This is a genomic window from Luteimonas kalidii, assembly GCF_029887935.1.
Classification (GTDB): Bacteria; Pseudomonadota; Gammaproteobacteria; order Xanthomonadales; family Xanthomonadaceae; genus Luteimonas; species Luteimonas kalidii.
On sequence record NZ_JARXRO010000013.1, the window covers coordinates 1 to 114,301 of the forward strand.

The 114,301-nt window shown below is 71.8% G+C and carries 94 protein-coding genes, 1 tRNA gene and 5 pseudogenes (1 of these 100 cut by a window edge); 57 read left to right on the forward strand and 43 right to left on the reverse strand.

From position 1 onward, the window contains the following. Positions 1–223: 223 nt before the first annotated feature. The 4 genes and pseudogenes from QFW81_RS04980 (at position 224) to QFW81_RS04995 (ending at position 2,602) form a co-directional block, all read left to right on the forward strand. Positions 224–1,336 (forward strand): annotated as a pseudogene (locus QFW81_RS04980) (IS3 family transposase). A gap of 17 nt (positions 1,337–1,353) precedes the next feature. Continuing rightward, positions 1,354–1,542 carry an integrase core domain-containing protein gene (locus tag QFW81_RS04985; protein ID WP_280577496.1) on the forward strand — a complete coding sequence of 63 codons (189 nt, stop codon included), beginning with the start codon at positions 1,354–1,356 and terminating at the stop codon, positions 1,540–1,542. Positions 1,543–1,658: 116 nt separating this feature from the next. Then, positions 1,659–2,111, forward strand: a complete 453-nt coding sequence (locus QFW81_RS04990; protein ID WP_280577497.1) for a nuclear transport factor 2 family protein — start codon at positions 1,659–1,661, stop codon at positions 2,109–2,111. Between the two features lie 224 nt (positions 2,112–2,335). Further along, complete coding sequence (locus QFW81_RS04995) at positions 2,336–2,602, forward strand: SHOCT domain-containing protein (protein ID WP_280577498.1); 267 nt, start codon at positions 2,336–2,338, stop codon at positions 2,600–2,602. Positions 2,603–2,837: 235 nt separating this feature from the next. Here QFW81_RS04995 and QFW81_RS05000 read toward each other — a convergent pair whose 3' ends face one another. Further along, positions 2,838–3,965, reverse strand: a complete 1,128-nt coding sequence (locus QFW81_RS05000) for an alpha/beta fold hydrolase (protein ID WP_280577499.1) — start codon at positions 3,963–3,965, stop codon at positions 2,838–2,840. Positions 3,966–4,099: 134 nt separating this feature from the next. Here QFW81_RS05000 and QFW81_RS05005 point away from each other — a divergent pair, with 134 nt between their 5' ends. Further along, positions 4,100–5,434 (forward strand): DNA recombination protein RmuC, encoded by a 1,335-nt coding sequence (locus tag QFW81_RS05005; RefSeq protein ID WP_280577500.1) that lies wholly within the window; start codon positions 4,100–4,102, stop codon positions 5,432–5,434. 34 nt (positions 5,435–5,468) lie between these two features. Here QFW81_RS05005 and QFW81_RS05010 read toward each other — a convergent pair whose 3' ends face one another. From QFW81_RS05010 to QFW81_RS05040, 7 genes are all read right to left on the reverse strand, one after another. Continuing rightward, positions 5,469–6,557, reverse strand: a complete 1,089-nt coding sequence (locus QFW81_RS05010; RefSeq protein ID WP_280577502.1) for an MlaA family lipoprotein — start codon at positions 6,555–6,557, stop codon at positions 5,469–5,471. Between the two features lie 32 nt (positions 6,558–6,589). After that, positions 6,590–6,859 carry an STAS domain-containing protein gene (locus tag QFW81_RS05015; RefSeq protein WP_280577505.1) on the reverse strand — a complete coding sequence of 90 codons (270 nt, stop codon included), beginning with the start codon at positions 6,857–6,859 and terminating at the stop codon, positions 6,590–6,592. 17 nt (positions 6,860–6,876) lie between these two features. Next, the gene (locus QFW81_RS05020) at positions 6,877–7,548 is read right to left on the reverse strand and encodes an MlaC/ttg2D family ABC transporter substrate-binding protein (protein ID WP_280577506.1); all 672 of its coding nucleotides are present in this window, start codon (positions 7,546–7,548) and stop codon (positions 6,877–6,879) included. After that, positions 7,545–8,126, reverse strand: a complete 582-nt coding sequence (gene mlaD, locus QFW81_RS05025; protein ID WP_280577509.1) for an outer membrane lipid asymmetry maintenance protein MlaD — start codon at positions 8,124–8,126, stop codon at positions 7,545–7,547. The genes QFW81_RS05020 and mlaD overlap by 4 nt, the downstream gene beginning before the upstream one ends. A 267-nt stretch (positions 8,127–8,393) precedes the next feature. Next, positions 8,394–9,143 (reverse strand): MlaE family lipid ABC transporter permease subunit, encoded by a 750-nt coding sequence (locus QFW81_RS05030; RefSeq protein ID WP_280577511.1) that lies wholly within the window; start codon positions 9,141–9,143, stop codon positions 8,394–8,396. Next, entirely contained in the window at positions 9,143–9,940 is a 798-nt protein-coding gene (locus QFW81_RS05035) for an ABC transporter ATP-binding protein (protein WP_280577512.1), read from the reverse strand. Before QFW81_RS05035 ends, QFW81_RS05030 begins: the two co-directional genes overlap by 1 nt. 257 nt (positions 9,941–10,197) lie before the next feature. Next, positions 10,198–11,442 (reverse strand): citrate/2-methylcitrate synthase, encoded by a 1,245-nt coding sequence (locus tag QFW81_RS05040; protein WP_280577515.1) that lies wholly within the window; start codon positions 11,440–11,442, stop codon positions 10,198–10,200. A gap of 98 nt (positions 11,443–11,540) precedes the next feature. On the opposite strand from QFW81_RS05040, the gene prpB reads away from it, so the two are divergent. The 6 genes from prpB (at position 11,541) to prpF (ending at position 19,169) form a co-directional block, all read left to right on the forward strand. Continuing rightward, positions 11,541–12,431: a methylisocitrate lyase gene (gene prpB / locus QFW81_RS05045; protein ID WP_280577517.1), complete on the forward strand. Its 891-nt coding sequence runs from the start codon at positions 11,541–11,543 to the stop codon at positions 12,429–12,431. 195 nt (positions 12,432–12,626) lie between these two features. Continuing rightward, positions 12,627–13,784 (forward strand): bifunctional 2-methylcitrate synthase/citrate synthase, encoded by a 1,158-nt coding sequence (prpC, locus tag QFW81_RS05050; RefSeq protein ID WP_280577518.1) that lies wholly within the window; start codon positions 12,627–12,629, stop codon positions 13,782–13,784. A gap of 147 nt (positions 13,785–13,931) precedes the next feature. Beyond that, on the forward strand, positions 13,932–16,547 hold the full coding sequence (gene acnD, locus QFW81_RS05055; protein ID WP_280577519.1) for a Fe/S-dependent 2-methylisocitrate dehydratase AcnD: 2,616 nt from the start codon (positions 13,932–13,934) through the stop codon (positions 16,545–16,547). A 367-nt stretch (positions 16,548–16,914) separates the two neighbouring features. Next, positions 16,915–17,394, forward strand: a complete 480-nt coding sequence (locus QFW81_RS05060) for an SRPBCC family protein (protein WP_280577520.1) — start codon at positions 16,915–16,917, stop codon at positions 17,392–17,394. Positions 17,395–17,454: 60 nt separating this feature from the next. After that, the gene (locus tag QFW81_RS05065) at positions 17,455–17,982 is read left to right on the forward strand and encodes a hypothetical protein (protein ID WP_280577521.1); all 528 of its coding nucleotides are present in this window, start codon (positions 17,455–17,457) and stop codon (positions 17,980–17,982) included. Beyond that, on the forward strand, positions 17,979–19,169 hold the full coding sequence (prpF, locus tag QFW81_RS05070) for a 2-methylaconitate cis-trans isomerase PrpF (protein ID WP_280577522.1): 1,191 nt from the start codon (positions 17,979–17,981) through the stop codon (positions 19,167–19,169). The genes QFW81_RS05065 and prpF overlap by 4 nt, the downstream gene beginning before the upstream one ends. Before the next feature lie 387 nt (positions 19,170–19,556). Here prpF and QFW81_RS05075 read toward each other — a convergent pair whose 3' ends face one another. Then, positions 19,557–21,275, reverse strand: a complete 1,719-nt coding sequence (locus tag QFW81_RS05075) for a M20/M25/M40 family metallo-hydrolase (RefSeq protein ID WP_280577523.1) — start codon at positions 21,273–21,275, stop codon at positions 19,557–19,559. 277 nt (positions 21,276–21,552) lie between these two features. Between QFW81_RS05075 and QFW81_RS05080 the strand changes: the two genes are divergently transcribed. After that, positions 21,553–22,263: a phasin family protein gene (locus QFW81_RS05080; protein ID WP_280577524.1), complete on the forward strand. Its 711-nt coding sequence runs from the start codon at positions 21,553–21,555 to the stop codon at positions 22,261–22,263. Between the two features lie 301 nt (positions 22,264–22,564). Here QFW81_RS05080 and QFW81_RS05085 read toward each other — a convergent pair whose 3' ends face one another. The 5 genes from QFW81_RS05085 to QFW81_RS05105 all read right to left on the reverse strand — a co-directional run bounded on the left by QFW81_RS05085 (position 22,565) and on the right by QFW81_RS05105 (position 28,553). Next, positions 22,565–23,467 (reverse strand): SDR family oxidoreductase, encoded by a 903-nt coding sequence (locus tag QFW81_RS05085; protein WP_280577525.1) that lies wholly within the window; start codon positions 23,465–23,467, stop codon positions 22,565–22,567. Positions 23,468–23,688: 221 nt separating this feature from the next. Beyond that, positions 23,689–24,798, reverse strand: coding sequence for a serine hydrolase domain-containing protein (locus QFW81_RS05090; protein WP_425603980.1), 1,110 nt, complete (start codon positions 24,796–24,798; stop codon positions 23,689–23,691). A gap of 41 nt (positions 24,799–24,839) precedes the next feature. Further along, entirely contained in the window at positions 24,840–26,003 is a 1,164-nt protein-coding gene (locus QFW81_RS05095; protein WP_280577527.1) for a glycoside hydrolase family 18 protein, read from the reverse strand. 711 nt (positions 26,004–26,714) lie between these two features. Next, entirely contained in the window at positions 26,715–27,506 is a 792-nt protein-coding gene (locus QFW81_RS05100; RefSeq protein WP_280577528.1) for a rhomboid family intramembrane serine protease, read from the reverse strand. A gap of 87 nt (positions 27,507–27,593) precedes the next feature. Next, positions 27,594–28,553 (reverse strand): TerC family protein, encoded by a 960-nt coding sequence (locus QFW81_RS05105; RefSeq protein WP_280577529.1) that lies wholly within the window; start codon positions 28,551–28,553, stop codon positions 27,594–27,596. Positions 28,554–28,801: 248 nt separating this feature from the next. Here QFW81_RS05105 and QFW81_RS05110 point away from each other — a divergent pair, with 248 nt between their 5' ends. From QFW81_RS05110 to QFW81_RS05125, 4 genes are all read left to right on the forward strand, one after another. Then, positions 28,802–29,971 carry a class I SAM-dependent rRNA methyltransferase gene (locus QFW81_RS05110; RefSeq protein ID WP_280577530.1) on the forward strand — a complete coding sequence of 390 codons (1,170 nt, stop codon included), beginning with the start codon at positions 28,802–28,804 and terminating at the stop codon, positions 29,969–29,971. A gap of 32 nt (positions 29,972–30,003) precedes the next feature. Beyond that, entirely contained in the window at positions 30,004–32,103 is a 2,100-nt protein-coding gene (locus QFW81_RS05115) for an NHL repeat-containing protein (RefSeq protein WP_425603982.1), read from the forward strand. A gap of 329 nt (positions 32,104–32,432) precedes the next feature. Beyond that, positions 32,433–33,215, forward strand: coding sequence for a hypothetical protein (locus QFW81_RS05120; protein WP_280577532.1), 783 nt, complete (start codon positions 32,433–32,435; stop codon positions 33,213–33,215). 326 nt (positions 33,216–33,541) lie between these two features. Next, on the forward strand, positions 33,542–34,726 hold the full coding sequence (locus QFW81_RS05125; protein ID WP_280577534.1) for a DUF5694 domain-containing protein: 1,185 nt from the start codon (positions 33,542–33,544) through the stop codon (positions 34,724–34,726). Between the two features lie 326 nt (positions 34,727–35,052). Here the strand turns inward: QFW81_RS05125 and putP are convergent, their stop codons facing one another. The 5 genes from putP to QFW81_RS05150 all read right to left on the reverse strand — a co-directional run bounded on the left by putP (position 35,053) and on the right by QFW81_RS05150 (position 40,698). Beyond that, positions 35,053–36,540 carry a sodium/proline symporter PutP gene (putP, locus tag QFW81_RS05130; protein ID WP_280577535.1) on the reverse strand — a complete coding sequence of 496 codons (1,488 nt, stop codon included), beginning with the start codon at positions 36,538–36,540 and terminating at the stop codon, positions 35,053–35,055. A gap of 122 nt (positions 36,541–36,662) precedes the next feature. Continuing rightward, positions 36,663–37,082, reverse strand: a complete 420-nt coding sequence (locus QFW81_RS05135) for a DUF1801 domain-containing protein (protein ID WP_280577536.1) — start codon at positions 37,080–37,082, stop codon at positions 36,663–36,665. A gap of 67 nt (positions 37,083–37,149) precedes the next feature. After that, positions 37,150–37,539 (reverse strand): YciI family protein, encoded by a 390-nt coding sequence (locus QFW81_RS05140; protein ID WP_280577537.1) that lies wholly within the window; start codon positions 37,537–37,539, stop codon positions 37,150–37,152. A gap of 309 nt (positions 37,540–37,848) precedes the next feature. Beyond that, on the reverse strand, positions 37,849–39,375 hold the full coding sequence (locus QFW81_RS05145) for a UdgX family uracil-DNA binding protein (RefSeq protein ID WP_280577625.1): 1,527 nt from the start codon (positions 39,373–39,375) through the stop codon (positions 37,849–37,851). A gap of 39 nt (positions 39,376–39,414) precedes the next feature. Next, a complete protein-coding gene (locus tag QFW81_RS05150) occupies positions 39,415–40,698 on the reverse strand; it encodes a putative DNA modification/repair radical SAM protein (protein ID WP_280577538.1) in 1,284 nt (427 codons plus the stop codon). A 211-nt stretch (positions 40,699–40,909) separates the two neighbouring features. Between QFW81_RS05150 and QFW81_RS05155 the strand changes: the two genes are divergently transcribed. The 6 genes and pseudogenes from QFW81_RS05155 (at position 40,910) to QFW81_RS05180 (ending at position 49,058) form a co-directional block, all read left to right on the forward strand. Next, a complete protein-coding gene (locus QFW81_RS05155; protein WP_280577539.1) occupies positions 40,910–41,908 on the forward strand; it encodes a ligase-associated DNA damage response exonuclease in 999 nt (332 codons plus the stop codon). A 7-nt stretch (positions 41,909–41,915) separates the two neighbouring features. Beyond that, complete coding sequence (locus tag QFW81_RS05160) at positions 41,916–43,709, forward strand: cisplatin damage response ATP-dependent DNA ligase (RefSeq protein ID WP_280577540.1); 1,794 nt, start codon at positions 41,916–41,918, stop codon at positions 43,707–43,709. Positions 43,710–43,753: 44 nt separating this feature from the next. Then, positions 43,754–46,453, forward strand: a pseudogene (locus QFW81_RS05165) (ligase-associated DNA damage response DEXH box helicase); the annotation flags it as partial. 292 nt (positions 46,454–46,745) lie between these two features. Beyond that, positions 46,746–47,384 (forward strand): ligase-associated DNA damage response endonuclease PdeM, encoded by a 639-nt coding sequence (gene pdeM / locus QFW81_RS05170; protein WP_280577542.1) that lies wholly within the window; start codon positions 46,746–46,748, stop codon positions 47,382–47,384. A 548-nt stretch (positions 47,385–47,932) separates the two neighbouring features. Further along, positions 47,933–48,460: an outer membrane beta-barrel protein gene (locus QFW81_RS05175; protein ID WP_280577544.1), complete on the forward strand. Its 528-nt coding sequence runs from the start codon at positions 47,933–47,935 to the stop codon at positions 48,458–48,460. Between the two features lie 226 nt (positions 48,461–48,686). Beyond that, positions 48,687–49,058 (forward strand): DUF4345 domain-containing protein, encoded by a 372-nt coding sequence (locus QFW81_RS05180; protein WP_280577545.1) that lies wholly within the window; start codon positions 48,687–48,689, stop codon positions 49,056–49,058. A 19-nt stretch (positions 49,059–49,077) separates the two neighbouring features. Here the strand turns inward: QFW81_RS05180 and QFW81_RS05185 are convergent, their stop codons facing one another. Both QFW81_RS05185 and QFW81_RS05190 read right to left on the reverse strand, forming a co-directional pair. Continuing rightward, positions 49,078–49,317 (reverse strand): hypothetical protein, encoded by a 240-nt coding sequence (locus QFW81_RS05185; RefSeq protein ID WP_280577546.1) that lies wholly within the window; start codon positions 49,315–49,317, stop codon positions 49,078–49,080. A gap of 59 nt (positions 49,318–49,376) precedes the next feature. Next, positions 49,377–49,453, reverse strand: a tRNA-Arg gene (locus tag QFW81_RS05190). Between the two features lie 228 nt (positions 49,454–49,681). Between QFW81_RS05190 and ubiA the strand changes: the two genes are divergently transcribed. Then, entirely contained in the window at positions 49,682–50,584 is a 903-nt protein-coding gene (gene ubiA / locus QFW81_RS05195) for a 4-hydroxybenzoate octaprenyltransferase (RefSeq protein WP_280577548.1), read from the forward strand. Positions 50,585–51,152: 568 nt separating this feature from the next. On the opposite strand, the gene QFW81_RS05200 is transcribed toward ubiA, so the two are convergent. Then, the gene (locus QFW81_RS05200; RefSeq protein WP_280577550.1) at positions 51,153–51,890 is read right to left on the reverse strand and encodes a double zinc ribbon domain-containing protein; all 738 of its coding nucleotides are present in this window, start codon (positions 51,888–51,890) and stop codon (positions 51,153–51,155) included. A gap of 49 nt (positions 51,891–51,939) precedes the next feature. Between QFW81_RS05200 and bioB the strand changes: the two genes are divergently transcribed. The 6 genes from bioB (at position 51,940) to QFW81_RS05230 (ending at position 58,125) form a co-directional block, all read left to right on the forward strand. Beyond that, complete coding sequence (gene bioB / locus QFW81_RS05205) at positions 51,940–53,049, forward strand: biotin synthase BioB (RefSeq protein WP_280577551.1); 1,110 nt, start codon at positions 51,940–51,942, stop codon at positions 53,047–53,049. A 12-nt stretch (positions 53,050–53,061) separates the two neighbouring features. Then, positions 53,062–54,285, forward strand: a complete 1,224-nt coding sequence (bioF, locus tag QFW81_RS05210) for an 8-amino-7-oxononanoate synthase (protein ID WP_280577552.1) — start codon at positions 53,062–53,064, stop codon at positions 54,283–54,285. After that, on the forward strand, positions 54,282–55,283 hold the full coding sequence (locus QFW81_RS05215) for a multidrug resistance efflux transporter family protein (protein WP_280577554.1): 1,002 nt from the start codon (positions 54,282–54,284) through the stop codon (positions 55,281–55,283). Before bioF ends, QFW81_RS05215 begins: the two co-directional genes overlap by 4 nt. A gap of 8 nt (positions 55,284–55,291) precedes the next feature. After that, positions 55,292–56,074, forward strand: coding sequence for a pimeloyl-ACP methyl ester esterase BioH (gene bioH / locus QFW81_RS05220; protein WP_280577627.1), 783 nt, complete (start codon positions 55,292–55,294; stop codon positions 56,072–56,074). Next, complete coding sequence (gene bioC, locus QFW81_RS05225) at positions 56,071–57,024, forward strand: malonyl-ACP O-methyltransferase BioC (RefSeq protein ID WP_280577555.1); 954 nt, start codon at positions 56,071–56,073, stop codon at positions 57,022–57,024. The genes bioH and bioC overlap by 4 nt, the downstream gene beginning before the upstream one ends. Positions 57,025–57,528: 504 nt before the next feature. Then, positions 57,529–58,125 carry a hypothetical protein gene (locus QFW81_RS05230; protein WP_280577556.1) on the forward strand — a complete coding sequence of 199 codons (597 nt, stop codon included), beginning with the start codon at positions 57,529–57,531 and terminating at the stop codon, positions 58,123–58,125. A gap of 87 nt (positions 58,126–58,212) precedes the next feature. On the opposite strand, the gene QFW81_RS05235 is transcribed toward QFW81_RS05230, so the two are convergent. The 4 genes from QFW81_RS05235 to QFW81_RS05250 form a co-directional block, all read right to left on the reverse strand. Next, positions 58,213–59,382, reverse strand: coding sequence for a glycoside hydrolase family 16 protein (locus tag QFW81_RS05235; protein ID WP_280577557.1), 1,170 nt, complete (start codon positions 59,380–59,382; stop codon positions 58,213–58,215). Positions 59,383–59,412: 30 nt separating this feature from the next. Further along, entirely contained in the window at positions 59,413–59,838 is a 426-nt protein-coding gene (locus tag QFW81_RS05240; RefSeq protein WP_280577558.1) for a ketosteroid isomerase-related protein, read from the reverse strand. Between the two features lie 156 nt (positions 59,839–59,994). Continuing rightward, positions 59,995–60,606, reverse strand: coding sequence for a YdcF family protein (locus QFW81_RS05245; RefSeq protein WP_280577559.1), 612 nt, complete (start codon positions 60,604–60,606; stop codon positions 59,995–59,997). After that, complete coding sequence (locus QFW81_RS05250) at positions 60,603–61,568, reverse strand: pyridoxal-phosphate dependent enzyme (RefSeq protein ID WP_280577561.1); 966 nt, start codon at positions 61,566–61,568, stop codon at positions 60,603–60,605. Before QFW81_RS05250 ends, QFW81_RS05245 begins: the two co-directional genes overlap by 4 nt. A 123-nt stretch (positions 61,569–61,691) precedes the next feature. On the opposite strand from QFW81_RS05250, the gene QFW81_RS05255 reads away from it, so the two are divergent. Together QFW81_RS05255 and mnmG are read left to right on the forward strand one after the other, a co-directional pair. Next, positions 61,692–62,378, forward strand: a complete 687-nt coding sequence (locus QFW81_RS05255) for a hypothetical protein (protein ID WP_280577563.1) — start codon at positions 61,692–61,694, stop codon at positions 62,376–62,378. Between the two features lie 477 nt (positions 62,379–62,855). Further along, a complete protein-coding gene (mnmG, locus tag QFW81_RS05260; protein ID WP_280577564.1) occupies positions 62,856–64,766 on the forward strand; it encodes a tRNA uridine-5-carboxymethylaminomethyl(34) synthesis enzyme MnmG in 1,911 nt (636 codons plus the stop codon). A gap of 130 nt (positions 64,767–64,896) precedes the next feature. Here the strand turns inward: mnmG and QFW81_RS05265 are convergent, their stop codons facing one another. Beyond that, positions 64,897–65,106 (reverse strand): oxidoreductase-like domain-containing protein, encoded by a 210-nt coding sequence (locus QFW81_RS05265; protein WP_425603981.1) that lies wholly within the window; start codon positions 65,104–65,106, stop codon positions 64,897–64,899. A gap of 123 nt (positions 65,107–65,229) precedes the next feature. Between QFW81_RS05265 and QFW81_RS05270 the strand changes: the two genes are divergently transcribed. Further along, positions 65,230–68,211 carry a diguanylate cyclase gene (locus QFW81_RS05270; RefSeq protein ID WP_280577565.1) on the forward strand — a complete coding sequence of 994 codons (2,982 nt, stop codon included), beginning with the start codon at positions 65,230–65,232 and terminating at the stop codon, positions 68,209–68,211. Positions 68,212–68,415: 204 nt separating this feature from the next. Here QFW81_RS05270 and QFW81_RS05275 read toward each other — a convergent pair whose 3' ends face one another. Together QFW81_RS05275 and QFW81_RS05280 are read right to left on the reverse strand one after the other, a co-directional pair. After that, the gene (locus QFW81_RS05275) at positions 68,416–70,788 is read right to left on the reverse strand and encodes a Tex family protein (RefSeq protein ID WP_280577566.1); all 2,373 of its coding nucleotides are present in this window, start codon (positions 70,786–70,788) and stop codon (positions 68,416–68,418) included. Between the two features lie 235 nt (positions 70,789–71,023). Further along, positions 71,024–71,401, reverse strand: a complete 378-nt coding sequence (locus QFW81_RS05280; protein ID WP_280577567.1) for a putative signal transducing protein — start codon at positions 71,399–71,401, stop codon at positions 71,024–71,026. Positions 71,402–71,565: 164 nt separating this feature from the next. Here QFW81_RS05280 and QFW81_RS05285 point away from each other — a divergent pair, with 164 nt between their 5' ends. Together QFW81_RS05285 and QFW81_RS05290 are read left to right on the forward strand one after the other, a co-directional pair. Then, positions 71,566–72,912: a sialidase family protein gene (locus tag QFW81_RS05285; protein WP_280577568.1), complete on the forward strand. Its 1,347-nt coding sequence runs from the start codon at positions 71,566–71,568 to the stop codon at positions 72,910–72,912. Positions 72,913–73,123: 211 nt separating this feature from the next. Then, positions 73,124–73,837 carry a pseudouridine synthase gene (locus tag QFW81_RS05290; protein ID WP_280577570.1) on the forward strand — a complete coding sequence of 238 codons (714 nt, stop codon included), beginning with the start codon at positions 73,124–73,126 and terminating at the stop codon, positions 73,835–73,837. On the opposite strand, the gene QFW81_RS17660 is transcribed toward QFW81_RS05290, so the two are convergent. Further along, the gene (locus tag QFW81_RS17660; RefSeq protein ID WP_331488035.1) at positions 73,823–74,413 is read right to left on the reverse strand and encodes a DUF2059 domain-containing protein; all 591 of its coding nucleotides are present in this window, start codon (positions 74,411–74,413) and stop codon (positions 73,823–73,825) included. The two genes, QFW81_RS05290 and QFW81_RS17660, sit on opposite strands and share 15 nt — an antisense overlap. On the opposite strand from QFW81_RS17660, the gene arfB reads away from it, so the two are divergent. Together arfB and QFW81_RS05305 are read left to right on the forward strand one after the other, a co-directional pair. Next, the gene (arfB, locus tag QFW81_RS05300; RefSeq protein WP_280577571.1) at positions 74,406–74,810 is read left to right on the forward strand and encodes an alternative ribosome rescue aminoacyl-tRNA hydrolase ArfB; all 405 of its coding nucleotides are present in this window, start codon (positions 74,406–74,408) and stop codon (positions 74,808–74,810) included. The genes QFW81_RS17660 and arfB overlap by 8 nt on opposite strands. Before the next feature lie 32 nt (positions 74,811–74,842). Then, positions 74,843–75,445: a lysophospholipid acyltransferase family protein gene (locus QFW81_RS05305; RefSeq protein WP_280577572.1), complete on the forward strand. Its 603-nt coding sequence runs from the start codon at positions 74,843–74,845 to the stop codon at positions 75,443–75,445. Between the two features lie 55 nt (positions 75,446–75,500). Here the strand turns inward: QFW81_RS05305 and QFW81_RS05310 are convergent. The 3 genes and pseudogenes from QFW81_RS05310 to QFW81_RS05320 all read right to left on the reverse strand — a co-directional run bounded on the left by QFW81_RS05310 (position 75,501) and on the right by QFW81_RS05320 (position 80,283). Beyond that, positions 75,501–78,592, reverse strand: a pseudogene (locus tag QFW81_RS05310) (TonB-dependent receptor domain-containing protein). Between the two features lie 43 nt (positions 78,593–78,635). Further along, complete coding sequence (locus tag QFW81_RS05315) at positions 78,636–79,682, reverse strand: FecR family protein (protein WP_280577573.1); 1,047 nt, start codon at positions 79,680–79,682, stop codon at positions 78,636–78,638. A 4-nt stretch (positions 79,683–79,686) separates the two neighbouring features. Further along, complete coding sequence (locus QFW81_RS05320) at positions 79,687–80,283, reverse strand: RNA polymerase sigma factor (protein ID WP_280577575.1); 597 nt, start codon at positions 80,281–80,283, stop codon at positions 79,687–79,689. 343 nt (positions 80,284–80,626) lie between these two features. On the opposite strand from QFW81_RS05320, the pseudogene QFW81_RS05325 reads away from it, so the two are divergent. From QFW81_RS05325 to QFW81_RS05340, 4 genes and pseudogenes are all read left to right on the forward strand, one after another. Next, positions 80,627–80,887: pseudogene (locus QFW81_RS05325) on the forward strand (Type 1 glutamine amidotransferase-like domain-containing protein); the annotation flags it as partial. A gap of 438 nt (positions 80,888–81,325) precedes the next feature. Further along, positions 81,326–82,327, forward strand: a complete 1,002-nt coding sequence (locus QFW81_RS05330; RefSeq protein ID WP_280577631.1) for an isoaspartyl peptidase/L-asparaginase family protein — start codon at positions 81,326–81,328, stop codon at positions 82,325–82,327. Between the two features lie 226 nt (positions 82,328–82,553). Further along, positions 82,554–83,195, forward strand: coding sequence for a hypothetical protein (locus tag QFW81_RS05335; RefSeq protein ID WP_280577576.1), 642 nt, complete (start codon positions 82,554–82,556; stop codon positions 83,193–83,195). 51 nt (positions 83,196–83,246) lie between these two features. Then, positions 83,247–84,593 (forward strand): DUF2235 domain-containing protein, encoded by a 1,347-nt coding sequence (locus QFW81_RS05340; protein WP_280577577.1) that lies wholly within the window; start codon positions 83,247–83,249, stop codon positions 84,591–84,593. A 104-nt stretch (positions 84,594–84,697) separates the two neighbouring features. Here QFW81_RS05340 and QFW81_RS05345 read toward each other — a convergent pair whose 3' ends face one another. Further along, complete coding sequence (locus QFW81_RS05345; protein ID WP_280577579.1) at positions 84,698–85,666, reverse strand: LysR family transcriptional regulator; 969 nt, start codon at positions 85,664–85,666, stop codon at positions 84,698–84,700. Positions 85,667–85,779: 113 nt separating this feature from the next. On the opposite strand from QFW81_RS05345, the gene aceB reads away from it, so the two are divergent. Next, entirely contained in the window at positions 85,780–87,438 is a 1,659-nt protein-coding gene (aceB, locus tag QFW81_RS05350; RefSeq protein WP_280577580.1) for a malate synthase A, read from the forward strand. Positions 87,439–87,502: 64 nt separating this feature from the next. Continuing rightward, positions 87,503–88,846, forward strand: a complete 1,344-nt coding sequence (gene aceA, locus QFW81_RS05355; RefSeq protein ID WP_280577581.1) for an isocitrate lyase — start codon at positions 87,503–87,505, stop codon at positions 88,844–88,846. Positions 88,847–89,185: 339 nt separating this feature from the next. Here the strand turns inward: aceA and QFW81_RS05360 are convergent, their stop codons facing one another. Then, a complete protein-coding gene (locus tag QFW81_RS05360; RefSeq protein ID WP_280577584.1) occupies positions 89,186–89,920 on the reverse strand; it encodes an ankyrin repeat domain-containing protein in 735 nt (244 codons plus the stop codon). Positions 89,921–89,974: 54 nt separating this feature from the next. After that, a complete protein-coding gene (locus QFW81_RS05365) occupies positions 89,975–91,555 on the reverse strand; it encodes a Tle-like phospholipase domain-containing protein (RefSeq protein ID WP_280577586.1) in 1,581 nt (526 codons plus the stop codon). Between the two features lie 259 nt (positions 91,556–91,814). Here QFW81_RS05365 and QFW81_RS05370 point away from each other — a divergent pair, with 259 nt between their 5' ends. Together QFW81_RS05370 and ggt are read left to right on the forward strand one after the other, a co-directional pair. Then, positions 91,815–92,465 carry a tetratricopeptide repeat protein gene (locus QFW81_RS05370; protein ID WP_280577587.1) on the forward strand — a complete coding sequence of 217 codons (651 nt, stop codon included), beginning with the start codon at positions 91,815–91,817 and terminating at the stop codon, positions 92,463–92,465. Positions 92,466–92,626: 161 nt separating this feature from the next. Further along, positions 92,627–94,324: a gamma-glutamyltransferase gene (gene ggt / locus QFW81_RS05375; protein WP_425603983.1), complete on the forward strand. Its 1,698-nt coding sequence runs from the start codon at positions 92,627–92,629 to the stop codon at positions 94,322–94,324. 18 nt (positions 94,325–94,342) lie between these two features. Here ggt and QFW81_RS05380 read toward each other — a convergent pair whose 3' ends face one another. Further along, positions 94,343–95,830, reverse strand: coding sequence for an AAA family ATPase (locus QFW81_RS05380; RefSeq protein ID WP_280577589.1), 1,488 nt, complete (start codon positions 95,828–95,830; stop codon positions 94,343–94,345). A gap of 61 nt (positions 95,831–95,891) precedes the next feature. Beyond that, positions 95,892–97,103, reverse strand: coding sequence for an acyltransferase family protein (locus tag QFW81_RS05385; protein WP_280577590.1), 1,212 nt, complete (start codon positions 97,101–97,103; stop codon positions 95,892–95,894). 112 nt (positions 97,104–97,215) lie between these two features. On the opposite strand from QFW81_RS05385, the gene QFW81_RS05390 reads away from it, so the two are divergent. The 11 genes from QFW81_RS05390 to QFW81_RS05440 all read left to right on the forward strand — a co-directional run bounded on the left by QFW81_RS05390 (position 97,216) and on the right by QFW81_RS05440 (position 107,295). Continuing rightward, complete coding sequence (locus tag QFW81_RS05390) at positions 97,216–97,851, forward strand: nucleotide-binding protein (protein WP_280577591.1); 636 nt, start codon at positions 97,216–97,218, stop codon at positions 97,849–97,851. A 45-nt stretch (positions 97,852–97,896) separates the two neighbouring features. Further along, positions 97,897–98,373 (forward strand): SixA phosphatase family protein, encoded by a 477-nt coding sequence (locus QFW81_RS05395; protein ID WP_280577592.1) that lies wholly within the window; start codon positions 97,897–97,899, stop codon positions 98,371–98,373. After that, positions 98,364–98,957, forward strand: a complete 594-nt coding sequence (locus tag QFW81_RS05400) for a YceI family protein (RefSeq protein ID WP_280577593.1) — start codon at positions 98,364–98,366, stop codon at positions 98,955–98,957. Before QFW81_RS05395 ends, QFW81_RS05400 begins: the two co-directional genes overlap by 10 nt. Beyond that, positions 98,954–100,948, forward strand: coding sequence for a phospholipase D family protein (locus QFW81_RS05405; protein WP_280577594.1), 1,995 nt, complete (start codon positions 98,954–98,956; stop codon positions 100,946–100,948). Before QFW81_RS05400 ends, QFW81_RS05405 begins: the two co-directional genes overlap by 4 nt. Positions 100,949–101,279: 331 nt before the next feature. Then, on the forward strand, positions 101,280–101,462 hold the full coding sequence (locus tag QFW81_RS05410) for a hypothetical protein (RefSeq protein ID WP_280577595.1): 183 nt from the start codon (positions 101,280–101,282) through the stop codon (positions 101,460–101,462). A 130-nt stretch (positions 101,463–101,592) separates the two neighbouring features. Continuing rightward, positions 101,593–102,210 (forward strand): YkvA family protein, encoded by a 618-nt coding sequence (locus QFW81_RS05415; protein WP_280577596.1) that lies wholly within the window; start codon positions 101,593–101,595, stop codon positions 102,208–102,210. A gap of 11 nt (positions 102,211–102,221) precedes the next feature. Continuing rightward, entirely contained in the window at positions 102,222–102,647 is a 426-nt protein-coding gene (locus QFW81_RS05420) for a hotdog fold thioesterase (protein WP_280577597.1), read from the forward strand. A 110-nt stretch (positions 102,648–102,757) separates the two neighbouring features. After that, positions 102,758–103,513 carry a lysophospholipid acyltransferase family protein gene (locus QFW81_RS05425; protein WP_280577598.1) on the forward strand — a complete coding sequence of 252 codons (756 nt, stop codon included), beginning with the start codon at positions 102,758–102,760 and terminating at the stop codon, positions 103,511–103,513. After that, the gene (locus tag QFW81_RS05430) at positions 103,510–104,508 is read left to right on the forward strand and encodes a YheT family hydrolase (RefSeq protein WP_280577599.1); all 999 of its coding nucleotides are present in this window, start codon (positions 103,510–103,512) and stop codon (positions 104,506–104,508) included. Before QFW81_RS05425 ends, QFW81_RS05430 begins: the two co-directional genes overlap by 4 nt. 62 nt (positions 104,509–104,570) lie before the next feature. Beyond that, positions 104,571–106,658 (forward strand): tetratricopeptide repeat protein, encoded by a 2,088-nt coding sequence (locus tag QFW81_RS05435; protein ID WP_280577600.1) that lies wholly within the window; start codon positions 104,571–104,573, stop codon positions 106,656–106,658. A gap of 19 nt (positions 106,659–106,677) precedes the next feature. Further along, positions 106,678–107,295 carry a YbhB/YbcL family Raf kinase inhibitor-like protein gene (locus QFW81_RS05440; protein WP_280577601.1) on the forward strand — a complete coding sequence of 206 codons (618 nt, stop codon included), beginning with the start codon at positions 106,678–106,680 and terminating at the stop codon, positions 107,293–107,295. A gap of 279 nt (positions 107,296–107,574) precedes the next feature. Here the strand turns inward: QFW81_RS05440 and QFW81_RS05445 are convergent, their stop codons facing one another. Continuing rightward, positions 107,575–108,387 (reverse strand): DUF4377 domain-containing protein, encoded by an 813-nt coding sequence (locus QFW81_RS05445; RefSeq protein WP_280577602.1) that lies wholly within the window; start codon positions 108,385–108,387, stop codon positions 107,575–107,577. A gap of 179 nt (positions 108,388–108,566) precedes the next feature. Between QFW81_RS05445 and QFW81_RS05450 the strand changes: the two genes are divergently transcribed. Together QFW81_RS05450 and QFW81_RS05455 are read left to right on the forward strand one after the other, a co-directional pair. Next, entirely contained in the window at positions 108,567–108,965 is a 399-nt protein-coding gene (locus QFW81_RS05450) for a VOC family protein (RefSeq protein ID WP_280577603.1), read from the forward strand. Positions 108,966–109,238: 273 nt separating this feature from the next. After that, entirely contained in the window at positions 109,239–110,501 is a 1,263-nt protein-coding gene (locus QFW81_RS05455; protein ID WP_280577605.1) for an RNA polymerase sigma factor, read from the forward strand. 79 nt (positions 110,502–110,580) lie between these two features. On the opposite strand, the gene QFW81_RS05460 is transcribed toward QFW81_RS05455, so the two are convergent. The 4 genes and pseudogenes from QFW81_RS05460 to QFW81_RS05475 all read right to left on the reverse strand — a co-directional run. Further along, the gene (locus tag QFW81_RS05460; protein WP_280577606.1) at positions 110,581–110,970 is read right to left on the reverse strand and encodes a VOC family protein; all 390 of its coding nucleotides are present in this window, start codon (positions 110,968–110,970) and stop codon (positions 110,581–110,583) included. A gap of 179 nt (positions 110,971–111,149) precedes the next feature. Continuing rightward, positions 111,150–111,944 carry an undecaprenyl-diphosphate phosphatase gene (locus QFW81_RS05465; protein ID WP_280577607.1) on the reverse strand — a complete coding sequence of 265 codons (795 nt, stop codon included), beginning with the start codon at positions 111,942–111,944 and terminating at the stop codon, positions 111,150–111,152. Between the two features lie 67 nt (positions 111,945–112,011). Next, the gene (locus QFW81_RS05470) at positions 112,012–113,634 is read right to left on the reverse strand and encodes a flavin monoamine oxidase family protein (RefSeq protein ID WP_280577608.1); all 1,623 of its coding nucleotides are present in this window, start codon (positions 113,632–113,634) and stop codon (positions 112,012–112,014) included. A gap of 111 nt (positions 113,635–113,745) precedes the next feature. Next, positions 113,746–114,301 (reverse strand): annotated as a pseudogene (locus tag QFW81_RS05475) (putative Ig domain-containing protein); its annotated part runs 5,420 nt beyond the window's last position; the annotation flags it as partial.

Here is a 114,301-nt window from a genome sequence, read left to right on the forward strand (position 1 = left end):
CGTACAGTTCCGGCAACGGGGCCCGGCAGTTCCGTAGCCAGCGCCCTAACTATTCGTTCAAGCCGATGCCACTTCGTGGCACGGCTTAACTCAAGTGTTAGACGCTCATCGTATGGCTCAGAAGTTCAAGCCCGGTGACATCTTTGGGATCCCACCGACGTCCCCCCGGTTTTGAGTAGCGCGGCGATTTGGAGTCCAATCCCCCAGAGCAAGGAGATTGGACGTGAAGAAGCGCTTTTCCGAGGAACAGATCATCGGCTTCCTGCGTGAGGCCGAGGCGGGGCTGCCGGTCAAGGAGCTGTGCCGCAAGCACGGCTTCAGCGAGGCCTCCTACTACCTGTGGCGAAGCAAGTTCGGCGGCATGAGCGTGCCCGACGCCAAGCGCCTGAAGGAGCTCGAGACCGAGAACACCCGGCTGAAGAAGCTGCTGGCCGAGCAGGTGCTCGAGAACGAGGTGATCAAGGACGTCCTGCGAAAAAAGTGGTGAGCGCACCGGCCCGTCGGGAGCAGGTGCGCTACATGGTGAGCAAGGGCTTGAGCGAGCGCCGGGCGCTGGCGGTGGTGCGGATGAGCGCCAGCGCGCTGCGTTATGCACCGCGTCCGGACAGGAAGGTGGAGGTCCGAGCGAGCATCCTGGCCCTGGCGCAGCGGCACAAGCGCTACGGCGTCGGGATGATCCACCTCAAGCTTCGCCAGGAGGGACATCTCGTGAACTACAAGCGTGTCGAGCGGCTGTATCGGCAAGGGCGGCTGCAGGTGCGCCGTCGCAAGCGCAAGAAGGTGCCGGTGGGCGAGCGGCAACCGTTGCTGCGGCCGACGCGGGCCAATGAGGTCTGGTCCATGGACTGCGTGTTCGACCGGACGGCCGACGGCCGGGTGATCAAGTGCCTGGTGATCGTGGACGATGCACGAACCGGTGGCGATCGAGGTCGAGCGGGCGATCTGTGGAAACGGCGTCAGCCGTGTACTGGATCGGCTTGCGCTCAGCCGGGGTCTTCCGAAGGTGATCCGGACCGATAACGGCACGGAATTCTGCGGCAAGGCGATGGTCGCCTGGGCCCATGAGCGCGGGATCCAGCTTCGCTTGATCGAGCCGGGCAAGCCGAACCAGAACGCTTATGTCGAATCGTTCAATGGCCGGCTACGCGACGAATGCCTCAACGAGCACCTGTTCACCAGCCTGCTCCACGCACGCACGGTGATCGAGACCTGGCGCCGCGAGTACTGCGAAGAACGACCCAAGAAAGCACTTGGTGGCCTGACGCCAGCCGCCTATGCCAAGCAGCTAGCTGAATCCGCTACAGTGAACCCGGACTCCAGATCAGACCGCTACTGAATGCGGGGGGACGTCGGATGAACGACAACGCGCACATGGAGTCATGGAACAAGACGATGAAGTCGGACATGTACCACCGCGGCAAGCTCGACAGTGACCGGTCGCTGCGGAAGGCCGTCACCGATTACGTCCACTTCTACAACCACCAGCGGCTGCACTCGGCGCTGGGGTATCGCTCACCGATCGAGTTCGAACAGTGCCACTGAAGAGCGGGTGTCCACTTTTTCGTAGGAACTGCCACCCGCATCGCGGCGCGGGTCAGTTCAGGCGCTATGCCGCTGTGGGCGCATTATAGGTCCCGTGCCAACTCAGGAGACTGCTCTTGCGCACCTTCGCAACGTTCCTCACGCTATCTCTCCTTGTGCCAAGCCTCGCTATCGCAGATGATCCAGGGACTGGTGAGACGGTAGAAGGAACAGTCAGACGGCTCGACCTCGCCGAAGCGAAAGCAGTGCTTCTTGCGGACTTCGACACCGTGGATAAGCTTTGGGCGCAGGACATGACCGTGAACAATCCCTTCGATCAGGTCGTCAGGTCCAGTGGTGGCGGGGTAAGGACGGGCGCAGTCACCTACTCGTCCTTCGTGCGCAATATCGAGTCGATCCAGGTTCACGGTGACACTGCGATTGCCATGGGCAACGAGGTAGTCATGCCAAGCGGGAAGTCCGTTGGTGCAGGCACGACGATTCGCCGGCGCTATACGAACATCTGGATGAAGCGCGATGGCCAATGGCTTCTGACTGCACGCCATGCGAACGTCATCTGCCCGAACTGATCAACAGCGCAACGAGGCGTGAGCAGCGGGCACGACAATCATTGAAGCCCGGACCTGGGGCGACCTGGAATGGTGTAAGGTTTCCTTCCGACATCCCGATCCGGCCCAAACTGGTTGGGCTAGCGAGAGCTTCCGGTATTCATTGCGGATCGTGAGCCCCTGGTTCGAGACACGAGCCGTGCGAGGCTTCGCGTCGGCCGATCAGTCCACCACAAGGAGGTTTCATGGGCAGCTTCAGCATCTGGCACTGGACGATCCTTCTGTTGCTTGTCACGGTTCCGGCCTTGCTCATCGGTGGGCTCGTATGGCTCATCGTGCGTGTGTCGCGCCGTAGGCGCGGCACGCCGTCGCAGCTCCCATCGACCGCGACGGGGACAGCATCCGAACGAACGGATGACCGCCTGAACCGGCTCCATGCACTGTTCGAGCAAGGGCAGATCACGCGCGAAGAGTACGAACGTCAGCGTGCCTCCATCATTTCGAGCGTCTAGGTCCGCAGTCGATCCGGCGGTTGCAGCGATGCGACTGCGTGTCTTCAACCTTGAAATCGTCCAGGACCGAGGGCGATGCATGCGCGTGCGACGAGGAAGCCCTGCTGTCGCCTGAGGACGCGCTGTCCGCCGAACCTGGATGTGTGGTCGAAGGCCTGATCCGACGCTGCGGCTGCGGCCACCGTGAGGCGTATGCCGCCCGGTGCCGCTCCGGGGGATGGTGTGCGGATGGGCCTCACTCCCGCACCAGCGGCCGCACCACCTCGAGCATCGTCACCAGCATCTTCCCCGGCTCCTCCCACGGCACCATGTGCGCGGAGCGCTCGAACCAGACGCCGCGCTTGTAGGGCGCGTCGACGCGCTGCAGCCAGTCGGCGGTGGGCTGCGAGGGGGTGGTGTAGTCGTGGCGGCCCATCAGCATCACCACCGGGATGGGGAAGCGGCGCACATCGCTGAAGTCGACCTTCACGTATTCGTCCAGCAGGCGCCCGAGGGTGAACAGGCTGCCGGCGTTGATCGCGGCGCGGTCCTCATCGTCGTAGTCGGGCGACAGCCGCGCGGCACCGTAGTACCAGGGGTTGGTCTCGTCGCGGAACGCGGCCATGCCGCCGTAGTGCTGCGGCCACTTGCGCGCGGCGACGATGCGTTCGCGGGTGAGCGGCGCGTCGCCCGGGTAGGGCAGCAGCGCTTCCATCTCGCGGAGTGCCTGGGCATCCCCGCGGCGCTTCGCCTCGGCGAGCCCGAACGCGAGGCTGATGCGCTCGTTCTCGCGCACGTCGATCACCTGGCCGATGCCCACGTAGACGCGGAACAGGTCCGGTCGCGCAAGCGCTGCGTGCATCGCGGGAATCGTGCCCCAGCTGTGCGCCATCAGCACCAGTTTTTCCTGGCCGAGCCTGGCGCGCAGGTGTTCGGCGATGGCGACCAGGTCGTCGACGTAGGTCTGGATGCGCAGGCTGTCGGCGAGTGCGTCGGAATGATCCTCGCGATAAGTCTTTCCCGCGCCGCGCTGGTCGTAGTGGACCATCGTGAAGTATTCCTCCAGCGGACGCTGCCATTGCCACAGGCTGGGCATGGACGGGCTGGCGGGCCCGCCGTGCACGAACAGCACGACCGGATTGGCGCGATCCTGGCCGCGGATGCTGATCCAGTGGTCGACGCCGCGGATCGGCGTGCGGTAGGTCTCCTGCACGCCCGCGGGGCTGGGGATGCGCAGCAGGTCGGCCATCACGGCGCGGGCGCGGACGGCATCGTCGTCCGGCCCTGCCGCGCCGAGCGCCGGTGCCGCCAGTGCGCAGCCCAGCGTGCATGCCAACAGGCAGACGGCAAGGACGAAGCGGATCTGCAGCTTTTGCGGGTTCACGTGTGTGGCGTTCCGGTGTGTGTTCCCATGCAGGGATACGGCCAGCGGGCGGTCGGTTGCAAGGGGCGCCGGCAGCCGGTGTCGCGCCGCCCCCCGGCTCGGGGTTTGAGACGGCCCGCCGCTACACTGGCCGCATGGATCCCGACACCCTGCAATGGCTGCTCCTGGGGCTGGCACTGGCGAATGTCGCACTGCTGGCGATGCTGGTGCTGCGCCGCCCGGACACACGCCTGGAGCGCGCACTGCGCGACGAACACCGCGAAGGCCGGCTCGAACTGCGCCAGCAACTCGACAGCCTGTCGGCTGCGCAGGACCATCGCATCGATGCGTTCGGCCGCCGGCTCGACGACCTGGCCACGCGCACCGACCAGCGCCTGGACGTGCTGCGCGAGGCGCTGGGCGAGGATGCGCGCAAGGCACGCACGGAGACGGCCGAACTGCACCAGCGCCTGGACGCCGTGCTCGCCCAGCGCCTGGGCGAACTGACCCAGCGCAACGAACAGCGCATCGGCGAGATGCGCACCACGCTCGAACAGCAGCTGCAGCGGCTGCAGGCCGATAACGCGGCGAAGCTCGAGCAGATGCGGGCCACGGTGGACGAAAAGCTGCAGTCGACCCTCGAGACGCGGCTGGGGCAATCGTTCCGGCTGGTGTCGGAACGGCTGGAGCAGGTGCAGCGCGGGCTTGGCGAGATGCAGCAGCTCGCCGCCGGGGTGGGCGATCTCAAGCGCGTGCTGACCAACGTGAAGACCCGCGGCATCTTCGGCGAAGTGCAGCTGGGGGCGCTGCTGGAGCAGGTGCTGACGCTGGAGCAGTACGCCATCAACGTCGCCACCGTGCCCGGCAGCAGCGAGCGCGTCGAGTTCGCGGTGCGCCTGCCCGGCAGCGGCGATGCGTCGATCCTGCTGCCGATCGACGCGAAGTTCCCGCGCGAGGACTACGAGCGGCTGCTCGATGCGCAGGACCGCGCCGACGTCGATGCGGTGAACGCCGCGGCCGTCGGACTGGAGCGCCAGGTCAAGCTGGAAGCGCGCAGGATCCGCGACAAGTACCTCGCCCCGCCGCATACCACCGATTTCGCGCTGCTGTTCCTGCCCACCGAGGGGCTGTACGCGGAAGTGCTGCGGCGCCCGGGCCTGTTCGAGGGGCTGCAGCGCGAGTTCCGGGTCACGCTGGTCGGCCCGACCACGCTGCTGGCGCTGCTCAACAGCCTGCAGATGGGCTTCCGCACGCTGGCGATCGAGAAGCGCTCGAGCGAGGTGTGGCAGGTGCTGGGTACGGTCAAATCCGAGTTCGGCAAGTTCGCGACGGTGCTGGAGAAGGCCACTTCGCAGCTCGACACGGTGCAGAACAGCATCAAGCAGGCGGGCGTGCGCACGCGCGCGATCGAGCGTCAGCTCAAGGGCGTGGAATCGCTGCCGGGCAGCGAGGCGCCGGCGTTGCCGTCGGGCAACGGCGAAGAGGAGTGAGGGCGGCGCGTCCGGCGCCCAGCCGCAATGCCCGTCAGGGCGTCGGCGACAGCGGCACCATCGGCATCACGTCCACCGGCACCGTGGGATTGGCCTCGTCGTCGAGCAGGTACTCGGGCAACTCTTCCTCGTCCTGCTGGCGGCGATCGGCCTGGATCTGGTAGTTGCGGCGTTGCAGCCAGGCATCGCGCACCAGTGCGTACTCGTCGGACGCGCCTTCGCGCATCGCATCGATCGCGAACAGCTGGGTGCGCAGGTCCACCAGCTGCAGTCCCTGCAGGAAGAAGCGCGTACCGTCGTCCTCCACCTGGCGGATCGGCGACAGCGGGCCGTCGCCGACCAGGCCGAAGGTGTCGCGCAGCGTGCGCGGGCCGAACAGCGGCAGCTCGACGTAGCGCGAATTGGTCCAGCCCCAGACGCCTAGGGTCTGCCCGAAATCCTCGCTGCGGTTGGGGATGTTCGCGGCCGACGCCGGGTCGAACAGCCCACCGACGCCGAGCGTGGCGTTGAGCAGGAACCGGCCCAGCGACTGGCCGGCCTGCTTCGGCCGGCCCTGCAGCAGCGCGTTGAGCGCGCTCACCGGCTGGCCGAGGTTGTTGAAGAAGTTGCCCACGCCCAGCCGCACCGGACGCGGCACCACCTTGACGTAGGCGCGCGCCAGCGGCACGGCGACGGTGCGGTCCACGGCGTTGTTGAAGCGGTGGACCTTGCGGTTCCAGTTCTCCCACGGATCGTACGCGGCGGGCAACTGGGCCGGGGCGGGCAGGGTGGGATCGGCGACCGGATCGTAGGGACCGGTGCCGTAGATCGCGGCGTAATCGAGTTCGGCCTGGGTCGGCGCGGCGCCGGGGGCCGGTGACTCGGGGGCTTGCGGTTGCGCCGATGCGTCGGCCGTCGTGGCCGCGGCGTCTGCGGGTGCGCTCGCCGCTGGACCGGGTGCGACGTCGGGCGTCGCGGATTCGCCATCGGCAGCAGGATCGCCAGCGACGGTGGCGTCCGGCGCCGGCGCGATGGTCACGGGCGCCGGCGCGGCCTCGCGCACGCCGCCCCCGCCGGCGCAGGCGGCGAGCAACAGGGGCAGCAGCAACAGGACGATCGGGCGCAGGGGATTGGGCGGCGTCATCGTGGCGGTCCGTCGGACGTCGTGCGCAGGCGTCATGCCTGTGCGAAGGACAGGGCGGGGGAGAGGCGATAGGCGCGGCGCAGACCGTCGAGACCGGGTGGATCACCGGCCACGGAGACGCCGCCGTTACGTTGCGCGAGTTCGACCAGCAGCGCAAGGCCGGCGCTGTCCACCGACGACACCGCCACCAGATCGAAGCGTTGCGCGCCCGGCAATAGCCGCAGCGCTTCCGGCCACAGCGCGGCCACGGCCGCGCGTTCGAGCGCGCCCGCAAAGGCGAGCGCGTCGCCGGTGCGCGTCACCGTGGCCGGCGTCGGACTCACTCGGTACCCGCGTCCGCGGACAGCTGGCCGGCGCGCAGTTCCTTCGCCACCTGCGCGATCGACTTGCGCTGCAGCTCACTGTCGAACTGCTGGCGGAAGGTCTGCACGAACGACACGCCCTCGACCATCACGTCGAACACGCGCCAGCCGCTGCCGGCGCGGCGCATCAGGTAGTCGACCGGAATCGGTTCGCCGCCCTGGCGGGTCAGTTCGCTCGACACCTTCACTCCGAGCCCGCGCGGCAGCGCCGTCTCGGACTTGATCCGCACCTGCAGGCGGGTGTTGAAGTCGATCAGCGACGAGCCGTAGCGGCGCATCAGGTTCTCGGCGAGCGCATCGCCGAAGGCCTTCACGTCGGCGTCCGAGGCGCCGCGGCCATGGCGGCCGAGCACCTGGCGCGCGGCGTAGTCGCGGTCGAACATCGTGTCGAACTCGCCGCTGATGAAGCGCTGCAGCGCGGCGCGGTCGCGGGTGAACTCGGTGCGGCGCGATTCGAGCGTCTCCAGCACGCGGCGGGTGTTCTCCAGCACCAATTCGCTGGGCGAACCCTGCATGGCGGCGGGCGCCGGCGCGGCGGCGGGCTGGGCCTGCGCGAAGGCGAGCGCGGGCGCGCCGGCCGCCAGGGTGGCGGCGAGCGCGAGGACGAGGAACTTGCGGGGGTTGCTCATGGGGTCGTTCCTTGTTCGGGAGCGGGAATGGCGGGAGGCGCGGGTTCGCCCTGCGGGGCGGTCTCGCCGGAGTCGTCCGGCGTCTGCCCGCCGGGTGCGGTGGCGGCGGGCGCATCATCGCCGCCGCCGCTGAACATGTATTTGCCGACCATCTGCATCAGGTCGACCGCCGGCGTGGTGAACACGATCTCCTCGCCCGGCTTGAGCACTTCCATGTCGCCGCCCACCTGCAGGCCGACGTAGCTCTCGCCGAGCAGGCCGCCGGTGAGGATGCCGGCCGAGGTGTCGATCGGGATCTCGGCGAAGCGGCCGTCGATGGCCAGGGTGACGATGGAATCGAACTTCACCGGATCCAGGTCGATGCCGGACACGCGGCCGACGGTGACGCCGCCGATCTTGACCGGTGCGTTCGGGCGCAGCTGGCCGATCTGGGTGAAGCGCGCGGTCAGCGCGTAGCTGTCGCGGGCCATGCCGAAGCGGCCGTTGGTGGAGGCGATCGCCAGCACCAGCAGCGAGCCCAGCGCCAGCACGAGGAAGGCGCCGACGGCGAATTCGAGGCGGGGGCCACGGGTGCTCATGCGGAAAACTCCAGGCGGGCGCGAGGAACGGCCCTGAGGTGAGGGGGGCTGCGCCGGGCATCCCGATCGCGGTCGGCGAGGCCTGGCGGGTTCACGGGACCGGCGAATCCGGCGCTGGGTGCGGGATCGCGCCTGCCGACCGGACCGCACGCGCCGTCGGCGCGGCCATCGGAACCCGTACGACGCCGGCGCGCGTCGCGACGGTCGCGGGAGAATCGTGTGGGGGCGTGGGCGGGCATTATCCAGTCACTCGTCTGAAGGCCGGCATCACCGGAACAGGAACGCCGACAGCACGAAGTTGAACATCAGCACCAGCAGCGAGGCGTTCACCACCGCGCGCGTGGTCGCCACCGAGGTGCCCTCGATGGTCGGCTCGGCGTGGAAGCCCACGTACGAGGCCACCAGCGCGGCGGTGCCGCCGAACACCGCGGCCTTGACGAAGGCGGGCACGAAATCGCTGTGGAAATCGACCGCGTCCTTCATCGTCTGCCAGAACGTGCCGTTGTCGATGCCCAGCACCTGCACCGCCTGGAACCAGCTGGCGGCGATGGCGAAGCTGGCGAAGAAGCCGACCAGCAGCGGCACGGTGAGCACCGCTGCCCAGAAACGCGGCGCCACTGCCTTGGCCACCGGGTCGATCGCCATCAGCCCGAGCGCGGTGATCTGGTCGGTGGCGCGCATCAGGCCCAGCTCGGCGGCGATCGAGCTGCCGGCGCGGCCGACGAACAGCAGCGCGGTCAGCACCGGCGCCAGTTCCCGGTACAGGCCCAGGCCGATCAGCACGCTGACCTGGTTGCTTGCGCCGTAGGTCTCCAGCGCGCGGAAGCCCAGCAGGGTCAGCGACAGGCCGACGAAGGCGCCGCCGACCGCGATGATCGGCAGCGAGCGCGCGCCGACCTTGTAGATCTCGCGCACCAGCTCGGCGAGGAAGTCCGCCGTCGGCTTCGAGGCGCGCAGCACCGAAAGCGAGAACAGCCCGGCGCGGCCGACGGAGCGCAGGGCACTGGCCAGTCCCATCACGCGGCCTCCGTGCGTCGTGCGGTGTCGAAGGCGATCGGACCGTCCGGTTCGCCGCGCAGGAACTGGCGCACCAGCGGATCGTCGCTGGCCTCGAGTTCGGACGGGGAGCCGGCGAACACGATCCGTCCGTTGGCGATCACCACCGCGCGATCGGCGATCGGCAGGGTCTCGTGCACGTGGTGGGTGACGATGATGCTGGTCAGGCCGAGGCGGTCGTTGAGTTCGGAGATCAGGTTGGTGATCACGCCCGAGGCGATCGGGTCCAGGCCGGTCAGCGGTTCGTCGTAGAGCATCAGCGGCGGGTCCAGCGCGATCGCCCGGGCCAGCGCGACGCGCCGCGCCATGCCGCCCGACAATTCGCGCGGGTACAGCTCGCCCGCCGAGCGCAGGCCCACCGCATGCAGCTTCATCTCCACCAGGCGGTCGATCACCGCGCGCGGCAGCCGGGTGTGTGCGCGCAGCGGCAGGGCGATGTTCTCGGCGCTGGTCAGGTCGGTGAGCAGGCCGTTGCCCTGCAGCAGCACGCCGATCGACTTGCGCAGCTCGAGCAGGTCGCGGGTGCGCTGCGGGACGGCTTGGCCGAACACCTCGACCCGGCCGGCGGCCGGCACCAGTTCGCCGGTCAGCGCGGCCAGCAGGGTCGACTTGCCGCTGCCCGACGGGCCCAGCACGGCGGTCACACTGCCGCGCGGCACGGCCAGGTCGATGCCGTCCAGGATCGTCCGACCGCCGCGGTCCAGGCGGACCCCGGTCAGGCGCACGGCGGGGGCGTCGTTGTCGGCGGCGTCGGGCATGGGCGGGGGTGGGGAACTTGCAGCGACCGGCGGGGGCCGGCGAAGCGTCACAGGATCGCGAATGGCGGCTGAACCTCGCCGGAGTCACTGAACCGGAGGGTACAGGAAATCAAGGTCCGGCCATGTGCCATCGGTGGGGTCGGAAGAGCAGGGATCGGGTCGGCAACGTGCCTGCAGACTCCGGTCCCCGAAGCCCGGCAGACCACTCAACGTGGAAGGCCTTGAAAACGGGGGAAGGACAGCACCGGTACCTCGATTCATTGCGCTGCGGCCGCCTCCGGCATCACCCCGGTGTACTGGGCGCGGGGACGGATCAGGCGGTCCAGGTCCTGCTGTTCCTGGGCGTGGGCCAGCCAGCCGGCCAGGCGACCGGCGGCGAACATCGCCAGCGCCGGTGCCGCCGACAGGCCGTGCACGTAGCAGATCGCGGCGAGCATGCCATCGATGTTGGGCAGCCGGCCGCTGGTGTCCGCGGCGGCGGCCAGCACCGCCTCGAGCTGGCGCATGCGCGGCTCGCCGTCGCGCCGGTGGCGCAGCATCGACAGCACCTCGGCGCCACGCGGGTCGCCGTCCGGATACAGCACGTGGTGGAAGCCGGGCAGTTCGTCGCCACGGCGCCAGCGCTCGGCGATGAAGCCGGCAGGCGAGGCCGCAGCCGCCGCATCGGCGATCAGGGCATAGGCGCGCGCGGTGGCGCCGCCGTGGCGGGGGCCCGAGAGCGCGGCTAGCCCGGCGCAGACGGTGGCATGCAGGTGTGCGCCCGTGGACGCGACCACGCGCGCGGCGAAGGCGGATACGTTGAGCTCGTGGTCGGCGCACAACACCAGGGCCGCGCGCACCAGGTCCGCGAACGCGGCGTCGCCGGGGCGCCAGGCGTCGGCCAGCAGCCGGTGCACCGGGCGCGCGTCCGGGGTGCCGGCCACAAGCAAAGCGGCGTTCTGGCGCAGCAGGGTGGCAGCCACCCGGCGTCGGCTGGCGGCCGCGGTGCTGAGCGAATCGCGCTGGTCCAGCGCCAGCAGCGGGATCGCCGCCATCGCGCGCGCCAGTGGCGGCAGCGCGGCGTCGCCGGCGAGTGCGGCCACCGGCGCCGGCCAGCCATCGGCCGGCGGTGGATCGAACGGATCCTGCCCGCCGCAGTCCCACAGCAGCCGCGCCGCGTCCTCGAGCGTCGCCCCTTCGCGCACCATCGCCACCGCGGCGCGGCCGCGGTAATAGGGGCTGTCCGGCCGGATCAGCGAGATCGCGGTTTCCATCACCGGCAGGCCGCGGTCCAGGCTCTGCGCGGCCCCGCGGGCGGCGCCGCGGCCGGCTTTCTTGCGCTGGGCCAGGCGCTCGACGTCGCGGCGCAGGTACACCCGGCTGCGGTGGTCGGGGCCCGGCCGGGACTCGACCAGGCCGCGGCTGACATAGGCGTACAGGGTGGCCGGGCTGATCCCGAGCAGGGCGCACACCTCGCGGGCGGGCATCAGATCGTCGGCGGCGGCAGGTCGTGTCGGGTTCACGGCGACAGCTTGATTCTTGCGATCAAGATTGATCAACCTCGAGAAGGGTGCCACATTGCCGGCGTCCCGCACATCCCCATCGCTGTCCCAGGCCCGCCATGTCTTCGACCTCCGTTTCCCCCGGCACGCGGTTCCGCGCCGCGCTCGCCGCCGAATCGCCGTTGCAGGTGATCGGCGCGATCAACGCCAACCACGCCCTGCTCGCGCAGCGCGCCGGCTTCCGCGCGCTGTACCTGTCGGGCGGCGGCGTCGCGGCCGGCTCGCTGGGCCTGCCCGACCTGGGCATCAACACCCTCGAGGACGTGCTGGTCGACACCCGCCGCATCACCGACGTGTGCGAGCTGCCGCTGCTGGTCGACATCGACACCGGCTTCGGCCCCAGCGCGTTCAACATCGCGCGCACGGTGAAGTCGCTGATCAAGGCCGGCGCCGCCGCCTGCCACATCGAGGACCAGGTCGGCGCCAAGCGCTGCGGTCACCGCCCCGGCAAGGAAATCGTCGCGCAGGACGAGATGGTCGACCGGGTCCGGGCCGCCGTGGACGCCAGGACCGATCCCGGGTTCTTCCTGATCGCGCGCACCGACGCCATCGCCGTGGACGGCGTGGACGCGGCGATCGAACGCGCCGTCGCCTGCGTGGAGGCCGGCGCCGACGGCATCTTCGCCGAGGCCGCCTACGACCTGGAGACCTACCGGCGCTTCGTCGACGCGGTGAAGGTGCCGGTGCTGGCCAACATCACCGAGTTCGGCAGGACCCCGCTGTTCTCGCGCGACGAGCTGGCCTCGGCCGGCGTGGCGATCCAGCTGTTCCCGCTGTCGGCGTTCCGTGCCGCCAACAAGGCGGCCGAGGCGGTGTACGCGGCGGTGCGCCGCGACGGCCACCAGCAGGCCGTGCTCGACACCATGCAGACCCGCGAGGAACTGTACGAGCGCATCGGCTACCACGATTTCGAGCGCAGGCTCGACGCGCTGGCCGCGGCGAAACGCTGATGCGCGCGCGGCCTGCGCCTGGATGGTCGGCCGGCGGGCCGGACGGGGCTTTCACCCCGCCCGGCTGCCTCCGGCGCGTCCGGGTGCGGCGCGAGCGCCGCTTCGATCCTTCCAACGCAGTGTCCGTCCGCGGGCGGCCATGACCCGCGCGGCTGCGGTCGCATCCCTCATGCACAGGCCTTCCAGGAGACACCGATGAGCCAAGCCACGCCCGCCACGCCGTTCAAGCCGAAGAAGTCGGTGGCCCTGTCCGGCACCGCCGCCGGCAACACCGCGCTGTGCACGGTGGGTCGCACCGGCAACGACCTGGCCTACCGCGGCTACGACATCCTCGCGTTCGCGCAGACCGCCGAGTTCGAGGAGGTCGCCTACCTGCTGGTGCACGGCAAGCTGCCCAATGCGGCCGAGCTGCGCGGCTACAAGGCCAAGCTGAAGTCGCTGCGCGGACTGCCGGCCGCGGTCAAGGCCGCGCTGGAGGAGCTGCCTGCCTCGGCGCACCCGATGGACGTGATGCGCACCGGCGTGTCGGTGCTGGGCTGCGTGCTGCCGGAATCGGTGGACCACAACCATCCCGGCGCGCGCGACATCGCCGACCGGCTGATGGCCTCGCTCGGCTCGATGCTGCTGTACTGGTATCACTGGAGCCACAACGGCCGTGTCATCGACGTCGAGACCGACGACGACTCGATCGGCGGCCATTTCCTGCACCTGCTGCACGGCCATCCGCCGAAGGACAGCTGGGTGCGGGCGATGCACACCTCGCTGATCCTGTACGCCGAGCACGAATTCAACGCCTCCACGTTCGCCGGCCGCGTCATCGCCGGCACCGGCAGCGACATGTACAGCGCGATCTGCGGCGCGATCGGCGCGCTGCGCGGGCCCAAGCACGGCGGTGCCAACGAGGTCGCGTTCGAGATCCAGAAACGCTACGACACGCCGGACGAGGCCGAGGCCGATATCCGCGCGCGGGTCGAGCGCAAGGAAGTGGTGATCGGCTTCGGCCATCCGGTGTACACCGTGTCGGATCCGCGCAACCAGGTGATCAAGCAGGTGGCGAAGGAGCTGTCGGACGAGGCCGGCAGCACGAAGATGTACGACATCGCAGAGCGCCTGGAAACGGTGATGGCGGACGTCAAGAAGATGTTCCCCAACCTCGACTGGTTCAGCGCGGTGAGCTACCACATGATGGGCGTGCCCACGGCGATGTTCACGCCGCTGTTCGTGATCTCGCGCACCAGCGGCTGGAGCGCGCACGTGATCGAGCAGCGCATCGACGGCAAGATCATCCGCCCGAGCGCGACCTACACCGGTCCGGAGGACCTGGAGTACGTGCCGATCGACAGGCGCGACTGAGTTCCCTGCTTTCTCTCCCTTCTCCCGCAAGCGGGGGAAGGAAATGCTCAGGCAAAGGCGTTGGCCGTAGGTCAGCGACCTTCACCCACCACGCGAGAGCAGTCCGCCGTGGCCGCCTGCAGCCCCACCCACCGTGAACCGCCAGCCATGAACAGCCAGCACCGCAAATCCCTTCCCGGCACCACGCTCGACTGGTTCGACGCGCGCGAAGCGGTCGAGGCGGTGCGGCCCGGCGCCTGGGCGGCGCTGCCGTACACCTTCCGCGTGCACGCCGAGAACATCGTGCGTCGCGCCGAGCCTGCGCGCATCGACGACTATCTCCTGCAGCTGGTCGAACGCCGCCGCGACCTCGACTTTCCCTGGTTCCCCGCGCGCGTGGTCTGCCACGACATCCTCGGCCAGACCGCGCTGGTCGACCTGGCCGGCCTGCGCGACGCGATCGCGGACCAGGGCGGCGACCCGGCGCAGGTGAACCCGGTGGTGCCGGTGCAGCTGATCGTCGACCACTCGCTGGCCGTGGAGTGCGGCGGTTCCGATCCGCAGGCCTTCGCCCGCAATCGCACCATCGAGGACCGCCGCAACGCCGACCGCTTCCACTTCATCGACTGGACCAAGCAGGCGTTCCGCAACGTCGACGTGATCCCGCCCGGCAACGGGATCATGCACCAGATCAACCTGGAGAAGATGTCGCCGGTGGTCTACGTCCAGGACGGCGTGGCCTTCCCCGACACCTGCGTCGGCACCGATTCGCACACCCCGCACGTCGACGCGCTGGGCGTGATCGCGGTCGGCGTCGGCGGGCTCGAGGCGGAGAACGTGATGCTCGGCCGCGCCTCGTGGATGCGCACGCCGGAGATGGTCGGTGTCGAACTGTCGGGCCGTCCGGGGCCCGGCATCACCGCCACCGACGTGGTGCTGGCGCTGACCGAGTTCCTGCGCCAGTCGAAGGTGGTCGGCGCCTACCTCGAGTTCCGCGGGCCGGGGGCGGCCGCGCTGACCGTCGGCGACCGCGCCACGATCTCGAACATGGCGCCCGAGTACGGCGCCACCGCGGCGATGTTCTTCATCGACGGCAACACGCTCGACTACCTGCGCCTGACCGGACGCACCGACGAGCAGGTGGCGCTGGTGGAGACCTACGCCAGGGCGGCGGGCCTGTGGGCCGACGACCTGGCCGACGCGCAGTACGGGCGCACGCTGCATTTCGACCTGTCCAGCGTGGTCCGCAACATGGCCGGGCCGTCGAATCCGCATCGGCGCCTGCCGACCAGCGCACTGGCCGAACGTGGCGTCGCCGACGAAGCCAAGCTGCTCGCAGGAAAGGCCGAGGAAGCAGGCGGCCGGATGCCCGACGGCGCGGTGATCATCGCCGCGATCACCAGCTGCACCAACACCTCCAACCCGCGCAACGTGATCGCCGCCGGACTGCTGGCGCGCAACGCGCTGGCAAAGGGCCTGGTGCGCAAGCCGTGGGTCAAGACCTCGCTCGCGCCGGGCTCGAAGGCGGTGGAGCTGTACCTGCGCGAGGCCGGACTGCTGGACGACCTGGAAGCGCTGGGCTTCGGCATCGTCGGCTTCGCCTGCACCACCTGCAACGGCATGAGCGGCGCGCTGGATCCGGCCATCCAGCAGGAGATCGTCGACCGCGACCTGTACGCGGTCGCGGTGCTCAGCGGCAACCGCAACTTCGACGGCCGCATCCACCCGCATGCCAAGCAGGCCTTCCTCGCCTCGCCGCCGCTGGTGATCGCCTACGCCATCGCCGGCACGGTCCGCTTCGACATCGAGAAGGACGCGCTGGGCGTGGATGCCGACGGCCATCCGGTCACGCTCAAGGACCTGTGGCCCAGCGACGAGGAAGTCGACGCCGTGGTCAAGGCCAGCGTGAAGCCCGAGCAGTACCGCGCCGTGTACGGGCCGATGTTCCAGCTCAAGGTCGAGTCCGGCGAAGCGGTGAGTCCGCTCTACGACTGGCGTCCGCAGTCCACCTACATCCGCCGCCCGCCGTACTGGGAAGGCGCGCTGGCCGGCGAGCGCACGCTGACCGGCATGCGTCCGCTGGCGGTGCTGGGCGACAACATCACCACCGACCACCTGTCGCCGTCCAACGCGATCCAGCGTTCGAGCGCGGCGGGCGAGTACCTCGCGTCGATGGGCGTGCCGGAAGAGGACTTCAACTCCTACGCCACCCACCGCGGCGACCACCTCACCGCGCAGCGCGCGACCTTCGCCAATCCGAAGCTGCTCAACGAGATGGTGCGCGACGCCGGCGGCAGCGTGCGCCAGGGTTCGCTGGCGCGGATCGAACCCGAGGGCACGGTGGTGCGCATGTGGGAGGCGATCGAGACCTACCTGCAGCGCAGCCAGCCGCTGGTGATCATCGCCGGCGCCGACTACGGCCAGGGCAGCTCGCGCGACTGGGCGGCCAAGGGCGTGCGCCTGGCGGGCGTGGAAGCGATCGTGGCCGAGGGCTTCGAGCGCATCCACCGCACCAACCTGATCGGCATGGGCGTGCTGCCGCTGGAATTCGCGCCGGGCACCACGCGGCTCACCCTCGGCATCGACGGCACCGAGACGTACGACGTCCGCGGCACGCGCACGCCCGGGGCGACGCTGACGCTGGCGATCCACCGCCGCGACGGTTCGACCACCGAGGTCCCGGTGACCTGCCGCCTGGATTCGGACGAGGAGGTCTCGATCTACGAGGCCGGCGGCGTGCTCCAGCGCTTCGCCCAGGATTTCCTCGCCCAGGCCAACGCCTAGCCCGTGGGTCGCCGGTACGTAGCCCGGATAAGCGCAGCGCATCCGGGGCTCCGCGCATGCGTCCGCCGCCGCCGCATGCCGGATCGCGCCGCCGTCGCCCAGCTCCGTAGCCCGGATAAGCGCGCAGCGCATCCGGGGACCGCGCGCCGCCCGCAGGACATGCGAAACGCCGCAAGCAGGCGATCCACGCGTCGGAGTGGGCGATGCATCCGGATTGCCAGGAGTTCCCGGATGCGCTGCGCTTATCCGGGCGACGCGGGCGGCATGCCGATACGAGCGGCAGGGCGCCGGGCCGCCGCCGCGTGGATGTCGAACGCGGGCTCGGCGGTTCGTCGTGCAGGCACACCCAACCACCCGGAGACCGCGCATGACCGATTCCAACGCCACCCCGGCCACCGCCACCGGCACCGTCCGCCTGCACCGCGTGCTGCGCGCGCCGCCCGAGCGCGTGTACCGCGCCTTCATCGACGCCGCGGCCTTGTGCAAGTGGCTGCCGCCGCACGGCTTCACCGGCACCATGCACGCGTTCGACCCGCGCGTGGGCGGCGGCTACCACATGTCGTTCACCAACTTCGGCACCGGCGCCAGCCATGCCTTCCGCGCCACCTACCTGGAACTGGTGCCTGGGCAGCGCATTCGCCACACCGATACCTTCGACGCGCCGGGACCGGCGGGCGAGATGCAGGTCACGGTGGAACTGGAGGAGTCCATCTGCGGCACCTCGCTACGCATCGTGCAGGAAGGCATCCCGCCAGAGATTCCGGCCGACTTCTGCTACCTCGGCTGGCAGGAATCACTGGAACTGCTGGCGAAGCTTGTGGAGCCGGAGATTCCGGATGGCGCCTAGGATATGAAGCGGGGCCGGCTGATGCTGATGGCGCGTCCACCGTCGACAACGGCGGTGGCCATGAGCGCAGTGCCGGTGATGGCCGGATGGCCTGCTATTGCGCGGGATGCCCACTGGCCGCATTACAACCTGCATCAGAGCTTGACCCTCGATCACGCGCCTGCGGACGAACATGCGCTATTGCGCGCGCTGTACAGGATCGATGCCTTCGCCTTCGACATGCTGTTCAATCGCATGACCGGTGATGATGCGGCAGGTGGACATTGGACGCTCCACGCGAAGGGGATGCCGCGCGGGTTCGCCACGCTGCTGACCGATGTTTGGGGTGCGCTTGCCGCCGAGGGCATCCAGGATTGTTTCGGACATCGACCGCACGTGACACTGTGTTATCGAGCGCCGCGGATGCCTGGCGGCACATACTGGTTACCAGACCCCATTCCATGGCGTGTCGATGCGATCGAACTCGTCATGGTCGAGACACATCCGTACCGCTACGTCACGATTGCGCGGCGTCCGCTTGTCGCGCCAGTGCAGAGCGATCTCTTCCCCGGAACCCCATCCGTCCATCCCGAGCACGCCGCGAAATGACCCACCGCCCCCAGCTCCGCATTCCCGCCACCTACATGCGTGGCGGCACGTCCAAGGGCGTGTTCTTCCGTCTGGAGGACCTGCCCGTGGCTGCGCGCAGCCACGGCGCGGCGCGTGACGCGCTGCTGCTGCGGGTGATCGGCTCGCCTGATCCCTACGGCAAGCACACCGACGGCATGGGCGGGGCGACCTCGAGCACCAGCAAGTGCGTGATCGTCGCGCCGTCCACGCGGCCAGGCCACGACGTCGACTATCTCTACGGCCAGGTCTCGATCGACAGCGCCTTCGTCGACTGGAGCGGCAACTGCGGCAACCTGTCCTCGGCGGTGGGTCCGTTCGCGATTGCGCACGGCATGCTCGATCCCGCCAGGGTGCCGGCCGACGGCACCGCCACGGTGCGCATCTGGCAGGCCAACATCGGCAAGACCATCGTCGCGCATGTGCCCATGGTCCAGGGCCAGGTGCAGGAGACCGGCGATTTCGAGCTCGACGGCGTGACCTTCCCGGCTGCCGAGATCGTGCTGGAGTTCCTCGATCCGTCCGACGACGGCGAAGACGGCGGTGCGATGTTCCCGACCGGCCGCATGGTCGACACGCTCGAGGTGCCTGGCCTCGGCGCGCTGCAGGCGACGCTGATCAGCGCCGGCATTCCCACGGTGTTCGTGGATGCGGCCGACATCGGCTTCGATGGCACCGAGCTGCAGCCGGCGATCAACGACACCCCGACCGCGCTCGCGAAACTCGAAGCGATCCGCATTGCCGGTGCGCTGCGCATGGGGCTGATCGCGCACGCCGACGAGGCGTTGCGGCGCCAGCACACGCCCAAGGTCGCCTTCGTCGCACCGCCCGCGGCCTATGTGGCTTCGAGCGGCAAGGCGATCGCCGCGGGCGACATCGACCTCAACGTGCGCGCGATGTCGATGGGCAAGCTGCATCACGCGATGATGGGCACCGCGTCGGTCGCGATCGCCACCGCGGCCGCGGTGCCGGGCACGCTGGTGAACCTGGCCGCCGGCGGCGGCACGCGCGATGCGGTGCGCTTCGGGCATCCGTCGGGCACCCTGCGGGTGGGCGCGGCGGTGTCGCAGGTCGACGGCCGCTGGACGGTGACGCGCGCGGTCATGTCGCGATCGGCGCGGGTGCTGATGGAGGGCGCGGTGCGGGTGCCTGCGGAGACGCTGGGCTGACCGTGCCGGAAGCGTCCCCATCTGCCCCATCGGGGCACCTTCCACCCGTGAAGGGCGCAATGCCCCGCGAAACGGGGGAAGGATATGCGCAACGCCCCGTGGGTGCGATGGATGCGCGGCCGGCCGCCCCATCTGTCCGTGCGGGGCACCCCCTACCCATGAAGGGCGCGATGCCCCGTGAGACGGAAAGACATGTCCCGCGCGCATTCCGTGCGGCTGACGCGTCCAGGCGACCGTCGACGCGCCTTCCTGTCGAACGCGCGGCAGCTCGATCTTCTCGAGCCGCTGCCCGATCCACGTACGCGTGCTGAAGCGGATGCACGGAGGAACGGGCGGACGACACACCTGAATCCGGTTCGGTGATGTCTCCCCGAACCGCGCGCGGCACTACTGCGGATCCGGTTTCCCGAACCGCTCGCCGAAGAAATCGCCGTCGTTCCAGCGCGGGCGCTGCGCGGCGTCGCCGGTGATGCGGCCGATGCGGGCATTGAGCGTCGCCAGGCGCGCTGCATCGCCGTACTGGATCGGCAGGTCCACCTGGTCGCAGGGCTGGTGGTAGCAGTTGCGCAGGAACCAGGTGGCGGCGACCTGCGGGTCCTGGTCCGGATTGGCGCCCACCACGCCGCCCATCAGGTACACCGCGGGAATGCCGGCGCGCACGAAGGCGTACTGGTCGCTGCGCACGAACACCGTCTCCTCGGGGAACGGATCGGGTGAGAGTGTCACCCCGATCTCCGCCGCGGCGGTGTCCAGCACCGCGCCCAGCGAGGAATGGTCGACGCCGATCGGCACCACGTCGGTGGTCGGCGCGGTCAGCATCGGCATGTCCATGTTGATGTTCGCGACCACGTCGCCGTCGACCGAGGGACGGTTGGCGAACCACTCCGCGCCGAGCAGGCCCTGTTCCTCCGCGGTGAGCGCGACGAACGCCATCGACCGCTTCGGCCGTGGCCCGGCCTCCAGTTCGCGCGCGGCCTCCAGCAGGATGGCCACGCCCAGCGCGTTGTCGATCGCGCCGTTGCGGATCCGGTCCTCGCGGCCCTGTGCGTCGGTGACCGGTTCGCCGGTGCCGATGTGGTCCAGGTGGGCGGTGTAGACCACGTGCTCGCCGGCCAGCGCCGGATCGGCGCCCGGCAGGCGGCCCACCACGTTGCGCGAGGCCAGCGGCTCGATGCGCGTGCGTGCGGCCAGGCGCAGCGTGCCCGGCAGGGGGAAGCCGCGCAGCTGGCCCGCGCGCGCGGCCTCGAACAGCTGCGCCGCCGAGCGGTCGCCGCCCGCGAACAGTTCGTCGGCCGCGGTGGCGCTGACCACCGCGCTGGCGCGCAGCTGCGGCCAGGTGTCGATCGCGCCGCCGTCCTCGCCGCGCAGCCGCATCGAGGGCTGCGAGGCGTTCTGCACCGAGCGCGCCCACGGGTTGCGCACCTCGTCGTCGGCGGTGTTGACGTACACCACGCCGACCGCGCCGCGCTCGACCACGTTGCGCAGCTTCTCGCGGGTGGAGGCGTGGAACGCGCGCTGGGTGGCTTCGAACCGCGCCGGCGCGCCGCCGAACATCACCGCGATACGGCCGTCCAGGTCGAGCCCGGCGAAGTCGTCGTGGCCCAGGTCCGGCGCGTGCACCGCCTGGCCGACGAACACCGCCGGCGCGTCCAGCGCGGCCTCGGCGGCGTTGAAGTTCGCCAGCGGCAGGAACTGCTTGCGCGGCTCGAGGGCGATGGTCGCGCCATTGCGGACGATCTCCAGGCGGGCGCCCTCGGGCTGCACCGTCGCCTGCAGCAGCGGCACCGCCTGGAACCAGCTGCCGTCGTCGCCCGCCGGCGCCAGGCCGGTCTCCCCGAAGCGCTTCGCCACGTACTCCGCCGCGCGATCGAAGCCCGGCGTGCCGGTGCGCCGGCCCTCCATCGCGTCGTCGGCCAGCGCGCGCACGTCGGCCTCGATGCGCTGGCCGGCGGGCGTCTCGTTGGGCGGCGGCGGGGTGGCGGGCGTTGCCGCGGCTCCCTCGGCGGGGGCGGGTGGCTGCGCCGCGTCGGCGGGCGCGGGGTCGCGCTGGCAGGCCGCGAGCGGCAGGCACAGCAGCACGAGGGCGGCGGTCAGGCGGGGATTCATCGGCGGCGACTCGTGCGACGGTGCCCGGACGCTAGCACCGGCGCCGGGCGCGCTTCAATACGCCGCCCGGCGGACACACGCCACGGCCACACGCCGCGCCTATGATGGTCCGGCGTGCATCGCGCGCCGTCTTGATCCGGGTCAATGCGGCCGTGCCCGGTGTGCGCGACCCTCGCACCGGTGCAGCGTTTCAGCGCGACGGCGCTGCACCCGGATGCGCACACCGCAGGCGCGACCTGCGGACACCCTGCAATCCCCCGACGCACGAGGTGACGACATGGGCAATGCCAGCGATCTGCCGATGCAATTGTGGAAAGCCAATCTCGACCTGCAGCTGCGGCTCGGCCGCCTGCTGCAGGACAGTGGCCGCGAATGGATGGAGCTCGGCACGCGCGCCGCCGGCGAAGGCGCCGCCGAGCTCGACGCCGAGTTCCGCAAGCTGCTGGGCGGCGGCGACTGGCAGGGGCTGGCCACGCTGCCGGCGGAGGCGTTCTGGCGCCAGGCCGAACAGCGCGTCGGCGACAGCCAGGCCATCCACCAGCTTGCGCTGCACGCGCAGGAAGGCTTCGTCCGCGGCGTGGTGGAGGCGTTGCAGGACTGGCAGGGCAGGCTCACCGACGCCTGGTCCGGTGCGGGGATGGCGGCGGGATCGACGCCGGACCTCGCGCAGGCCTGGCAGGGGCTGGTCTCGGACTGGGAGGCGGGCCTGGCGAACCTGGCGCCGTCGCCGAGGCGCGCGTCCGGCACCCGCGGCGCACAGGCCGGCCCGACCGTGGCGACGCCTGCGGCGAAGCAGTCAGCCGCCGCGAAGCCTGCAGCGAAGAAATCGGCGGCGAAGAAATCCGCGGCGAAGAAATCCGCGGCAAAGAAGCCGGCAGCGAAAAAATCCGCCTCCGGACCTTCCGCCACGAGGAAGCCGGCCGCGAAGAAGACCGCCGCCCGCAAGTCCGCGCCGGCGAAGAAGGGCGCACGCAGGCGTAATGGCTGACCCCGCGCCGATCGCGGGCCCGGCGCTGGCGGATCCCGCAAGCAGATTCCTCCTGGGTCCCATTACCCCTGCTCCTCTTCGCTCTCCATTCGAGGTGAGGCAGGTATTCGCGAGAGGTCGACCCATCCATTCAGGCCGACGCCGCGTCTGCGGCGCGGCTTGATCCAGGGACGGGACGCCCCAGTGCGAGTAGAAACGAAAATGACGCCACGACAGGGGGCATCGGCAGGCGGAACGATGGGCAGGCCAAGGGCCGGACCCGGTGGGTGCAGCGCGAGCACGCTCTGTCCGCAGCCCCATTTCATCTCGCCATCGCCTGGTCCCTGAGGTCCTCCGGTTGCGCCGCAAAGGCCTCCGCATGATCGGTCGCCCATTCACGGAACGTGCGGGCAGGCCTTCCGGTGAGTCGTTCTACGGTACGCGTCACCGGTTCGGGCCGTTCGGCCAGGCCAGCCCAGTACGCGAGTGCGCCGTCCACGAAGTCCGGATCGCCCCACTCAGCCAGCAACTGCTGCCTTGCGACATCTGCCGGAATCTCTTCCCAGCGGACAGGCCGACCGATCGCTTCACCAATGATCCGCACCTGATCGGCGAACGTCAGCTGTTCCGGCCCGGTCAGGACGTACTTCGCGCCCGTATGGCCCGGCTCCGTCAGCACCCGTGCCGCAACGGCTGCGATGTCGGCCTCATGAATGGAGGAGCGGACCGCACCGCCGTAGGGTCGCCGTAGGACGCCGGTGCCGCGGATCTGGGCCGCCCATTCCAGCGCATTCGCCGCGAAGCCTCCGGCCCGCAGGAACGTCCATTCCAGACCGGACTGGACGATCAGGTGTTCGAGTTCGCCCCAGACGCCATTCTGTTCGGGGCCGAGATCGTCGCGGACGCCCATCGACGACAGGTACACCACGTGCCGCACGTGCCTGGCGATCGCCTCCACCACCCGCGGCGCACCTGCGGAGCCGAAGAACGGCCACAACAGGAAGATGCCGTCCATCCCCTGCAGCGCAGGCTCGAGCGTATCCGGCTCCGCCAGATCTCCGCGGACAAGCTCGACGCCTTCCGGTAACCCTGCCTTGCCGGGGTCGCGGACGAGCGCCCGCACCGCTACGCCCGCCGTCAGCAACTCGTCGACCAGGTGCCGGCCGACCTTTCCTGTCGCACCCGTGACCAGGATGCGATCCGCTTTGGTGATGCGTCCTGCCATGTGGACGTCTCCGGGAGAGGGGGCTGGTTCGAAACAGGCGGACCGGATCGCAACCTCGTCCACCGTCTCGAAGAGGCTAGTACCTCAACCAGTCTCGAGGTCAAGCAGGAGCGCGGCCGTACGTCGGGAGCACGGGTCACGTCCTGACAGAGGCGTCGTGCCAGCGGCAAGCGCCTTCGTGGCGAAGTGCTCGAAGGACATAAGGCCGCCGGACGCCGCCCTCAGCGTTGGGCCTCGCCAGTCTGGAACTCGGCCGCAATCCGCCGCGCCAGCGCATACGGCTCCGGATCGTTCCGGTTCGTCAGCAGCACCACGGTCAGGCGTTGCTCCGGCCAGCGCAGGAGTACGTTGCGGAAGCCGATGGTTTCGCCCGAATGCCACAGCAGCCGGTCCGCGCCTTCGCCGTGGACGCGCCAGCCGTAGCCGTAGCCTTCCACGTCGGCCTCGCCGGTGGTCGTGTGCGCGGTGAAGGCGAGTGCGCGCGAGGCGTCGGAGAGCAGGCGGTCGTCGCGCAGCGCGGCGTCCCATTTCGCCAGGTCGTCGATCGACGAGTAGATGCCGCCGTCGCCGAGCACCGCGCTGGTGCTGCTCTGGTCGGTGCGGGCCCAGCCGTCGGTGGCCGCGCTGTAGCCGTAGGCACGGTCGCGCACGGTGGAGATGCCGTTCTCGAACGCGAGCGTGGCGTCCATGCCCAGCGGCTTGAAGATGCGCTCGCGCAGGAACGTGGCGAAATCCAGCCCCGAAGCCTCGCCGACGATGAGTGCGAGCAGGGCATAGCCGCTGTTGCTGTAGCGGTAGTCGCTGCCAGGGGCGAAGTAGAGGCGATCCTGCGTTTCCAGCAGGCGCAGCACGTCGGCGTCGCGCAGCTGGCCCTCGATCGCGTCGGGCAGCACATCCTCGTAGTCGACCACGCCCGAGGTGTGGCTGAGCAGGTGGTGCAGGGTGATGCCGTCAGCCGCGGCGGGCAGCGACGGCAGCCAGCGGCGCACCGGGTCGTCCAGCGACAGCGCGCCGTCCTGCGCCAGCAGCAGGATGGCGGCGGCGGTGAACTGCTTGCTCACCGAGGCCAGGCGGAAGTTCGTGCCCGGGTCGACGGGGATGCCGCGCTCCAGGTTGGCCAGGCCGTAGCCCTTGCGCACCACCGGCACGCCGTCGCGCACGACCAGCAGCGCGGCGCCGGGGCCGCGTGGCTCGGCGTATGCGGCCATCAGGGTGTCGATGCGGTCCAGGGTCTGCGATGTCGGCATGCGGGCATCCGGTGTGGTGGAGCAGGCGGCGAGTGCGGGCAGCAGCAGCGCGAGCAGTGCGTGCCGCGCCGTTGCGGGCAGCAAGCGGAGGATGCGGCGGCTTGCGGGGCGCACGTGCGGCGTGGTCATTCGTCTGTGCCGTGCAGCCCTGCGTGCGCCGCATAGAGCAGGGTGCCGCGGGCGTCATCGCCGCCGAGCTCCCAGAACATCATCCCGCCCAGGCCGCGCATGCGCGCGTAGGCGGCCTTGGCACGGATCGCGTCCGGATCCTCGTAGCTGACGAAGCTGCGCGTGCCCGGGTTCCACAGCCACGCGGCCTGCGCCTGCGGATCGAAGTGGCGTTGGAATGCAGGCGTGTCGAGGTAACCCTGCTGCAGCTCGGCCCAGGTCACGAACGCGACCTCGCCGGCGAACGGCTGGTGCAGGCCGGCGCTGTCCGCGGTGCTGGTGCGGAAAGCCTTGCCGTAGAAGGCCGCGCCGGGCACCAGCTTGTGCGGCGGCACGCCGGCGGCGAGGAACTCGTCGACCGCGCGCGTGGTGTCGCGATCGCTGGCGCCGTTTGCGCCCGCGGAGCGGTACAGGCCGGCGTGGTGGCCGGTGCGCGCGCTGCCGGCGCCGAAGAAGTCGTAGGTCATCAGGTGGATGGCGTCGACCAGCGGCACGATCCGCGGCAGGTCGAGCCCGCGCGCGGCCTCGCCGTCGGCGGCGGCGATGGTGAGCTGGTAGCGGCGGCCGGTCTGCGCCGACAGCGCGTCGAGCGCCTCGCGCAGCGCCTGCAGCATCAGGGGGAAGTTGTCGCGGTCGGCCGGCGAGTGGCTGATGCCGGGACCGGGCAGGGCCGGGTATTCCCAGTCGATGTCGAGGCCGTCGAGGCCGTGCGTGCGCACCAGCGCGACCGCGGTGTCGGCGAAGGTGCGGCGTGCGTCTTCGGTGGCGGCGGCTTCGGAGAAGTGGTCCGCGCCCCAGCCGCCGATGGCGAGCAGCACGTCGGCGCGTGGTTCGCCGTCGCGGCGGTCGGCCAGTTTGGTCAGACGCTCGGCCATGCCTTCGCGCGGCAGGCGAACACGGTGGTGGGCGTCGACCACGGCGAAGGAGTACACGACGGTATCGAGCTTGCCGGCATCGACGGACGGCAGTGGGACGTCGCGGTCGAACAGGTAGGCGATCAGGCGCGGCGCGGGGGGTGTGTTCGCGGTGATCGATTCGCCCGATTCCGACGCGAGCGCCGCGCTCGAGGTCGCGACGAACCACACGATCGCCGCCATGCCCAGCCACCAGGATCGCCGCATGCCGCACTCTCCGCGTCGGGGAGGCGACACCGTACACGATCCACACGGCGTCGCGCCGCGACCGGTGCGATGCCGTCGTGCGATCGGCATCTTGAACGTCGAGGCGAGCGCATGGGTCGCGAGCGCATTCCACCGCCCGCCTCGGCGTCCGCGTTGCGCTCGCGGCGTGGCCAGCCGCCTCCGTACCGCGTAGTGTCGAACCAGGCTTCGGTCCGCGCGAGCGGGACGAGCAGGGGGGGCGCCGAGTGGGCGCGCACGGTTGTTCCGTGACCGCGCAACGACGAGGCGACACACGCTCGGGGATCACTTCAGTGACGTAGGGCCCCGGATGCGGCCGTTGACCTTATCCGGGCTACGCGGTCGCAGGCCACCGCGTGATTAGCGGACAGATCGCCGCGGAGCGCCGTCGCAGCAGGAACATCAAGAAAGGCATCGCGGCAACCGCATCCTGGAGCCGTGTCCTGGCGGGCGGGGATCGCGGCTAGCAACACATGGATGTGTTGCGCGCGAGTCAGGGCAGGATGCCCTGACCGAGCGGAGAGCGATTCCCGGGCGTCAGGGCACGGCGCCGATCCGAAGGCCCTAGTACCCGAAGCCCCGAAGCCCCGGCATTGAACTCATCCGTAGGGCCTCCCACCCAACGATCGAGAAGAAACGAACGGGGGGGCGAGCGGAGGTCATCGCGTCGAACGCCCGACCATCTGCCATCGCCTATCTGTCCCGAGGCGGAAACCGCAGCACCACGCCGCGCTCTTCCTCGCGTGCGTCTTCCTGCGCATCTCGCTGCCACAGCACGGGTACGTCCTTCGGCGAACCCGGTTCGAACGTGTCACGCTCGGCCTGTGCGGCGCGCTCGGCTTCTTCCTCTTCGATTTCCCAGCTGTAGCGCCGGCGCGGCGGTACCGGATCGGCGCGGCGCAGCAGGAACGCCGCGACGATGCCGCCGAGCGCACCGCCCAGGTGCGACTGCCACGACACGCCCGGCTCCTGCGGCAGCACGGTCAGCAGCATGCCGCCGTAGAACAGGAACGCGATCATGCCGGCCGCGATCGAGGGCCGGTCGCGGCGCAGCAGGCCGAGCATGAAGACCAGGAACATCAGCCCGTGGGTGAGGCCGCTGGCGCCGAGATGGAACGAGCCCGCATCGCCCAGCACCCACGCACCCAGGCCCGAGCCCAGCCACATCAGCGGCAGCGCACGCACGGTCGCACGCGGATAGACGGCCAGCGCGAGGGTGCCGAGCAGCAGCAGCGCGGTCGCGTTCGCGACCAGGTGTTCGGGCGAACCGTGCAGCAGCGGTGCGGTGAGCAGGCCGAGCAGCCCGTCCAGCGTGCGCGGTGCGACCGCGAACGCGCGGTAGTCACCCAGCCCCTGTAAACCGAACACGATCACCAGCGCCAGCACGAACGCCACGCTGCCCTTGGCCGCCGAGGCCAGCCGACGCTTGTCGGCCACGCGCTGGGCCTCGGGGTCGTGCGCGTCGTCGGGCGTGGGCAGGTACATCGTCGGGAGGTGGCGGCAAATTGCGGCGATGCAAGGGTGCCGATGCGGCGGGCGCCGCCGCGACGGCGCCCGGCCGGCCGCCCCGCCTCAGTGACCGGCCGCGGCGCGCGGCGGGCGCGCCAGGCTCAGGGCGATGGTGGTCGCCAGGATCGCTGCCACCACCGCCAACGACCACAGCACCGGGATCTTGTACAGATCGACCAGCAGCATCTTCGTACCGATGAAGACCAGCACGATGGCCAGGCCGTAGGGCAGCAGGTGGAAGCGCTCGGCCATGCCGGCGACCAGGAAGAACATCGCGCGCAGCCCCAGCACCGCGAACACGTTCGAGGTCAGCACGATGAACGGGTCGGTGGTGATGGCGAAGATCGCCGGGATCGAATCCACCGCGAAGATCACGTCGGTGATGCCGATCATCACCAGCACGATGAACAGCGGGGTGAACTTGCGCCGGCGGCCGCTGCCCAGCCATAGCGCGCTGCCGTAGTAGCGGCGGATGAAGGGCACGTGCGCGGTCAGCCAGCGCAGGACCGGGTTGTGCTCGAGGTCCGGCTCCTTGCCGGCCGCGAACCACATCTTGATGCCGGTCAGCAGCAGGAACACGCCGAACACGTACAGCATCCAGTGGAAGTTCGCGATCAGCGCGGCGCCGGCGAAGATCAGGATCGCGCGCAGCACGATCGCCAGCAGGATGCCGATCACCAGCACCCGCTGGCGCTGCTCCTCGGGCACCGCGAAGTAGGTCATCAGCATCAGGAACACGAAGATGTTGTCGACCGCCAGCGCCTTCTCGACCAGGTAGCCGGTCAGGAACTCCAGCCCGATGCGGCGGGCCTCGTCCGGCCCCGCGTCCTGGCCCACGTACCACCACAGCGCGGCGTTGAACGCGAGCGCCAGGGCCACCCAGCCCAGGCTCCACCACGCCGCCTCCTTGAAGGTGACCTTGTGCGCGCCGCCGTGGCGCATCAGCACTAGGTCGACCATGAGCGCGAGCAGCACCAGGCCGGAGAAGCCGGCCCACAGCCAGACGTTGCCGATCGTGTCCATCGAGGAGTTCCGTGCAGGAGAAGTGGAGGACGGCCGCAGGCGCGGGCGGCGCGGAGTCCATGCACGGGATTCCGGGGGCACACCTTCGCCGATGCGGCGAAGGTCTTGCTCACAGCCCGGCCGGGCTGCCGCGGGACCGGAGCATCGCTGCTCGAAATGACGGCCGTCGCGCTGGGAGCTACTCCCCTTCGGCGCGCATTCTGGCGGCGCGCGCCCGGCCGGGTCAAGCGGGCGGATAAACTGTCGCCATGACCGAGCCCCTGCCCACCATCCGCCTGCGCAACGCCTGGCGTTCGAACCACCCCTGGATCTTCCAGAAACTGGTGGACAAGCCCGTGCCGCGGCCCAAGCCGGGCAGCATCGTGGACATCGTGGGCCAGGACGGGGTCTGGATCGGGCGCGGGTTCTACAACGGCCATTCGCGCATCGCGCTGCGGATCCTGGAGACCGATCCGGACGTGGCGGTGGACGAGGCCTGGTTCGCCGCGAAGATCGCCGCGGCCGTGCAGCTGCGGCGCGAGGTGCTGGACCTGGATGCGGTGTCCAGCGCCTGGCGCGTGGTGCACAGCGAAGGCGACGGGCTGTCCGGGCTGGTGGTCGACCGCTACGACGACCTGCTGGTGGTCGAGTTCTTCAGCGCCGGCATGTTCCGCCACCGCGAATGGATCTACGCCGCGCTGCGCGCGCAGTTCCCCGGCTGCCGCTTCCACAGCGCCGCCGACGAACACGTACAGAAGCAGGAGTCGTTCGACTTCCACGGCACCTCGGGTACGGAAGCGGCGACCATCACCGAGCACGGCATCCGCTTCAGCGCCGACCCGGCCGGCGCGCACAAGACCGGCTTCTTCGCCGACCAGCGCGACAACCGCGAATGGCTGTCGCACCGCTGCAGGGACAAGCGCGTGCTCGACCTGTGCTGCAACACCGGCGGTTTCGGCGTGTACGCCGCCGTGCGCGGTGCCAGCGAAGTGGTGGGCATCGACATCGACGAGGCGGTGCTGGAGATCGCGCGCGGCAACGCCAGGCTCAACCACGTGCGTCCGCGTTTCGTGCAGGCCGACATCTTCCCGTGGCTGCGCGACGCCGCCGCCAACGGCGAGCAGTTCGACGTGGTGGTGCTGGATCCGGCGAAGATGACCCGCGACCGCGAGCAGGTGATCAACGCGCTGAAGAAATACCTCGACATGAACAAGCTGGCGCTGGGGGTGGTCAAGCCCGGCGGCCTGCTGGCCACGTTCTCGTGCACCGGCCTGGTGAGCGAGGAACAGTTCCTCGACATGCTGCGCCGCGCGGCGTTCTACGCCGGGCGCACGGTGCAGGTGCTCAAGGTGTCCGGCGCCGGCCCCGACCATCCGTTCCTGGCCCACGTGCAGGAGTCGCGCTACCTCAAGGCGGTGTTCTGCCGCGTGCTGGATTGAACCGGCGGGTGGCGCCGCGCACGCCGCGCGGCGTGCGGCGCGCGCTGTGGGCGGTGGCCGCGCTCACCGCGCTGGCGCTGGCGGGAACGTTCTTCTGGGAGCCGCTGCGCGACTGGCTGCGCCCGCCGTTGCCGCCACCGGCGCCGACCGCGTTCGACTGGACCGCGCGCATGACCCCGCTCGCCGGGACCGGCCTGCGCGGCGCGCGCGATGGACACGCGCTGTCGGCGCGCTTCGACGAGCCCTGGGGCGTGGTGCGCGGGCCCGACGGCAGCGTGTTCGTCGCCGATGGCGGGGAGGCGAACCGGATCCGGCGGATCGCGCCCGATGGCACGGTGACCACGTTCGCCGGATCGGTGGAAGGGTTCCGCGACGGCGTCGGTGCGGCGGCGCGGTTCCACACGCCGTCCTCGCTGGCGGTCGACCGCTTCGGCGCGCTGGTCGTCGCCGACACCGGCAACCACGCCATCCGCCGCATCGCGCGCAACGGCGCGGTCGCCACGCTGGCCGGCACCGGCGTGGCGGGACTGCGCGAGGGCGACGCGGCACTGGCGCAGTTCCGCGGGCCGATGGGCGTGGCGGTGGACGCGATCGGCCGCGTCTACGTGGCCGATACCTGGAACGACCGCATCCGCGTGATCGAGACCGATGGCCGCGTGCGCACGCTGGCCGGCGGCGCGCGCGGCTTCGTCGACGGCGCCGGCGCGCAGGCGCGCTTCGACACGCCCACCGCGCTGGCGGTGGCCGGCGACGGCACGGTGTGGGTGGCCGATACCGGAAACCGCGCGCTGCGCCGGATCGATCCCGACGGCACGGTGCGCACCTGGCGACCGGCGGGGTGGGATGCGGTCGATGTCGACCGTCCGCTGTCGCTGGCGGTCGCCCATGACGGCGTGCTGTATGTCGGCACGCTCTCGCCGGGCCGCGTGCTGCAGGTGAGCCCGGATGGGCGCGCCCGCGTGCTGACCGGCGCGTCGACCGGGCAATGGGCCGCGCGCGCCGCGGGCCTGTGGCTGGAGCGCGATGGCAGCATGCTGCTGGCCGATGCCGCCGGCCATCGCCTGCATCGGATCGTGCGCCGGAGCGCCGGCGACGATGTCCTTCGTGACGGCCCGGTGGGCCCGCGCCCGGACCGCCCGCTGCCCGATACCGCCCGTCGCTGGCCGTTCGCGCCGCAGGACGGCTGGCACGAGGTGGTCGGCACCCTGGGCGAGGTGCGCGGCAACTTCAGCGGCGAAAGCCGCAGCCACCTGCACAATGGCCTGGACGTGCGGGCCGATGTGGGGACGCCGGTGCTGGCGCTGATCGACGCCAAGGTCACCAGTCCGCTGGCCGCCTTCAGTTTCGGCGGCCAGGCCGAGGGCATCACCGTCGACGAGCTGACCAGCCTGCACATGCGCGTGGGCCGCACCGCGCAGGGACGCAACCTCGATCCGTCGCGGTTCGCGTTCGAGCACGACGAGGACGGCCGGCCGTCGCTGGTGCGGATCCTGCGCGGCACGCGTTTCGCGGCCGGCGATGCGCTCGGCTCGGTCAATGCGCAGGCGCACACGCACCTGATCGTCGGGCCGTACGGGCACCAGCACAACGCGATCCGGCTCGGCTTCCACGGCTATCGCGACACCGTGCCGCCACGCATCGATGGCGTGTCGCTGCTGGACGATGCGGGCCTGCCGCTGACCGCGCGCGAGGACGGCCGCGTGCTGGTGCCGCGCGCAGGCGGCGGCGTGCAGGTGGTGGTCGATGCCTGGGACCAGGTCGACGGCAACCTGCCGCGGCGCCGGCTCGGCCTGCACCGCATCGGTTACCAGGTGCTGCGCGCCGACGGCACGCCCGTGCCCGGATTCGAGGCACCATCGATGAACCTGGATTTCTCGCGCATGCCGGCGCATCCCGACGCGGTGCTGACCGCGTACGCCGCCGACAGCGGCATCACCGTGCACGGCGCGGCGCGCACGCGCTTCCTCTACGTGCCCAGCAACATCGTGCGCGGCGACACGGTCGCCGAGGCGCGCTGGGACCCGGCGGCGCTGCCCCCGGGCGACTACGTCGTGCGCGCGGTGGGCGTGGACGCGGCCGGCAATCGCGCGATCGGTGCGAGCGACCTGCCGGTGCGGCTGCTGGCGCACTGACCACGGCGGTGCACGCGTTGCGCCCTGAACGCAGGGTCGCCTCACATCGACATGGGGATCCGCTTCCCGACGGAGTGTCGCCATCGCCCGCATCGGCAGAGTGGGGTGGAGGTCGTCGGTGGGGTGCTCCGACGCGAGCCCGCGGGCGTACGCGCGCAACGTGCCGTTCCGTGCGTGGAACTGCCCAATGGGACCGGCTCCGCATCGCCGGTATGTACAGGTTTCGTACAAGCCGGAGGTTGACGGATGTGTAACGGCGGCGTGCCTAGCGTCGCTTCCGCACCATCGCCATTCGATGACGCCCACCTCAACCTCTACGGAGCAGCCCCATGCGCACCTGGCTCGCCATTCCCTTCACCGCCCTGTTCGCCACCACGGCGCACGCCGCCGGTCCCGAGGCAGGCCGCTGGTCCATGTCGGTGTTCGGCGGCGTGGACGTGCCGCTCAGCGGCGACGTGCACGACGGCGCCACCGCCGCAGTGCCCGACCTCGGTCCGCTGAACCCCGCCCTGGCCGGCGTCGATGCCGAACTGCGCATCGAGTCGCGCAGCCATGACCGCATCTACGACCTGGCTACCACCTACGGCCTCGAATTCACCTACGCGTTCGACGAACGCCGCGAGATCTTCGGCCAGGTGCGCCAGACCAGCGCCGACGAAGGCACGGTCATGGTCGGCGGCGCGTTCGTGCCGGCGCTGGACACCACGCTGCCGGTGTACGGCACCTTCGGCGATTACGAAGCCCTGTCGGCCGAAGTCGGCTACCGCTACTACTTCGGCACCGCAGGCACCGCGCGGCCATTCGTTGGCGCACGCCTGGGCGCCACCCGCACCGACGAGATCCGTGCGACCTTCGAAATCCCGGATGCGGGCATCACCATCGCGAATGCGCCGTTCTACGAGTCGGGCTGGTCGGCGACCGGTGGGCTCGACGTGGGCGTGATCATGCCGGTGTCCGAGACCTTCAGCGTCACCCTCGCCAGCGGCGTGCGCTACACGGGCGACCTGAAGGACGACGACAGCGCGATCGGCGGCCTGGGCCTGGCGAGCATCAACGACACCGGCAGCCGGGTGTCGCTGCCGGTGACGCTGTCGGGGCGCTGGGATTTCTGAGGCGCCTGTGCGATGGGCGCGCTCCTGGCGCGCCCATCCGCCTCTGGCACCTTGCACCCGTCAAGGGGCCCGATGTTCCGCAGCGGGGGAAGCAACAACTTGCCGTCCGCGTCATCCGTTCTCCGTAGCCCGGATAAGGCCGAAGGCCGCATCCGGGACCGTGGCAACTCGCGGGGCCGCGCCAGCCAGCGGGTCCTTGCGCGAACCATCCCGCCTCGATGGTCACCGTGACCATCCGGACATGAATTCCTCCCGGCATTCGCGTGTCATGGCGTAGCCGCGCCGACGCATCTCCGCGGCGCCATCGCCATTGCCCGGAGGCCGTGATGCATCGCCCCTTGTTGCCCGCCCTGCTGCTCGCGCTGTCGCCCGCGTTCGCCGCACTGGCGCAGATGCCCGCCACGGCCGCCGCGCCCACGCCCGCCCCGTCCGCGACATCCAGAACACCCATCGCGTCCCCGACGCCCGCCCGATTCGCCCTGTCGGCTACATCAGCGACACCTGCCGCGGCCGCCGCGTCCACCGTGCGCCTGTCCGGAGACCCCACCCGCGTGCTGGTGCTCGGCACCGTGCACCTGGGGCAGGAAGGCGGCGGCGACGTGACGCCCGAGGCGATCGAACCGGTGCTGCTGCGGCTGGCCGCGTACGCGCCGGAGATCATCACCATCGAGTCGATGCCGGGCGAAACCTGCGACCTGATGGCGCGGCATCCCGAGGTCTACGATCCCGAAGGCGGCGCGCAGTACTGCCCGGACACCGCCGCTGCGCGCTCGGCCACCGGCCTGGACGTGCCGGCGGCGATCGCGTCGATGGAGCGACAGCTGGCGGATTGGCCCGACGCGCCGACACCCGCGCAGCGGCGTCGCCTGGCCGCAACCTTTCTTGCCGCCGGCGATCCGAACTCCGCGCTGGTGCAGTGGCTGCACCTGGGCGAGCAGGAACGCCGCCCAGGCGACGGGCTCGACGAGGTGCTGGTCGCGGCGCTGCGCAAGCGCGCCGATTCGGACAACGAGAACACCGTGATCGCGGTTGCGCTGGCCGTGCGCCTGGGCCTGCAGCGCGTGCATCCGGTCGACGACCACACCGGCGACAACCTGCGCATCGACGACATGGACGGGTTCGCGACCGCCATCCGCAGCGCGTGGGACAGTGCGCCTCCCGAGTGCGGGGCGCTGCGTGCACGCGACAAGGCCTTGCGCGAGGCGCCGGACCTGCTGCCGCTGTACCGGCACACCAACAGCGCGGACTACCAGCGCATGCCGATGGCCTGCGACTTCGCGCTGGCGCTGGCGGAACCCTCGCCGCAGCGGTTCGGCCGCCAGTACGTCGGCGGCTGGGACCTGCGCAACCTGCGCATGGTGGCCAACATCGGCACCACCTTCCGCGAACGTCCGGGCGCGCGCGTGCTGTCGATCGTGGGCGCCTCGCACAAGGCCTGGTTCGACCGTTTGCTCGGCCAGCTGCAGGGCGTGGACATGGTGGACGCGGCGGAGATCCTCGGAGAGGAGTGAGCAACGGCCGCGAGCTGCCTCCGGATCGTGAAGGCTGCGGTCATCGATCCCGCCGAAAGGCGCGGAGGCGACGCTGCGACAGTCGCGTCACCCGGATCAGGCCGCCGTGCGCCGCAGGGCACGGATGGCGTCGGGAGCCCCAGGTCGCCGGATGTCGGCTGCGACTCCTCCGGCGACTTCGATCGTCGGATGTCCGGAGGTGAGCATCCCCGGATGCGCTTCGCTTATCCGGGCTACGCGTGAGGGCTCGTGCGGCACGCGCCATGCGCAGAACGTAGCCCGGATAAGGCCGAAGGCCGCATCCGGGTTCCCCGAAACACCTTCGATCAATAACCGCTTTCGGACAACGTCGCCCGCACCTGCTCATGCCGCGCCTGCAGCTGCGGCGACGGCGCGCGGCCGAGCAGGCTCACCGCCACGATCGCCACCGACGCGGCGATGAAGCCCGGCACGATCTCGTACAGCGCGCTGCCCGTCTGCTTCCACGCGATCACCGTCACCGCACCGGCCAGCATGCCGGCCAGCGCGCCGTTGCGGGTCATCCGCTTCCAGAACAGCGACAGCACCACCACCGGCCCGAACGCGGCGCCGAAGCCGGCCCAGGCATAGGACACCAGCCCCAGCACGCGCGACTCCGGATCGCGCGCGATCCACATCGCCAGCAGCGCCACCGCCAGCACCATCGCGCGGCCGACCCAGACCAGCTCGCCGTGCCCGGCACGCGGGCGCAGGAAGCCGCGGTAGAAGTCCTCGGTGAGCGCGCTCGAACACACCAGCAGCTGCGCCGCCAGCGTGCTCATGACCGCGGCCAGGATCGCCGACAGCAGCACGCCGGCGATCCACGGGTTGAACAGCAGCTCCGACAGCGCGACGAACACGCGTTCGGGATTCGCGTCCACCGGACCGGCGACCTCCGGATGCGCGGCGAACCAGGCGATGCCGAAGAAGCCGGTGGCCATCGAGCCGGCCAGGCACAGCACCATCCAGGTCATGGCGATGCGGCGCGCGCGCGGGATCGTGGCCAGGCTGTCGGCCGCCATGAAGCGCGCCAGCAGGTGCGGCTGGCCCACGTAGCCCAGGCCCCAGGCCAGCAGCGAGACGATGCCGATCACGCCGCCGGCGCCGATCCACTGCAGTCGCGCCGGATCGACCTGTTCCACCAGCGCCAGCGCCTCGCCCGGACCGCCTGCGCCCAGGATCGCGAACACCGGCACCAGCAGCAGGGCGAAGATCATCAGCGTCGCCTGCACGGTGTCGGTCCAGCTCACCGCGAGAAATCCGCCGATGAAGGTGTAGGCGATCGTCACCGCCGCGCCCCACAGCATCGCCTCGCCGTAGGGCAGGCCGAACATGCTCTCGAACAGGCGCGCGCCGGCGACGATCCCGGAGGCGCAGTAGATCGCGAAGAACACCAGGATCACCAGCGCCGACAGGATGCGCAGCAGCCGGCTGTGGTCCTCGAAGCGGTGGGTGAAGTAGTCGGGCAGGGTGAGCGCGTTGTGCGCGCGCTCGGTGTACACGCGCAGCGGGCCGGCGACGAAGCGCCAGTTGGCCCAGGCGCCGATCACCAGCCCGATCGCGATCCACGATTCCGACGCACCGCCCAGGTACAGCGCACCGGGCAGGCCCATCATCAGCCAGCCGCTCATGTCCGAGGCGCCGGCGGCCAGCGCGGTGACGTAGCTGCCCAGCGAACGGCCGCCGAGGATGTAGTCGTCGAAGGTGCGCGTGCGTCGCCAGGCGATGAAGCCGATGCCGACCATCAGCAACAGGTAGGCGGAAAACGTGAGGAACAGCGGAGAATCGAGGCGCATGCGGCGGGTCCGGGCGATGGCAGGCGGCGAGTGTGACCCAAACCGCCGCGGCGATGCCAATGCCGGACATCGACCCGGCGACCACGTCCGCCCGCGCTCTCCGGCTCAGCCGCTTCGGGCGCTCACACGCAGGCGATCCACTGCCTCAGCAGCGATTGCAGCGATGGCGTCCGGCGCGATGCGTCGGCGGCATCGGCGAACGTCACCTGCGCGCGGTCCGGCCCCAGCCAGCGAAGCAGGCCGTCGCGATCGTCGATCGCCAGTCCGTCCGCCGGCAGGGCCCGCGCCTTCGCGCCCAGGTGCAGGATCAGCACGATGCCCTGCTTCGCGCGCAGGTGGAAGGTGGCGAAGTACTCGTGGGTGCGGAAGCTCGGCGCGTTCCACTTCACGCCTTCGGCGATCGACGGATCCACGGCCAGGATCGCTGCGCGCAGGGCCTCGATCGCAGGTTTGTGCGGATGGACGAGCGTGGCCATCAGCGCATCGACCGCGGCGCGCGTATCGGCAGGCGTGGCATGGCGGACGGCGCGTGAAGCGGGCATGCGGGACTCGGGTTCGAAGTGGTGCGCGCCCGGTGCGGACGGCGTGTCGCGACCGGCGTGGCGCGGATCAGTCGGGGGTTTCGTTGCTGCGCGTCCGGGCGGTCGCGCGCTCCAGCTCCAGCGGGCGGACTTCGTAGAACAGCCCGCAGGCCAGCGTCGGGCTGGTGGCCAGCAGCGCGGCGGCGTCCTCCAGCGAGGGCGCGACCGCGAACCAGTAGCCGCCCACCAGTTCCTTGGTCTCGCCGAACGGGCCGTCGACGGTGACGCCTTTCGCGGAGACGGTCGCCCCGGCGCGGGCGAGGCGCTCGCCGGTCTTCATCCGGCCGGCGGCGATGTGGTCTTCGATCCAGGTGTAGAAGGCGTCGATCGCGGCCTGGATCTCGTCCGGCGACGCTTCGCGGCGCCACTGGCCGCGCGAGAGCACGAGGAAGTCCTGGGATCCGTCGGTATCGGTCACGGTGCGGGCTCCATGCGGGAAGACGCGCACGCTACCGCGAAGCGGAGGGTGGTGGAAGCATCGCGCGCATCGTGCGGGCAGGCTGCGCGGATTCCCGGTGACGGTACGTCGGTGCGCGTGGGCGGAAAATTCCGGTTGCGCGCGCATCGTTGCGTGCGCATCCCGACGCTTCATCGCCAAAGTCGACGCGACGGGCAGGTGCCGGATCGCGTAGCCCGGATAAGGCCGCAGGCCGCATCCGGGACGCTTTAGACGTGACCTGCGACGAGGGGGTCGAGATGCATCCCGGGTGCGCTTCGCTTACCCGGGCTACGAGGGGGGAGGGGATGTGCGACGGGGGTTGCCGCGGGCGGCGAGTTGCGCGAGGTCGGCGACGAAGCCGGCGTAGGCGGCGTCGCGCGCGGCATCGTCGCGCTGGCGCAGGATCCAGGCCGGGTGCACGGTCGCGAGCAGGCGCGTGCCGCCGGACAGCGTGTGCCAGCGGCCGCGTTCGTCCATCAGCCGGAAGCCGCGGCCCATCAGCGCGAGCGCAGCGGTGGCGCCGAGGCTCACCACGACCTCGGGCTGCAGCAGTGCGAGCTCGCGCGCGAGCCAGGGCCGGCACGCCTGGACGTGGCCCGCCTCGGGATTGCGGTGCAGGCGCCGCTTGCCGCGCCGTTCGAAGCGGAAATGCTTCACCGCATTGGTCAGGTAGAGCTGCGTACGGTCGATCCCAAGCTCGCCCAGCGCGCGGTCGAGCAGTTGTCCCGCCGGGCCGGTGAACGGCCGGCCGGTCAGGTCCTCGGTGTCGCCGGGCTGTTCGCCGACCAGCACGACGCGCGCGGTGGCGGGCCCTTCGCCGAACACCGTCTGCGTCGCCGGCGCCCACAGCGGACAGGCACGGCAGTCACGCGCGAGCTCGCGCAGCGCATCCAGCGACGTCGCGTCGGTGGCGAGCTGACCGGACGCCGGGCCGGTGGCAGGCGTCGCGCGCGCAGCGCCGTCGCCATGGCCGATGCCGGGCGTCCCATCGCTTCCTTCCGGGCCGTGAAACTGTCCGCGCATCGCGACTCCGGCCCCGGGCCGGCTTCTGATCGTGCGTCGCGGCGGCTGAGGTGCGCGCTCGGCCATCTCGCGCACGCGCACGCCGGCCTCGCGCACCAGGCCGGGCAGCAGCTGCGCCTCGGGCAGGTGCTTCCAGTACTTCACCGGCATCTCCTGGCGCATCATCCGCGGGTTGAGCCGTGCCGGGTTGAAGATGTGCGCGTAGTAGGTGCGCCACAACTCCTCTCGTGCGTCGTCGGCCGGCGCGTCGGCGCGCATGCCGCCGTCTCCGAACGCCAGCGCCTCGCCGTCCCAGTGCGCGCTGCGGTAGGGCGTGAGGATCGCCCAGCGCATGCCCGCGAAGCGGCGCGCGAAGAACGGCGCCACCCGGTCGACAATGCGGTGCTCCGGTTCGAACCAGGCGATGAAGGCGTTGTCGTCGCCGGGCACGGCGCGGAAGCGTACGAACGCCTTCATCTTGTGCGCATCGCGACGCACCGCCTGCACCCAGGCCTGCGCGCGGCGCACGTCGGCATCGGCCGGGTTGGACAGCAGCGCCGGCTCGCCATGCGTCGCGCGCCACAGCAGGCGGTAGAGCAGCCCCAGGCGCTGCGGCTCGCGATGGCACAGCAGCGCGGGGGCGAGTTCGAGCAGCGATTTCGGCGCGCGCGGCGCGTCGTCGCGCGGCGTGGCGCCTTCGATGTCGGGTGCCGCGAGCAGCGGCGCGGGCGCGTCGCCCTCGAGCCAGTCCAGCGCGTCGGGCGGCACCTGCGCACGCAATGCCGCGCGCGCCACGTCGCGCCACGCCGCCATGTCCCACGGCGGGTCGACCCGCGCCGACCAGCGTTCCACTCAGGCCGCCGCGGGCGCGTCGAACAGGCCGCCCTGGCGCGGCGGCGGCGCCAGGCGCGCGCGCAGCGCCTGCGGATCGTCCAGCGCGCGCCGCGGATGGTGGTCGGCCAGCTGCACGAACGGCAGCAGCTTGGCCAGCGGTGCGCGCAGCCGCGCCAGGTCGGCGACCCGCAGCCGGCCGTGGCGGCGCGCGGCCAGCACCCGCTGCACGTTGCGCAGGCCGAGTCCGGGCACGCGCAGCAGCAGTTCCTTCGCCGCGGTGTTGAGGTCAACCGGGAAGCGCTCGGGATGGCGCAGTGCCCAGCCGAGCTTGGGATCGACATCGAGGTCGAGCATGCCGTCGCCGCGGCCGCCGGCGATCTCGTCGATGCGGTAGTCGTAGAAGCGCAGCAGCCAGTCGGCCTGGTACAGGCGGTGCTCGCGCTGCAGCGGCGGCGCCTGTGGCGGCAGCGCGCGGCTGGCGTCGGGGATCGGGCTGAAGGCGGAGTAGTACACGCGTCGTAGCCGGTAGTTGCCGTACAGGTTGTCGGCCATCGACAGGATCGCGCGATCGTCCGCGCCGTCGGCACCGACGATCATCTGCGTGCTCTGCCCGGCGGGTGCGAAGCGCGGGGCGCGCCGCTTCGGCGTGGTGCCCGGCGTGGCCGCAGCCTTCGGCTTCGGCGCGCGCGCCTGCTTCGACTCCTCGATCCGCCAGCGCAGCTCGCCCATCGCGCCGCGGATCGCCGGCAGCCGCTTCTCCGGCGCGAACTGCGCCAGCCCCGCCTCGGTGGGCAGTTCGACATTGATCGACAGCCGGTCGGCATGGCGGCCGGCGTCGGCCAGCAGCTCGGGCGAGGCTTCCGGAATGGTCTTGAGGTGGATGTATCCGGCGAAGCGGTGCTCCTCGCGCAGCCGGCGCGCCACCTCCACCAGCTGCTCCATGGTGTAGTCGCCGTTGCGGATGATGCCGCTGGAGAGGAACAGGCCCTCGATGTAGTTGCGGCGGTAGAAGTCGAGGGTGAGGTTGACCACCTCGTCCACCGTGAAGCGCGCGCGCTGCACGTTGCTGGACACGCGGTTCACGCAGTACGCGCAGTCGTAGACGCAGAAGTTGGTCAGCAGGATCTTGAGCAGCGACACGCAGCGCCCGTCGGGCGTGTAGCTGTGGCAGATGCCCATCCCCTCGGTGCTGCCGATGCCGCCGCTGCCCAGCGAATGGCGCTTGCCCGCGCCGCTGGAGGCGCAGGACGCATCGTACTTGGCGGCATCGGCGAGGATGGCCAGCTTGCGGGCAGTCTCCATCGGGGCAGGGTGGTGGGCGCCAGTCTCAATCCGTGAGACGCGGCCGCGATGATCATGAATGCCGCCGCAGGCACGTTCAGCCCCGCGCGTTCGCCCGGCCTGCACGCGCCGCCGTGCAGTCTCCAGAGCCCCAGCCGCCGCCCGTCACGATGTCCGCGTCCCCGTTCGCATCCCGACACACGACCCCGCCGCCGGCGCCCGCGGGCTGACGATGGCGCCCGCGCGCGACCTGGTCGAACTGCGGCCCGAGGGCCTGTACTGCCCCGCCGGCGATTTCCACATCGACCCGTGGCGGCCGGTGCCGCGCGCGGTGATCACCCACGGCCACGGCGACCACGCGCGCAGCGGCATGGGCGAGTACCACTGTGTACGCGAGAGCCTGCCGATCCTGGAGTGGCGGCTCGGCGCGCAGCGCTACCACGTGCGTGAGTACGGCGAAGCCTTCGATCTCGGCGGGGCGCGGGTGTCGCTGCATCCGGCCGGCCACGTGCTGGGTTCGGCGCAGGTGCGGATCGAGGCCGAGGGCCGCGTCTGGGTGGCCTCGGGCGACTACAAGCGCCAGCCGGATCCGACCTGCGCGCCGTTCGAAGTGGTGCCCTGCGACACCTTCATCACCGAGGCCACCTTCGGCCTGCCCGTGTACCGCTGGCCGGACACCGGCGAGGTCGCGCGCGAGATCGCCGACTGGCAGCGCGACTGCGCCACCGAGGGCGTGGCCGCGGTGCTGTTCTGCTACGCGCTGGGCAAGGCGCAGCGGGTGCTGGCCGAACTCGCGCCGCACGTCGACACGCCGGTGCTGCTGCACGGTGCGATCGCCAACGGGGTGGACGTGTACCGCGGCGCCGGCATCGCGCTGCCGCCGACCGAGCCCGTTTCCGACATCGCCAAGGGCGCGGACTTCGCCGGGCGCCTGGTACTGGCGCCGCCGTCCGCCGCGGGCAGCGCATGGATGCGCCGCTTCCGCCGCGCCCAGACCGGCTTTGCATCGGGCTGGATGCGGATCCGCGGCAACCGTCGCCGCCGCAACTACGACCGCGGCTTCGTGGTCTCCGACCATGCCGACTGGCCGGACCTGATGCGCACCGTGCGCGAGACCGGCGCCAGCCGCATCATCGCCACCCACGGCAACACCGATGCCATCGTGCGCGCGCTGTGCGAGGACGGCCTCGACGCCGGCGCGTTCCGCACCGGTTACGGCGACGAGGACTGAGCGCCGCATGCGCCGCTTCGCCACCCTCTACCGCGAGCTCGACCGCAGCACCGCCACGCTCGACAAGCGCGCGGCGCTGGCGCGCTACTTCCGCGACGCACCGCCGCGCGACGCCGCCTGGGCGCTGCACCTGCTGGCCGGCGGCAAGGTGGCCGGCGCGAAGAAGCGCATCGCCAACACGCGCGAGCTGCGCGCGTGGATCGCGGCCGAGGCCGGCCTGCCCGACTGGCTGGTCGACGACAGCTACGACCAGGTCGGCGATCTCGCCGAGACGCTGGCCCTGCTGCTGGACGATCCTGCGCAGGCAGGCGCCGACGTGCCCCTGTCGGAGTGGATCGAGCGCCGCCTGCTGCCGGTCGCCAACCGCGACGAGGACGTGCGCCGCGCGGTGGTGGTGGAGGCCTGGCGCACGCTGTGCTTCGACGAGCGGCTACTGTTCAACAAGCTGCTGACCGGCGCGCTGCGGGTGGGCGTGTCGCAGCGGCTGGTGCAGCAGGCGCTGGCGGAGATGAGCGGGGTCGACATCGCCCGCATCGCCCAGCGCATGCTCGGCGAATGGTCGCCGACGCCGGCCTTCCTCGAGCGCCTGCTGTCGCACGAGGCGCTGGAAAGCGATTGCCAGCAGCCGTATCCGTTCTTCCTCGCGACGCCGATCGAGGCCGCGCTGCGGCCGGAGGCGCCGGCCGTAAACGGGGACGTCGCGACCGTACCCGCGGCGGATGCGACGTCCGAACATGCCGGAGTCGGTGCCGTGGCGACGGAAGACGGCGACGCCGCCGCCATCGATGCCGATGCGGATGCCGCAGGCACGGTCGAATCCGTCACCGCGCTGGCCAACGACCCCGGCGCGATCGAACGCGCGCTCGGTCCGGTCGACGACTGGCTGCTGGAGTGGAAGTGGGACGGCATCCGCCTGCAGCTGATCCGCCGCGGCGGCGAGGTGGCGCTGTGGTCGCGTGGCGAGGAACGCCTGGACGGCCGATTCCCGGAGATCGAGGATGCCGCGCGCGCGCTGCCGCGCGACTGCGTGCTCGACGGCGAACTGCTGGCCTGGCGCGCCGGCGAGGACGCGCCGCTGCCGTTCACCGCGCTGCAGACGCGCATCCAGCGCCGCAAGCCCGGGCCGAAGACGCTGGCCGACACCCCTGTGCGCGTCCAGGCCTACGACCTGCTGGAACTCGAAGGCGTCGACTGGCGCGAGCGTCCGCAGCGCGAGCGCCGCGAGGCGCTGGCCGCGCTGCTCGACGCGCACGACGATCCGCGCCTCGTGCTCTCGCCACTGGTCGATGTGGCGGACTGGAGCCATGCCGCGGCGCTGCGTGCGCAGGCGCGCGAGCGCGGCGTGGAAGGGCTGATGCTCAAGCGCGCCAGCGCGCCCTACCAGGGCGGCCGCAGGCGCGGCGACTGGTGGAAGTGGAAGATCGATCCGCTCACCGTCGACGCGGTGCTGATCTACGCCCAGTCCGGCCACGGCCGCCGCAGCACGCTCTACACCGATTACACCTTCGGCCTCTGGGACGGCGACGCGCTGGTGCCGGTGGCCAAGGCCTACAGCGGGCTGGACGATGCGCAGCTCCTCAAGCTCGACCGCTGGATCCGCGCCCACACCCTGGAGCGCTTCGGCCCGGTGCGATCGGTGCCGGGCGTGCATGTGTTCGAACTCGGCTTCGAGGCGGTGAACCGCTCGACCCGGCACAAGTCCGGCATCGCGGTGCGCTTCCCGCGCATCCTGCGCTGGCGCCACGACAAGCCTGCGGCCGAGGCCGACCGGCTGGACACGCTCAAGGCGCTGGCGCGATGACGCCGCCCGCGGCGCGCACGCGCTTCGACGCGCCGCTGGCCGACTGGTTCGCGGCCCGGGGCTGGACGCCGGCGCCGTTCCAGCGCGAGGCCTGGCGCCGCTGGCGCCGCGGCGAATCCGGACTGCTGGTCACGCCCACCGGCAGCGGCAAGACCCTGGCCGCGCTCGGCGGCCCGCTGCTGGATGCGCTGGCGGAGGTGGCGCAGGCCAGCGTGGCATCGGCCAAGGCGAAGGCGAAAGCGAAAGCGAAAGCACCGGCGAGGTCGCGCGGCGTGAGCGCTGCGGCGACACGCGCCGTGCGCACATCGGACAACGCGCCTGCGGCGCACGAGGGCGGCGCGCCGGCCACTACCACGTCGACAACCGCTGCGTCTGACCGGGCGGGACCACGCATCACATCGGACCCCGGGGCACCCGAGGCCGTCATCGCGGCGCCCGGCACGGTGGACGCGCGCGACCGCGACGCGCCCGTTCCGCCCGCATCGCGCTCCACGCGCCGCGCCGGCGTGTCCACCGCCGGCCGCACCCGCCTCCTGTGGATCACCCCGCTGCGCGCGCTGGCCAGCGACACCGTGCGCGCGCTGCGCGAGCCGATCGCCGCGCTGGGCCTGGACTGGACCGTGGCGATGCGCACCGGCGACGCGTCCTCGCGCGACCGGCGCCTGGCGCGCCAGGGCCGCGCCGACGCGCTGGTGATCACGCCCGAATCACTGGCGCTGCTGCTGAGCTACCCCGACACCGCCGCGCAGCTCGCCGGCCTGCGCGGGATCGTGGTCGACGAATGGCACGAGCTGCTCGGCAACAAGCGTGGCGTGCTGCTGCAGCTGTGCCTGGCGCGGCTGCGTGCGTGGGCGCCGCAGGCGCGCACCTGGGGGCTGTCGGCGACGCTCGGCAACCTCGAACAGGCACGCGACGTGCTGCTGCCGCACGCGCCCGGCGCCGCGATCCTGCAGGCGGCGAAACCGCGCAGCCTGACGCTGGAGACCCTGCTGCCCGAGGCCGGCGAACGCTTTCCTTGGGCCGGGCACCTCGGCCTGTCGCAGGTGCAGCGCGTGGCCGCACAACTGCAGGCGGCCGGCACCACGCTGCTGTTCGCCAACACGCGCTCGCAGGCCGAACTCTGGCACCGCGCGCTGGCCGCGACCTGGCTCGACGCGCCCGACACGCTGGCCCTGCACCACGGCTCGCTCGACCCGAAGCTGCGCGCAGCGGTCGAGCAGGGCCTGCGCGAAGGCCGCGTGCGCTGCGTGGTCGCGACTTCGAGCCTGGACCTGGGCGTGGACTTTCCCGCGGTCGACCAGGTGCTGCAACTCGGCAGCCCCAAGGGCATGGCGCGGCTGCTGCAGCGCGCCGGCCGCGCGCGGCATCGCCCGGGCGAAGCCGGGCACGTGGTCTGCGTGCCGACGCATGCGCTGGAGCTGGCGGAGTACGCCGCCGCGCGCGCGGCGCTGGCGGATGGCCAGATCGAGGCGCGCGTGCCGCTGCGGCTGTCGCTGGACGTGCTCGCCCAGCACTGCGTCACGCTCGCGCTCGGCGGCGGGTTCGCGCCCGATGCGCTGCTGCGCGAAGTGCGCGGCACCCACGCCTTCGCCGGCCTCACCGATGCGCAGTGGACCGCGGTGCTCGCCTTCATCGTGCGCGGCGGGCAGGCGCTGCAGCACTATCCCGAATACACCCGCGTGGTGCTCGACGACGACGGCACCTACCGCGTGCACGATCGCCGCATCGCCCAGCGCCACCGGCTGTCGATCGGCACCATCACCAGCGACGGCGCGCTGCAGGTGAAGCTGCTGCGCGGCGGCACGCTGGGCAGCGTCGAGGAAGGCTTCCTGTCGCGGCTGCGTCCGCGCGACCGCTTCCAGTTCGCCGGCCGCACGCTCGAACTCGTGCGGCTGCAGGACATGACCGCGTACGTGCGCATCGCGAAGCGGGCCGACGGCATCGTGCCGCGCTGGCAGGGCGGGCGCATGCCGATGTCGGGCGAACTCGGCGCGCGGGTGGCGCAGGTACTGGCCGGCCCGCGCGACAGCCCGGAGCTGCGTGCGCTGGCACCGCTGCTCGACCTGCAGGCGCGGCTGTCCGCGCTGCCGTCGCCCGGCCGGCTGCTGGCCGAGTTCGTGAAGACCCGCGAAGGCTGGCACCTGTTCCTGTATCCGTTCGCCGGGCGCGGCGTGCACGAGGGCCTGGCGGCGCTGCTGGCGCTGCGCTGGGGCCGGCGCGCGCCCAACACCTTCGCCTTCGCGGTCAACGACTACGGCCTGGCGCTGACGGCGCAGGCGCAGCCGGAGCTCGATGCCGACCTGATGCACGACCTGCTCTCGCCCGTAGGCCTCGTCGAGGACCTGCAGGCCGGCGCCAACCTGGCCGAACTCGCGCGCCGCCAGTTCCGCGAGATCGCGCGCGTGGCCGGGCTGCTGCCGCCGTCGCTGCCGGGCCGCGCCCTGCGCAGCCTGCGCCAGCTGCAGGCCTCCAGCGGGCTGCTGTTCGACGTGCTGCAGCGGCACGATCCCGGCCACCTGCTGCTGGAACAGGCCGAGCGCGAGGTGTTCGAGGCCCAGCTCGAGGTACGCGCGCTGCAGGCGGTGCTCGAACGCTGCCACGCCCAGCCGCTCGACCTGCACCTGCCGCAGACGCTCACCCCGCTGTCGTTCCCGCTGTGGGCCGACGCCATGCGCGGCACCCACAGCAGCGAGGACTGGCGCACGCGCGTGCAGCGCGCCGCCGAACGCCTGGAACACCGCCACCGCCCCCGCCACCCGCGTAGCCCGCAACCGCGTAGCCCGGATAAGCGAAGCGCATCCGGGACCCCACGCAACGTTCCGACATCCACGCCCACCGCGTCCACGACCCGGCCTGCTGCAAGCGCATCCACGCGCCAGACCCCCGCGCCCCGCAAGCGCACCTCCACCGTGGCGGGGCAGTCCCGCAAGGCACCCGCTGCATCGAACCGACGCGGAAACGCCGCGGACTCGCCTGCACGTTCGTCCGCTGCCGTGCCCGCCGATGCACGCCCACCGGCACCCCGCCCGCCGCGCGATGACTGACACCCTCGACCTCGTCCTCGCCGGCGAACCCGTCCGCCTGCTCGCCGACCGCGCGCTGTACTGGCCCGCGCGCCGCCGCCTGTGCATCGCCGACCTGCACCTGGGCAAGGGCGACACCTTCCGCGCCGCCGGGATCGCGGTGCCGACGGGCGGCACCACGCACGATCTCGAGCGTCTGGCGACGCTGCTCGCGAACACCGGCGCCGCCGAACTCTGGATCCTCGGCGACTTCCTGCACGCGCGCCGCCACCGTGCGGTGGACGCGGCCTGGCGCGCGTTCCGCGAAGCGCATGCCGCGGTGGCGATGGCGGTGGTGCCGGGCAACCACGACCGTGCGTTCGATCCCGAGGCTGCGGGTGTGGCGCGGGTGCGCGAGGGTCACGTGGATCCCCCGTTCGAGTTCCGCCACGCGCCACCGGCTGAGAGCGACGCCGGCCACCACGTCCTCTGCGGCCACGTGCACCCGGTGCTGCGCCTGCCGCCGTTGGGACGCCATCCGCTGTTCTGGCTGCGCCCCGGGATCACCGTGCTGCCTGCGTTCTCGGCCTTCACCGGCGGCCATCCCGTGCCCCGCGCGGACAGCGCCGGCAGCGTGCTGTGCGACGGGCGTCAGCTGGTGCGGCTGGGATAGCCACACGCCGGTGCCGCATCGCGACGCCATACGCGCCGACCGTCGCTCGTAGCCCGGGTAAGCACAGCGCACCCGGGGTGCTGCGCATCTTGGACAGACCTCGCATCACTTGGGAGCCTGCGAGGCAAAGTGTGGCAGGCGCACCTGGGCTGCGATCTCATGCAGGTCGATCGACATGCGCCCCGGATGCGCTGCGCTTACCCGGGCTACGCGCGCTTGTTCGACGCGTCCGACGCCCGGGTAAGCGAAGCGCACCCGGGGCCGGGTTGACGCCATCGCCCGCCGCGCCGTGGAAGAACGTCGCCGGCCTGGTCGGCTGCATCGCCCGCGCCCCGGACAGGCCGGCCGCAGAGCCGGCCGATCCGAGCACAACAGGACGCGCTCGCCCATCCGGATTGGTGCTTCCTGCGGGATAAAGAATCCAGGATCGCGGCCTTTGATGCGCGAATGGAACGCCCATCTCCTGAACACGCCGACGCGGACGGGCACTGCCCGATGGCCGCGCGGCGACGGGCCTGGCGCCCGTTCCCCCACTTCAGGAGATTTCCATGCGTTCCAAGCTGCTCACCACCACCCTTGCCGTCGTGCTGCTGGCCGGCGCCTCCGTCGCCCAAGCCCAGGATTCCGGCTTCTACGCCGGCGTCGGCGCCGGCCAGGCCCTGGTCGACGAGCGCGCCTACGACGACGAGGACACCGCGTTCTCGGCCTTCGGCGGCTACCAGTTCCACCGCAACTTCGCGCTCGAGGCCGGCTACAGCGATTTCGGCAGCCTCGAACCCGATGCGGCCGGCACCGACCTGGAGCTGACCTCGGCCTCGCTGACCGCCGTCGGCATCCTGCCCTTCACCGAGCGCTTCTCCGGCTACGCCAAGGCGGGCTTCCAGCGCTGGGAGCTGGACCGCGCGATTCCGGGCCTCACCGGCACCGCGAAGGACGACGGTACCGACCCGGTCTACGGCCTCGGCCTGCAGTACCGTTTCAGCGACCTGATCGCGCTGCGCGGCGAGTACACGCGCAGCGAGGTCGAGGATCTCGACGTCGACGCTGCCCAGGTGCAGGTGCGTTTCGACTTCTGACCCCCTCGCGGATGCCGGCGCCCTGCCGGCATCCGCCGCTTGAGGTTCGATGCGGGAACATCCCGGCGGTAGAGCCCCGGATGCGCTTCGCTTATCCGGGCTACGCGGTGCTTTGCCACGTTGCCGCCGCCGTCGCTCGACGCCGTGGCCACCACGCCAACGCGTTTCCTCACGCGTCCGGGACCACGGTTGGGCCACGGTGCGGTCCTGCGACCGGAGGACCGCCGTGACCGCCTTCTACCTGTGGTTCAACGCCGTGGCCTACCTGGGGCTTGCCGCCTGGTGCGCGCTGCGCTGGCGCTCGACCTCGGCCGCGATCGGCTACGTGCAGCTCGACGGCGGCGGCCGCTCGGAATACCTGAGCATCTACGGCGGCCTGCAGCTGGCGCTGGCGATCGTGTTCGCGCTGTTCGCATTGCGTCCCGAGCAGCAGCGCACCGGGCTGCTGGTGGCGCTGGTGCTGTACGCCTCGATCGTGCCGTTCCGCTGGATCGGCATCGCCGCATTCGGACCGGTGGGGCGGCCGACGCTGGTGCTGGGCGTGGTGGAACTGGCGATGCTGGCCTGGGCGCTGGCGCTGTGGTTCGGCGATCGCTGAGGCATCGGCGCGCACCGGTTCAATGATCGTCGTCGTCTCGGTCTTCGCCCCTGCCGCCGTCCCGACTGCGCGCATCCGCGGGCGTCTCCCGCTTCGCCTGCGCCGCCGCCCACATGTTGTCGACCAGGTTGGGATAGCGGCGTCCGGCGGCTTTGGCACGTTCGCGCGCCTGTTCCTTCTGCGCTGGCGTCAGTTGCACGCGCGCGGCTGGTTTCACCGGATTGCGCTTCTTCCAGGGTGGCGTACGGGGCGAGGCCATGGACGCAGATTGCCCGGCGCACGCGCGACGGGCGCGTGAACCAAGCGAAGACGAGGACATGGCGCGCCTGGAGGGATTCGAACCCCCGACCAATGGCTTCGGAAGCCACTACTCTATCCGGCTGAGCTACAGGCGCGTTGTCTGGAGCGCCGGGACCGCGGCTGGCGTCCCGGTGTGGCGTGATGCACGCCGCCGGCCGCCATCGCTGGAGTTGGCCGGCCGGCGATTATGTCACCCCTCGGGGCCGGGCGGCCAGCCGATCCGGCGCCCGTCCCGGCGCGCGGCGTGTCGCCGCCCGGGGCCGCTGCGCCGCGCGAGCCGCAACGGGTCGTGTCGCGCCCGCGTGCGCTGCTAACCTGCGCCGATGTCGTACGAACGCCACTCGCCGCCGACGGCCTCGCGGCCGGACTGGCGCGCACGCCTGCCGCTCTACTGGGCCCTGATCCGCGGCGACCGCCCGATCGGCTGGCTGCTGCTGCTGTGGCCGACGTGGTGGGGGCTGTGGCTGGCCGCCGGCGGAGTGCCGCCCCCGTGGATCCTGTTCGTGTTCACCGCGGGCGTGTGGCTGACGCGCTCAGCCGGCTGCGTGGTCAACGACTACGCCGACCGCTGGCTGGACGGCAGCGTCGAGCGCACGAAGGACCGGCCGCTGGCCACCGGCGCGGTGTCCGGGCGCGAGGCGCTGGCGGTGTTCGCGGTGCTGATGCTGGCCGCGTTCGCGCTGGTGCTGACGCTAAACCGGCTCACGGTGTGGATGAGCGTGGTCGGCCTGTTCCTGGCCGCCAGCTATCCCTACCTCAAGCGCTATACCTACCTGCCGCAGGTGTACCTGGGAATGGCCTTCGGCTGGGCGATCCCGATGGCCTTCGCTGCGGTGCAGGGCACGGTGCCGCCGGTGGCCTGGGTGCTGTACGTGGCCAACATCTTCTGGGCCACCGCCTATGACACCTGGTACGCGATGGTCGACCGCGACGACGACATCCGCATGGGCGCGAAGTCGACCGCGATCCTGTTCGGCGAACTCGACCTGGTGGCGCAGGGCGTGCTGTACGCGCTCGCGTTCGCGGCGCTGGCGCTGGTGGGGCGCGAGGCGGGGCTGGGCGTTGCGTACTGGACCGGCCTCGGGCTGGCGGCGCTGCTGGTGGGCTGGGAATTCGCGATCGCGCGCTACCGCGACCGCGCTGCCTGCTTCCGCGCCTTCCTCCACAACCACTGGGTGGGGGCGGCGATCTTCGCCGGCATCGCGGTGGATTTCGCGTTGCGGTGAAGGAATTCGAGAGCCGGGTCGGCGAAGAGCGGGCCGGCGTCGAACTGTCCCGTCGGGCAGGGGGCGGTCTGCGCGTGTCGAGTGGACACGTCGGCCCTGACCGCGGGTCCCGATCGCACGGGCGGTCCCGGGTGCGCTGTGCTTACCCGGGCTACTGGGAGACGCCTCTGACGGGTATGACCGCGTAGCCCGGATAAGCGAAGCGCATCCGGGGATGCAGCCCCGCGACCATTGCCCACGGACACCGGCCCCGGGCGTTCGCCCCGCGCGGACACCGTCGTCGCGCCGCCGGTCCCGGGTGCGCTGCGCTTACCCGGGCTACTGGGAGACGCCTCTGACAGGTATGGCCGCGTAGCCCGGATGAGCGACGCGCATCCGGGATGACGACCCGCGACCGCTGCCTAACGATGCAGCCCCGTGACCACTGCCTACGGACACCGGCCTTGGGCGTTGGCCCCGTTCGCAGACCCTCGTCGCACCAATGGCCCCGGGTGCGCTGCGCTTACCCGGGCTACGGTGTGCTGCCTCCCCGGCGTCCGCGCGGACACCCGGTCGACCTTCGCCCCGCTCACGGGACCCGCGCGCAGACCCACGCCTCGACCCGCGTCACGCCCGCGCGGCGCAGCGTGACGGCGGCCGCGTGCAGGGTGGCGCCGGTGGTCATCACGTCGTCGACCAGGACCACGTGCGCCGGCAGACGCGTGCCGTCGCGCACCGTGAACGCCTCGCGCAGGTTGCGCCGGCGCGACGCCGCGTCGAGCTCCGACTGTGGGGCCGTCGCCCGCGTGCGCACCAGCGCGCCGTCCAGCAGCGGCAGGCGCAGGGTGCGTGCCAGCGGCCGCGCCAGCTCCAGCGCCTGGTCGTAGCCCCGGCGGCGCAGGCGTCCCGGGTGCAGCGGCACCGGCAGCAGCGCGTCCGGCCGCGGCAGGGCGACGAAACAACTCGCCATGGCGTCGGCGAGCAGCCGGCCGGCGGCCAGGTCGCGGTGGAATTTGAACCGTGGCAGCAGCCGGTCGAGCGGGGTGCGGTAGGCGAACGCGGCGTGGGTCGCGTCCAGCGGTGGCGGTCGGCGCTGGCACGCGCCGCACGACGGGGCCGGCGACGACGCGCCGGGCAGCGGCACCGCGCAGCGGGGGCAGGCCGGCACATTCCAGGGCAGGGCGGCGGTGCACGCAGGACACAGGTCGGTGCCCGGCGGGGCGGCCTCGCCGCAGGCCAGGCACCGCGGCGGGCACAGCCGCGCGCCCAGTCCGTGCCACCAGCCGTCAACCGCCGCGCGCTCGATTCGGTTGACAGGCCCGGGCATGCTTTCCAGACTGAACGGCCAGCCCGCGTCCGTCTGTCAGGGAATCCCGATGCCTGCCGTCAGTCCGCTCCGCCCCGCGGCCGAGCCGCCCGCCGATGCCCTTCGCCACGACTGGCGCCAGGACGAGATCGAAGCCCTGCTCGGCCTGCCGTTCCCGGAACTGCTGTACCGCGCCGCCAGCGCCCACCGCCGCCACTTCGACCCGGCCGAGGTCCAGGTCAGCACCCTGCTGTCGATCAAGACCGGCGGCTGCCCGGAGGACTGCGGCTACTGCCCGCAGGCGCAGCGCTACCACACCGGGGTCGAGGCGACCAAGCTGATGTCGACCGAAGCCGTGGTCGAGCAGGCGCGGCGCGCTCGCGATGCCGGCGCCTCGCGTTTCTGCATGGGCGCCGCGTGGCGTTCGCCCAAGGACCGCGACATCCCCAAGGTCGCGGCCATGATCCGCGAGGTCAAGGCGCTGGGGCTGGAGACCTGCGCCACGCTGGGCATGCTCAGCGGCGAGCAGGCCCACGCGCTGCGCGAGGCCGGGCTGGACTACTACAACCACAACCTCGACACCGACCCCGGCTACTACGGCGACATCATCCATACCCGCGGCTTCCAGGACCGGCTCGACACCCTCGGGCACGTGCGCGACGCCGGCATGAAGACCTGCTGCGGCGGCATCGTCGGCATGGGCGAGACCCGCGCCCAGCGCGCCGGCTTCCTGCGCGCGCTGGCCAACCTGCCCGCGCACCCGGACTCGGTGCCGATCAACCGCCTGGTGCAGGTGGAAGGCACGCCGCTGCACGGCAGCGCCGAACTGGACCCGTTCGAATTCGTGCGCACCATTGCCGTGGCGCGGATCGTGATGCCGCGGTCGATGGTGCGGCTGTCGGCGGGGCGCGAGTCGATGTCCGACGAGCTGCAGGCGCTGTGCTTCAGCGCCGGCGCCAATTCGATCTTCCACGGCGAGACGCTGCTCACCACCCCCAACCCCGGGGTCGACCGTGACCAGGCGCTGTTCGAGCGCCTGGGCCTGCGCGCGATGCACGTGGCGGTGGATGCCGACGGGCACGACCACGGTGGTACCGTACATGCCGACATCTCGACGGGGCCCGGCGCAGACGCGGCCGGCTCCCGCCCGGATGCCTGCGCGGCAGGGGGCCGCGGCTGAGGGGAGCAAGCCATGCCAGTGGACCGTCCCGACCTGCATGCCCGCGTGGCCGCGCAGCGCGAACAGCGTGCCGCGGCATCCGGCCGCCGCATCCGGCGCGAGGTATTGCGCCGGGACGGCGTGCGCTGCGAGGTGGCCGGCGCCGATGGCGCCCCCCGCACCCTGCTGAACTTCTGCAGCAACGACTACCTCGGCCTGTCCCAGCACTTCGCGGTGGTCAACGCGCTGCAGGACGCCGCCGCGCGCGACGGCGCCGGCGGTACCGGCTCGCACCTGGTCTGCGGTCATCACGCCCTGCACGGCGCGCTCGAACGCGAGATCGCCGACTGGCTGGAAGTGCCGCGCGCGCTGCTGTTCGACAGCGGCTACGCGGCCAACCTCGCGGTGCTGCAGTCGCTGCTGGGCGACGACGACCTGTGCGTGCAGGACCGGCTCAACCACGCCAGCCTGATCGATGCCGCGCGCCTGGCCGGCTGCCGCCTGCGCCGCTATCCGCACGGCGACGTCGAAGGCGCGCTGCGCCAGCTGCGCAGCATGGCGGAGTGCGCGGCGATGGTCGCCACCGATGGCGTGTTCAGCATGGATGGCGACCTCGCCCCGCTGCGCGAACTGGCGATCGCCGCGCGCGTGCAGAAGGCGCTGCTGTACGTGGACGACGCGCATGGCGTGGGCGTGCTGGGTCCCGACGGGCGCGGTTCGGTCGCCGCTGCCGGGCTCGATGCGATGGCGGTGCCGCTGCGCCTGGTGACGCTCGGCAAGGCGCTGGGCAGCCACGGCGCCGTGGTCACGGGCGAGGCCGACCTGGTCGACCATCTGGCCGAGACCGCACGGTCCTATCTGTACACCACCGCGCTGCCGCCGGCGCAGGCCGCCGCGGCGCTGGCGGCGGTGAAGCTGGCCCGGCGCGACCACTGGCGGCGCGAACGGCTGCAGGAGCTGGTGCAGCGCTTCCGCGTGCGCGCCGAGGACCACGGGCTGTCGCTGATGCCGTCGGACACGCCGATCCAGCCGGTGCTGTGCGGCAGCAACGCCAATGCACTGGCGATGGCCGAATCGCTCGAACGCGACGGCTACTGGGTGGCCGCGATCCGCCCACCGACCGTGCCCGAGGGCCAGGCGCGCCTGCGCGTCACCTTCACCGCCGCGCACGAACCGGTGCAGGCCGACGCCCTGGCCGATGCGCTGGCGGTCGCGCGCGACCGCGCCGCGCACATCGCGCCCAGCCACGCCGCATGACGCCGGCGCGTTCCCATCGCCGCGTCGCGCTGGCGGCGGTCGGCCTGGCGCTGCTGTCGGCGCTGTTCTTCACCATGACCTACGTGCTCAACCGTGCCAGCGCGTCGGGCGGCGGGCACTGGGCGTGGCTGGCGTCGCTGCGCTACCTGATCACGCTGCCGCTGATGCTGCCGCTGATGCGGTTCCAGGGCGGGATGCGCCCGGTACTGCGTTCGATCGGCGCGCATCCCTGGGCGTGGCTGCGCTGCGCGGGGATCGGTTTCGTGCTGTTCTACGTGCTGCTCTCGTTCGCCGCGTCGAGCGGGCCGTCGTGGCTGGTCGCCGGCTCGTTCCAGTTCACCGTGATCGCCGGGATGCTGTGCGCGCCGCTGCTGTATCGCGACGCGCGGCGCCGGATCCCGCCGGCCGGGATCGCGGTCGCGGCGCTGATCATCGCCGGCGTGCTGCTGATGCAGTTCGGCCACGCCAGCGGTGCGCTCGATCGCGCGGCGTGGATCGCGCTGGGCTGCGTGCTGGTCTCGGCGGTCGCCTATCCGCTCGGCAACCGCCTGCTGCTGCTGCACCTGGAGCGCAGCGGCGAGCCGCTCAATGCCACCCAGCGCGTGTTCGGCCTCACCCTCGCCAGCCAGCCGATGTGGCTGCTGGTGGCCGCGTACGCGGCCTGGACCGCGGGCCCGCCGGCGCTGGCCCAGGTGTGGCTCGCCGCCGGGGTGGCGCTGTCGGCGGGCGTGGTCGCGACGATCCTGTTCTTCCAGGCCACCGGCATGGTCCGCGACCAGCCGCTGGCGCTGGGTGCGGTGGAAGCGATGCAGGGCGGCGAAGTGGTGTTCGCGGTCCTGCTGGGCGTGCTGCTGCTGGGCGAGGCCTGGCCGACAGGCAGCACCCTGGCCGGCGCGGCGATCGTGATCGCCGGCATCGCCGCGTTCGCCTGGGTGGTGGCGCGCCCGGCCGCCGGCAGTGGCGACGTGGCCGCGCTGCGCACGGACAAGGGCGCATGAGCGACGAGCTGCACATCACGACCCGCGGCGCGGGTCCGGACCTGGTGCTGCTGCACGGCTGGGCCATGCACTCGGGCGTGTTCGAGGCGCTCGCGCAGCAGCTGGAAGCGCGCTGGACCCTGCACCTGGTCGACCTCCCCGGGCACGGGCACGGCCGCGACAGCGCGCTGCCGCTGGCGCTGGAGCCGGTGGTCGAGGCGCTGGTGGCGCGCGTGCCGCATGCGCTGTGGGCGGGCTGGTCGCTGGGCGGGCTGTTCGCGCTGCACGCGGCGGCGACCCGGCCGCACGCGGTCGCCGGCCTGGCGATGCTGTGCGCCAGTCCGCGCTTCGTGCGCGGCGAGGACTGGCGGCTGGGGATGTCGCCGGAGATCTTCCGCGGCTTCGCGCTGGGCCTGCGCAGCGACTGGCGCGCCACGCTCGACCGCTTCATCGCCCTGGAGGCGTTCGGTTCGGACGATGCGCGCCACGAGATGCGGGTGCTGCGCGAGGAAGTCTTCGCCCGCGGGCAGCCGGCGGCGCACGTGCTGGCCGACGGCCTCGAACTGCTCGAGACCACGGACCTGCGCCCCGTGCTGCCGACGCTGGCGATGCCGACGCTGTGGCTGGCCGGGCGCCGCGACCGCCTGGTCGACCCGCGCGCGATGCGCGAGGCGGCCGCGCAGGTGCCGCGCGCGGAGGTGGTGGTGGTCGAACACGCCGGGCACGCGCCGTTCCTGACCCACGCCGGTGCGGTCGCGGCCGCGCTCGACGGCTTCGCCGCGACTGCGTTCGCACCGCAGGCGCCGCGATGAGCCGCACGCCACAAGCCATGTTCGATGCGCGCCAGGTGCGGCGGTCGTTCTCGCGCGCGTCCGCCGGCTATGCCTCGGCCGCCGCGCTGCAGCGCGAGGTCGAGACGCGGCTGCTCGAATCGCTGGACCTGATCGCGCTCACGCCGGGCCGCGCGCCGGACTGGTCGCCGGCGGTGGTGCTCGACGTCGGCAGCGGACCCGGCCACGCCGCGCAGGCGATGCGCCGGCGCTGGCCGAAGACGCGGGTGGTGGCGCTCGACCTCTCGCACGCGATGCTGCAACAGCTGCCTGCGCGCGGCGGGCTGCGCGATGTGCTCGCGCGACGGCCGCCCGTCGACCGTGTCTGCGCCGATTTGCGCGCGCTGCCGCTGGCCGATGCCAGCGTCGACGTGGTGTTCTCCAACCTGTGCCTGCAGTGGATCGACGACCTGCCGGCCGCGTTCGCCGGCTTCCGCCGCGTGCTCAGGCCGGGCGGCCTGCTGCTGTGCTCGACCTTCGGCCCGGACACGCTGTGGGAGCTGCGTGAAGCCTTCGCCCGCGCCGACGACACGGTGCCGCACGTGAGCCCGTTCGCCTCGATCGCGCAGTTCGGCGATGCGCTCATGCATGCGGGCTTCCGCGATCCGGTGCTCGACCGCGACCTGCTGATGCGCGGCCATCCCGACCTGCCGGCGCTGATGCGCGAACTGCGTGCGATCGGCGCCACCAATGCGCTGCACGCGCGTCGGCACACGCTCACCGGCCGCGCGCGCTTCGCCGCGGCGGCCGCGGCCTACGAACCGCTGCGCGGCGCCGGCTTGGCCGATGCGCAGGCCGGTTTGCTGCCGGCGAGCTGGGAAGTGATTTCCGCGCTGGCCTGGGCGCCCGCACCCGGCGCGCCGATCCGCGACGCCGGAGGCGAACTCGCCAGCTTCCCCGCAGACCGCATCCGCGTGCGCAGGCGCGACTGAACCCGGCCACGGTCCTGCCGCCGCGCGCGATGCCGGCCACCCATCCGTAGCCCGGGCAAGCGCAGCGCACCCGGGGCAAAACCGCGCTGCGTCGCCGGTCACGCCCCGCGAACCCGGATGCGGCCTCCGGCCTTATCCGGGCTACGGCTGGCGCCCGGCGCCGCGATGACGTCTACCCCTCCGTAGCCCGGGCAAGCGCAGCGCACCCGGGGCAACTCCGCGCTGCATCGCCGGTCGCGCCCCGCGAACCCGGATGCGGCCTCCGGCCTGATCCGGGCTACGGCTGGCGCCCGGCGCCGCGATGACGTTTACCCCATCCGTAGCCCGGGTAAGCGCAGCGCACCCGGGGCGAACCGCACGTTGCATCGCACTCGCGTCCCGGGCATCCGGATGTGGCCGCTGTCGCGGTGGCGGCCAATGGGACGCCGCGGCCGTGCGGCACGGCGTGATTCAGACCGTCCCGCATAGACTCACGGCGCTCCCGTCGCCGTGAAGACACCCCTGATGAAACCCCTGATCGCCGCGCTGTGCCTGTCGCTGGTGCCCGCGCTCGGCGCGCAGGCGCAGTCCTCGCGCGTGGACCTGTCGGGCATCGATCCGATGCAGGTCATCGCCGGTGCCAACGACGTGCTGCTGCGCGCGCCCGATGCCGACATCGACCGCCTGTTCAAGGCGGTGCATTACGCGTCGCGCAACGAGCGCGAGGCGCGTGGCCTGTGCGCGCTGTTCGAACCCGACGCCGACCGCAGCCTGGTCGGCCTGCAGCGGGTGGCCAATTCGCTCGGGCCCGACAGCCGCCTGCGGTTCGTGGACGCGGTGACCGCGGTCGCCGTCAATGGCCTGCAGAACGCGCCGCAGGCGTACGAGCCGGCCGTCGGCGAACAGGCGCTCAAGGCCGCCACCGTCACCGGGATGATGCTGCACGACGGCTTCATGCTCGGCCTGACCAGCACCGGCCGCGACGCCGCCAGCCGCGACGCGCGCTGCACGGCCTTCCGCCAGCTGGTCGACGTGCTCGAGGGGTTCGAACTGGACCGGCGCGCAGCGGCGACGCGCTACCTGCTCAGCGAAGGCCTGGCCCGCTACGGCAGCGAACTCTGAGGCTGGTCCGACGGTGCCCGCCGATCGGGGCGGGTCCCGGACTCGCGGGCGCGAGCCAGATCGAATACCCGTGTCGCGGCCTCGACGTCAGCGAGGCGTGCGGGTCGGAGGTGGGGCCACGCGGGCGTCTCCGGTCGCATCCGCACAGGCCGGAGTGTCGTCTCGCCCATCGTTCCTGTCGCACGCGATCGCGCGCGTACCGGCCGCGGCCGGTACGCCCAGGCGCAGCAGGGGCGCCAGCGCCGGCCGCGTGGGCGCCTGCGCTGCAGGTGCCGCCGCAGACGCGGCAAGGGAGGTCCGCCGCGGCGCAGGCGCCGACGATGGAGGTCGCGCGGCACCTGGCGGCGCCAGCGGCTGCGCCCCGTTGCGGCGGATGCGCGGCGGCGCGGGCTGGTAGACCCGCACCCAGTCCACGTACATGCGCTGCGGGAACATGCTGGAGGTGTCCGGACTGCCGGGCCAGCTGCCGCCGACGGCGACGTTGAGCAGCAGGAAGAACGGCTGGTCGAACACCCATGGCCCGCGCGCCTCGACCTGGGCGCGGGTGAGGCTGTAGAACGGCTGGCCGTCGACGAACCAGCGGATGCCGGCCGCGTCCCATTCCACCGCGTACACGTGGTAGCGCGCATCGGCGCGCTCGCCCAGGTCGTGGGTGCCGCTGAAGGGCGTGTTGCCCGAATACCCGGGGCCGTGCAGCGCGCCATGGGTGAGCGTGGGCTCGAAACCGACGTGTTCCATGATGTCGATCTCGCCGCTCTGCGGCCAGCCGACCTGGTCGAGGTTGGCGCCCAGCATCCAGAACGCGGGCCAGATGCCCTGGGTCTGCGGCAGGCGGATGCGGGCCTCGATGCGGCCGTGCCGGAACTCGCGCTTGCCGCGCGAGATCATGCGCGTGGAGCTGTACTGGCATGCGCCGTACCAGCAGCTGGCCCCGGCGGGCGCGCCGCGGCGCGCCTCGATCACCAGCACCCGGCTGCCGGCCAGCGCGTCGTACTGGATGAAGGCGTTGCTGCCGTCGGTGTAGTACTGCAGTTCCTGGTTGCCCCACCCGTGCCCGCCGGTCTCGAACGTCCAGTCGTCGGCATTGGCGGTGTCGAACTCGTCCGACCAGGCCAGGGTGTCGAAGGCGGTCGCGGCGGGTGCGGATGCGCGCGGTCCGCCCGCCTCACGCGCGGGTAGGGGCGCGGCGCAGGCGGTGGAGGACAGGCAGGCCAGCAGCAGCGCGGTGCGCAACATGGCGGACGGGCGACAGGGCATGCGGCGTGCTCCGGACGGCTTGGGCAGGCGTCAGCGCACCTGCGCCAGCCAGTCCTGCAGGTTGTAGTGGTTGCTCACGCGCGCGATGCGGCCGTCGCGGATGTCGAAGAACGCACCGCCCGGCAGCGAGTAGCGCTGGCCGCGGGCCGGCGGCAGGCCCTCGTCGTCGGCCAGGTACTCGCCGTGGACCACGTACTCGGCGGCGGCGCGCTCGCCGTCGGCGGTCGCCATCACCACGATTCCGTGCAGCTGTTCGCGGTAGCAGCGGTCCATGCGCGCCATGAAGGCGGCGAACGCCTCGCGTCCGGTTTCGCGTGGGCCCTGGTTGGGATCGTGCACCACCTGTTCGTCCAGCAGCGCCAGCATCGCCTCGCGATCATGGCGGTTGAATGCGGCGTAGTAGGCCAGCACCAGTTCGGTGGCGCGGTCGTGGAGGCGGTTGCCGTCGATGCGCATCGCGTGGATCCCGGGCGCGCGGCGATCCGCGCGTCCGGGATGATAGCGCGGCGCAGTACTAGGCCCCTCGTGGTTCGCGCCACGGTTGCGCCGCAGCAGGGCGTGCCCTGCCGAGGGATCACGAGCGGACGGCCGCAGACGCGGCGCGCCGCACGCCTACTGCGGCGCGACCACCAGGTCGCGATGGAAGAAGTACACCTCGCGCGCAAGGAATTCCCAGCGGGTGCGGAACGAGCGGAAGCGCGTGCTCGGCGTCGGCGAGCCGACCGCGTCGATGCCCAGGCCGCGACACAGCCGCAGCGCACGCGCCATGTGCAGCGGATCGCTGACGATGATCGCGCGCTCGAGCCCATGCTCGAGCATCAGCCGCCGCGCCTCGAACAGGTTCTGGTAGGTGGTCTGCGAGGAAGACTCGATCAGGATCGCGTCCTCCGGGATGCCGGCGCGGATCGCGTAGCGCCGCGCCACCTGCGATTCGGCGAACCGCGCGCCGCCGCCGCCGTAGCCGCCGGTGAACACCAGGACGGGTGCGAACCCGTCGCGGTACAGGTCCAGCCCGTGCTCGATGCGGGCGCGGAACACGGGCGAGGGGACCGCGTCGTAGGCCGCGGCCCCGAGCACGATGATCGCGTCCGCGGCCCGCGCGTCGTCGCGTTCGCCGGTCCAGTGGATCCACGCCGCCACGCCGCACAGCCACGCCGCGGCGAGCAGCAGCAGCCGCGACAGCCAGCGCAGCGCGCGCCTGCGCGGACGGGCGGGCCGCCTCATCGCGCCGCCCACGGCAGGGTGTCGGGATCGACGTTGCCGCCCGACAGCACGATGCCCACGCGGCGACCGGCGAACCGCGCCGGTTGCGCCAGCACCGCCGCGAGCGCGATCGCCGCGGAGGGCTCCACCAGCAGCTTCAGCCGGGTGAGCAGCAGTCGCATCGCCGCGATGGTGTCGGCGTCGTCCACCGCCACCACCTCGGCGCCGTAGCCGTGCAGGATGCGGAAGTTCGGTTCGCCCAGGGTGCCGCGCAGGCCGTCGCAGACCGTGTCGGGCACGAAGTCGACGTCGCGCACGCCGCCGCGCAGCGAACGCAGGGTGTCGGCGGCGCCGGCGGGTTCGGCCAGCACCAGCGGCAGCCCCGGCGCGCAGCCGGACAGCGCGAGCGCGGCCCCCGAGGCCAGGCCACCGCCCCCGACCGGCACCACCAGCAGGTCGAGCCCGGGCGCCTCGGCCAGCAGTTCCAGCGTCGCGGTCCCCTGGCCGGCGATCACGCGGGCGTCGGCATAGGGGTGCACCAGGGTGGCGCCGGTGGCCTGTCGGACCCGTTCGCACATCGCCTCGCGTGCGGCGATCGTCGGCTCGCAGCGATGCAGCACCGCGCCCTGCGCCGCGATCAGCGCCAGCTTCGGGGCCGCCGCGCCCTGCGGCGCGACCACATGGCAGGCGATGCCGCGCCGGCGCGCGGCCAGCGCCAGCGCGGCGCCGTGGTTGCCGGACGAATGCGTGACCACGCCGCGCGCGGCCTCGGCGTCGGACAGCGAGAACACCGCGTTGCACGCGCCGCGGAACTTGAAAGCGCCGCCGTGCTGCAGGGGTTCGGCCTTGAACAGCAGCGAGGCCCCGGCCGCGGCGTCGAGCGCATCTGCGCGCAGCACCGGCGTCGCACGTGCGTGCGGCGCGATCCGTGCCGCGGCGTCCAGTACGTCGTCGAACTGCGGGAGCGGCGTGCTGGCGGGCATGGCCGACAGCCTAGCCGATCGTCGCGCCCCGTGTTCAGGAAGCACAACGCGCGCCCGGAAGGGTTAAGCACGGATTCAATGCGCCGCGCCGATGCTGGATCCTCGCATCACGGGGGATCCACCATGGTCCGCAGGTTTCTCATCGCCCTGGTGGCCGCGGCCGCCTTGGCCGGGTGCGCCAGCTACGACTACTCGCGCGGCTACGGCGGCGGCGACTACTACCACGGCGGCGCTTCCGACTATTACTACGGTCGTCCCTACGGCTCGCTGAGCCGCAGCGGCGGGAGCTGGTATGGCGGCGTCGGCTACGGCTATCCCTATGGCGGCGGTTACGGCGGCAGCTACTACCGCCATTCGCCGTACTACTCGCCGTATTACGGCGGCTATGGCTATGGCTATGGCGGCGGCTGGCCCTACTACTACCCGCGCCCGCCGCGTCCGCGTCCTCCCCACCGCCCCGACACGCCCGAACCCCCGGACGCCGCCGAGCGCGTGACCGGCGGCAAACAGCCGCCGCGCCGGCGCAGCGTGCCGCAGTCGCAGCCCCAGCAGGCGCAGATGACGCCGCGTCCGATCCGGCGCGAGATGGGGCAGCCGCTGTCGCGGCCGTCCATGCGTCCGGCGCCGCAGGCGCAGGGCCAGCCGGTCCGCCGTGCGCCGTCGCGGCCGATGGCGCCATCGCCGGCCCCGCGCATGGAGCCGCGCGCCGCGCCGCGCCCGACCATGTCGGCGCCGCGCCAGGAACCGCGTAGCGCGCCGCGGATGGAACGCCGGGCGATCTCGCGACCCGACCGGCGGCAGGAAGAATAGGTCCGGGACCACTTGCGCGACGCCCCGGGGACGTTCAAGCTAGCCGGGCTGACCGGATGCGTCGGATTCCGACGTAACCGGTCCTGAAAGAGACGAAAAGCGTTCCGCTTGTCGACACCCGGCGGGGGATACCGGATCCCCCCTGTTCCGCTCCCGCCGGGCGTCGGCGCCTCCTGACCCGAGGCGCCCGGCGCCGCCCCCCGTGGTTCGCGGTGCCCATGCAAAAGAATGGGGCCGGATGTCCCCCGACATCCGGCCCCTTTGCTTCCCCGGGTTGTGCATGGCCAGCCCTGTTCCAATCTCCGGCCGCGCCCCCCTTGGCGCTTGCCATCCCGGGTGCAGGGAGAAGGTTCGCAGGAAGCGTGCCAACTGCCCGCCGCTGCGTTGGATGCGGCTTGCGCGCCGGGACGGGTCCGCGAACAATCCGCGGCGCGTCCGACCTTCCCCGCGCACCTTCCGCGCGCCGACCCGATCCGCATGAGCCACGACTTCCACCGCTACGACGTCATCGTGATCGGCGGCGGCCATGCCGGCACCGAGGCCGCGCTGGCGTCCGCGCGCGCCGGCGCGCGCACCCTGCTGCTGACCCACAGCATCGACACCGTGGGCGCGATGAGCTGCAACCCGGCCATCGGCGGCATCGGCAAGGGCCACCTGGTGCGCGAGATCGACGCGCTGGGCGGACTCATGGCCAGGGCCGCCGATGCCGCGGGCATCCAGTGGCGGCGGTTGAACGCGTCCAAGGGCCCGGCCGTGCGGGCGACGCGCGCGCAGGCCGACCGCGCCCTGTACCGCGCCTTCGTCCGCCATGCGGTCGAACACCAGCCGGGGCTCACCGTGTTCCAGGCCGCGGTCGACGATCTGGTGATCGAGGGCGACGCCGTGCGCGGCGCGATCACCCAGACCGGCCTGCGCTTCGACGCACCGGCGGTGGTGCTGACCGCCGGCACCTTCCTCGCCGGCAAGGTGCATATCGGCGAGACGCAGTACGCCGCCGGGCGCATGGGCGATCCGCCCGCGACCACGCTGGCGGCGAAGCTGCGCGAGCGTCCGTTCGTGGTGGACCGCCTGAAGACCGGCACCCCGCCGCGCATCGACGGCCGCACGCTGGACTATGCGGTGATGGCCGAGCAGCCGGGCGACGATCCGCGCCCGGTGTTCTCGTTCACCGGCTCGCGCGACGACCACCCGCCGCAGGTGTCGTGCTGGATCACCCACACTACCGCGCGCACGCACGACATCATCCGCGGCGCGCTGCATCGTTCGCCGATGTATTCCGGCCAGATCGAGGGCATCGGCCCGCGCTACTGCCCGAGCATCGAGGACAAGGTGGTGCGCTTCGCCGACAAGGCCAGCCACCAGGTGTTCGTCGAGCCCGAGGGGCTGGGCGTGGTCGAGATCTATCCCAACGGCATCTCCACCTCGCTGCCGTTCGACGTGCAGCTCGGCCTGGTGCGTTCGATCGCCGGCTTCGAACGCGCGCACATCACCCGGCCGGGCTACGCGATCGAATACGATTTCTTCGATCCGCGCGGGCTGAAGAGTTCGCTCGAGACCAAGGCGGTGGCCGGCCTGTTCTTCGCCGGCCAGATCAACGGCACCACCGGCTACGAGGAAGCCGCGGCGCAGGGGCTGCTGGCGGGCGTCAATGCGGCGCGCTTCGCAAGCGACCTCGCGCCGTGGTCGCCGCGCCGCGACCAGGCCTATCTGGGCGTGCTGGTGGACGACCTGATCACCCATGGCACCACCGAGCCGTATCGCATGTTCACCTCGCGCGCCGAGTACCGGCTGCAGCTGCGCGAGGACAACGCCGACCTGCGCCTGACGCCGGTCGGCCGCGATCTGGGACTGGTCGACGACGCGCGCTGGTCGCGCTTCGACGCCAAGCGCGAGGCGATCGAACGCGAGACCGCGCGCCTGGGCGGCCTGTGGGCGTCGCCGAACAACGCGGCCGGCCGCGAGGCGATCGGCACGCTTGGCATCGAACTCAGCCGCGAGGCCAGTGCGCTCGACCTGCTGCGCCGTCCGGAACTCGACTACGCCGCGCTCGCCTCGCTGCAGGCGTTCGCGTCGCCGGCCCCGGTCGCTGCCGACGTGGCCGAACAGGTCGAGATCGAGACCAGGTACGCCGGCTACCTGCAGCGCCAGCGCGACGAGATCGCGCGTGCGCAGCGCAACGAGTCCACGACGATTCCCGACGGATTCGACTACGCGCAGGTGCGGGGCCTGTCGGCGGAAGCGGCGCAGAAGCTCGCACGCGTGCGCCCGCAGACGGTGGGGCAGGCGCAGCGGATCCCGGGCATGACGCCCGCGGCGGTCTCGTTGCTGCTGGTGCATCTGGCGCGCTGGCGCGCGCCCGCGACGGCCGCCTCACGCGCAGCCGGCTGAGTTCTTCCTCGCCCCGGGCGTCGCCGTCCTCGCCGGATCCGCCGCTTCGCGCCGGTGCTGGAAGGCGGTCGAATGCTCGCATTCGAGGAGTTGTCCGCCGCCACATCTGCGGAGTGAGCCGTCGCGCCGATCAGTCGGCGCCGGGGTGTCGCCGGCGCCAGCGCTCCAGCCGCTCGCGGTAGTCGCGCATCGCCTCGGCGTGCAGGTCGTACACGCACGGGTCGCAGCCGCCGTCGCAGCAGTCCGACGGCAGTGGCGGCTCCGGCGGTTGCGGGCGGGGATCGTCGTCTGCGGGCGCGGGCTGGTGCAGGTGCGCGGGCCTCGGGATGCGGAATGCCAATGTTCGCGCATGTCGATGTGTGCGCAACGTCCCGTTGTGCGATCGCGCACGACGCGGCGGCGAACGGAGCGGGGATCTCGCGCGCTAGACTGTGAAGACGTGAACAGGGGCACGTTGCAGGGCATGCCACGATCGAGTGCATCCAGGCTGGCCGCGCGCGCGCGCCGGCCACGGCGTCTGCGCGCGTTCGCGTGCCTGTGGGCGTGGGCCTGGCTCGCGTGCGCGGGACAGGCGATCGCGCTCGACCCGTCGCTGCCCGCCGACCGCTACACCGTGACCCGCTGGACCGCCGACGATGGCCTGCCGCACAGCCAGGTCCACGACATCGCGCAGGCCGGCGACGGCTACCTGTGGCTGACTGGCTGGGAAGGCACGTCGCGTTTCGATGGCGTGGCGTTCACCGAAGTCGCAGGCCTGCGGCATCCCGACGGGCGCCCGCTGGCATCGCGCATGCTGTGGCGCGACGCCGAAGACGGGCTGCTGGTCGGCCTCGACTCCCTCGGACTGATGCGGGTGGCGCCGACGGGCGAGGTGGCGCCGGCCTGCGCAGGCACGACGCTCCAGGCCGTGGCGCGCCTGGCCGCCGGACGCGATGGCCGGCCGTGGGTGGCCGCCCGGGACGGCCTGTTCCGGCTTGCGCCCGATGGCCGGTGCACGCAGGTCGAGGGCGGAGCGGAGGTGGCCGCCCTGTCGCCGCTGTCGCTGCTGGCACGCGAGGACGGCAGCCTCTGGATCGGCCATGCGCGCGGCCTGTCGCGCTGGCACGCGGGCCGGATCGAACCGCTGGGCGAGCAGCTGGGCCTGCCGCGGGGCGAAGTCCGCGCGCTCACGGCCACCGGCGATGGTGATGTCTGGATCGCCGGAGACACCGGTGTCTGGCGGCTGCGCGCAGGCCGGCTGTCGCGCCAGCGGCCCGAGCGCGCGGAGGCCCTGCTGCAGGATGGCCACGGCGCCCTGTGGGTGACGGGCACCGAGAGCGTGGTGCTGCGCCACTGGCGCGGCCGGTGGGAGCGGCTGGATGCCCGCCACGGGATCTCGGGCTATGCCACCGGCGCGTTGTTCGAGGATCGCGAGGGGCTGGTCTGGTTCGGCACCACCCATGGCCTGTTCCGGATCGCCGACGGCCCGGTCTGGGGTTTCGGCGAGCGCGAAGGCCTGCCCACCGACTATGTGCGCAGCGTCCTGCAGACGGCCGACGGCCAGGCCTGGATCGGGCATTCGCTGGGCCTGTCGCGGATCCGCGACGGCCGGCCCGAGACGGTGGTGCTGGCCCCGGACCAGCCCCCGGCCTCGGTGCTGTCGCTGGCGCGCGCCGGCGACGGCGGGGTGTGGGCGGGTACCTACAACCGCGGCGTGCTGCGCGTGTCCGCGGGCCGGCCGGCGATCGCACGCGCACTGCTGCCCGCATCCGCCCCGCTGTCCACCGCCCAGGTGCGCGCGCTGCTCGAAGCGCCCGACGGCACCCTGTGGATCGGCACCGAGCAGGGGCTGGCCGCGTGGCGCGACGGTGCGCTCGACCCCGACCCGCTGCCCGGGCTGCCGCGCCTGCCGGTGCGCGCGCTGCACCTGGATGCCGACGGCGCGCTGTGGATCGGCCAGCTCGGCGGGCTGGCCAGGCGCGAACCCGGTGGACACCTCGTCGTGCCGACCACCGAAGCCGAATACCCGGCGCTGTCGGCCTTCGACTTCCTGCCCGATCCCGACGGCGGCCTGTGGATCGCGAGCGACCGCGGCCTGGTGCTGCATCGCGACGGCGTGTACCGGCTGTACGGCCGCGCCCAGGGCCTGCCCGGCAGCACCGTGTTCCGGGTGCTGATGGACCAGGCCGGTCACCTGTGGGCCAGCGGCAACCACGGCGTGTTCCGGATCGCGCGCGAGGCGCTGCGCGCCTTCCGGCAGGGGGAATCGGCGCGACTGGACCTGCAGGTGTTCGGACGCGAGGACGGCGTGCCCAGCCGCCAGGCCAACGGCGGCAGCGCGCCGGCGGGCTGGCGCATGGACGATGGCGCGCTCTGGTTCCCGACCGCCGCCGGGATCGCGGTGTTCGACCCGGCGCGGGTGGCGCTGCCGCCGGCGGGCGACGTGCCGCTGGTGATCGGACGCCTGCAGGTCGACGGCATCGATCGCCCGGCGATGGACGGGCACGCGCTGCCGCCGGGGGCGCGGGTATCGATCCGCTACGCCGGGATCAGCCTGCGGCATCCCGGCGCGCTGCGCTACCGCTACCGTATGCATGGGCTGGATGAGGACTGGATCGAGGCCGGGCAGGCGCGCGAGGTGACCTATACCAATCTGCCGCCGGGTCGGCTGCGGTTCGAGGTGCAGGTCGCGCGCGCGCCTGCGGACTGGGCGCATCCGGCCGGCCGCGCGGATCTCACGTTCGATGTCGCCGCGCCGTGGTGGACACGACCGTGGATGGTGCTGCCGGCGCTGTTGCTGGGCCTGCTGGCGCCACTGGGCCTGCACCATGCGCTGGGGCGGCACCAGCGCATGCGGCAGCGTCGCCTGGAGGCGGAAGTGGCGCGTCACACCGCGCGCCTGCGCGAGACCAACCGCCAGCTGGAGGATGCCTCGCGCCAGCGCGAACAGCTGATGGAACGGCTGCTGCACCAGGCCAGCCACGACCCCCTGACCGGATTGCCCAACCGCCGCGCCAGCGACCAGCAGCTCTCGTCCGCCCTCCAGCACGCCGATCTGGTGCACGCGCCGCTGTGCGCGGCGCTGGTCGACGTCGACCGCTTCAGGCACGTCAATGATCGCTACGGCCACCACGTCGGGGACCGGGTGCTGGCGCGGGTCGCGCTGCAGCTGCAGGCCTCGCTGCAGCGGGGCAACGTGTTCGTCGGCCGCACGGGCGGCGAGGAATTCGTGGTGGTGCTGCGCGACACCTGCCGGGACGACGCCGTCGCCCTGCTCGAGCGGGCCCGCGCCGACGTCGCCGCGCTGCGCCTCGGTCCCGACCACGCGGAGCCGATCGCCTGCACCATCAGCGCCGGCGTGGTGGCGCGCACGGGGCAGGAAGGGCCGGACCAGCTGCTGCAGCGGGCCGACGTCGCGCTCTACGAAGCCAAGCGCCTCGGCCGCAACCGCGTGGCCGCCGCGTAGCCTGTCGGTAGCCCGGATAAGCGCAGCGCATCCGGGTGAGCGTCCCATAGTCCGCGCATGTAGAGCGTCGGGCGAAAGCAACGACACCGCGCGTGCACGGCACGCGGACGAGGAAGGCGTCACTCACCCGGGGGTCGCGCGACCCGGATGCGCTGCGCTTATCCGGGCGACGGACTACGGGCTACGGGATGCGCGGTGTCGCGGCTATCGGCGGCGCGCGCGAGCGAAGGCGTCTGCGAGGGCGTTGTCGGCGGGTGGGGCGGACGGCTTCGCAGCGCCGCCTGTGCCGGGCCTGCCGCGGCGCGCCGGTTCGCGGGACCCGCCGTCGTTGCGGGCTGCGCCGTCGCCGCGGTGTCCGCCATCGGCGCGCGGCGGCCGCGGCGCGGGCGCGTCATCCAGGCGCCGGGTCAGGGCGATGCGCTTGCGCGCCACGTCCACCTCCAGCACCTTCACCCGGACGATGTCGCCGGCCTTGACCACATCGCGCGGATCCTTGACGTAGCGGTCGGCGAGCGCGGAGATGTGGACCAGTCCGTCCTGGTGCACGCCGATGTCGACGAAGGCGCCGAACGCGGCGACGTTGCTCACCACGCCCTCCAGGATCATGCCCTCGCGCAGGTCCTTGATGTCCTCGACGCCGTCGGCGAACTGCGCGGCCCTGAATTCCGGGCGCGGGTCGCGGCCAGGCTTCTCCAGCTCGGCCAGGATGTCGCGCACCGTCGGCTCGCCGAAGCGCGCGTCGGTGAACTCGCGGGCCTTGAGCGCACGCACGAAGCCGGCATCGCCGACCAGCGCCTGGATCGGCCTGCCGGTGGCCTGCACGATGCGCTCGACCACCGGGTAGGCCTCCGGGTGCACCGCCGAGGCATCGAGCGGCTCGTCGCCGTCGGCGATGCGCAGGAAGCCGGCGCACTGCTCGAACGTCTTCTCGCCCAGGCGCGGCACCTTGAGCAGGTCGCGGCGGCGCCGGAACGGCCCGTTGGCATCGCGGTGCAGCACGATGTTCTCGGCCACCGTCGACGACAGCCCGGCCACGCGCGCCAGCAGCGGCGCGGACGCGGTGTTGACGTGCACGCCGACCGCGTTCACGCAGTCCTCCACGCGCGCGTCCAGCGCCCGCGCCAGCTTGAACTGGTCGACGTCGTGCTGGTACTGGCCCACGCCGATCGCCTTGGGTTCGATCTTCACCAGCTCGGCCAGCGGATCCTGCAGCCGCCGCGCGATCGACACCGCGCCGCGCAGCGACACGTCCAGCTGCGGAAACTCCTTCGCCGCCAGCTCCGAGGCCGAGTACACCGACGCGCCGGCTTCGCTGACCACCAGCTTCTGCATCTTCAGCTCGCCGCAGCGCTTGAGCAGGTCGCCGGCGAGGCGGTCGGTCTCGCGCGACGCGGTGCCGTTGCCGATCGCCACCAGCTGCACGCCATGTGCGGTGCACAGCTTCGCCAGTGTGGCGAGCGAGGCGTCCCACTGCCGTCGCGGCTCGTGCGGGTAGATGGTGTCGGTGGCGACCAGCTTGCCGGTAGCGTCGACCACCGCGACCTTGACCCCGGTGCGCAGGCCCGGATCCAGCCCGAGCACGGCTTTCGGCCCCGCGGGCGCCGCCAGCAGCAGGTCTTTCAGGTTGTCGCCGAACACCGCGATCGCCTCGGCTTCCGCACGTTCGCGCGCCTGCGCGAACAGGTCGATCACCAGATGCAGGTGCAGCCGCGCCTTCCATGCCAGGCGGCAGGCGCTGCGCAGCCAGGCATCCGCGGCGCGGCCCTGGTCGCGGATGCCCGCGTGCAGCGCCACGCGCCCTTCCGCGTACAGATGGCCGGCGTCGGCGTCGGCGCCCGGGTCGAGGTCGAGGCTCAGGAACTCCTCGCGCCGCCCGCGCAGCAGGGCCAGGAACCGGTGCGAGGGAATCTTCGCCAGCGGCTCGGCATGGTCGAAGTAGTCGCGGAACTTCTCGCCGGCCGTCTGCTTGCCTTCGACCACTTTCGCGCGGACCAGGCCGACCTCGCCCAGCCACGCGCGCAACTCGCCGACCAGCGCGGCGTCTTCGCCCCAGCGCTCGATCAGGATCGCGCGCGCGCCTTCGAGCGCGGCCTTCGCGTCGGCCACGCCCTTGTCCGCATCGACAAACTGCGCGGCGAAGTCCTCCGGCACGCGGGTGGGATCGGCGAGCAGACCGTCGGCCAGCGGCTCCAGACCGGCTTCGCGCGCGATCTGCGCACGGGTGCGGCGCCTGGGCTTGTACGGCAGGTACAGGTCTTCCAGCCGCGCCTTGCTGTCGGCGGCCTCGATGTCGGCACGCAGGGTGTCGTCGAGCTTGTCCTGTTCGGCGATGCTGTCGAGGATCGCCGCACGGCGGTCCTCGAGCTCGCGCAGGTAGGTCAGGCGCACTTCCAGGGTGCGCAGCTGGGTGTCGTCCAGCCCGCCGGTGACTTCCTTGCGGTAGCGGGCGATGAAGGGCACGGTGGCGCCTTCGTCGAGCAGGGCGATCGCGGCGATGGCCTGCTCGGGTTTCGCGCCGATCTCCTCGGCGATCGTCTGCGAAATCTTGCGCGCGAGCGCGGGAGAAAGTGCGGGCATGTGGGCCGTGCGGCTTGCGGCGCAGCGCCGCGGAAGCGCGATTGTGGCAATCGCGGGCGCGGGCAGGAACCCGTTGACAACCCTGCGCCCGCACTGTGCCGACTGCCGCATGGGGTCCGCATCCGTATCCGCAAAGCGTGCTCGCTGCGAACGGGATGCCGGCGCGCGCCGGCCGAAGGCGGGTCGCGTCGCGCGATGCATCCGGCGGACGGCACGCGGCCACCCCGGCGCGCAGTCAGGCCTCGCGCACCACGGTGTCGCCGCGCGCCCGACGGCGCCACGGCAACGGCAGGCTGAGCAGCATGAACGCCAGCCACGCCAGGCGGCTGGAGGGCGACTCGCGGTCCGGCGTCTGCAGTTGCGCATCGGCCGGCCCCGCGTCGTCGTCGATCGCATACTCGCCCGCGTCCATCGCGCGCAGGATGGCGCGCGCGCGTTCGGCATCGGCATCGGCCACGCGCACGCGGGCGCCGCCGATCGCCAGCCGCCACTCCCAGTTCGCGACCGACAGGTGTTCGTCGCCGACGTGCGCGTCGATGCCCTCGGCGACGAGCAGGCCGCGCGCGATCTGCGCTTCGATCGGATCGAGATAGCTGGCGACGGTGGTGAACATGCCTGCGTCCAGGGCGCGCATGCGCCGGTGTGGACGACAGGCTACGCTAGCGCGCGGATGCCGCGGTGAACGCGCGCGCCTCCGCCGCCGGCACGCGCGAGTGCGCGTGCGCCGGAGCGGCGTCCTGTCCACCAGTGCGGTGTCGCGCCGCAGGAACCAGCGTCATGAATCGAGCCACGTCCCTGCCACGTTCCCTGCGCGCCACCGGGCTGGCGCTGGCGCTCGCCATCGCCGGCTGCGGCGGCGGCGATGCACCGCCCACGTCACCGGCTGCCGCGACCGACCTCGCCGCGCCCAGCCGGATCGAGCCCTGGACGCTGCCGCCGACCCTGCCCGGATCGGCCTCGCCCAGCCTGGCCGCGACCCCCGACGGCAAGCTGCTGCTGGGCTGGATCAATTCGCAGAAGGGGCGCCGCCACATATTCCAGTTCAGCACCTTCGCTCCGGACTGGGGCCGCTGGATGCATGCCATGACCACGGTGGCGGTGGGCAACAGCCTGTTCGTCAACTGGGCCGACGTGCCGCACCTGGCGGCGACGCCCGACGGCGCGCTGTGGGCGCACTGGCTGCAGAAGAGCGGCGAGGCGCCCTATGCCTACGACGTGGTGCTCACGCGCTCGCGCGACGGCGGCGCGAACTGGGCCCCGCCGGTGCTGGCGCACGACGACGGCACCCGCACCGAACACGGCTTCGTGTCGCTGTGGCCGCAGGGTGCCGATGCGCTGGGCGTGGCCTGGCTGGACGGACGCCAGACCGCCGCCGCCGTGCAGGGACAGGACGGCCACGACCACGAGCGCGACGCGGGGCAGGGCCACGGCGGCGGGCACGCCGGCGAGGGGGCGATGACGCTGCGCGCGGCCGTGTTCGATGCCCAGCTGCAGCCGCGCGCGCAGGCCGAGATCGACGCGCAGGTCTGCGATTGCTGCCAGACCGCGGTCGCGCTCACCGCGCGCGGGCCGCTGCTGGTCTATCGCGGCCGCCGCGAGGGCGAGATCCGCGACATCCAGGCCACGCGCTTCGACGGCAGCGCATGGAGCACGCCACAGCCGGTGCACGACGACGGCTGGATGATGCCGGCCTGCCCGGTGAACGGTCCGGACGTGGCCGCGGACGGCGAGGCGGTGGTGGTCGCCTGGTATACCGCCGCCGGCGGCGCGCCCGAGGTGCGGATCGCGGCCAGCGCCGATGCCGGCGGACGTTTCGCCGCGCCGGTCACGCTCGACCGGGGCGAGGCGGTGCTGGGCCGCGTGGCGGTGGCGCTCGACGCGCGCCAGGCCTGGATCCTGTGGCAGCGCGAGGAAGCCGGCCGGCAGTCGCTGTGGCTGTCGCGGCGCAGCCCGGACCTGGCGATCGAGCACGAACGGATCGAGATCGCGGCGCCGCGGGGCGAGGGCCGGGCCACCGGGTTCCCGCAGCTGGCGGTGGTGGGCGGCGTGGCGCACGTGGTCTGGACCGACGTGGTCGCGGGTGCGCCGAACCTCGTTGGCGTGCGCGTGGTGCCGGCCGGGTGAGCCCTGGTTGCGACCGTCCCGCCGACGGGACCGCCGCCGCCGCCCGGCTCGAGTTCGCCTGCACGACCGTGCTCGCAACGGGCCTGGCCGGATGCGTTGATGCCGGCGCCGCGGTCCGGGAGATCGCCGATGGCGCGCTGCGGGCGTCGAGCGCCCGCCCGCTTGCAGCCGATCTGCGCCGGCCGCCGCGCGTCGACGGGCGAGCGAACGCATGATCGAGATCCTGCATGCCGACGCGCACCTGGCGGTGGTCGACAAGCCCGCCGGGCTGATGGTGCACGACAGCGCGCTGGCGCGCGGCGAGCACGATTTTCTCGCCGATCGCCTGCGCGAACAGTTCCAGCGCCAGGTGCTGCTGGTGCATCGGCTCGACCGCGCCACCAGCGGCTGCCTGCTGCTGGCCTTCGATCGCGAGACCGCGGGCGCGCTCGGTCGCGCGGTGATGGCCGGCGAGCTGCACAAGGACTACCTGGCCGTGTGCCGCGGCTGGCCGGAGCCGGCCTTCACCATCGACCATCCGCTCGACGGCGGCCCGGGCAAGCCGCTGAAGAAACCGGCCGTGACCCGGTTCGAACGGCTGGCGACCTGCGAACTGGAGCTGCCGTCGGCGGGCTTTCCGACCTCGCGCTACGCGCTGCTGCGTGCGAGCCCCGTCACCGGCCGCTTCCGCCAGATCCGCCGCCACCTCAAGCACGCCTCGCACCACCTCATCGGCGACACCAGCCACGGTGACGGGCGCCACAACCGGCATTTCCGCATGCTCGGCATCCACCGCATGCTGCTGCACGCGCAGCGGCTGCGCTTCGTGCATCCGGCCAGCGGGGCGCCGATGCAGGTGGAGGCGCCGCCGGATGCCGAACTGGTCCGCGCGCTGGCGCTGTTCCCCGTCGCCCCGCGCGCGCCGGACGAATCAGCCGCCGGCTGAGACCTCGGCAGCGATCTCGCGCTGCAGCTGCTCCAGCATCGGCACCACCAGCCGCTGCATCGCGTCCATCGTGTGCTGCATCAGTGCCGGCATCTTCTCGATCATGCGCTGGCCGGCGGGTGTTTCGTAGAAGGCGATGATCGCGTCGATATCCTCGGCGCTGAAGGTGCGGCGGTAGATGTCGCGGTAGATGGGCTCGAGGTTCTCCCATGCCAGCGCCTGGCGCACCGCGCCGGCCGATCGCGCGAGGATCGCCTCCATGCGCTCGCGCTGCGCCTCGTCGAGTGCCTGGCCGTCCACCAGCTGCGCCACCATCTGACGTTGCGAGGCTTCGATCTGCGGCAGCATCGCATCGAGCATCTGGCGCGCGCGGGTCACCTCCAGCAGGCGGTCGATGCGTGCATTGTCGAGCGGAGTCTCCGCGGCGCCGGCGGGTGCGCCGATGCACGGCGCGAGCAGCATCAGGACGGCGAGCAGCAGGGTTCTGTGCGACATTTGGGCGGTCCTGTCCGGTGGCATCCGGCCCAAGTGTAGATGCCGCGCAGGCGATCCCACCCACTTCACCACCATGGCCATCGAGATTCCCGAGAGCGAGATCGTCGAACGCTTCGTCCGCGCCAGCGGTGCGGGCGGGCAGAACGTCAACAAGGTCGCGACCGCGGTCGAGCTGCGCTTCGACGTGGCAGGCTCGCCGTCGCTGCCCGAGCCGGTGCGCGCGCGGCTGCTGGCCCGGCGCGACCGTCGCCTGACCGACGAGGGCGTGCTGGTGATCCAGGCCCAGCGCTTCCGCACCCAGGAACGCAACCGCCAGGATGCGCGCGAGCGGCTGCAGGCCTTCGTCGAGGCCGGCCTGCGCGCGCCGGTGCCGCGCATCGCCACCCGGCCCACGCGTGGCGCGAAGGAGCGGCGCCTGGGCGAGAAGCGTCTGCGTAGTACGATCAAGCAGTCGCGCACCCGCCGCGACTGGGACTGAACACGCGGGCACGGCCAGGGCGTGGGAGGCGCATGACCGCAGGCTACGACGTGGTGCCGCCGCTGCCGCCGAACGTGCCGCGCGTGCGGCCCAACGCCTTCACCCGCTGGCTGGGGCGCACGATCCTGCGCGCGGGCGGCTGGCACGTGGCGGGGACGCTGCCGGACCTGCCGAAACTGGTGCTGATCGCTGCACCGCATTCGTCCAACTGGGATGGCGTATGGGGGTTCGCCGCCAAGCTCGCGCTCGGCTTCGAGGTGCGGGTGCTGGGCAAGGCCCAGCTGTTCTGGTGGCCGCTGGGGCCGCTGCTGCGCAGGCTCGGCGTGATCCCGATCGACCGCAGCGCGCCGCAGGGCACGGTGGGCCAGGTGGTGGACATGATCCGCGCCAGCGAGCGCGTCTGGTACGCGCTCGCGCCCGAAGGCACGCGCAAGCGCGTGGAGCGCTGGAAGAGCGGCTTCTGGAAGATCGCGCACGAGGCGCAGGTGCCGATCCTGCCGGCCTACTTCCACTATCCCGACAGGCGCATCGGCATCGGCCCGCTGTTCCACACCACCGGCGACATGGACGCCGACATCGCCGCGCTGCGCGCCTGGTACGCGCCCTGGGTGGGCAAGCACCGCGGAACGGTGTGACCCGTGCCTCCCGGCGGCGCGGCCGGCCTGCCGCGCACCGGCCGGCGCGCCCGGCTCATAGCGCGCTGCCGCCGAACTTGTGGGTGAACTGCAGGTAGAAACTGCGACCTTCGGTGTCGAACCAGGAGATGTCGTAGTACGGGTACGAGGTGTAGGTCGGATCGGCGGGCGGCATCTCGTCGGTGAGTTGACCACCGACAGCGAGAGGCGCGAGTGGTCGCTGAAGCGGTAGCCGACGTTGGCCGTATAGCGGTAGGTGGCCTCGATCCACGGGCCCGGATCGCCTTCCTCCCAGACCTCGTCGTAGGACCAGCCGTTGGGCAGGCTGCCCAGGCGCCGGCCCTGCAACGAGGCGCTCCACGCATTCTTCTCCCAGCCCGCGAGCAGGCTGGCCTTGGTGCGGGGAATGTCGTAGCCGCTGTTGACCGCGAACTGGTCGACCACCGCCTCGTCCGGATACTCCTGGATCTCGTGGCGATCGACCCAGGTGTAGCCGGCGTTGAGCCGGAACAGGCCGACCGGCGTGTCGAAACGCAGGTTCGAGGCGGCGTCGACGCCCTGGGTGCGCTCGCGCGCGATGTTGATCGGGTTCACGTGCACGCCGTAGATGCTGCCGTCGACCGAACGCGTGATCCGCGCCAGCATGTCGACGCAGGTGGCGGAGTCCGGGTCGGCGCCGTTCAGGCCGAGGCGGCAGTCGCGCTCCCAGCGCATCACTTCGTTGGCGCGCAGGTCCTGCACCTGGTTGCGCATGTCGATGCTGAACCAGTCGAGCGAGACGTCCCAGTTCGCGGTCGGCGACCACACGAGGCCGGCGGTCCAGGAATCGCTGGTCTCCGGCTCCAGGTCGCGGTTGCCGACGCGGCTGCGGATGATCCCTTCATCGCCCCAGCTGCAGTCGTCGTAGCTCTCGGCGTCCGGTTCCTGGGTGTCGCAGCGGTAGAAGTCGGTGACCGAGGTCTCGTCGTTGCCCGGGCCCGTGAACACGTAGTGCAGGTCCGGCGCGCGGAACGCGGTGCCGTAGGAGCCGCGCACCAGCAGGCTGTCGATCGGACGCCACTCCAGGCCGGCGCTCCAGGTGAACTTGTTCGGGTCGCGGCCGGCGAAGCGGTACTGGTCGAAGCGGCCGGCCACGCTCAGGTTCAGCGTCTCGTGCAGCGGCATGCGCAGCTCGCCGGCGAGTGCCCAGCGGTTGCGGCTGCCGGCGCCGTCGGAATCCTTCCAGCTGTAGTAGTAGTACTGCGTCGCCAGCGGATCGGGCTTGAGGTCGTACGACTGGCGACCGAGTTCGGCGGTGGCGGCGAAGCCCGCGGCGCCGCCGGGCAGCGTGAACAGTTCGGCGTTGGTGAGCGTGAACGAGGCGGTCTGGGTATCGGACTCGGGGTGGTAGGTGGTGCGGGCGAAGATGCTGTCGTACTCGGCGCGGGTGAGCGGGGTATACATGCGCTCGTACGGCGCATCGAAGACCGGGTAGCCGTCTTCGTCCACACCAAGCTGCGGGCCGAGAAAGAGATCGTTGGCGCGCGCGGCGACGATCTGCGGCCAGCTGATCTCGGCCCGGTACTGCGAATGCCCCAGCGCCGCCTCGTAGTCCCACGCCTCGCCCAGCCGCCCGGCCAGGCCGGTGGTGACGCTGAAGGTCTTCTGCACGGTGTTGACCATGCCGTTGCGCAGGCCGCCCATCTCCTCGAGCGTGAACTGGCGCTGCCAGTACTCGAGCTGCTCGGTGTTGCGGTTGTAGAAGTAGTCCCACTCGGTGCCGTCGGCGGTCATCAGCGCCCAGCTGCGCGGCGCGCGGAACAGCGACACCTCGTGTCGGCCCGCCTGCACGTCGGCGAACCAGCGCAGGCCGCCGGCGAAGTCGTAGTTGAGCGAGGCGTAGGTGTTGATGCCCTCGCGCTCGCTGATCATGGTGCGGTAGGCCACGGCGCGGTCGCTGCCGCAGTAGTTGCCGTAGTTGCGCCGTTCGGCGTAGTGCATCGTGCCCTCGTTGAGGTGCGAAAGCGCGTTGCAGGTGTCTTCGCCCGGGTCGATGTAGTCGTCCCACCAGTCGGTGATCAGGAAGTTGCGCGGCGGATAGCCGTAGCGCTCCGGGTTCGGCGCGTCGTAGCTGGAATCCTGCTGCGCGCGCTGGAAGCCCCACAGCGGCTGCTGGTTGCGGTATTCGGCGCCGAACACCGCGCTGAAGGCCCCGCGCGACAGGCCGCCGGACACGTTGAGCCGGAAACTCTCGGCATCGCCGCGCTCGGTCTGGCCGAACCGGTAGTCGAGGGTGATGCCGTCGGCCTCCTTCTTCAGGATGAAGTTGACCACGCCCGAGATCGCATCCGAGCCGTAGATCGCCGACGCGCTGCCGGTCAGCACCTCGATGCGGTCGATCATGCCAAGCGGGATGCTGGAGATGTCGGTGAAGTTGCTGCGGCCGCCGAAGGGCATCGGGAAGTCGGCGATGCGGCGGCCGTTGACCAGCACCAGGGTGTGGTTGGGCCCGAGGCCGCGCAGGTCCACCTGCTGCGCGCCGGGCGAGAAGTCGGCGCCGCCGGCCGACTGCTGGCTCTGGGTCTCGCCGCCGTTCTGGGTCAGCGACTGCAGCACGTCGGGCACGCTGGTGAACCCGCCCGCGCGGATGGTCTCGGCGGTGATCACCGTGATCGGCGCCGGACCCTCCACCTGGGCGCGCGGAATGCGTGAGCCGGTGACCTGCACCGTCTCCAGTTCGGCCACCGGCGGCGCGGGTTCGGGCGCGGGCGGCGGCGCGGGCGCGGCGACCGGCGCCGCCGCCGGGCTGGCCTGCGCCAGCATGTCCTGTCGCACCACCACCACCGCGCCGGAAGCGTCGCGCCGCGCGGCGAAGCCGCTGCCGCGCAGCAGCCGGTCCAGCGCCTGTTCCGCCGGCAGCCCGCGCACGCCGGCGGTGTGCACGCCGCGCAGCTGGTCGGCGCGATACACCAGCTGGGTGCCCGACTGCCGCGCCCAGGCATCGAGCGCGGCGGCGAGATCGCCCGCGGCGATGTCCACGCCACCGGGCACGGGCGCCTGGGCGTGGGCGGCGAGCGCCGCGGAACAGGCGAGGACGAGCAGCAACTGGCGCAGCGGGCGAGACGGTGTCAAGGCGGTTCCCCAGGCGGCGCGCGAATCGCGCCCCATGTCAGGTCATGACGAACGAGCCGCGCAAATCCCCCGCTGCCGCTCAGGGGCTGTGCAGCACGATGCGGTCGCGGGCGTACTCGGCGCGCACCGGGAAGCCCTGCTCGAGCAGCCGCACGAAGCCTTCGGCGTTCTCCCAGCGGAAGCTGCCGCCGATGCGCAGGTCGCCGACGGCGGCGTCGCCGATCACGATCTTGCGCGCGTTGTAGCGGTTGAACTCGTCCGCGGCCTCGGCCAGCGGCGTGTCCTGGAACACCAGCAGGCCGCTGCGCCAGTCGACCAGGCGCGCGGCCTCGGCCAGCGGCATCGAACGCACCAGCACCCCGTCGCGCCGCGCCAGCGCCACGCTGCCGGCCGGCAGCAGCGCCGCCGGCCGCGGCTCGCCGTCGACCGGGTCCGATTCCAGCCGCACCGTGCCCTCGGTGACCACCACGCGCAGATCGGCGCCGTCGCGGCGCACCGAGAAGCGCGTGCCCACGGCCACCACCCGGCGCGCGCCGGCCTCGACCACGAACGGCCGGTCGGGATCGCGCGCGGCCTCGAAGAAGGCCTCGCCGCGGGTCAGGTCGATGCGCCGTTCGCGCCGCGACAGGCGCACATCGATGCGGCTGTCGCTGGCCAGCGTGGTGCGCGAGCCGTCGGCCAGCGGCACCGTGCGCACGCTGCCCAGGGCACTGGCGTGCGAGGCTGCATCGACCGGCGCGAACGCGTACCACCCCCAGCCCAGCGCCAGCGCGCAGGCGGCGACGCTGGCCACGGCCGCGACGGCGAGCCGGCGGCCGGTGCCGCTGCGCGGGCGCATGCGTGGTGCGAACACCAGCTCCGCGGGACCGGGTGCGGCCACGCCGCTGCCCGCGACCGCCCACGCGCCGCGCGGCGGAGGCCCGTCGCCGCGCCAGCCCGCGCCCAGTGCCTGCAGCCGGCCGGCTTCAGTCCACGCCGCTTCCAGCCGCAGGAACGCGACCCGGTGCGCCACCGCTTCCCCCAGCCACGCCTGCAGCGCGGACTCGTCCGCCGCCTGCCAGCCCGCCGCGTCGCGACGCGCCAGCCAGTCGGCGGCGATGCGTTCGATGTCGTCGGCCGCGGGCACGGGTTCAGTCCGACTGCCGCTGTCCATCGAGGTCCACGTCCACCTCCATGTCCGCACCGGCATCGCGCGTGCGGGTCGCGCGCGCCTCTGCGTCGCCGCCGTAGAAAGACCCGGCGAGCAGGCGCGTGCCCTTGGCGATGTGTTTTTCCACGGTCTTCTCGCTGATTCCGAGCCGCTGCGCGACCTCGCGCTGCGACAGGTGTTCGACGCGCCGCAGCCACACCACCTCGCGGCACCGGTCCGGCAGCCGGTCGAAGGCGTCGGCCAGGCGCCGCAGCAGCTGGCGTCCGCCGCACCACCGTTCCGGCGACATCTCGTCTATCAGGACGTGCAAGGGCTCGAAATCACCCACCGGCTCGATCGACACCACCTTGCCGCGCCGCGCGCGGTCGGCCAGCAGGTGGCGCGCGGTGGCGAACAGGAACGCGCGCGGCTGCTGCGGCAGCGCCTTGCCGGCGGCCTCGTACACCCGCGCGTACACCTCCTGGCGCAGGTCGCGCGCCTCGTCGCGGCTGGGTGCGGAGCGGACGAGGAACTGCATCAGCGGCGCCTCGTGGACGAGGATCTCGCGGATGAACCAGTCGTCCAGCGGCGTCGGCATGGGCGGCACCATAGCCGATCGCGGGCCGCGGTTGCCGCGCGGGGGATTTGCCGCCACTGTTCGTCCTCTTCCCGCACGGGCCCGCGAACGGGACGAAGGACGCCGGATGACGACACGCGCGATCGGATCGATGCTGCTGGCCTGCGTGCTGGCGTGGATGCATGCCGGCGCGGCGCACGCGGCGGACTACGAACGCCACCTGGTCGGCGATCCCGCCCTGCCCACGCCGGGCACCACCGCGCCCGGGCTGCTGCTGATGGGCGGCGGCGACCGCAACTTCGACGCGCTGCGCTGGTTCCTGGCCAGGGCCGGCAACGGCCACGTGGTGGTGCTGCGCGCCTCGATGGGTGGCGAGATCGGGCGCGAATTCCACGACGAGGTGGGCGGCGTGGCGTCGGTGGAGACCTTCGTGTTCTCGGGTCGCGACGCGGCCCGGGATCCGGCGATCCTCGCCAGCCTGCGCAAGGCCGATGGCATCTTCATCGCCGGCGGCGACCAGTCGCGCTACGTGCGCTACTGGAAGGACACGCCGGTGGCGCAGGCGCTGGACGCCCACGTGCGCGCGGGCAAGCCGGTCGGCGGCACCAGCGCCGGGCTCGCGATCCTGGGCGAGTTCGTCTACGGCGCGATGGACGGCGGCAGCCAGGTCAGCCCGCGCGCGCTGGCCGATCCGCTGGGCGAGGCCAACACCATCGAGGCCGGGTTCCTGCACATCGACGCGCTGACCGGCATGCTCACCGACACCCATTTCCGCGAGCGCGACCGCCTCGGCCGACTGCTCGCCTTCGTCGCCAAGGCCGAGACGCTGTCGGACGGCCGCCCGGTGCTGGGGCTGGGCGTGGACGAGGACGCCGCGGTTGCGGTCGACGGCGACGGACGCGCGCGCGTGTTCGCCACCGCGCCGGGCGCGGGCGCGACCGTGGTGCGCGGCGGGTTCGCGCCGCAGCGGGAAGACCAGCCGATGCAGCTGGATCGCGTCGAGACCATCGGCGTGGGCGTCGATTCGGTGCTGCGCCTGCCGCAGGGCGAGGTCGAGCGTCCGATGTGGCAGCGGCGATACGCGGTGCGCGACGGCGTGCTGGTGGCGCAAGACGCACCGCGCCTGGTGATCCACGGGGGCGCCGGCGTCGATCGCGGCGACCTCACGCCGGAAGAGGAAGCGGCCGCGCGCGCCGCGCTCGCTGCCGCGCTGCGCGCCGGCCACGCCGAACTCGCCGCGGGCAAGCCGGCGCTGGACGCGGTCACCGCCGCGATCACCGTGCTCGAGGATGCGCCGCAGTTCAATGCCGGCCGCGGCGCGGTGTTCACCCACGACGGCCGCAACGAGCTCGACACCTCGATCATGGACGGTGCCAGCGGTCGCGCCGGTGCCGCCGCCGGCCTGCGCCGCGTGCGCAACCCGATCATGCTGGCGCGCGCGATCATGGAGCGCTCGCGCCACGTGATGATGGTGGGCGAGGGCGCGGAACGCTTCGCGCAGGAGGCGGGTATCGCGCTGGTCGATCCGGCGTATTTCCGCACCGAGAAGCGCTGGCAGCAGCTGCAGCGCGCGCTGCAGGACGACAGCAAGCCGCATGCCGCGCTGCCGGGGCCGGAACTGCCGGCGAAGGCGTATTTCGGCACCGTCGGCGCGCTCGCGCTCGATGCCCGGGGCCGGCTCGCCGCCGGCACTTCCACCGGCGGCATGACCAACAAGCGCTACGGCCGGGTGGGCGACGCGCCGATCATCGGCGCCGGCACCTGGGCCGACGACCGCTGCGCGGTGTCGGGCACCGGCTGGGGCGAGTTCTACATCCGCGCCGCCGCCGCGCACGAGATCTGCGCGCGCGTGCGCCTGTCGGGCGATCCGCTGGCGCGCGCCGCCGACGCGGTGATCAACCGCGACATCCCCGCCGCCGGCGGTGACGGCGGCGCGATCGCGCTCGGCGCCGACGGTACCGTCGCGTTTCCGTTCAACACCCCGGGCATGTACCGCGGCTGGATCGGCGAAGACGGCGAACCGCACGTGGCGATCTGGCCGGACGAGTCGTTGCCGATGCCGTGAGGGCAGCCCCCATGACGTCTTCGATCAGTGGGGGACGTTCGATGTCGTGGGCGAGGGTGCTGGCCGCCTCGGATCCGGCGCGTCTTGCGCGGCATTCCGGATCGGAGGCCGAGTCGTGTGGAGCGGGTGGGGGGGCTGCCGCGCCGCGTTTGTCTCCGGTCGCGACCCGCGCTATCGTCGCTTCCGCGCCGGTTCGCCGGGCGCTGCAGGAAGACAGGGAGGTGGCATGGATGCGCAGCACACTGCCTGCGGTGGCGGGCGCCGTGGATCGCGCCGGATCATCGCGACGCTCGTCGTCGCGTCGCTGACGACGACGGGATGCCAGGGCATGGCGGACACCAGGCAAGGGCCGATGACGGCCGACGGCAGACGCATCGACAACACCGTGGCCGACTGGCCGCTGAAGTTCGTGCAGCACAGCTTCGGCGCGCGCTGCTATTCCACGCATGGCTGCACCGTGGACTACAACGGCCATCGTCACGTCGACCATCCGGATGACGTGCTGCGCCCCTCGACGGATGAGATTCATCCGGATGCGCTGAAGAATGCCTCCGCCAGCTATCTCGGCGTGATGAACTTTCCCGAGCCGGCGACGGTGGCCTGGCGCTCACGTGATGGCGTACAGCACGAAGCGCGGGTCGATATCGGCGAGATTTTCCGCGACCGGCTGATTCTCCATCACGTGCCGAGGGAGGACATCCCTGAGCGCGTATCGATCTTGAATCCGGCCATCATCCTGGAGGTCAACGACCGCACTATCAACGTGTACATGCGGGCCTTCATTCCAACCAAGTCCCTCCGGACTCCGGGCAACCGACACAGCAACTATCGCGACGAGCTCGTCTTGGCGTGGACCAGGACGTACTGATCCAGCCTGACACGGAGGTCGAGGATGGGAGGACAGCGACACCCCGACGGAGTGGCCACGTTTCCGGCGACCGCCGAGGACTTGCAAGCCTTCGATCAGGCCAGCGCGCAGTTGGAAGCATTCCGGGCGCCAGTCCTGCTCCGGCGCGATTCATTCGACCGGCTGTTCGTGGCGGCGTTCGACGGCACGGGCAACAGCCGGCATCGTGATCCGCCCGAAAACCACACCAATATCGCGGCGATCCATCAGCAGCTTCAAGACCGTATTGATGGGGACGAACACGCCACGGGTGGGTCGGCACTGGGGGCGGGATACGTCGAAGGAGTGGGCACGCAGGGCGGGCTGGATGGCACGATTGATTTGATCAGGGGCCGAACCTATGAGGCGCGCTTGGAGGACATGTATCTCCAGTTCGCCCGGCAGGCCAAAATCTGGTTGGACGCAGATCCAGACGTCGAGATCCGCATCGCCTCCATCGGCTTCAGCCGCGGCGCCGAACAGGCCGCCGGCTTCACTCGTCTGGTCGAGCAGCGTGGCATCCAGGACCCCACAGGCGCAGATGTGGAGCGCGGCCGAGACGGCCTGATCGAGCGCGTCGAGTTCACTCGTCCACCCCTGCGCGAGCCCGGCACCGTCGTGCAGGCGATCGGCCTGTTCGACCCGGTCGGCACCGGCGTACCGCGTGAGCACGATCGCAGGCCGGCGGCCTCGGTGGTGTCGGGCTTCCAGCTCACGGCCGAACACGAACGGCGCAACCTGTTCCAGGGCACGCGGGTCGCCGACATGGGCGCGACGTTCGACGGGCGCTTCCTCAACGTGCTGGTCCCCGGCGCGCACAGCGATGTCGGCGGCGGCTATCGGCAGAACGGCCTGTCGATCCGCAGCGGCAACCTGATGGTCGACTACCTCAATGCACTCGGCGATCAGCCCTTCCTGGCCAAGCGCGCCGAGCCGCAGGACCCGGCGCTCAACGTGATCCACCGCTCCGAGCAGCACCAGATCTTCTACCGCACGTCCGAGTTCGATCGCGACGGCATCCGCGTGCACCAGGAGGACCTCGCACCGCCGCCGCTGTGCCGGATCGACTGTCGCGACGCCGAGCCACGCAACGAGGCCATGGCCGCCGGCCTGGACTGGCGGCCGGTGCCCATCGGCCCGCGACCCGTTGCGCGCATCGATGCATCGGCGGCCACGGACCATCGCTTCATGGTCGAGCGGATGCTGGACGCCGCGCGTCGCGGCGATGGTGCCGCCATCGACGGTCTCTCGCTCGGCCTGCTCGAGGGACCCCTGGGTCAGGCCTGGCTGGCGGCGGGGGAAGAGCGACTGCACGGGATCGACGCCGCCGCTCGTGCCTCCGGGGAACGGTCCGAGACCGCGTTCGAGCCCCGGTTCTAAACTGCGGTGCCCGCGCGCTTCGGGCGCACGCCCCGGCGCACGGGTCGCATCCGCCTGCCGCGTCGGCGCGGGTCTAGACCCGTCGCCGCCCGGACGTCGACCCCTCAACGCTCCGAATGCCCGCTGTCGTAATAGTCGCGGCGCACGAACAGGTCGGGCTGGATCAGGTCCATGAAGGCGCGGGCCTGTGGCGAGGGCAGCTTGCCCTTGCGCATGACCACGCCGTAGCTGCGGGCGGGGAAGAAGCGCTCCAGCGGCCGGGTGGCGATCCGGCCCCGGTCGGCCTCGGTCAGGCAGATCGAGGACAGGATGCTGATGCCCATGCCCATCGCCACGTACTGCTTGATCACCTCCCAGCCGCCGACCTCGAGTGCGACGGTGTAGGGCACCCGGTTCTGCTGGAACACCAGGTCCACCAGCCGCCAGGTGATCTGGCGCTTGGGCGGCAGGATCAGGCCGTACTGGCCGATGTCGGCCAGCGACAGGTCGGGCTTGTCGGCCAGCGGATGGCCGGGTGGCATCACCAGGTGCTGCTCGAAGCGGTGCAGCGGTTCGTACACCAGGTCCGCCGGCACGTCGTGCATCGAGCCGACCACCAGGTCGACCGCGTCGCTGCGCAGCAGGTCCGTGCCGTCGGCGCTGACGGTGTTGTGCAGGCTCAGCCGCACGTCGCCGTGGTGCTGGCGGAAGCGCTCCACGATCCGCGGCAGCAGGTAGAGGATGGTCGAACTGTTGGCGGCGATGTTCAGTTCGCCCGCGTCCAAGCCCTTGAGCTGGCTGCGGAAGGCCGCCGGCAGGGCGTCGATGCCGTCCACCAGCGGGCGCGCGAGTTCGTACAGCGCCTCGCCGGCGCGGGTCGGCACCAGTCGCCGGCCGCTGCGCTCGAACAGCTTCTCACCCAGCTCGCGCTCGAGGGCCTGGAGCTGGAGGGTGATCGCGGGCTGGCTCAGGTACAGCGCCTCCGCCGCACGCGACACCGAGCCCAGGCGGGTCACCTGGCAGAAGGCCCGCAGCGGCTTGAGCCGGTCGGCCTTGTAGGCGAAGCGCGAGGGTGGATGATCGCGAGAAACCATTGAACGCACTGCTTATATGCAGAACTTATAGATCGCATTGAAATAACTGTGTTGTCAAATAATTGCGACGGGAGGACGGTGGCGTTGCACCGCAACATCCACTGGAGCCCGCCATGTCCGCCGTCCTCAAGCCTGCCGCCCCGCCTGCCTCCATCGACCTCCCTATGATGGATGCGGCGGCCGACGACCTGCTCGATGCCCCCGCGCAGGCCTTCCTGGCCCGACTGCACCAGCGCTTCGACGCCAGGCGCCGCGCGCTGCTCGCGGACCGTCGGCGGCGTCAGGCCCGGTTCGATGCCGGCGGCCTGCCGGGTTTCCGCCCGGACACGCGCCGGATCCGCGAAGGCGACTGGCGCGTGGCGCCGATCCCGGCGGCGCTGCAGGACCGGCGGGTCGAGATCACCGGCCCGGTCGACCCGAAGATGGTCATCAACGCGCTGAACTCGGGCGCGAAATGCTACATGGCCGATTTCGAGGACTCGACCTCCCCGACCTGGACCAATGTGATCGCCGGCCAGCGCGCGCTGCGCGAAGCGGTGGCCGGCACGCTCACCTTCGAGGGGGGCGGCAAGCACTACGCGCTCCGGCCCGGGCCCGAACGCGCAGTGCTGATCGTGCGCCCGCGCGGCTGGCACCTGGACGAGAAGCACGTGCGGATCGACGATGGCGGGGCGGGCGAGCGCATGTCCGCCGCGCTGTTCGACCTGGGCCTGTTCGACTGGCACAACGCCGCCGCGCTGGCGGCCCGCGATCGCGGGCCCTACTTCTACCTGCCCAAGCTGCAGTCGATGGAAGAGGCCGCGCTGTGGGACGACGTGCTCGCCCACATCGAAGGTGAGCTGGGCCTACCGCAGGGGCAGATGAAGGTCACGGTGCTGATCGAGACCCTGCCGGCGGCGTTCGAGATGGACGAGATCCTGTATGCGCTGCGCACGCGCATCGCCGGGCTCAACTGCGGGCGCTGGGACTACATCTTTTCCTACATCAGGACTCTGCGCGCGCACCGCGATCGCGTGCTGCCCGAGCGCGGCCAGGTGACGATGGCCCAGCCGTTCCTGAAGGCCTACTCGGAACTGCTGATCCAGACCTGCCATCGCCGCGGCGCGCATGCGATGGGCGGCATGGCCGCGCAGATTCCCATCGGCAACGACGAGGAAGCGAACGAGCGGGCGCTGGCGCGGGTGCGCGCGGACAAGCTGCGCGAGGTCACCGCCGGGCACGACGGCACCTGGGTGGCGCATCCGGCGCTGATCCCGCTGGCGCGAGAGGTGTTCGACGAACGCATGCCGACCCCGCACCAGCAGCACCTCGGCCGCGAGGAGGTGGTCGTGACCGCCGCGGACCTGCTGGCGCCCTCGCTGGGCACGATCACGCGCATCGGGTTCGAGAACAACGTCGAGGTGTGCGTGCGCTACCTCGCCGCCTGGCTCGACGGCCACGGCTGCGTGCCGATCCACTGGCTGATGGAGGACGCCGCGACGGCGGAGATCGCGCGCGCCCAGCTGTGGCAGTGGCTGCATCACGCCGACCAGCCGATCGGTCGGGTGCCGGCCGCCGCCGACGGCGCGCGCTGCCCGCTGCACCTGGACGACGGGACGGTGATCGACGAGGCCCTGTTCGACCGCGTGCTGCTGGGACTGCCCTCGCGCCTGGCGGCGCAGCCGGTGGTCGGCGCGGCGCGCATCCCGGACGCGATCGCGATGCTCGAGGACCTCACCCGCCGCGACACGCTCGAGGACTTCCTCACCCTGCCGGCATACGAACGCCTCTGATGCCGCCGCCCTGCCTCCACGCAGCGCCCGCCGCGTACGCCCCATCCGACTCGAGGACATCCGCATGAACCACGCCACGCGCCAGCAGCAGATCGACCACCTGCAGCAGCAATGGACCACCGACCCGCGCTGGGCCGGCATCGAGCGCCCGTATCCGGCCGCCGATGTCGTGCGCCTGCGCGGCAGCCTGCAGCCCGACCACACCCTCGCCCGCCGGGGCGCGGAGAAACTGTGGACACTGGTCAACGGCGGTGCGAAGAAGGGCTACGTCAACGCCTTCGGCGCCATCTCGGCCGGCCAGGCCATGCAGCAGGCCAAGGCCGGGCTGGAGGCGGTGTACCTGTCGGGCTGGCAGGTGGCCGCCGACGGCAACACCTCCGAGACCATGTATCCCGACCAGTCGCTGTACGCCTACGACTCGGTGCCGGCGATGGTGCGGCGGATCAACAACACCTTCCAGCGTGCGGACGAGATCCAGTGGAAGAACATCTGCGACGGCCACGTGCGCGGGGAAGACGCGATCGACTTCTTCCTGCCGATCGTCGCCGACGGCGAAGCCGGCTTCGGCGGCGTGCTCAACGCCTTCGAGCTGATGAAGAACATGATCATCGCCGGCGCGGCCGCGGTGCACTTCGAAGACCAGCTGGCGGCGGTGAAGAAGTGCGGCCACATGGGTGGAAAGGTGCTGGTGCCCACCCAGGAAGCGGTGCAGAAGCTCGTCGCCGCACGCTTGGCGGCCGACGTGCTGGGCGTGCCGACCGTGGTGCTGGCGCGCACCGATGCCGAGGCGGCGACCCTGCTGACCTCGGACTTCGACGCCAACGATCGTCCGTTCGTCACCGGACAGCGCACCAGTGAAGGCTTCTACAAGGTCCGCAACGGACTGGAGCAGGCGATCAGCCGCGGCGTGGCCTACGCGCCGTACGCGGACCTGGTGTGGTGCGAGACCGGCACCCCCGACATCGGCTTCGCGCGCGAATTCGCCCAGGCGGTGCACGCGCGGCAGCCGGGCAAGCCGCTGGCCTACAACTGTTCGCCCAGCTTCAACTGGAAGAAGAACCTTGACGACCGCGCCATCGCCCGTTTCCAGGACGACCTGGCGGCGCTGGGCTATACCTACCAGTTCATCACCCTGGCCGGCATCCACATCAACTGGTTCAATACCTTCCGCTTCGCGCACGACTACGCGCGCGGCGAGGGCATGCGCCACTATGTGGAACAGGTGCAGGAGCCGGAGTTCGCGGCGCGCGAGCGGGGCTACACCTTCGTCTCGCACCAGCAGGAAGTCGGCGCCGGCTACTTCGACGACGTGACCACGGTGATCCAGGGCGGCAGTTCCAGCGTCACCGCGCTCAAGGGCTCGACGGAGGAGGCGCAGTTCGCGCGCTCGCACGCGGCGGCCGCCTGACTGACGGCGTTCCGCTCGGGAACGGATCGGGAATCCGATTCCCTTCGCATCCGGCGTGGCACTGCGCCCTCCACACACGGAAGATGCGCAGGGGGGTCGGCCATCCTTCCCCCCGCTTGCCGGGGATGATGCTCATCCCGGGTGGAGATGCCGAAGACGGACCAGCTCTTCCTTCACTCGCTGGCGGCGCATTGCGTCCCGCGCGGGTGAAAGATGCGAAGGCGACCGCCTTTTCCTTACCCTGCTCGCCGGGCATTGCGCCCTTCACGTGAAGGCGCCGAAGGCGGATGGTGAAAGGCGAAGGCGCGGGAGCGCACGCACCGGTACCGACGAGCGAGCCTACTGGTCGGCCGCGTCCACCGCCGCTTCCAGCGGCACGCCATTGGCCTTCAGCCAGTCCGCGACCGCCTTGCGTTCGCCCAGTGCGCGGTCGTTGAGGATCGCGCGGTTGTAGCCGAAGTAGTACGACTGGAAGCTCGCGCCGCCGGAATTCTTCGCCAGCGGCGAGGCCCCGGCCTCGAGCAGTGCGAGCAGCGCGCCGCCGTTGTTGGTGCGCGCGGCCACGTGCAGCGGGGTGTCGCCATTGTTGTCCGCGACGCCCGGGTCGGCGCCGGCCTCGAGCAGGACCGCGTACTGGTCCGCCTGCGGCGACAGCAGCGCCTGCACCAGCGGCGTGGCGCCGGTCTGCGAATTTCGCGCGTCGGCATCGCCGCCGTGGCGCAGCACCGTGCGCAGCACCTCGCCGTTGCCCGAGAACGCGGCCGCGTGGACCGGCGTGTCGCCGGACGGGCCTGGCCGGTTCGGGTCCGCGCCGCCCTCCAGCAGGGCCGCCACGCTCGCAGCCTGGCCGGCCTTGATCGCCGTGAGCAGCAGGGTGCTGCCGTCGCTGCCCGGTGTGTCGGCGTCGACGCCTTCGAGCTGGCGCCGGATCTCCGCCGCATCGCCACGCGCCACCGCATCGGCGAGCGCGGATACCTCGGGCTGGGAGAACGCGTCGTTGCTCATGGAAGGCCGGGCGCAACCCGTGGTCAGGCAGAGGAGGATCGCGAACGCGAGCAGGGGAAGTCGGCGCATGCGCGGCATTTCAAAGCCGATCATACCCGCGCGCAAGCCGATGGCCGTTCCCGGTCAGCGACCGAACAGGCCGCCGACCAGGTTGGTGGCGCCCTGGGCCACCCAGCCGGCGCCGTCGGCGATGCCCTCGACCACCTGGCCGCCGGTGTCGGCCACGAACTCGACCGCGTCGCCGCCGACGTTCACCGTGCCCGACAGCACGTCGCCGACCCAGCCGTCGACACGTTCGTCGATGGCGGCCGCGGCCGTATCGGCATAGCCGTCGACGGTGTCGCCCACCGAGTTCAGCGCGCCCTCGGCGAAATCGCCGGCGAGGCTGGCGCCGCCCTGCACGTACTGGCCGTTGGCGAAGTCGCCGGCGACCACCGCGTCGATGTCGGTGGCGAAATCGTGCACGTTGCGTGCGTAGTCGTCCTTCACCGTGTCGGGCAGCAGGTTCTGCACGTCGCGGCCGAAGCTGGAGGGATTCTCGTAGCCCGGCTGCCACGGCTGGTGCTCGACCATGCCGGCGGTCAGTGCGTTCGGGCTGTGGCTGATCGCGGCATAGGCCACGTCGCCCACCAGGTTCACGCCGCCGGTCACCACCCCCGTGGCGGGATTGAGCGGCAGGAACGGCGTGTGCCGGGCGGCTTCCACGCCGGCGTTGATCAGGGCGCTTTCGCCGGGAGAGAACCCTTCCATCGGCCCGTAGTTGGTGAACATGTTGTGCTCGTCGGCACTGGCCGGCGCCACCACGATCTGGGTCCCGACCGCATCGGGCGCGACGATGCCCGTCACCCAGCTGTCCTGGGCCTGGGTCAGGGCGTCGGTGGACAGCGAATAGGCGCGGATCTGTCCGCCCTCGGCCAGGTCACGCGCGCGCTGCGGATCGATGCCGAGCCGGTCGAAAGTGTTGGGGTGGATGCCGGAGGCGTCGAAGGTGACGGCCGGCACGCCGCTCGCCAGCGAACCGACCGACGCCAGTCCGCCGCCCTGCGAATGGCCGGTGATCGCCAGGTTGGTCGCATTGCCGCCCGACCCGTCGCCGAACACGCGCGCGAACTCGACCGCGGTGTTGACCGCGGTGACGCTGAACTTGTCGCCGTCGCGGGTCTCGTAGCCCAGGCCCTGGCGGAAATTGTTGTCCCAGTCGTCGGCGCCCTCGGCGGTGCCGCGGTAGGAGAGGACGAAATTGCCTTCGCCGTCGGTGTAGACCTCGGCGCGGAACTCCTGGTCGTTGGTCGCCACGGTGTCGTTGGCGCCCAGGTACTGCAGGCGCCACGCTTGCGGATCGGCCACGCCCAGTGCCTGCAGCTGCGTGTCACTGACCGCGCTCCATCCCTCGGGCGGTGCGCCGCGGGTGCCATACACCGCGGTGGCAAGCTGCGACAGGGTCACGTCGAACGGCTGCGCCTGGGTGCCGCCCGCGACGTCGGAAAGCGTGGTCCCGGCGGGAATCCCGTAGGTGCCGCCCGCGGCGGAGGGCGGAGTGCCCCCGGACTGGCCCGGTGGCTGCAGTTGCGGGTGGTAGCTCGTCTCCGGGCGGTAGCCGGTCTGCACCGGCGGCGGAAAGGTCGGAGTGGTGGCGGCCGTCGCCTGGGCCGGCGGCTGCCAGCGGTACCCGGAATCGATGACTGGTGAAATGCCGGCGCCCATGGCCGTCTCCGTACGACTTGGTACGGCCACGCTAGCGCGGACGGCGGTCCGGAACAGCTAGGGCGTGCCCGAGGGCGCAGCCGGTGCAGGGGTGTTGCGCCTTCGCGCGCGCGCCGATGGCACGGCGGCCACGAGCCACCCGGCACGCCTCGACGCAGGCCGATACCGGGAGTGTGGCCGCCGTTGCCGCGGCCGAGTGGCGAGGACATTACAATGTGGTTCGGGAGGGTATCGCGTCAGCTACAGGGGGAAATTGCTCATGGACACCAAGACACGTGCATTCGCGCGAGCGTGCACGCCGGTCCTGCTCGCGCTGCTGGCATGGACGACGGCGGCCTCGGCCCAGTCGCTGCCCAGGCCGGCCGAGTTCTACTTCGACGAGGATGCCAGCGTCGCCGTACCGCTGTCGCGGGAGGCGGCCGGGGCGGACATCGACCAGCTGGTGCGGGTGATGGAGCGCGGCGGCCGCAATGCAGAGCAGGCCACCGCGCAGCTCGCGCACCTGTCGATGGCCTCGGGGCGCACCGACACCGGCCGCGCGCTGTACGCGCGCGCGATCGCGCAGGCGAGCGAGGGCAGCACGCGGCGCCGGATGCTGCAGTGGAACCAGGGCTGGGACCTGTACCGCGACGGCGACATCGAGGCCGCGCTCGACGCGTGGGCCCGGGCCTACGCCAACCGGCTGGTACATCCGTCCTGGGTGCCGCCGACCCTGGCCCTCGCGCTGTGGAAACTGGACCGGCGCGACGAGGCCGTGGCGTGGTACGCCGCCGCAGTGCGCACCTATCCCGACCGCTGGTCGAACCCGGCCGCGCTGCCGGGCCTGCTGCCCGACTGGAACGAGGCCGACCGCGCCACCCTGGCCGAGGTGCTGGCCGCCTGGCGCAAGGATCCGCCGGCCTGGCCCTGACCCGGAACTGCGCAATGGTCCCATCGGGAATCCGTCCCCCGGCGGGCGGCGGGCCGGCCGCGCCCCGCCCGGCTAGGGTCCCCGGCGTGGATGACAAGGCCCGGGGGCTTGCCTAAGGTGGCGCGCAACCACATCGCGGGCGAGGGCACGTGCACAAGACCATCCTGACCATCGCGCTCGGCGCGGTCGCCGTGCTCGCAGCGGGCGCCTCGGCCGCCGACCGCATCACCGGCCAGTCCTTCGCCACCCGCAGCGAGGTCTACGCCCCGCACGCGATGGCGGCGACCTCGCATCCGCTGGCCACCCAGATCGCGCTGGACGTGATGAAGGCCGGCGGCAGCGCGGTCGATGCCGCGATCGCCGCCAACGCCGCGCTCGGGCTGATGGAGCCGACCGGCAACGGCATCGGCGGCGACCTGTTCGCGATCGTCTGGGACCCGAAGACGCAGCGCCTGCATGGCTACAACGGCTCGGGACGTTCGCCGAAGTCGCTGACCCTGGCCGAGTTCCAGCGCCGCGGCCTCACCGACATTCCGCCGCACGGCCCGCTGCCGGTCACCGTCCCGGGCGCGGTCGACGGCTGGTTCGCGCTGCACGGACGCTTCGGCAGGCGCAGCATGGCGCAGAACCTGGCGCCGGCGATCCGCTACGCGCGCGACGGCCACCCGGTCCACGAGACCATCGCCTACTACTGGGACCGCTCGGTGCCGAGGCTGTCGCAATGGCCGGGCTTCAGCGAGCAGTTCACCATCGACGGCCGCGCGCCGCGCACCGGCGAGACCTGGAAGAACCCGCACCTCGCGAACACGCTGCAGGCGATCGCCGATGGCGGTCGCGATGCGTTCTACAAAGGTCGGATCGCGCGCACCATCGGCGACTACTTCGCCGCCAACGACGGTTTCCTCTCCTACGGGGACATGGCCGCGCACACGGGCGAGTGGGTCGACCCGGTCAGCACGAACTATCGCGGCTACGACCTGTGGGAACTGCCGCCGAGCGGGCAGGGCATCGCCGCGCTGCAGATCCTCAACCTGCTCGAACCCTACGACCTGAAGGCCTTCGGCTTCGGCAGCCCCGAGCACGTGCACCTGTTCGTGGAGGCCAAGAAGCTCGCCTTCGCCGACCGCGCGCGTTGGTACGCCGACCCGGACTTCCATCCCGCGCCCGTGGCGAAGCTCGTCTCCAAGGACTACGCACGCGAGCGTGGCAAGCTGATCTCGATGGAGCGCGCGCTGCGCGAGGTGCAGCCGGGCACGCCCGGGCAGCTCGACGAAGGCGACACCATCTACCTCACCACCGCCGACGCCGACGGCATGATGGTCTCGCTGATCCAGTCCAACTACCGCGGCATGGGCAGCGGCATGGCGCCGCCGGGGCTGGGCTTCATCCTGCAGGACCGCGGCGAGCAGTTCGTGCTCAAGGCCGGCCACCCCAACAGCTTCGAACCCGGCAAGCGCCCGTTCCACACCATCATCCCGGCCTTCGTGACGAAGGACGGCAAGCCCTGGCTGAGCTACGGCGTGATGGGCGGGGCGATGCAGCCGCAGGGGCACGCGCAGATCCTGCTCAACCTGATCGACTTCGGCATGAACCTGCAGGAGGCCGGCGACGCGCCGCGCATCCAGCACGACGGCTCCACCGAGCCGGCCGGGCAGGCCACGGCGATGAGCGACGGCGGCGAGGTCGACCTGGAAACCGGCTTCCCCTACGGCACAGTGCGCGCGCTGATGCGCAAGGGTCACAGCGTGCGCTTCGCCGACGGCCCCTACGGCGGCTACCAGGCGATCATGGTCAACCCGCACGGCGGCTGGATCGGCGCCAGCGAATCGCGCAAGGACGGGCAGGCGGCCGGCTACTGAGCGGCGCGCCGGCCGGGCTCAGTCCGCCGGCACCGTGCGGCTGGCGGCCCACTCGCGCAGGGCCTGGACCTGTTCGCGCATCACGACCGACAACGGGCGGGTGGCGGCGATCTCCTCCAGCAGCAGCGCATCGTCCATCGCGCGCGCGTCGGCGTGGGCGACGTACAGCGCGGCGACGATCGCCTGCTCGATCTCGGCGCCGGAAAACCCCTCGGCAGCCTGCGCCAGCGCACGCAGGTCGAAGCGCTCGGCCGGCAGCTCGCGCCGCCGCAGGTGCAGTTCGAACACGTGCGCGCGGGTGTCGGCATCGGGCAGGTCGACGAAGAAGATCTCGTCGAACCGGCCCTTGCGCAGCAGTTCGGCCGGCAGTTCGCGTACCTGGTTGGCGGTCGCGACCAGGAACACGTTCGACCGGCGCTCGGCCATCCAGGTCAGCAGGTAGCCCAGCACCCGCCGCGACACGCCGCCATCGCCGTCGGCGCTGCCCGCGGCCACGCCCTTCTCGATCTCGTCGATCCACAGCACGCACGGCGCGAGCTGTTCGGCCTGCGCCAGCGCCTCGCGCAGGTTGGATTCGGTCTCGCCGTGGTACTTCGCGTACAGCGTGCCGAAGTCCAGCCGCACCAGCGGTACGCCGAACCCGCCGGCCACCGCCTTGGCCAGCAGCGACTTGCCGCAGCCCTGCACGCCCAGCAGCAGCACGCCCCTGGGCGGATCCAGCCCCGGCGGCGCCTCGCCGTCGACGAACACCCGCCGACGCTGCTCCACCCAGCGCTTGAGCCGGCGCGCGCCGGCGACGTCGGCGAAGCGCGCGGTGTCGTACTCGTAGTGCAGGTGCCCGCTCTTGTTCAGCAGCTCGAACTTCAGCCGAGCCAGTTCGGGCAGGTCGCCGGGACCGAGCACGCCGTCGTCGTGGATCAGGTGCCTCGCGATCCGGCGCGCATCCACCGCGTCCAGCCCCTGCAGGTTGCGCACCATCCGCCGCACCACCGCCTCGTCGGCCTCGACGCGGCGGCCTTCGTGCTCGCGCTGGTAGGCCGCGATCTCCTCGCGCACCAGCTTGAACAGGGTATTGGCGTCGGGCAGGCGCAGCCGCAGGCGCGTGGCACGGGCGTCGAGCTCGCGCGGCAGCTCGACCTTGTGCCCGACCAGGACCACGGTATGCGCCAGGCAGTCGCGCCGCTGCAGGATGTCGCGCAGCTGGCGCTGGGTGCCGGCGTAGCCGAGGTAGGGATGGAAGTCGAGCAGCAGGTACACGCCGCGCTGGTCGGCGTTGCGGATCGCGGCCAGCGTGGCGCCCGCGTCCGGCGGACCCTGCGCCGGGTCCTCGCGGTCGATGTCGAGCCGGCGCAGGCCCTCGGTGATCGACCACCGGTAGAGCGCGCGCCACACCCGGGTGAGCGACTGCCGGAACAGTTCCACCACGCGGAGCTCGTCGGGCGTCTCGACCACGATCAAGGGCGTGTCGGCGCGGATCAGCGCCACGAGGTCCTGCAGGTCGCTCATGTACGGCGGGCGTGGAAAGGGCCGGGCGACGATAGCAGACACCGGCCGCCCGCGGCCGCGCTCAGCGCGACGGCCATCCGCGCGGAAGCGCCCTGCCGTTGAACAGCCAGCGCATCCGTGGATGCGGGCGCACCAGCACGTGGTGCATCGCCAGCGACAGCACCGACGCGGCCACCAGCACGACCGTGAACTTTCCCAGCGGCGGCCAGGGCGCGGGCAGCAGCATGCCGGCCACCACGACCACCCACACGTGGTGGAACAGGTAGATCGAATAGCTGGCGTCCGACAGGTAGCCGAACGTGCGGCTGGGACCGCCGGCCCAGCGCGTGAAGCCCGCGAACAGCAGCCGCACCGCGCACCAGGCCAGCAGTGCGTGCGCGACCACCGCCACCGCGGTGGCGGCCGGCCCCGCCGGCGTGGGCAGCGCCAGCACGAGGCCCCACGCGATGCCGCCGCACCACCACGTGCCCGCGCCCGGCATGGTGAAGCGCCGCAGCAGCGCCGGATCGCGCTGCAACAGAATGCCCATGGCGAAGAACGGGGCGTGGTCCAGCAGTTCCTCGGGGTTGACCAGGCCGCCGAGCTCGCGCGCCAGGATCGGCAGCGCATGCGCGGCCGCCATGGTGGCGAGCGGCACCAGCGCGGCCGTACCGATCGCCAGCGCCAGCGCCTGCGGCCTGGCCAGCCACGCCAGCCCGCGTCCACGGATCGGGGTCGCGACCCAAGGCCGCAGTGCGGCCAGCACCAGGCAGTACAGCGCCAGGTCGACCAGGAACCACAGGTGACCCAGCCAGTCGCCGCGCAGCAGCGCCGGCAGCAGTGCGCCCTGCACGAAGCCGCCCGCCGGCGCCGGTGGCGCCAGCATCCAGACCTGGACCAGGTTCAGGCTCAGCAGCACGGCCAGCGTCGGCAGCAGCAGGCGACGCATGCGCTCGCGCAGGAACGATCCCGTCGCCTGCCGTCCCAGCAGCAGCATCGAGAAGTAGCCCGCGACCAGGAAGAATGCCGGCATGCGGAACAGGTGGATCGCATCGGACAGCGCCTCGAGCGTTGCGCTGCGGCCGGGGTCGGCGACCAGCCAGCGGCCTTCCAGACCGTAGGGATTGCTCGCGTGCAGCACCACGCCCAGCAGCATCAGCACGCTGCGCATCGCGTCCAGTTCGTGCAGGCGCGCGCCCTGCACCGCGGACTCGCGCGCGGACGCCTGCGCGTCCGCCTGCATGGCCCCGGCGCCGACAGGCAGGACCGGAACCGGGATCGGGCGTCTGCTCATTTGTAAAGGTTGCGTCAAGGGCGCCCGGGCATGCGCAGGTAACGTAGTGCGGTGGTCGCGACGGCCACGCCGCCGGTGTACGCTCGCGGCTCGTTCCCGGCGGAGGCAGTGGATGAAGACCGTGCTGGTGGCCAGTTCCAAGGGCGGTGTCGGCAAGACCACGATCGCCACGCACCTGGCGGCCGAATCGGCGCTCGCCGGGCGCAGTACGGTGATCATCGACGCCGATCCGCAGGGCTCGTCCACGCGCTGGGCCGAGCGCCGCGCCGCTCTGGAGAGCGCCGTGCTCCCGATCGAGGGCGCCAGCCGGCACAGGACGGCCTGGAAGGCGATTCCGGAAGGCACCGAGCGGGTGGTGATCGACGCCCCGGCCGGCGCCCACGCCGATGCGCTGGAGGTCTACCTCGACCATGCCGACGCGCTGGTGGTGCCGGTGCTGCCCTCGGCGCTCGATATCGACGCCACCGTGCCGTTCCTCAACGCGCTCGCCAAGCATCCCCGGGTGCGCAAGGGCGACCTGCGGGTCGGCCTGGTCGGCAACCGCCTGCGCCCCTGGACCAACGCCTCGCAGCAGGCGATGGACCTGCTGCAGCAGTGGCCCTATCCGCTGGTCGCGCAGCTGCGCGACAGCCAGGCCTACGTGATGCTGGTCGGCTTCGGCAAGAGCCTGTTCGACTACAACTCGGCCCAGGTGCGCGATCACCAGGCCGACTGGCAGCCACTGCTGAAGTGGCTCAAACGTGCCTGACCGCACGTCCGGACGCCGGACATCGTCCCCGGGAGGACCGTCCAGATGCGCGAGCTGATCCTGCTGCGTCATGCGCACGCCGAGCCGTCCCTGCCGGGGCAGGCGGATTTCGACCGCCCGCTGTCGGCCGAGGGGCTGGCCGAGGCCGACGCGGTGGCCACCTGGCTGCGCGACAAGGCCCTGGTGCCCGATCGGGTGCTGTGTTCGCCGGCCCGGCGCACGCGCGAGACCCTGGACGCGGTGATGGAGGTGGTCGGCAGCCTCGACAAGCGGCTCGAGCAGCTGATCTACGAGGCCATGCCGGGCACCCTGGCCGGACTGATCGATGGCCACCGGGACTGCGACCGGCTGATGCTGGTCGGCCACAACCCCGGGCTCGAGCGCCTGGTGGCGCTGCTGCACAGCGGCCAGTCGGGGGACTACCGCGGAATGCCGCCGGCTGCGGTGGCGGTGCTGTCGCTGCCTGCGGACGCCGCGATCGAACCCGGCATCGCCACCCTGTCCGCGTTCTGGTGGCCGTGAGCCCCGGCGCGGGCCTGCGCGCGCGCCATGCGCCGTGGTGGCTGATGCTGCTGCTGTGCACGGCCGGCCTGCTGCCCGCCGCGGCGGCCGAGATCGACACCGCGCATTCGCGTATCGGCTTCACCCTCAAGACCCGCTGGGGCCAGACCCTGGACGGGCGCTTCCCGCAGTGGCAGGGCGAGATCGTGGAAGTCTCCGCCGCGAGGCGCCAGGTCCGGCTGCGGCTGCCGACGGCCGAGGTGGAGATCCTGGGCCATCCGCAGTATTCGAAACTCACCCGCGGCAAGGGCTTCTTCGACGCGGAGCGGCATCCCTACGTGGAGTTCGTGTCCGATCCCTACGACGACGCCCTGCTGCGCGAGGGCGGCCTGCTCGGAGGCGCACTCACCATCCGCGGGGTGCGGCGGCGCGAAGTGTTCAACCTGGAACCGGCGGCCTGCGCGCGGCCGACGCTGGACTGCGACGTGGTGGCCAGCGGCGTGGTCTACCGCAGCGACTACGCGATGGACCGCTGGGCGTTCGCGCTCGGCGACCGGGTGGTGTTCTCGCTCCATCTGCGCACCCGGCCACCCAGCGCGCCATGACCGTGGCGTGGCGCGCGCTCGTCGCGCTGCTGGCCCTGGCCTGCGGCGCATGCGGCAGTCTGTCGGCGCTGGAACGCGACCGGGCGGCCGCGATCGCGGTACAGGCCCGTTCGGTCGAGGTGGCGTGCCAGGCCGCCGACGCCTGCGCGAGCCCTTCGCCGCTGCGTGAACTCGGGGTCCGCGCGGCGGCCGCGAGCACGCCGGAACAGCCGCGCCACTACGCGCTGCTGCTCGACTATGGCCAGGACGCGCTGGTCTCGCGCCTGGACCTGATCCGCGGCGCGCAGCGCAGCATCGACCTGCAGACCTACATCTTCGACGAGGACGACGCGGGCCATCTCGTGCTCGACGAGCTGCTGGCCGCGGTGCGCCGCGGCGTGCGGGTGCGGATGCTGGTCGACCAGCTCTCGGCGCTGCGACAGGTCGATACCCTGGCCGCGCTGGCCTCGGCCCACGCCAACTTCGAGCTGCGGATCTACAACCCGGTCCTCGGCCGGGCGCGCATCTCCTATCCCATGTACGCCTGGGCGGCGGCCTGCTGCTGGCGGCGGCTCAACCAGCGCATGCACGGCAAGCTGCTGCTGGTCGACGGCCTGGTCGGCATCACCGGCGGCCGCAACTACCAGGACGACTATTACGACTGGAACCCCGAGTTCAACTTCCGCGACCGCGACGTGCTGGTGGGCGGGCCGGCGACCGCGGACATGGCCGCCAACTTCGAGGCGTTCTGGGACGCGCCGCTCAGCGTGCCGGTGGAGCGGCTGGACGACGTCGGCGGTTACCTGCTGCGCGAGGGCGCGCCGGCGCTGCCGCAGTGGCCGTACCAGGACCCGGATCGGGTCGCGATCGTCTCGCGCACCGCCGACGACGACGCGCTGGTGCGCGAGCGCCTGGCGGATGCGGCGATGCCGGTGGGCGACGTGCTGTTCATCGGCGACCTGCCGCAGAAGCACCGGCGCGACCGCGAAGCCGCCGCCGCGGCCGTGCACGCCTCGCCGCTGCTGCACAACCTGATCGAATCGGCGCAGGAGGAAGTGCTGCTGCAGACCCCCTACCTGGTGCTGTCGAAGCAGGCGCAGGCGATGTTCTCGCGCATGCACGAGCGTGCGTCGCCGCCGCGGGTGATCGTGTCCACCAACAGCCTGGCCGCCACCGATTCGTTCATCACCTACGCGCTGTCGTACAAGTACAAGCGCCGCTACCTGCGCGACTTCGGTTTCGAGATCCACGAGTTCAAGCCGTTCCCCGAGGACGCGCCGATCGACCTGGAGGCCACCGGGGCGGTGGACATCTCCTGGAACGCCGACGGCAGCGTCAACATCGGCGAACCGCAGACGCCGACCGACGCCGCGGCGCCGCGTGCTCCGCAGGGTCGTGCAGGTCTGGCCGGCAGCGGGAGTGGAAGCGGCGGCGGCAGTGACGGCGACGGCCGCCGCGAGCCGCCGCTGAGCCGCGAATACGCCGCGCTGCGCTACGCCGGCGTCGGCGTGCACGAGCGCGTGCCGCTGCAGCGCGCGGGCGTGCGCTTCGGCCTGCACGCCAAGTCGCTGGTGATCGACCGCCGCATCGGCGTGGTCGGCACCCACAACTTCGACCCGCGCGGCGACGACTACAACACCGAGAGCGCGGTGATCATCGAGGATCCCGCGTTCGCGCGCGCGCTGGCCGACAGCATCCGCCGCGACATCGCCCCCGAGAACGCGTGGGTGATCGCGCGTCGCGACAAGCCGCCGGTGTTCTCCGGGCTGGAGTATTCGCTGGCCAAGGTGTCCGAGCACCTGCCCGTGTTCGACCTGTGGCCGGTGCGCTACGCCACCAGCTACGAGTTCCAGCCCGGCCCGCAGTGTCCGGCACCGCTGCCGCCGTTCGACCCCGGCTTCCGCGCCTGCCACGAGCCGGTGGGCGACTTCCCCGAGGTCAACCTGGGGTTCCGCTCCCTGCTCACGCGCATCTTCACCGCCTTCGGCGCCGGGCTGGCGCCGATCCTCTGACCGCCGCCGCGTCGCGCCCGCAGCGGCGTGCTGTCGCGGCCGACTGCCGCACGTTGGCGGGCGGGTAGGCCCGCGGGCGCTCGCTTCCGGCCCCGGTCGGAAGCCCCGCGCCCATGCGGGCGACCAGCCCGAGGCGGCACCCACGCCGCAGGCATAGGTCGTCAGTCATGCCACGGGAACGCAACCGCGAGCCCTGCGGCCTCATCCAAATCAACAGGTTCCGGCCGTTGGCGACGATTTACGCCCGGGCATGACTTCCGGCCCATGGCAGAACCTGTTTAGTGTATTACTTTACCAACACACCCACACACAACGCCCCCCGGAGACCACGATGTACGCCACCGCCCAGACCCTTCCCCGCCAGACCGTGACCCTGCCGCGCACGCTTCGCCCGCTGCCGGTGTTCGAGCGCCGCGAGCGCGGCTTCGGCGTCGGCTACGGCAACAGCAGCGGCTATGCCAGCGACAAGCGCTATGCTCCAGCGACCGGCACCGCGCGCTTCCGTTTCGCATGACGGTCCCCGCGCCGCGCCGGAACCACTCCGGCCCGCAGGCGCGCAGGCCGGATGCACCCGGGTGGCGCGATTGACGCATGCGCCACGCGCGGCCTAGGCTTCACGTCTTTTCCCGCCCCCGGACCCGCCCATGTCGCTTTCGCTGACCATCGACCTCAACGACCAGGATCTCGAGCACTTCACCAGTGCGCTGAAGGCCGCGCACAAGGCCGCGGGCGACCGCAGCCCTGACGAGATCATCGCGGCGGCCGCGGCGCTGCTGGAAGGGGCGCAGAAGGTCAAGACGCCCGACTTCATCCGCGAGCGCCTCGAACGCCTGGACGACATGATCGCGATGGTCCGCGACGAGGGCTGGCACCTGGACGAGGACGACAAGCAGCACGTGCTGTCGGCGCTGGTGTACTTCGCCGACCCGAAGGACGTGATCCCCGACCACGTCGAGGTGCTGGGCTTCCTCGACGACGCGATCATGATCGAGCTGTGCGTGCGCGAGCTCAAGCACGAGCTCGACGCCTACGACGATTTCTGCGATTACCGCGAGCGCGAGGCGCGCAAGCGCGGGATCGAGCCGTCCGCGGTCGGCCGCGCCGACTGGCTGGACAGCCGCCGCGACGAGCTGGTCGACCGCATGCACGCGCGTCGCCAGCGCGAAGGCAACGAGTTCGGCATGGGCTACGGCAGCAGCAGCGGCTACGGCAAGACCGCCTACTCGCGCGCCTGGCGCCCGAGCCTGTTCCGGTTCCGCTGAGCCCGGCGCGGATGTTCCGCGCCGACGTCTCGCTGGAGCAGCTCAACGCGCTGTCGCGTAACACCGCGATGGAACCGCTGGGCATCGCGTTCACCGAGATCGGGCCCGACTACCTGCGCGCGACCATGCCGGTCGACGCGCGCACCCACCAGCCCGACGGGCTGCTGCACGGCGGTGCGTCCGTTCTGCTGGCCGAGACCCTGGGGAGCAGCGCGGGCGGGCTGTGCGCGCCCGAGGGCCACGGCGTGGTCGGCATCGAGATCAACGCCAACCACCTGCGCGGGGTGCGCAGTGGCCTGGTCACCGGCACTGCGCGGCCGCTGCATGTGGGCCGCAGCACCCAGGTCTGGGAGATCCGGATCGAGGACGCGGCGGGGCGACTGGTGTGCGTGTCACGGCTGACGCTGGCGGTGGTGCCGCGCCCGGCCGCGGGCTGACCGGGTCCGATCCGCGGTGCGGCGTGCCGCCGCGCTGGCCCACGCCGGGGCGGTTTGGGTATCGTGGTCGGCTTCGGACTCCCCCGGTCCCGTCGTCTGGCTTCCCCTTCGTGCGTGTCCTCCGCTACGCCGTCCGCATCCCCTTCCTGCTCTGGCACGTGCTGGTGCACCTGCCGCTCACGCTGCTGCTCATGGCGCCGCCCTTCGGGCAGCTGCGCCTGGCCGACGGCGGGCGCCTGCAGCACCGCATGGTGCGGCTGTGGTCGGGTGGGCTGATGCGGGTGTTCGGCCTGCGCGTGCGACGGATCGGACACCCGATGCCGGGGGCGGTGATGTTCGTGGCCAACCATGTCAGCTGGATCGACATCATCGCCCTGCACAGCCAGCGGATGATGGGCTTCGTCGCCAAGCGCGAGATCGCCGGCTGGCCGCTGGTGGGCTGGCTGGCCGCGCGCGGCGAGACCATCTTCCACCAGCGCGGCAGCCAGGAGTCGCTGGGCGGGGTGCTGCACGAGATGCTGGCGCGGCTGCGCGACGGTCGCGCCGTGGGCGTGTTCCCCGAAGGCCGCACCCGCGACGGTCGCGCCGTCGGCCCGTTCCATGCGCGGATCTTCCTGGCCGCGGTCGAGGCCGGCGTGCCGGTGCAGCCGGTGGCGCTGCGCTACGGCGAACACGGCAGCGCGCAGGTCCGGGTCGCGTTCGCGCCGGGCGAGAGCTTCCTGGCCAACTTCCTGCGCCTGCTGGGTGAACCGGCGTGCGGCGCGGAGGTCGTGTTCCTGCCGCCGATCGTGCCCGGCGATACCGAAGGCCGGCGCCGGATCGCCGAAACCGCGCGCGAACGCATCGTCGCCGCGATGTCGCCATGAACCCGGACGTCAGCCACGACGCGGCGGCCTATGCGCCGCCGCGGTGGTTGCGCGACCCGCACCTGCAGACCGTGCTCGCGAGCAGCCCGTGGCGACGCCGTCGCGCGGCGGCTGCCCTGGCGGCCACCGGCGCGGTCACCACCGTCCACCTGCTCGACGGTGGCGACGGCGTGCGCCTGCACGGCCTGCACAGCGCGATCCCCGGCGTCGAGCCGCGCGGCCTGGCGCTGCTGCTGCACGGCTGGGAAGGCAGCGCCGAGTCCAGCTACATGTGCCTGTCCGCGGCGCAGCTGCTGGCGCGCGGATTCGAGGTGTTCCGCCTCAACTTCCGCGACCACGGCGGCACCCATCACCTCAACCCGGACATCTTCCACTCCTGCCGCATTGACGAGGTGGTGCACGCCGCGCGCGACGTGGCCTCGCGCTTCACCGCGCGTCCGATGGTGGTGGCCGGCTATTCGCTCGGCGGCAACTTCGCCCTGCGCCTGGCGCTGCGTGCGTCCGGGGCCGGCGTCCCGCTGGCGCGGGTGGCCGCGATCTGCCCGGTGCTCGACCCGGCCCGCACCATGCAGCGCATGGAGTCGGGCCCGTGGTTCTACATGCACTACTTCGAACGCAAGTGGCGTGGCTCGCTGCAGCGCAAGCGCGCGCTGTTCCCCGACCAGGTCGGCTTCGACGAGGCGACGCTGAAGCTGCGCATGCGCGCGCTCACCGAGTGGCTGGTGCATCGCCATACCGACCTCGGCAGCCTCGATGCCTACTTCGACGGCTACTCGATCGCCGGCGACCGGCTGCTCGCGCTGCAGGTGCCGGCGCACATCCTGATGGCTGCCGACGACCCGGTGATCCCGGCCGAGGACTTCCACGCGCTGTCGCTGCCCGACGCGACCCGGGTGGAGCTGCTGCCCTGGGGCGGCCACTGCGGCTTCCTCGAAGGCGCACGCTCCAGCGGCTACGCCGAGCGCTGGATGGCCGCGCGCCTGACGGCGGGCTGAGCGCGCACGGGCGATACAATCGTCGGCCCGCACACACCCTGGGCCGCGCGGCCCGATTCCGCATGCAGGACCAGATTCTCGAAGCGCTGCGCCGCGGCGCGAACGACGAGGCACTCGCGCTCGCCCGTCGCTACGCCCAGGCCGAACCCGATTCCGCCTCCGCGCACCGCATGCTGGCGATGGCGCTGGGCGCGACCGGCGACCGCGAAGGCGCACTCGCGACGGTCGATCGCGCACTGGACATCGCGCGCGACGATCCGGACCTCCATTTCCAGCGCGCCGCGCTGCTGGCCGGCGACCGCGACGTCGAGGGTGCGCGCGCGGCGCTCGAACGCAGTGTCGAGCTCAATCCGAACCAGTTCGGTGCCTACATCCTGCAGGCGCAGCTGGCGCTCACGCGGGGAGATCTGGACGAAGCCGAGCGGCTCGCGCGGGTGGCCGCGCGCCTCGAACCGGAGCATCCCCGGCTGCTGAGCGTCGACGGCATGGTGGCGCTGGGACGGCGGCGTCCGGACGAGGCGCTGGCGCTGCTGTCGCGCGCCGCCGAGCGCGCACCCGAAGACGAGCAGGTGCTGCTCGGACTGGCGCTGGCGTATATCGCCAAGGGCCACGACGCCTTCGCCGAGCAGGCCCTGCGCCAACTGATCGACCGTCGCGGTGGTCCGCGGCCTTGGCGTCAGCTGCTGGCGGAGACCCTGCAGCGGCAGCGGCGCCCGGCGGAGGCGCTCGACGCGCTGGCGCCTGCGCTGGATCGCCAGGTGCCCCCGGCCACGCTGCGCCTGGCGGGTGAACTCGCGCTGGAAGCGGGGCGCGCGGACGAAGCGCTGGAATGGTTGCGCCGCGCGATCGCAGCCGATCCGGGTACACCGCGCGTGCTGGCCCTGGCGCTGGAAGCGTGGCGTCGCCTGGACGATCGCGAGGATGCCGTGCGCACCCTCGAGTCCGCGCTGGCGACGGCGCCGGACGCCCCGGCACTGTGGCAGGCGCGCCTGGCGAGCGTGCCGAATGATGATCCCGAGGCGGCGCGCGCCGTGCTGGCGCGATGGACGAGTGCACTGCCAGACGACCCCGCTGCGATGGAGGCGCGCATGCAGGTGTCGCTGCGCTCGGGCGACACGGACGCAGCGCTCGAACAGGCCAGGACGCTGGCGCAGCGCCAGCCAGGCCATGCGGGCGCGCACGCGGTGATCGTCGATATCCTGAAGGCGCGCGATCCCGAGGCGGCCATCGCGCATGTCGAGGCGATGTTGCCGGCGGCCGGCAGTGACGCGGCGCGCGAACGCCTGGGCGGCTGGCTGGCGATGCTTGAGGACGCGGCCGGTCGCACCGCCAAGGCGGCTGCCCGCTGGGAAGCGCTTGCAATGCTGCGTGCGTCGCGACAGTTGCCCCTGCCGCCCGTGAGCAAGCCCCCGCAGGAGGTGGCGGCTGGCGACTGGCCGCAGTGGAGCGCCCGCGGCGAGCCCGGCGATCCGGTCCAGTCGCTGTTCCTGTGGGGACCGCCCGGTTCGTGTGTCGAGCAGGTCGCGGGCCTGCTGTCGGACGTACCTGGCTTCCGTGCCGACCGCATGAGCCCGCAGTCTCCCGGCGATGTGTTCCAGCGCTACGTCAGCGTGCCGGGCCTGAGCAACGGCGAGCTAGATCCCGCACTCGCCGCGCAGGGATGGCGGGACGGCCTGGCGGCCCGCGGGATCGGGGACCAGCGCGTGATCGAATGGCTGATATGGTGGGACAACGCCCTGCTGCGGGTCCTGCGGCCGCACGTGGAGCGAGCGGGCCTGCTGTTCGTCATCCGCGATCCGCGCGACATGTTGCTGCAATGGGCGGCGTTCGGCTCGCCGATGCACATCGGCTTGCCGTCCTACCAACAGGCGGCGTGGTGGCTGGACCTCGTGTTGCACCAGGCGGCCGAACTGCTGGAGCAGCAGCTGTACCGGGCCACGCTGGTCAGGATCGACGGATGCGAGGGCGACGCGAATGCCCTGGCCGGCGTGCTGTCCGAGGCGCTTGGCGCGCAGTTGAACGTCCCGCCGCCTGCGCCGCGGCCACCGAATCTGCCTGCCGGCCACTGGCGCCGCTACACCGAGGTGCTCGCCGAACCGTTCGCGCTGCTGACTCCGGTCGCCGTGCGGCTGGGCTATCCTGAAACCTGATCCACGCCGGGAAATGCTCATGCAGATCCGCAGCGACAGTTTCGAACCGCGGGGCGCGATCCCCGCCGAATTCGCGATGGGTGCGCCGGACGGCTTCGGCGGCAACCGCAACCCGCACCTGGCCTGGGACGGCGCGCCCGATGGCACGCGCTCGTTCGCGCTGCTGTGCATCGATACCGACGCGCCGACCGATCCCTCGCTGGCCGGCAAGGCAGGCGTGGAGATCCCGGTCGACCATCGCCGTGGCGACTTCGTGCACTGGGCGATGGCGGACATTCCCGCCGACGTGCGCGGGATCGCCGCCGGCAGCGCCAGCGACGGCGTGCACAAGGGTGGCAAGGCCTCGCCCCCCGGGCCGGCCGGCGCGCGCCAGGGGCTCAACGACTACACCGGCTGGTTCGCCGGCGACGCCGAACTGGCAGGCGAGTACTTCGGCTACGACGGTCCCTACCCGCCGCCCAACGACCTGCGCGTGCACCGGTACTTCTTCCGCGTGTTCGCGCTCGACGTCGAGCGGCTGGACTTGGCGACGACCTTCACCGCAGCCGACGTGCTGTGTGCCATGCAGGGCCACGTGCTGGCCGAGGCCGCCGTGTACGGCACCTACGCGCTGCATCCGGGCGCGCACAAGTCCTGAGCCTGAGCCGGACGTCCGGCCGCATCACCGGTGTCCGTGCGTCGGCCGTGCATGCCGACGCAGGCTGACCACGTTCCGGCCCGCACCCGCCAGGCGGCAGACGCAGACCTGCACGGCCGCGCCTGCGTGCCGGTCCGGCATCCGCACCCGTCGCAGCGTTCCCGATCCTGCGCATGGAGGTCGCCCTGAGGGTCCGCTATCCCTTCGCCGGGCGCGAGCACGGTGCCGACGGCGCATGGGGACGCTCCGCAGGCGCAAGGCCGGACACCTGCCGTCCAGTCAGGGCGCGACCGTCTCGGACTCGACCACCATGTCCAGCACGTAGGCGACCGAACTGCCATCGGCCGGCGGGTCCGGTACTTCGAAGCGGTCGAGCCGCAGCACGCTGCGCACGCCCGGCGTGTGGGTGTAGCCCTCGATCTCCTGGTACAGGAACCGCCATTCGCCTTCGTCCTGCCGCAGGCCGGCGGCATCGAAGTCGAGTTCGCGCACGTGCAGGCACCGGTAGTCGGCGATCATCGCGTGCGGGCAGGGCACGCGCTGCGGCGCGACCTCGAGGAACACGCGCTCGCCGGCGTCGCCATGACGGGTGGCGGCGGTCGGTTCGCCGGTGAAGGTCAGGCGGTCGCCGCCGGCCGTGGTCAGCACCAGGGTGTCGCCGTCCCCGGGCGCCAGCGTGCCGGCGCCCGACAGGCGCGCGCCGATCGCCTCGTCGGCGGCCATCAGCGCATCGCCGCCGCAGAACTTCTTGGTCTGCGCCAGCGTGCCGACCTCGAACCGACCGCCGACGAGTGTGTACGCGCCCGACATCTGGTTGCAGCCGCCGCGAACCGAAATCCGGTCGTCGCTGAAATCCAGCTGCAGCGACGCGTCGGGCGCCGGGAACAGCGCATCGATGCGACGGCCCGCCGCATCCACCGCCGCGGTGAGGCGCCAGTGCGCGGCGGCCAGTGCCTGCGCATCGAGGGCGGCGTCGGCGGACGCCGCTGCCGGTGCGACTTCGCTCGCTTGGGGCGGGGTCGAGGTCGCGGGATTGGCGGGTGTGCACGCCGAAAGCGCGATGGCGAGCGGAAACAGGGCGAACAGGCGCATGGCGGGGCCTCCGTGGACGGACGTCGCGGCCAAGCCTACGCCTTCCGCCGGGACGAGGTCGCGGGATGTCGATCCGAGGGGCGCGGGTTCGTCGTCGGGACAAGGATGCAGTCATGCGAGCGCCACACGTCCGCACGCGCGCAACCCCACACGTCCATACCCAGGCCACAGGAGCGCCCATGCCACGCAAGATCTTCGTCAATCTCCCGGTCAAGCACCTCGACGCGTCGGTCGCGTTCTTCACCGCGCTCGGTTTCGCCTTCAACCCGCAGTTCACCGACGAGAACGCGACCTGCATGATCGTCGGCGACGACAGCTTCGTGATGCTGCTGGTCGAGCCGTTCTTCGCGACCTTCATCGATCGTCCCATCGTCGATGCGCATCGCCAGACCGAAGTGCTGGTGTGCCTGTCGTGCGACAGCGACGGGGAGGTCGACGCACTGGTGGCCAAGGCGGTCGCGGCCGGCGGCCAGGCGCATCGAACTGCGCAGGACCAGGGCTTCATGTACGGCCACGGGTTCGTGGATCCAGACGGCCATGTCTGGGAGCTGGTGCACATGCGCGGGATGCCGGCCTGAGCCGGACTGGAGCCGGATGATGGGCGGGATGGAGGCCGTGCGTTGAGCCTGCTCGGACTGCTGGCGCGGCGTGGCCTGGCGGCGCACGGGCCGCCACCGCGTCGTGCACCGCCGGTGGCCCAGCCGCCGCAGGTGCAGGCGGCCCGGCACGCATCCGCGGCGCCGGCCACGTCCCGCGCAGGCGAACGATCCGAACGCACCACCGACGCGGAGGCCGCGCCATGACCCATGCGACTTGCACCCGGTGCAGCGGCGGTGGTGTGATACGCCGCCATGGCCGAATCCGACCTCCAGCGCCGCATCGATGCCGTCTGGCGCGCCGAATCACCGAAGGTGGTCGCCGCGCTGATGCGCATGGTGCGCGACCTGGATCTCGCCGAGGAACTGGCGCAGGACGCGCTGGTCACCGCGCTGGAGCGCTGGCCCGATTCGGGCCTGCCTGACAACCCGGGCGCGTGGCTGATGGCGACCGCCAAGCATCGCGCGATCGACCACCTGCGGCGGCACCAGCTGCGGCTGCGCAAGCATGCGCAGATCGCGCAGGAGCTCGACGGCCTGCACGACGAACTGCACGCCGCGCGCGAGGATGCACTCGACGACGACATCGGCGACGACCTGCTGCGGCTGATCTTCGTCGCCTGCCACCCGATCCTGTCCTTGGAGGCGCGCACCGCGCTCACCCTGCGCCTGCTGTGCGGCCTGACCACCGACGAGATCGCGCGCGCGTTCCTGGTGCCGGAGGCCACGGTCGCGCAGCGCATCGTGCGCGCCAAGCGCACCCTCGGCGAGGCCGACGTGCCGTTCGAGGTGCCGCGCCGCGACGAGCTGCCCGAGCGCCTGTCGGCGGTGCTGGGCGTGGTGTATCTCGTGTTCAACGAAGGCTATGCGGCCACCGCCGGCGACGACTGGATGCGTCCGGCGCTGTGCGCACAGGCGTTGCGCCTGGGTCGGCTGCTGGTCGGGCTGGCGCCGGGCGAGCCGGAAGCGTTCGGTCTGCTGGGGCTGATGGAACTGCAGGCCTCGCGCGCCGCCGCGCGCACCGGGCCCGATGGCGAACCGGTCCTGCTGCAGGACCAGGACCGCTCGCGCTGGGACCACGACGCCATCGACCGCGGCTTGCGCGCGCTGGCCCAGGCCGAGCGCCTGGCCGCAGCACCGGGGCCGTACACACTGCAGGCGGCGATCGCGGCCTGCCATGCGCGCGCGCCCAGCGTGGAGGCCACGGACTGGGCCCGCATCGTCGCGCTGTACGACGCGCTCGCCGAACGCGCGCCCACGCCCGTGGTCGCGCTCAACCGCGCGGTCGCGGTGTCGATGCATTCGGGCCCGGCGGACGGCCTGGCGCTGGTCGATGCCCTGATGCAGGCGCCCGCGCTGCGCGCCTACCACCTGCTGCCGGCAGTGCGCGGCGACCTGCTGCACAAGCTGGGCCGCAGCGCGGAGGCGCGGACCGAGTTCCTGCGCGCGGCGGAGCTGACCCGCAACGCGCGCGAACGCAGCCTGCTGCTGGCGCGCGCCGACGCCGCACAGGCCTGAGGGGGCGGACGCCGCGGTCAGTGGTCTGCCGCCGCGCGCGGGGTTGCCGGATGTGCGGCTGCACGCCGGCCAGCGACGCCTAGCGCATCGAGTGCAGGCCGACCATGTTGCCTTCGGTGTCGAACACCAGCGAGATGAAGCCGTATTCGCCGATCGACATCTTCTCGCGCTCCACGCGCCCGCCCGCGCCGCTCACGCGGCCCGCGGTGACGCCGCAGTCCTCGCAGGCGAAGTAGACCAGGGTGCCGCCGACCCCGGACGGGCCGCCGGGCATCGCACACAGCGCGCCATTGGCGCCGTAGCGCTCCATGTCGCCCGGGAACGACCACATTTCCAGCCCGTCGTCGCCGCCTTCGGGCAGCTTCAGCGCTTCGAGCCGGATCTCCAGGACCGCTTCGTAGAAGGCGCGCGCACGCGCCATGTCCTGCACGTAGATTTCGAACCAGTTGACGCTGTTTGCAGCAGACATCGGGGCTCCTTTTCGCCGGGTGTTCCGGGCAGTGGCTGACGGGTCTGAACGTCGGGCGCGCGAAACCCTCCGCACCGCTCGACTGCATCGACGACGAAGCATGCCGGAGCGTTTCGACATGGACGTGGCCGCCGGTCGGAGACCGGACACGCGGCGGCCGTGCCCGCACCATGCGCGATCTAGTCGCCGGCGGGAATCCAGAGCAGCAGCGCCGCGCCCAGCACGATCCGGTACACGGCGAACCCGGTGAACCGGTGCTGCTTGATGTAGCCCAGCAGCCACTTCACCACCACGAAGCCGGTGGCGGTGGCGGCCGCGAACGCCAGCGCCACGTCGCCCCAGGCCTCGCCGCCCAGGCCGCCGTCGCTCCACAGTTCGAGGAAGGCATATGCGCTGGCGGCGAACATCGTCGGGATGCCGACCAGGAACACGAACTCGGTCGCGGCCGAGCGCCGGCCCAGCCCGGCCAGCATCGCCATGAAGATCGCCGCGGCCGAGCGCGACGTGCCGGGGAACACGCCCGCCACCACCTGCGCCAGGCCCACCAGCACCGCGACCGTCCAGGTAACGTGCACGCCGTCGCCGCGCCGCTCGGCCACGCGTTCGGCGACGATCATCCACACCCCGCCGAGGATCAGCGCCCACGCGATCGGGGTCACGGTCTCGGGCAGTTCCCAGCCCGCCAGCCGGACCGGCAGGCCCACCAGCGCGGTGACCAGGAATGCGGCCGCCAGCTTCAGCGCGTAGTCGCGGTGGGCCGGGTCGCCCAGGCCGGTGGCCAGCGCCCAGATCCGCTGCCGGAACACCAGCGTGATCGCCAGGATCGCGCCGGCCTGGATCACGATGTTGAAGAAGTCCGAACGCGCGCCCAGCCAGTGCTGGGCGATCAGCAGGTGGCCGGTGCTCGAGACCGGGAGGAATTCGGTCAGCCCTTCGAGGATGCCCAGCAACAGGGCGGACAGCGGATCGGACATGGGCATCGGCTCGCGCAGGGGCGGGCAGGATACCGGATCGCCCCTGCGGGTCCGGGGACCGGCACGATCAGCGGCCCCACATGTGGTCGCAGGCCTCGTTGGCCGCGCGCAACCCCGACAGCACCGCGCCTTCCATGAAACCCTGCCATTCGTAGAAGCTGCTGGTGTGGTCGCCGGCGAACATCACGTTCTCCACCGCCGTCGCCTCGGTATGCGCCAGGGTGGTGAAGTAGCCCGGTTGCGGCCGCGGCACGGCGCCACGGCTGAGGGGGTTGACGCTCCAGTTCTCGCTGATGGCCAGCAGGCGGCCGCGACGGTCGCGGCTGGCGGCCGCGGCCGCCCCCGGCAGTACGCGGTCGAGCGAAGCCACGAACGTGGCCGCGTCCAGCTGCACGCTCGCGGGCCGCAGCGCGCGCGCGGCCTGCCCGCCCAGCTGCTGGGAGAGCACCGCGCCGCTTCGGCCGCTGTGCGTGGGATTCGTTTCCCAGGTGTGCTGCAGGTGCGGCAGGTCGGTGCTCCCGCTGCCGCTGGCGCCCTGCGCGCGCCAGTAGGGGGACCGGAAGCCCACGAGCAGCCGCCCGGCATCGCCCATCTCCGCGTTGGCGATCGCGCGGCGCTTGTCCGGCGGCAGCGCGATACCGCCGCCGAACTCCACCTCACGCAGCACGGTGAAGGGCAGCGCCAGCACCACCGCATCGTAGTCGCGCTGTACATAGTGACCGCCGACTTCGAAGGTCAGCCGCAGGGCACCGCCGAAGCGACGGTCCAGCGCCACCAGCCGGTGCCCGTGCTCGACCGGTTGCGGCAGGCGGCCCGCCAGGCCGGTGGCGATCAGGTCGTTTCCGCCGGCCACGCGCAGCGACCCACCGCTGCGGGGGCCGTAGCCGAACTTGCCGCGGCGGTCGTGGTGGACGAAGCGCAGGAAGCCCAGTGCGCTCACCTCGTCCAGCTCGCTGCCGAACTCGCCCTGCACCGCATTGCCCAGCACGCTGCGCAGCAGGCCGCTGGCACCGTACAGGTCGAGATATTCGGCCAGGGTCATGAAATCCAGCGCTTCGGCACGCGGATCGAAGCGACGCGCGTCCGGCGTACCGAGCGTGGTCAGGTCCTCCTGGATGAAATCGGCGAACGCGCGCAGTTCCGCGGCGATCTCGCCTTCCCCATGGCGCTGGCCGGCGAAATGATGGAAGGCGTGGCCGGCGTCGCCGTCCACCGGTTCGAGCGCCAGGTCCAGCGCGCGCGCATAGCCCAGCATGGCGTGGTGCGAGGCACCGATGAACTCGGCGCCGCGTTCGGCCACCTGCCCGGGGAACAGGCCGCGCGCCGACCAGCAACGGCCGCCGACGCGCTGCGCCGCCTCGAACACGCGCGCCGGCACCCCCTGGCGCGCCAGCTCGGTGGCACAGGCCAGTCCGGCCAGCCCGGCGCCGACCACCGCCACGCCGCGCGTGTTGGTCAGGCGCGCATAGAACTCGCGCGCATCGCGCGGGCCCGCGGCCAGGAGAGGCGTCGCGAGCGTGCCGGCGCCGGCGGCGGTCGCGCCGGCCAGCCCGGCCTGCAGCACGCGTCGGCGCCCGCCATCCCGGGGCGTTCCCGCACGCAGGGTCGTCGCGTCGTCATCGCCGTGATGGCCGGTCCGTTCCCGCCGGACCAGCCGCAATACCTGTGCCATCCAATTCGAACGCACCATGCCCGTTTCCCCTCGACGATGGAGCGTCCGTGGCGGATCGACGCCGCGGACGCGTGGACCGACCGCGGAGCGGCCCGGCCTGTCGCCCCGGAGGGCGACGAGGCACGGCGCTCAGCGTCCGCTCTGGAACATCAACTGCACGGCGTTGTCGCGCTGCTCCCCGCTGCCGACGACGCCACGATAGTCGACCTGGATGGAGTAGCGCCCGAGGTCGAACAGCAGGCCCAGGCCGAGCATCAGCCGGCTGCGGTCGAACCCGTCCACCTCGGTCAGGTAGACCGGCCCCAGCCCGTCGGCATAGCGCATCGACGCGCCGCCCCCGGCGGTCAGGTCATGCTGGTACTCGACCCGCAGCTGCGGCGAGAAGGCGCCCCAGTGGGTGCCGTGGCGGAACTGCATGCGCAGACCGAGGTTGCCGGTGGTGGTGTCGACGTCCTGCTCGCCATACGACAGCGCCCAGGTGTCGTCGCCCTGCTCGGTGTAGCGCGCGAGTGCGCCGCGCATCGCGTCCAGGCGCGCGTAGGGCGTGAACTGCCAGGCGTCGCGGGCGATGTCGGTGCCGACCGACAGCGAGGCGAACAGCTGGTCGCCGTCGCGCCTGCCCTGCACGGATCCGCCGGTGGCGGTGAGATAGCGCTCGAGGTCGAAGTCCAGACGCTGGTAACCC

What these genes read in the sequence shown, in the direction of transcription:
- QFW81_RS05370 (WP_280577587.1), top strand. Translation starts at nt 91,815, where the DNA reads ATGGACACCAAGACACGTGCATTCGCGCGAGCGTGCACGCCGGTCCTG.
- bioB (WP_280577551.1), top strand. Translation starts at nt 51,940, where the DNA reads ATGCCTGCCGTCAGTCCGCTCCGCCCCGCGGCCGAGCCGCCCGCCGAT.
- QFW81_RS05105 (WP_280577529.1), bottom strand. Translation starts at nt 28,553, where the DNA reads ATGGACACGATCGGCAACGTCTGGCTGTGGGCCGGCTTCTCCGGCCTG.
- QFW81_RS05270 (WP_280577565.1), top strand. Translation starts at nt 65,230, where the DNA reads ATGCCACGATCGAGTGCATCCAGGCTGGCCGCGCGCGCGCGCCGGCCA.
- QFW81_RS05085 (WP_280577525.1), bottom strand. Translation starts at nt 23,467, where the DNA reads ATGGCAGGACGCATCACCAAAGCGGATCGCATCCTGGTCACGGGTGCG.
- QFW81_RS05120 (WP_280577532.1), top strand. Translation starts at nt 32,433, where the DNA reads ATGCGCACCTGGCTCGCCATTCCCTTCACCGCCCTGTTCGCCACCACG.
- QFW81_RS05065 (WP_280577521.1), top strand. Translation starts at nt 17,455, where the DNA reads ATGAGCGCAGTGCCGGTGATGGCCGGATGGCCTGCTATTGCGCGGGAT.
- putP (WP_280577535.1), bottom strand. Translation starts at nt 36,540, where the DNA reads ATGCGCCTCGATTCTCCGCTGTTCCTCACGTTTTCCGCCTACCTGTTG.
- QFW81_RS05440 (WP_280577601.1), top strand. Translation starts at nt 106,678, where the DNA reads ATGCAGATCCGCAGCGACAGTTTCGAACCGCGGGGCGCGATCCCCGCC.
- QFW81_RS05365 (WP_280577586.1), bottom strand. Translation starts at nt 91,555, where the DNA reads ATGGGCGCCGGCATTTCACCAGTCATCGATTCCGGGTACCGCTGGCAG.
- QFW81_RS05455 (WP_280577605.1), top strand. Translation starts at nt 109,239, where the DNA reads ATGGCCGAATCCGACCTCCAGCGCCGCATCGATGCCGTCTGGCGCGCC.
- prpB (WP_280577517.1), top strand. Translation starts at nt 11,541, where the DNA reads ATGTCTTCGACCTCCGTTTCCCCCGGCACGCGGTTCCGCGCCGCGCTC.
- QFW81_RS05020 (WP_280577506.1), bottom strand. Translation starts at nt 7,548, where the DNA reads ATGAGCAACCCCCGCAAGTTCCTCGTCCTCGCGCTCGCCGCCACCCTG.
- QFW81_RS05460 (WP_280577606.1), bottom strand. Translation starts at nt 110,970, where the DNA reads ATGTCTGCTGCAAACAGCGTCAACTGGTTCGAAATCTACGTGCAGGAC.
- QFW81_RS05110 (WP_280577530.1), top strand. Translation starts at nt 28,802, where the DNA reads ATGACCGAGCCCCTGCCCACCATCCGCCTGCGCAACGCCTGGCGTTCG.
- QFW81_RS05175 (WP_280577544.1), top strand. Translation starts at nt 47,933, where the DNA reads ATGCGTTCCAAGCTGCTCACCACCACCCTTGCCGTCGTGCTGCTGGCC.
- QFW81_RS05435 (WP_280577600.1), top strand. Translation starts at nt 104,571, where the DNA reads ATGCAGGACCAGATTCTCGAAGCGCTGCGCCGCGGCGCGAACGACGAG.
- QFW81_RS05465 (WP_280577607.1), bottom strand. Translation starts at nt 111,944, where the DNA reads ATGTCCGATCCGCTGTCCGCCCTGTTGCTGGGCATCCTCGAAGGGCTG.
- prpF (WP_280577522.1), top strand. Translation starts at nt 17,979, where the DNA reads ATGACCCACCGCCCCCAGCTCCGCATTCCCGCCACCTACATGCGTGGC.
- QFW81_RS05415 (WP_280577596.1), top strand. Translation starts at nt 101,593, where the DNA reads ATGTCGCTTTCGCTGACCATCGACCTCAACGACCAGGATCTCGAGCAC.
- QFW81_RS05150 (WP_280577538.1), bottom strand. Translation starts at nt 40,698, where the DNA reads ATGGAGACTGCCCGCAAGCTGGCCATCCTCGCCGATGCCGCCAAGTAC.
- QFW81_RS05330 (WP_280577631.1), top strand. Translation starts at nt 81,326, where the DNA reads ATGTGGCAGCGGCGATACGCGGTGCGCGACGGCGTGCTGGTGGCGCAA.
- QFW81_RS05255 (WP_280577563.1), top strand. Translation starts at nt 61,692, where the DNA reads ATGGTCCGCAGGTTTCTCATCGCCCTGGTGGCCGCGGCCGCCTTGGCC.
- QFW81_RS05320 (WP_280577575.1), bottom strand. Translation starts at nt 80,283, where the DNA reads ATGCCGACGCCGCTGGACGACTGGTTCATCCGCGAGATCCTCGTCCAC.
- QFW81_RS05470 (WP_280577608.1), bottom strand. Translation starts at nt 113,634, where the DNA reads ATGGTGCGTTCGAATTGGATGGCACAGGTATTGCGGCTGGTCCGGCGG.
- QFW81_RS05005 (WP_280577500.1), top strand. Translation starts at nt 4,100, where the DNA reads ATGGATCCCGACACCCTGCAATGGCTGCTCCTGGGGCTGGCACTGGCG.
- QFW81_RS05185 (WP_280577546.1), bottom strand. Translation starts at nt 49,317, where the DNA reads ATGGCCTCGCCCCGTACGCCACCCTGGAAGAAGCGCAATCCGGTGAAA.
- mnmG (WP_280577564.1), top strand. Translation starts at nt 62,856, where the DNA reads ATGAGCCACGACTTCCACCGCTACGACGTCATCGTGATCGGCGGCGGC.
- QFW81_RS05410 (WP_280577595.1), top strand. Translation starts at nt 101,280, where the DNA reads ATGTACGCCACCGCCCAGACCCTTCCCCGCCAGACCGTGACCCTGCCG.
- QFW81_RS05095 (WP_280577527.1), bottom strand. Translation starts at nt 26,003, where the DNA reads ATGCGGCGATCCTGGTGGCTGGGCATGGCGGCGATCGTGTGGTTCGTC.
- QFW81_RS05445 (WP_280577602.1), bottom strand. Translation starts at nt 108,387, where the DNA reads ATGCGCCTGTTCGCCCTGTTTCCGCTCGCCATCGCGCTTTCGGCGTGC.
- QFW81_RS05215 (WP_280577554.1), top strand. Translation starts at nt 54,282, where the DNA reads ATGACGCCGGCGCGTTCCCATCGCCGCGTCGCGCTGGCGGCGGTCGGC.
- QFW81_RS05145 (WP_280577625.1), bottom strand. Translation starts at nt 39,375, where the DNA reads ATGGCGGCGTGGCGCGACGTGGCGCGCGCGGCATTGCGTGCGCAGGTG.
- QFW81_RS05010 (WP_280577502.1), bottom strand. Translation starts at nt 6,557, where the DNA reads ATGACGCCGCCCAATCCCCTGCGCCCGATCGTCCTGTTGCTGCTGCCC.
- QFW81_RS05450 (WP_280577603.1), top strand. Translation starts at nt 108,567, where the DNA reads ATGCCACGCAAGATCTTCGTCAATCTCCCGGTCAAGCACCTCGACGCG.
- QFW81_RS05160 (WP_280577540.1), top strand. Translation starts at nt 41,916, where the DNA reads ATGCGCCGCTTCGCCACCCTCTACCGCGAGCTCGACCGCAGCACCGCC.
- aceB (WP_280577580.1), top strand. Translation starts at nt 85,780, where the DNA reads ATGTCCGCCGTCCTCAAGCCTGCCGCCCCGCCTGCCTCCATCGACCTC.
- QFW81_RS05335 (WP_280577576.1), top strand. Translation starts at nt 82,554, where the DNA reads ATGGATGCGCAGCACACTGCCTGCGGTGGCGGGCGCCGTGGATCGCGC.
- QFW81_RS05075 (WP_280577523.1), bottom strand. Translation starts at nt 21,275, where the DNA reads ATGAATCCCCGCCTGACCGCCGCCCTCGTGCTGCTGTGCCTGCCGCTC.
- QFW81_RS05030 (WP_280577511.1), bottom strand. Translation starts at nt 9,143, where the DNA reads ATGGGACTGGCCAGTGCCCTGCGCTCCGTCGGCCGCGCCGGGCTGTTC.
- QFW81_RS05100 (WP_280577528.1), bottom strand. Translation starts at nt 27,506, where the DNA reads ATGTACCTGCCCACGCCCGACGACGCGCACGACCCCGAGGCCCAGCGC.
- QFW81_RS05135 (WP_280577536.1), bottom strand. Translation starts at nt 37,082, where the DNA reads ATGCCCGCTTCACGCGCCGTCCGCCATGCCACGCCTGCCGATACGCGC.
- QFW81_RS04985 (WP_280577496.1), top strand. Translation starts at nt 1,354, where the DNA reads ATGAACGACAACGCGCACATGGAGTCATGGAACAAGACGATGAAGTCG.
- QFW81_RS05380 (WP_280577589.1), bottom strand. Translation starts at nt 95,830, where the DNA reads ATGAGCGACCTGCAGGACCTCGTGGCGCTGATCCGCGCCGACACGCCC.
- ubiA (WP_280577548.1), top strand. Translation starts at nt 49,682, where the DNA reads ATGTCGTACGAACGCCACTCGCCGCCGACGGCCTCGCGGCCGGACTGG.
- QFW81_RS05275 (WP_280577566.1), bottom strand. Translation starts at nt 70,788, where the DNA reads ATGCCCGCACTTTCTCCCGCGCTCGCGCGCAAGATTTCGCAGACGATC.
- QFW81_RS05240 (WP_280577558.1), bottom strand. Translation starts at nt 59,838, where the DNA reads ATGCGCATCGACGGCAACCGCCTCCACGACCGCGCCACCGAACTGGTG.
- aceA (WP_280577581.1), top strand. Translation starts at nt 87,503, where the DNA reads ATGAACCACGCCACGCGCCAGCAGCAGATCGACCACCTGCAGCAGCAA.
- QFW81_RS04995 (WP_280577498.1), top strand. Translation starts at nt 2,336, where the DNA reads ATGGGCAGCTTCAGCATCTGGCACTGGACGATCCTTCTGTTGCTTGTC.
- QFW81_RS05060 (WP_280577520.1), top strand. Translation starts at nt 16,915, where the DNA reads ATGACCGATTCCAACGCCACCCCGGCCACCGCCACCGGCACCGTCCGC.
- QFW81_RS05125 (WP_280577534.1), top strand. Translation starts at nt 33,542, where the DNA reads ATGCATCGCCCCTTGTTGCCCGCCCTGCTGCTCGCGCTGTCGCCCGCG.
- pdeM (WP_280577542.1), top strand. Translation starts at nt 46,746, where the DNA reads ATGACTGACACCCTCGACCTCGTCCTCGCCGGCGAACCCGTCCGCCTG.
- QFW81_RS05385 (WP_280577590.1), bottom strand. Translation starts at nt 97,103, where the DNA reads ATGAGCAGACGCCCGATCCCGGTTCCGGTCCTGCCTGTCGGCGCCGGG.
- QFW81_RS05200 (WP_280577550.1), bottom strand. Translation starts at nt 51,890, where the DNA reads ATGCCCGGGCCTGTCAACCGAATCGAGCGCGCGGCGGTTGACGGCTGG.
- QFW81_RS05285 (WP_280577568.1), top strand. Translation starts at nt 71,566, where the DNA reads ATGAATCGAGCCACGTCCCTGCCACGTTCCCTGCGCGCCACCGGGCTG.
- prpC (WP_280577518.1), top strand. Translation starts at nt 12,627, where the DNA reads ATGAGCCAAGCCACGCCCGCCACGCCGTTCAAGCCGAAGAAGTCGGTG.
- QFW81_RS05235 (WP_280577557.1), bottom strand. Translation starts at nt 59,382, where the DNA reads ATGCCCTGTCGCCCGTCCGCCATGTTGCGCACCGCGCTGCTGCTGGCC.
- QFW81_RS05290 (WP_280577570.1), top strand. Translation starts at nt 73,124, where the DNA reads ATGATCGAGATCCTGCATGCCGACGCGCACCTGGCGGTGGTCGACAAG.
- acnD (WP_280577519.1), top strand. Translation starts at nt 13,932, where the DNA reads ATGAACAGCCAGCACCGCAAATCCCTTCCCGGCACCACGCTCGACTGG.
- QFW81_RS05345 (WP_280577579.1), bottom strand. Translation starts at nt 85,666, where the DNA reads ATGGTTTCTCGCGATCATCCACCCTCGCGCTTCGCCTACAAGGCCGAC.
- QFW81_RS05405 (WP_280577594.1), top strand. Translation starts at nt 98,954, where the DNA reads ATGACCGTGGCGTGGCGCGCGCTCGTCGCGCTGCTGGCCCTGGCCTGC.
- QFW81_RS05280 (WP_280577567.1), bottom strand. Translation starts at nt 71,401, where the DNA reads ATGTTCACCACCGTCGCCAGCTATCTCGATCCGATCGAAGCGCAGATC.
- QFW81_RS05430 (WP_280577599.1), top strand. Translation starts at nt 103,510, where the DNA reads ATGAACCCGGACGTCAGCCACGACGCGGCGGCCTATGCGCCGCCGCGG.
- mlaD (WP_280577509.1), bottom strand. Translation starts at nt 8,126, where the DNA reads ATGAGCACCCGTGGCCCCCGCCTCGAATTCGCCGTCGGCGCCTTCCTC.
- QFW81_RS05230 (WP_280577556.1), top strand. Translation starts at nt 57,529, where the DNA reads ATGAAACCCCTGATCGCCGCGCTGTGCCTGTCGCTGGTGCCCGCGCTC.
- QFW81_RS05395 (WP_280577592.1), top strand. Translation starts at nt 97,897, where the DNA reads ATGCGCGAGCTGATCCTGCTGCGTCATGCGCACGCCGAGCCGTCCCTG.
- bioC (WP_280577555.1), top strand. Translation starts at nt 56,071, where the DNA reads ATGAGCCGCACGCCACAAGCCATGTTCGATGCGCGCCAGGTGCGGCGG.
- QFW81_RS05360 (WP_280577584.1), bottom strand. Translation starts at nt 89,920, where the DNA reads ATGCGCCGACTTCCCCTGCTCGCGTTCGCGATCCTCCTCTGCCTGACC.
- QFW81_RS05390 (WP_280577591.1), top strand. Translation starts at nt 97,216, where the DNA reads ATGAAGACCGTGCTGGTGGCCAGTTCCAAGGGCGGTGTCGGCAAGACC.
- QFW81_RS05305 (WP_280577572.1), top strand. Translation starts at nt 74,843, where the DNA reads ATGACCGCAGGCTACGACGTGGTGCCGCCGCTGCCGCCGAACGTGCCG.
- QFW81_RS05250 (WP_280577561.1), bottom strand. Translation starts at nt 61,568, where the DNA reads ATGCCCGCCAGCACGCCGCTCCCGCAGTTCGACGACGTACTGGACGCC.
- arfB (WP_280577571.1), top strand. Translation starts at nt 74,406, where the DNA reads ATGGCCATCGAGATTCCCGAGAGCGAGATCGTCGAACGCTTCGTCCGC.
- QFW81_RS05420 (WP_280577597.1), top strand. Translation starts at nt 102,222, where the DNA reads ATGTTCCGCGCCGACGTCTCGCTGGAGCAGCTCAACGCGCTGTCGCGT.
- QFW81_RS17660 (WP_331488035.1), bottom strand. Translation starts at nt 74,413, where the DNA reads ATGGCCATGGTGGTGAAGTGGGTGGGATCGCCTGCGCGGCATCTACAC.
- bioF (WP_280577552.1), top strand. Translation starts at nt 53,062, where the DNA reads ATGCCAGTGGACCGTCCCGACCTGCATGCCCGCGTGGCCGCGCAGCGC.
- QFW81_RS05155 (WP_280577539.1), top strand. Translation starts at nt 40,910, where the DNA reads ATGGCGCCCGCGCGCGACCTGGTCGAACTGCGGCCCGAGGGCCTGTAC.
- QFW81_RS05035 (WP_280577512.1), bottom strand. Translation starts at nt 9,940, where the DNA reads ATGCCCGACGCCGCCGACAACGACGCCCCCGCCGTGCGCCTGACCGGG.
- QFW81_RS05245 (WP_280577559.1), bottom strand. Translation starts at nt 60,606, where the DNA reads ATGAGGCGGCCCGCCCGTCCGCGCAGGCGCGCGCTGCGCTGGCTGTCG.
- QFW81_RS05080 (WP_280577524.1), top strand. Translation starts at nt 21,553, where the DNA reads ATGGGCAATGCCAGCGATCTGCCGATGCAATTGTGGAAAGCCAATCTC.